The sequence below is a fragment of the Paraburkholderia rhizosphaerae genome, from assembly GCF_004366595.1.
Classification (GTDB): Bacteria; Pseudomonadota; Gammaproteobacteria; order Burkholderiales; family Burkholderiaceae; genus Paraburkholderia; species Paraburkholderia rhizosphaerae.
Genome location: NZ_SORE01000023.1, coordinates 1 through 114,933 on the forward strand (window position 1 = coordinate 1; position 114,933 = coordinate 114,933).

Consider the following 114,933-nt stretch of genomic DNA (forward strand, 5'->3'; position numbering starts at 1 on the left):
GGTTCTTGCTCTTCTTTGTCACTGTCGTTTCGGTCATAGGACGTTATTTCCGTTATCGTCTCATGACCTCGACACACTAAAAATCTGACAGGCTCAAGGATGCAAGCACATAAAACGCGCTAAACCGCCATCTCCATCCGCTTCTTTTCCGCGCGCCGCATAAAAACGTTAGCTGCCACAACGCCGACAGAAACAACACCAATAAACAGAGTCGCCAGCGCATTCATCTCCGGATTCAACCCCAACCGCACACGGGACAGCACAACAAGCGGCAACGTAGTCGACCCAGGGCCAGACAAAAACGCCGACAGCACGACATCATCGAACGAAAGCGTAAACGACAACAACCACCCCGCAACCAGCGCCTGCGAAATCAACGGCAACGTAACGGAAAAGAACACCCGAACCGGCGTAGCCCCCAAATCAAGCGCCGCCTCTTCCAGCGCCGGATGAAGATCACGAACGCGCGACTGCACAATAATCGCGACATACGACATACAAAGCATCACATGTCCGATCCAGATCGTAACGATCCCGCGCCCCGCCGGCCATCCAAGCCACTGCCCCAACTCAACGAACAGCAATAGCAACGAAATACCCTGAATCACCTCAGGAATTACCAGCGGCGCATTGATCATCCCGGTGTAAAGCGTGAACCCGCGAAACCGCCCCATCCGCGCGAGCACGAACCCGGCCCACGTCCCGATCACGACCGACGCAAACGCAGTCAACAATGCAACCCGCAACGACAACCACGCCGCCGCGATCAATTCATCATCCTGACGCAGCGCCGAATACCACCGCGTCGAAAAGTTCGTCCACACCGTCACCAGCTGCGACTCATTGAACGAGTACACAACAAGACTCACAATCGGGATATACAGAAACAGAAACCCGATCCCCAACGCGAGCATCCGCAACCAACGATTCGGTTTCATCCGCGCTCTTCCTCCAACGCTTTCGCCTGCGAGTGCTGGAACAACGCCATCGGCACCAGCAACAGCAGCACCATCGCGCAAGTCACCGCGGACGCCATCGGCCAATCCGCGTTGTCGAAGAACTCATTCCACATCACGCGGCCGATCATCAGCGTGTTCGCGCCGCCGAGCAGTTCCGGAATCACGTACTCGCCGACCGCCGGAATGAACACCAGCATGCAGCCCGCAATGATGCCGTTCTTCGATAGCGGCAACGTGATCTGCCAGAACGCCTTCCACGGTTTCGCGCCAAGATCGTATGCCGCCTCGAGCAAGGTCAGGTCCATCTTTACGAGGTGCGCATACAGCGGCATTACGAGAAACGGCAGGTACGAATACACCATGCCGATATAGACGCCCGTATTCGTGTGATACAGCTCGATCGGCGTGTGAATCATCCCGATCGAAATCAGGAAGTTGTTCAGCAAACCGTTGTTCTTCAGGATGCCAATCCACGCATACACGCGAATCAGAAACGACGTCCAGAACGGCAGCATCACCATCATCATCAGGATGTTGCGTGTCGACGGATTCGAGCGCGCGATGTAATACGCCATCGGATAGCCGATCAGCAGGCAGATCAGCGTCGTGACCGCCGCGACCAGCAGCGAATTCAGATACGTCGCGATGTACAGGCTGTCCTGAAACAGAAACGCGTAATGCGAAAAGTCGAGCGCGATATGCAGCACGCCGTCCGTAAACGACGTCAACTGCGTGTAAGGCGGAATGCCCAGTTGCTGGTCGGCGAAGCTGATCTTGACCACCAGCAGAAACGGCACCAGAAAGAACAGCAGCAGCCAGATAAACGGCCCCGCGACCACCGCGGTCTTGCCAGTCAGCCGGAAGCGCCGCGCCGGCCACGTTGCGATTGCTTGCAGCGTGCTCATGACGTCAGCACCACGCCAGCCGATGCGCTCCAGCGCACATACACTTCGTCGCCCCAGGTCGGCGTGTCGATTTCCGACAACGCAAGGCTCGAGACATTCGCGATCACCGTCTTGCCGCTGTCGAGCTTCACGTGATACAGCGAGTAGCCGCCCATATACGCGATGTTCATCACGCTGCCCTTGCCCCAGTTGAACGCGCCCTCCGGCGGCTTGCGCGTCAGCGCAATGCGCTCGGGCCGCACCGAGATCGTCACCGGCATGCCGAGCGGCCCGGTGATGCCATGGCTCACATACAGCCGCACCGGCAGGTCCGGCGTCTCGATGTACACATGATCCGGCTCGTCCTCGACCACGTTGCCGTCGAACAGATTCGTCGAGCCGATGAACTCCGCGGAAAAACGCGTGTTCGGATATTCATACACTTCGTTCGGCGTGCCGATCTGCACGATCTGCCCTTCGCTCATCACTGCGAGCCGCCCGGCCATCGTCATCGCCTCTTCCTGATCGTGCGTGACCATGATGCAGGTCACGCCGACGTGATCGAGAATGTTGACGAGTTCGATCTGCGTGCGCTGGCGAATCTGCTTGTCGAGCGCCGACATCGGTTCGTCGAGCAATAGCAGTTTCGGCCGTTTGACGAGGCTGCGCGCCAGCGCGACGCGTTGCTGCTGGCCGCCCGACAACTGATGCGGCTTGCGCTTCGCAAAGCGGCTCATCTGCACGAGTTCGAGCGCCGCGTTCACGCGCTCGCGCATTTCGGCCTTCGGCACCCCTTCCTGCTTAAGGCCGAACGCGACATTCGATTCGACCGTCATATGCGGAAACAGCGCGTACGACTGGAACATCATATTGGTCGGACGACGGTACGGCGGCAGCGTCGCGAGGTCCACGCCGTCGATCAGGATCTTGCCCGACGTGACCGTTTCAAGGCCGGCGAGCATCCGCAACAAGGTCGACTTGCCGCACCCGGAACTGCCGAGCAGCGCGAACAATTCGCCCTTTTTCACCGACAGATTCACCCCCTTCACCGCGACCGTCTCGCCGAATCTTTTCACGACGTCGACGATCTGCACGAAGTTTTCCGCTGCTTGATCCGCAACGGCAGGATTGCCCGAAGGCAGCGCCCCGGCCCCCGCCGGCGCACCAGACTGATCGCTCATGATGTGCTGCTTTCCTGCTGCATTTGACGAACAAAGCCCCCGGTGAACACCGAGGGCTTGGAGATGACGCGCCCGCCCACGACGGCGGCGCTTATCGGAGGACGCTTAGCGGCCAGACTTGAACTCCGTCCACAGCCGTGTCTGCAGACGCTGGATTTCAGGCGGCAGCGGCTTCAGAAGGAACAGCGTCTTGACCACTTCCGGCGGCGGATAGACCGCCGGATCGTTCGCGACGTCCTTGTCCACGTACTTGCGCGCTTCCACGTTCGCGCTCGGATAGTAGACCGCGTTCGTGATCGCCGCGTGCACCTGCGGCGTCTCGATGTAGTTGATCCACTCGAGCGCGGCTTCCTTGTTCTTCGCGTCCTTTGGAATGGCCATCACGTCGAACCAGACCGGCGCGCCACCCTTCGGAATGTAATACTCGATCCTGTACGGCTTCTTCGCTTCGATCGCGCGGTGTTTCGCGATCACGACATCGCCCGACCAGCCGTATGCGAAACAGACGTCGCCACCGACCAGGTCGTTGATATAGCCCGACGAGTTGAACTGCGTGATGTACGGGCGGATCTTCTTGATCATCTCGAGCGCGGCCCGGTAGTCGGCCGGGTTCGTGCTCATCGGGTCCTTGCCCATGTAGTGCAGCGCGGCCGCGAACATCTGGTCCGGCGCATCGAGCACCGACACGCCGCACGCCTTCAGCTTCGAAATGTTCTCGGGCTTGAACAGGATGTCCCAGCTATTGAGTTCGACGTTCTTGCCGAGAATCTGCTGCACCTTGGTCACGTTGTAACCGAGGCCGGTCGTGCCGTACGCCCAGGGCACCGTGTATTTGTTGTCCGGGTCCGCGCCGGCGACGAGCGCCATCAGCGCCGGGTCCAGATACTTGAGATTCGGCAGCTTCGATTTGTCGAGCGGCGCGAAGATGCCGGCGGCGATCTGCTTGCCCGCGTAGTTGCTGGTCGGCACGACGATGTCGTAACCGGAGTTGCCGGTCAGGAGTTTGGCCTGCAGCGTGTCGTCGCTATCGTAGTTGTCGTACCTGACCTGGACGCCGGTCTGCTTTGTGAAGTTCGGGATTGTGTCCTTGGCGATGTAATCCGACCAGTTGTACACATTCAGTTGCGTATCTTTTGCCGCTGCCGGCACCCAGGGAACAGCGCACAGCAAAAGCGCCGCAGCCAACCGGCCCAACACCCGTTTTTTCATTCCGTTCTCCGATACTGGCCGGCCCAACGCCGACCGTCTACCCCGCTTATGCCGCGGCCATCGCGTCCGCGACTTCCCTGAAAACCCCGAAAACTACCACCAAACGTTGTGCGCCACAAAAAAAATCCCCCGATGTCGCACAAACGGTACAGCCAGCCGTGTCCGCGCGGGGTTCGCGTGTCCGATGCCGTGACTGACAAAATGCGCGCAATTTTATCGGGTTATCAGCGCGTGTCCACCTCAAACAAACCCGGCCAGCCTGGCGGTGTCCTGACAAAGCGGAAAGGCGCCGTGTACGGGCAGCGGATTGCGGCCGCCGGGCGATGCCCGATCGGGCCTGAAGCGGCACCCCGTCTGCCACTATAGACTGTCATAAAACCTGTGCGCAGATTCGCCCGGGGGGATGTCGGCGCTTCGCGAACGCCAGGCGCGAAGATGACCGGCCGCCCCGGTGCCGGCTCGTGGCGTTACCTGCACGGAGCCGGTATGGCGCGCACAGGCATGACGCTTGCCCCGTGCTGTGCGTGACCGACGAGGGTCTGCGATGAACACGAATCCATTTGCGTTGCGCCCCGCGCGCCGCCGCCAGCCGGACGGCGCGGCGCCGCGGCCTGCGCGCCGCCTGTCGTTCATCGGCGCTGGCGCGCTGGTCGCGGTCGGCTATATGGATCCCGGCAATTGGGCCACCGCGCTCGCGGGCGGCGCCAGCTACGGCTATCAATTGCTTGGCGTCGTACTGCTGTCGAGCCTCACCGCGATGCTGTTGCAATGGGTCGCCGCGCGGGTGGGCGTCGTGTCCGGCCGCGATCTCGCGCGGCTGTGCCGCGAGCGTTACAGCCGCCGCGTCGCGTTCGCATTGTGGATTGCCAGCGAGATCGCGATCATCGCGTGCGACGTCGCGGAAGTCGTCGGCAGCGCGGTCGCGTTGCAGATGCTGCTCGGCGTGTCGCTCACCGTCGGCGTGCTGATGTCCGCGGTTAGCACCTTCGCGATGCTGGCGTTGCAGCGGCACGGGCACCGCACGCTCGAGACGTTCGTCGTGACGCTGATTCTGTTTGTCGGGATGTGCTTCGTCGTCGAGCTTGCGCTCGCGCAGCCCGACTGGCATGCGGCACTCGCGGGCACCGTGCCGGACCCGCGCATCATCCGCGACGCCGGTATGTTGTGGCTTGCGGCCGGCATTCTCGGTGCGACGGTGATGCCGCACAACCTGTATCTGCATTCGGCGCTCGTCAAAGACGCGGTGCCGGATAGCAACGACGCTGAGATCGCGCGCGTGCTGCGCGGCGTGAGCATCGGCACATTCAGCGCGCTGTCGGTCGCGTTTCTGATCAACGCGGCGTTACTGATCATGTCGGCGGCGGTGTTTCATGCACATGGACATTACGATGTCACCGATCTCGCCGACGCGCATGCGCTGATCGCACCGCTCGTCGGCACGCACTGGGCCGGCATTCTGTTCGCGGCGGCCCTGCTGGCATGCGGGATGAATGCGACGGTGACCGGCACGCTTGCGGGTCAGGTCGTGATGGAAGGCTTTCTGCGGCTGAAGATGCCCCGCTGGCAGCGTGCGCTGCTGACGCGTGGGCTCGCGATCGGGCCTGCGCTCGTCGCGGTTGCGCTATTCGGACCGCATGGGTCGAACCAGTTGCTGGTGGCAAGCCAGGTGGTGTTGAGCCTGCAATTGCCGCTCGCGGTGGTGCCGCTCGTGCGTTTTGCCGCCGATACGCAGTTGATGCGCGACTGGCGCGTCAAGCGATGGCCACTTGGACTTGCGTGGCTGTCAGCGGGCGCGATCATCGCGCTCAATGGCGCGCTCGTGTGGCAGGTCGCGGTCGGGCGGTGAGCGGTGCGGCTTTTCGTTTACCATAACGGACCGCTCGCGCTTGCCGCATATTTCCCGCGCGTTGGCCCATTCCCGCGCAAGGCTTTTTGATGGCTTCGAACCTGCACGACCTCCCCGACAGCCCGTGTATCGGCGTCTGTTCCACGCTGTTCGACGAAGTGTGTAAAGGCTGTGGCCGCACCGCCGGCGAAGTCGCGAACTGGGTCTTTATGACCGGCGAAGAAAAGCGCGCGGTGTGGGAGCGAATCCAGCGCGACGGGACCGCGATGCGCTTCAAGTACGACAAGCTTTGAGCTAGCGCGCGCAGGGCGGGCACGGTCGGCCACACTGCGTCAGAATTTCATTCCGACGCCGACGCCGATCACCAGCGGATCGATACGCAACGTGCCGATCGGCGCACCGCCAAGCGTCGCATCGGTCCTCATCCAGATCTTCTTGATATCCGCGTTGACGAAGAGCGTCTTTGTGACCTGCACGTCGACGCCCGCTTGCAGCGCGGGGCCGAAACTGCTGCGACTCACCGCAATCGCCTGCCCGCCGGCCTGCAGGCCGTCATTGTAGAAATACGTGTAGTTGATGCCCGCGCCGACGTAAGGACGAACCTTGCCCTGATGGTTGAAGTGATACTGAAGCAGCAACGTCGGCGGCAGCACGTTCACGCCACCCAGTGCGCCAAGGTTCGACGTCACCTGATGCCGCGACGTCGCAAGAATCAGTTCGACGCCGATGTTGTCGCGAATCATGTACGTGAAGTCCAGTTCGGGCACGATCGCATTGTTCACGCCCACGTTTAGCGTAGCGAGCGTGTTGCTCACGCTCACCTGCGGCATGATGCTGATGCCGCGCAGGCGAACCAGCACATCACCCGTATGGATACCGCTTTGCACACGGCTGCCGGTGTCGTCGGCGCGGGCGGGTATCGCTGCGGCAAGCATGATCGCGAGCGTGCTGGCCAGCGCGACGCCTGATATTGCGCGCGCCGTTCCGTTTGGGTTCTTCCATTTCATTGCATTGCCCCGTTTTCGTTTCGGTCGGTTGATGATCGAAACGATTGTCGGGCGCAAGCGCGTTCGCGCTATTGACGCTTGTCAACGCTGACAAATATGTGCGGCGACCTGCGGCCGAAGGTCGCGTGAAGCAACGAGACGCGTGCAAGATGCGAAGCGCGTGCAGGAGCAAACCTGCACGCGCTTTCTGTGAGCGATCGGTGGAATTTCGTGCCGGCCGTATCGCGGCGCCGGCGCTTCAGGCAGGCTTGTTGACGGCGAGTTGCAGCGCCTTGTATTCGAGATATTCGTCGAGGCCGTACGCGCCGTTTTCGCGGCCGTGACCCGACTGCTTGTAGCCGCCGAACGGCGCGGCCGCGTTCCACGCGCCGCCGTTGATATTAACCTGCCCGGTGCGCATGCGCCGCGCGACGCCGAGCGCGCGCTCGTCACTACCCGACCATACCGCGCCGGCCAGACCGTACACCGAATCGTTGGCAATGCGGACCGCTTCGTCATCGTCCTTGAACGTGAGGATCGACAGCACCGGGCCAAAAATCTCTTCTTGAGCGATCGTCGCTTTCGGGTGCACGCGGCCGAACACGGTCGGTTTGACAAAGAAGCCCTGTTGCACGCTATCGGGCATGCCGGGGCCGCCGGTCACGAGCTCAGCGCCCTCCTCGATCCCGCGCGCGATGTACTGCTGCACGCGTTGCTGCTGGGCAGCCGACGCCAACGGTCCAAGACGCGTTCTTTCATTGCGCGGATCGCCCGCGATATAGGTTTGCGCCGCGCTTTTCGCGAGCGCGCGGGCTTCGTCGTAACGGCTTTCGGGCACCAGCATGCGCGTGTGCGCGGAACAGGTTTGGCCCGAGTTCAGAAAGCAGGCGCTGACCGTTGCCTTGACCGCAGCGGCAAAGTCCGCGTCATCGAGAATCACCGATGCGGACTTGCCGCCCAGTTCGAGCGCGACACGCTTGACGCTCGCCGCGGCAAGCTCGGATACACGCTTGCCCGCGCGCGTCGAACCGGTGAACGACACCATATCGACCGACGGGTGCGACGCCAGCACTTCGCCGACAACCGGCCCATAGCCGCTCACGAGATTGAAGACACCGGCAGGCAATCCTGATTGATCGATTGCCTCAGCCAGCACGAACGCGTTGAGCGGCGCGATTTCCGACGGCTTCAGCACGACGGTGCAACCTGCGGCCAGCGCCGCGGCAACCTTTAGCGTGATCTGATTGAGCGGATAGTTCCACGGCGTGATCGCCGCGACAACGCCAACCGGTTCACGCACGACCAATGAGTGGCCGACGGTCTCTTCAAATGGAAATTCGCAGGCAAGGGCCGCGTACGCGTTCCAGTTTTGCACCGAACTGGCGACCTGAATCGCGCGCGACAGCCTGACCGGCATGCCGACTTCGCCGCAAATCAGCGCCGCCAGTTCGTCCGTGCGGGCCTTGAGGTTGTCGGCGATCTTTTTCAGGTAGATGCCGCGCTGTTGCGGCGGTGTCGCGGCCCAACCGTCGAACGCGGCGCGGGCCGCAACGATCGCATTCTCCGCGTCGGCCTCGATGCCTTCTGGAATGCGTCCCATCGTCTGCTCGGTCGCCGAATCAATCACGTCGATCGTACCGGTGCCGCACGGTTTGAGCCATTTGCCGTCGATGTAGAGATGGTCGTAGGTCTTCATGTCGGTGCGGTCCATGTCTGCGTCGGATCGGATCATTCTACTCGCGCGGCATACGCGCTTCTCATCACTTGTCCTTGACGATGCGAGCAAAAGAAGGACCTGCGTTGCCGGAAGCGGCCTGAGTTACAGGACGAGCGGAGGCAAGGATAGCCATTAGCGGGGCGTCATCTTACAATTCGCTGCCGCAGTGGAGACCACCACGCGGATAACACAAACGAAACGTCGGCTCGACCGACACGGGGATAGGAAAATGAACAGGATCTACAGACTGACCATGACTGCCGCATGGCTGGCCGCCGCGATCACCGCCACCGCGGCACACGCAGCGGAACCCCAGGACGATGACGCCACCGAGGTGGACCTGCCGGCTACCGCATCAGCCGCCGGCGTATCCGCTGCAACACCCGCTGCAACACCCGCTAGCCAGCCGGCCGGACATCTGGTCGAGCTTCCCGCCGGACTCGGCGACTTTTGCTTCTTCGCACATCTGCCGCCGGCCGATCAGAAATACGAGGTCGTCAAGAAACTCAAGGTGGGAAAAGGCACTTACGGCGGCGTCAACGACATCCTGCCGAAACTGGCCGAAAACGCGCGCACGCGCGGCGCGGATGCGATCATCGAATATGGCGGCTCGCAACGCTTCGGATTCTGGCCATGGCGCATGGTCAGGCCCGTGGTACGGGGCGTCGCGGTCAAGTGGACTGAGCCGAAGAGCGTCGATTGCGAAGCGATTGGCGGCACGAAGCTGAGCACGATCCTGACGACGAATCAGGCGCCGGAGAAGTAACGTGTATTGAGTGTGCGCCCCTATCCAATCAGGACAAGGGCCACAGCATGATGGCGGGAATTGAACGGGCGTCCTCGCGGGACCGTTACTCGACGCCCTGACTCGCCAGAAAATCTTCGTAGTTACCGCCGAAATCATTCAGCGTGCCATCGGTCTTCACTTCGATGATCCGGTTCGCCAGGCCGCTGACGAACTCGCGGTCGTGCGAGACAAAGATCAGCGTGCCATCGTACTTCTCCAGCGCGATCTGCAGCGACTCGATCGATTCCATGTCCATATGGTTCGTCGGTTCGTCCATTAACAGCACATTGTGGCGGCCGAGCATCAGCTTGCCCCAGATCATGCGGCCCTTCTCGCCGCCCGACAGCACCTTCACCGACTTGCGGATATCGTCCGCATTGAACAGCAGCCGGCCGAGCGTGCCGCGCACCATCTGCTCGTCGTCGCCTTCCTTGCGGTACGTATCGATCCAGTCCATCAGCGTGACGTCGTCCGGGAACTCTTCGTACGTGTCCTGCGGCATGTAGCCGACGTTGGCGTTCTCCGCCCACTTCACCGTGCCGCGATCGATCGGCAGATTGCCGAGCAGCGAGCGCAAGAGCGTCGTCTTGCCCGCGCCGTTTTCACCGATGATCGCAATGCGCTCGCCCGGCTGCACGCTGATGCTGAAGTTCTGGAAGATCGTGCGGTCATACTTCTTCGTAATGCTGTCGGCGACCACCGCGATGTTGTGCAGCTTCTTCTCGTACTCGAAGCGGATAAACGGATTCTGCCGCGACGACGGCTTGAATTCCTCGATCTTGATCTTGTCGATCATCTTCAGGCGGCTCGTGGCCTGACGCGCTTTCGACTTGTTGGCCGAGAAGCGGCGCACGAAGTCCTGCAGATCGGCCACGCGCTCCTTGGCCTTCTGGTTGGCGGCCTGCTGGCGCTCACGCGCCTGCGTCGACGCCAGCATGTAGTCGTCGTAGTTGCCGGGCCAGACCTTCAGCGTGCCGAAATCCATGTCCGCCATATGCGTGCAGACCTGGTTCAGGAAGTGGCGATCGTGCGAGATGATGATCATCGTCGAGTTGTACTGGTTGAGCACGTCTTCCAGCCAACGGATCGAGTTGATGTCGAGGTTGTTGGTCGGTTCGTCGAGCAGCAGCACGTCCGGCTTCGAGAACAGCGCCTGCGCGAGCAGCACGCGCAGCTTCCAGCCCGGCGCGACGTTGCTCATCGGACCGTTATGAAGATCGATTGCAATGCCGATGCCCAGCAGCAGTTCGCCCGCGCGCGCTTCGGCCGTGTAGCCATCGTACTCGGCGAACTTCGCCTCGAGCTCGGCCGCGTGCATGTAGTCGTCGTCGGTCGCTTCGGGGTTCGCGTAAATCGCGTCGCGCTCGGTCATCGCGGCCCACATCTCGGTGTGGCCCATCATCACGACGTCGAGCACGCGCACGTCTTCATACGCGAACTGGTCCTGGCGCAGCTTGCCCAGACGGATATTCGGCTCGAGCATGACGTTGCCCGAACTCGGCTCCAGGTCGCTGCCCAGAATTTTCATGAAGGTCGACTTGCCGCAGCCGTTCGCCCCAATCAGCCCGTAGCGGTTCCCTTCCCCGAATTTGACCGAGATATTTTCGAAGAGAGGCTTCGGCCCGAATTGCATCGTGATATTGGCAGTAGACAGCACGGCGCGTACCTTTGAGATAGTGATCCGGCGTGGATCGCTGAAAAACCGAATATTTTAGCAGCATATCGTGTTGCTCGGGCCGGCCTCCGCCATGTGCATTCGCTGTGCCAGTTGTGGCGTCCGCTGTGATGCGTACCGCGATGTACACCGGTGATGCACACGAGGATGCACTCTGCCGCCGACGTGCATCTCGATGCCGGCAGCCGCTTTACCGGCGCTGGCCCGGTTGCAGCACGTCGATGAAAGCAGAAAAATCGGCGTCCGCCAGGCCCATCGCGGCCGCCAGACGCAGCAGCTGCTGGACGGTGCCGGCCACCGGCATCGGCGTGCCCGTTTCGTAAGCCGTCGCGGCGATTGTGTCGACGTCTTTCTGGAACGTGCGCAGCGCGCCGATCGGCGCATCGCCGCTGCGCGTCATCCGCGGCACGAAGGTTTGCAGCAGCACGGAATCCGCCCACCCGCCACTGAGCGCTTCAGATAACCGCGCGGCGTCGATCCCGCTTCGCTGCGCAAGACTGACCGCTTCGGCGATCGCGGCGACCGTCGCGGTGACGATCGACTGATTGCACAGCTTCGCGGTTTGACCCGCGCCGACGTCGCCCATATGGGTGACACGCGCCGCATACGCGCCGATCACCGGTCGCACCGCCTCGACGTCGGCCACTGCGCCGCCCGCCATCACCGCGAGCGTGCCGGCCGTCGCGCCGGCCACCCCGCCCGACACCGGCGCGTCGACCCAGCCAATGCCCGCGGCGGCCGCGCGTTGCGCGAGACTGCGCGTCGCGGACGGCGCGATGCTCGAGTGATCGACGATGCGGCGAACGCGCGTCGTTCCGGCTGCGCGCCGTGCGGCGCTGACAATGCCGTGTTCGGCATCGAACACCACCTGCTCGACCGCGCTCGCATCCGATACGCACAGGAAGATCAGCTCCGCGCAGCCGGCCAGCGCGCCGGGTGTCGGCGCGACCCGGGCGCCGTCTTTCACCAGTGCATGCGCTTTGTCAGGACTGCGGTTCCATACGTGAACCGTGTGCCCCGCTCGCAGCAGATGCCGGATCATCGGTGCGCCCATCAGACCCGGGCCGCAAAAACCTGCTTCCATTGTTTCGATTCCTCGTCGTCGATTGATTGGTGCCTCGCGTGGCGTGCTGTCCGCATCGCCATCACCGCGGCGCCCATCATAGCGCCGCGTGTTGGCGCGCGTGGCTAAACGGATTGCACATCGCCGGTCGCCGATCGCCAGCCACCTGTCGCGCACTGCATCGCATGCGCGCGCGGGCACGTCAACTGCGTGCAAATCCGGGGGATTCGCCGCAGGCGCATTACCTATACTTTTTTCGACCCCCACCGGAGGTACATCATGAGCGAGCACGTCTACAAGACGATAGAAATCACCGGCTCGTCGCCGAAATCCAGTGACGACGCGGTTCGCACTGCAATCGACAAAGCGTCCAGGACCTTGCGCAATCTCTGCTGGTTCGAAGTGATCGAAACGCGTGGGCATATCGACGCGAATCAGATCGCGCATTGGCAGGTGACGATCAAGGTCGGGCTGCGTCTCGAAGACTAGCGCGCGACATTCGCGTCGACAGGCTGCGCCGCGCCCCATGCGGGCGCGGCTTTATCTCGTCCGGCGGATCCGCCGTCCTCCGCATTTTCCTTGCGCAAATCGCCCCCTTTCGCGGGGCCGATTTCTCTTTTCCCGGCCAGTCCCGTCTTACCGATAGGGACACGCCGCCTGTCGGCACGCCGCACCCTTTATTGCGGGAAAGCCGCCCTTGACGGTCCACCTCCTCTATATTAAAACTGATATGCCCCCACTGTTTCACGATCAGCCTCGACATATATTCCGGAGAAGTGATGAGCCAGCAACGCGAGGCGATCGACACCTATTTACTGCGCGTGTTGCACACGCTGCTGATGGAACGCAGCGTCACGCGCGCGGCGGTCAAGCTCAACCAGTCGCAGCCGGCGATCAGCGCCGCGCTGCGGCGTCTGCGCGACATCACCGGCGACCCGCTGCTGGTACGCGGGAAATCCGGCATGGTGCCGACCGAATATGGGCTGCGGCTGCTCGAACCCACGCAAAACGCACTGCGTGAAATCGAGCGAATCAGGTTCCAGCAGCACAGCTTCGACCCGGCGACGTCGATCCGTTGCTATCGGATCGGCTGCCCGGACTATCTGAACGTGCTGTTCGTGCCGACTGTCGTCGAACGCTTCCGCCTGGCCGCGCCGAACGCGACGCTCGAATTTCATTCGCTCGGCCCGGCCTTCGACTATGAGCTCGCGCTCGAGGACGGCAAGCTCGATACCGTCGTCGGCAACTGGCCGGAGCCACCCGAGCAGTTGCATCTGTCGAATCTGTTCGTCGATCAGATCGTCTGTCTGATGGGCAATACGCATCCGTTTGCGAAGCGCGGCACGATCACGCTCGACCAGTACCTGAACGCGCCGCATCTCGCGCCGACGCCGTATTCGGTCGGCCAGCGCGGCGCAATCGACGTGCATCTCGCGCGCGAGCGGTTAAAGCGCCACGTCGTCGTCACGCTGCCGTATTTCAATCTCGCGCCGTATGTGCTGATCAAATCGGACCTGATCTTCACGACGACGCGCCTGTTCGCCGACTACTACGCAAAGTTCCTGCCGTTGACCGTGATGCCCGCGCCGCTCGACTTCCCGCCGATGCAGTACTACCAGCTATGGCATGAGCGCGTGCATTACTCCGACGAAGTGCGGTGGCTGCGTAGTCTGGTTGCGCAAGCCACGCGCACGCTGATCGAAAAGTGACGCGAGTGACGCGCCCGCGCGGGCGGGGATCGGTGGTCAGGTGACGTGTGTTCATGTATTGCGCGGCGTTCGCCACGTCATGCAGCGGCTTCGGTCAGTTGCCGCGCCAAACGGTTGTGCCGCTCGATCAGCGGGCCGAGTTCGACGGTACTCAACACGCCATCTTTCACGACTTGCCTGCCGTTGATCACGCTGTGCGCGACCTGTGAAGGTGCGCAGAACACCAGCGCCGCCACCGGATCGGACAACGCGCCCGCAAAAGCGGGCTGCCGCAGATCGAACGATACGAAGTCCGCCGCCATGCCGGGCGCAAGCGCGCCGACGTCTTCGCGGCCCAGCACCGCCGCGCCACCGCGCGTCGCGATCTCGAGCGCGTCTCGCGCGGTCATCGCGTCGGGGCCGAAGCCGACGCGCTGCAGCAGCAGCGCCTGGCGGACTTCGGCCACCATATGCGAGCCGTCGTTCGACGCGGAACCGTCGACGCCCAGACCGACCGGCACCCCTGCGAGCCGCATCCGTTTGACCGGCGCAATACCGGATGCCAACCGCATGTTCGAGCACGGACAGTGCGCAACGCCTGTGCCGGTCCGCGCGAACAGGTCGATGCCCGCATCGTCGAGCTGCACACAGTGCGCGTGCCACACGTCACGGCCGACCCAGCCGAGATCGCCAGCGTACTGAGCCGGCGTCATGCCGAACTTCTCGCGGCTATACGCGACATCGTTGATGTTTTCAGCCAGATGCGTATGCAGCGACACCCGGTAGTGCCGGGCGAGCACGGCGGACTCACGCATCAGGTCGCGACTCACCGAAAACGGCGAACAGGGCGCGACGACGACGCGCAGCATCGCGTAGCGCCCCTCGTCGTGATACGCCTCGATCACGCGCTGCGTGTCTTTCAGGATGTCCGCTTCGCGCTCGACCACCGCGTCAGGCGGCAAGCCGCCATCGCGCTGCCCGACGCTCATGCTGCCGCGGCTCGCATGAAATCGCATGCCGATCCGCTGCGCCGCTTCGATGCTGTGATCGAGCCGGCAACCATTCGGATACAGGTAAAGATGATCGCTCGATGTCGTGCAGCCCGACAGCAGCAGTTCGGCCATCGCGGTCAACGTCGATACCTCGATCATCTCCGGCGTCAGGTGCGCCCATACCTTGTACAGACTCGTCAGCCAACCGAACAACTCCGCGTTCTGCGCGGCCGGCAGAGCGCGCGTCAGGGTCTGATACATGTGGTGATGGGTGTTGATGAGCCCGGGCATCACGAGGTGACCGCCCAGGTCGAGCACTTCGTCCGCCGTTTGCGGCAATTCGGCCGTTGTGCCGACTGCGACGATCTGGCCGTCTTCGATATAAAGCCCGGCATCGCGCAGCTCGCGTCGCGCATCGTCCATTGTGACGAGTACGTCCGCGTGCTTGACCAGCATGGTGTTGCGTTTGCCGTGGGTGTTGCGCTGCGTCGCAGTCATCCGTTCCTCCTTGATCGCCATCACCTTCGGCGTTCAAAATCGGCTTGGCAATGCGTGCTGGCGCGATACCAGAGTTCATCGCGCGCATATGGTTGGCTCGTTGCGCCCATGCGGAGCGGCGGCTGGCATGGCGCAATGGCGCCGACAGCGCGGCGCAGCCGTCCAGCGGCGCCACAGCGCGTGCTTATGCGTCTGCCATTATCTTTCCTATCGCGGCATCGGGAGCTGCGTCATTGTTTCTACAATGCATGTCACGGCGCTCGCCTGAATCCGCCGACGGGTATGTAGCCACAGACGTGGAGCCTCGATCCGGTCGCTTTGCAAACGGATCATGCCGCCGCTGAAACCTCGCACTCACACAAGGAAAATCGCGAATGGGCAAGCTCACTACCCACGTGCTCGACACCGCGAACGGCCGCCCCGGCGCGGGCATCCGGATCGAACTCTTCGCGCTTGCAGGCGATACGCGCCGCGCGCTGAAAGCCACCACCACCAATGGCGACGGACGCTGCAACGAGCCGCTGCTCGAAGGCGCCGCGTTCGTCACCGGCGAATACGAACTCGTGTTTCATGCAGGCGACTATTTCGCGGCAGCCGGCGTGCAATTGCCGCAGCCGCGCTTCGTCGACCGCGTCGTGCTGCGCTTCGGTGTCGCCGATGCGACTGCGCACTATCACGTGCCGCTGCTGGTTTCGCCATGGTCGTATAGCACGTACCGCGGCAGTTGAAACGCAGCTGGGCAGTAACTGGGCGGCAACGGCGCAACCCGCGCGACGCGTAGCGCGGTCAGCGCCGCGCTCCGCCGGGAACCGGCTAAACGCCCGGCGGATAACAACATCGGACACGCCCCGGCATGCATCGCATCCGGACGGCACAAAACCTGGCGGCGTGCATCACCCGCAGCAGGCGCGGTGCTTCGATCGACACACATTTTCAGGCGATCGGCGCCGCGCCCGCGACGAAATCGGACGTGGAGGAGTTTCATGGAAGGCTTTATCACCGACTGGCTGAATCTCGCGATCCGCTGGTTTCACGTAGTCGCGGCGATCGCGTGGATCGGCGAATCGTTTTACTTTGTCGCCCTCGACAACAGCCTGAAGCCGCCGCAGGACCCGAACCAGCGCCGCCGCGGCGTGTTCGGCGAGTTGTGGCACGTGCACGGCGGCGGCTTCTACAACATGCAGAAGTACACCGTCGCGCCGCCTGAGATGCCCGACGACCTGCACTGGTCGAAGTGGCCGTCGTACACGACTTGGCTTTCCGGCTTCGGGCTCTTCACCGTGCTTTATCTGTGGTCGCCGAACACTTACCTGATCGATAAGAACGTGCTCGACATGGGGCCGGTCGTGGCGATCTTCTCCGCGCTCGGATTCCTTGCGGGCGGCTGGATCCTTTACGACTCGCTGTGCCGCCTGCTCGGCAAGAACGACCGCGTGCTTGGTATTTGCGTGGCGCTCGTCGTGCTGGCCGGCGCGTGGCTCGCGTGCCACATCTTCGCCGGCCGCGCCGCGTATCTGATCATGGGGGCGACGCTTGCGACCATCATGTCCGCGAACGTGTTCTTTGTGATCATTCCGGGCCAGCGCAAGATGGTCGACGCAATGCTCAAGGGCGACACGCCGAACCCGATCTACGGCAAGCGCGGCAAGCAGCGCTCGGTGCACAACACGTATTTCACGCTGCCGGTCGTGTTCGCGATGCTGTCGAACCACTATGCAATGACGTACACGCACCCGTACAACTGGGCGGTGCTGGTTGTGATCATGCTCGCGGGCGCGTTGATCCGGCAGTTCTTCGTGATGCGTCATCGCGGCCAGGTGCTGTGGTATCTGCCGCTTGCGGGCATCGCGCTGATGGCAGGCGCGCTCGTGTGGACGATGCCGAAGCCGGTCGTGCCGCAGGCCGAGGCGGCCAATGCGCCGAAGACCAAGGTGGCCGACATCGCGCCGATCCTGCAGCAGCGCTGCGCCGCATGCCACTCTGCGCATCCGACGCTGATGGGGAGCGCGCCGGCGGGCGTCATGTTCGATACGCCGGCCGAGATTTCGCAGAACGCGCAGCGGATCTATCAGCAGGCGGTCACGCTCAAGGCGATGCCGCTCGGCAATATCACGCAGATGACTGACGACGAGCGGCAGAAGATCGCTGCGTGGTTCCAGGGGGGCGCGTTGCAGTAGATGTGACGGTTTATGCGAGATGTGGGCGCGCGACGTGTCTAGCGGAGCAGAATTTGTAGCCCTCGGGCTACAAATACCTCCATTTTCGTGAAAATGTAGCCCAAGAGATACAAAATTAGAGGTAGAGATTGTCGCTCTTGGGCTACAATAACCGGTAGTTTTGTAGTTTTTGACGCCCAAGGGCCACAAATGACCACCCTCGCAGATATCTCGGACATGCTGAAGGACGCCCGCCGTGAGGCCAGTCTCTCGCAGGAGGAATTGGCGCGCAGGGCTGGAGTCGCCCGTACCACCGTGGCGCGTATGGAAACGCTCGCAAAGGGTGACATGAGCGTCTCGGTACTCGTGAGACTGCTGGAAGCCGCCGGCTGCGATCTGAAGGTCGTTGCGCACGGCTTCAGTCGCACTCTGGAAGACATCCTTATCGAGCAGCGCGCCGCACCGGGGCCGAATGGATGAAACTCGACGTCCATGTAAGGGGCCGTAAGGTCGCGTCACTCTTTCGCGAGCGCGACGAGTACGTGCTGCAATACAACGGCGATGCAACGCCTTCGGACTTCGTCAGCCTGACAATGCCGGTGCGAGAAGCACCGTGGCGTTGGCCGCGCGATCTGCACCCGTTCTTCCGGCAGAACTTGCCGGAAGGATATCTGCTTGGTCTGATCCGTGAGCAGTTCGGTCCTCTGCTCGACGGCACCGATCTCTCGCTGCTCGCTGTTGTCGGTGCGATGGGCATCGGGCGTGTCACGGTGACGCCCGAAGGGGTACCGCCCGGTATTGAATTGCATCCGCTGGATATCAAGGACATCCTGCGCGGCGACAACACGGCCGGGCATTTTTCGGCGCTTGTGCGCGATTACGCGCGTGCCGCGATCTCCGGCGCCGTGCCGAAGTTCATTGCGCCCGACGCGTCGGCTTCCGGCGCGGGTGCACCGCCTGTCAGCGCCGTGGCGCTCGGCAAATCGACGATCAAGACCAGTCGTTACATCGTAAAAGGCTCCGACGAAAACACCCCTTTTCTCGGCTTCAACGAGTTTTACAGCATGCGCGTACTCGAGCATGCGGACGTGGCACCGGTTGCTCGCACTCAGATGTCCGACGACGGCCGGGCACTGGTCGTCACCCGGTTCGACGTCGACGAACAAGGTCTGCCCGCTCTTGGCGTCGAAGACATGTGTGGTCTACTCGGCTTGCCGCCGCACGAAAAATACAACTCGACTACCGAGAAAATGCTGAAGGCGGCGAAAGCTTATCTGCTATCGCGCGACAACCTCCGACTGCAATTCGAACAACTCGGCTGGCACTTGCTGGCAAATTACGTCGTGCGCAACGCCGATTGCCATACAAAGAACGTCGCCCTCCTCTATTCAAACGCCGACGATGTCGCCTTCTCGCCTGTTTACGACATCGTGACGACGCAAGCGTATCCACGCTTTGCCGCGAATCCGCCGGGCTTGTCCATTGAAGGACGCAAGACGTGGGCGCCCGGCAAGACGCTCGAGCGTTTCTTCAATACGCGCATGGGCATTCCGCCGCGACAGTACGCCGACATGGTCGAGGCATTATGCGAATCCGCGGTGGAGGTCGGTCATCAGGTTATCGAAGCGGCGCGTAACGAACCGCAATGGCGTCATGTTGCAAAACAGATGCTGCATGCGTGGAACGACGGCATGGCGTCGTTACGGAGCCCGAAGAAAGGGCTAGCGCTTAAAGGCCTGAGCCAGGCTATCGAAGCGGCGGGATTCTCTTCCGCGCAGCCGGCCATACCCGCGCGCGAGGTGATCGGGCATTCGCCATTGCTCGCCAGGCGCTAGACGCGAATACGCGGAATCAGGCGGCCCGCGCTATCGCGGATCGCCCTGACAACATCAATACGTGGCAACGCTTAACGCTTCATCCGTCAGCCACAACGAGTCCGGCAGATCCTGCTCATTCAGATTCAAGCCATCGCCGCCGCGATCGACGACGATAAAATCGCTGACTTCGCCCAGCGCGATCAGAGGATGGTGCCAGACACCCTTTGCATAGTTCACGCCCTGCCAGCCGCATGTGACGAACGCGCGAACGGCGTGCGGATCGAGTTCGCCGGCCGGCGCGACGACAACCAGGTAGCGCCGTTCATCAAACGGAATGAATGCCTGGCTGCCGAGCGGATGCCGCTCGAGCATCTTCACTTCGAATGGCAATACACGCGGCTGCCCGCGAAACAGATTGACGAGCGTGCGGCCGCCGCCATCGCTGACGTCCACCTTCGCGAGGTCGTGGTAGCGGATCGTCGTACCCAGATTAATCGGAATCTGTTTCGCGCCTTCCAGTTCGATCACATCGCCGAACGGCGCAAACGCATCGCGCGTCAACGGTTCGATGCGCAGCGTTTTCATTTCATATGCGATGTTCATGCGAGCGTGCTCCACAAGCGCAGACGGGATACCCCGCCGTCCGGAATGATATTGAAGCGCACGTGCGTGACCGGCCCGAGCGCTTCAAGTTCGCTTTCGAAGAAGTGCTGCTTGTCCATCTGCAGTTTCTGCTCAGCGAGCAGAACCGGCCAGAACATCGCTTGCGTGATCAGTGAACTGTCGGTGCCGCCGGTCACATACGCGGCCTGGATCGAGCAGCGGTCCGGATAATTGCCCTTGAAGTGCGCGGTGTCGACTTCCACCTTGCGGATCACGCCGGGCTGCGCGAGCGCGACGATCGCCCAGTCGTTACCCGGCTCGCGGCGCCGGCGCGTTTCCCAGCCGTCGCCCATATTGACGCCGCGGCCCGGCATCAGGATGGTCGACGCCGCGCCGAAGTGCTGGTTGTTTGCGCCGACCAGATATGCGCCGTTTTCCATCGCGGCGAGATCGAACAGTTCGGTACGGCTTGCGCCCGCCCAATCGACTTGCGGCTGTCCATACACGCGCAGGCGCGCGATGCCGCCGTCCGGATAGATATTCACGCGCACGTGCGTGTACGCGTTCGGGTCGGTTACGTCGAGATAGAGGTGGCTGTTGCCTTGCAGCGTCGTCGACGGGATGATCTGCGTCCATTGCGTCGACTGATTCGGTGCGCCATCGACGATGCGCGCCGCTTCCACCGATGCCGCAGGCGGGAAATTACCGGTGAAATGGCTCGTATCGAGGTCGAGTCCTTTGATCGTGCCCGGGCGCGCGAGCTTCACGACACACCAGTCATAGCCGGTCGTGCGCTTGCGGCGGGTTTCCCAGCCGTCCATCCACTTGCCGTGCTCGTCGTATTTGCCGGGGATAAAGACCGCCGGCTCCGGATTGAGCATCCGGTCTTTCGGCGCGAAAAACTCGTCACTCGCTTCGAGCGCTTGCGCGCCTAGCCGCGGGTCCGCGAGATTCACATAGCGGCGCGTGAAATCGGGTGCATTCGGGTCGAGAGTCGGGAGTGCCATCGTTGTCTTCCTTGAAGTCTGTTTTGATGCGTACAGGCGCGTACGCGGTCTAAACGTCAATGCGCGTTCAATCGGCGATCAGGTCGTCGAGCCGGAAACGCGCGATCCGATAAATCTGCTCAAGGCTTGTATGCAGTTCGTTCGCACGACTGTTACCGACGCGCGCCTCGAAGTTCGCGATGATGCCGTGCCGGTCGTAGCCGCGCACCGCGAGAATGAACGGAAATCCGAACTTGTTTCGATACGCGGCATTCAGGCGCACCAAAGTGTCGAACTCATCCTGCGTGCATTGATCCAGGCCCGCGCCGCTTTGCTCGCGCGTCGATTCGGCGGTCAGTTCGCCGCGTACCGCGGCCTTGCCCGCGAGTTCCGGGTGCGCGTTGATCAACGCAAGTTGCCTCGCCTCCCCTGCCGTTTCGACGATCAGCGACATCTTGCTGTGCAGGTCATCGATGCTGGTGAACGGGCGCAATTCGGCGGCCGCTTCGGCGACCCACGGCGAATGTTCATAGATGCCCGACAGCGTGTCGGTGAATGCATCCTTCGACACGCGGTTCAACTGAGCCAAGGTCGTTTGCATCGCTTTCACGCGGTTTTCCCGCATTCCGGTTGCTGATAAGGATGGTGTTCGCGCCAGTGCCGCGCGATGTCGAGACGGCGCGTGACCCACACGCGGTCGTGCTGCTCGATATGATCGAGAAAGCGCTGCAACGCGCGAAAACGCCCTGGACGCCCGAGCAGTCTGCAATGCATACCGATCGACAGCATCTTCGGTACGGCGTCGCCTTCTTCATACAGCACATCGAATGCATCGCGCAGATACGTGAAGAAATGGTCCGCGGTGTTGAACCCTTGCGGCGTCGCAAAGCGCATGTCGTTGGTATCGAGCGTGTACGGGATAATCAGTTGATGCGTGTTCGCGCCGCCGGTCACGTCGACTTCCATCCAGAACGGCAGATCGTCGCCGTAATTGTCGGAGTCGTATAGAAAGCCGCCGTACTCGGCGACCAGCCGGTGCGTATTCGGACTGTCGCGCCCCGTATACCAGCCAAGCGGCCGCACACCGGTTACCCGTTCGATCGCTTCCATGCCCAGACGCATATGCTCGGCTTCACGCTCCGGCGTGAAGTCCTGATAGTGAATCCAGCGGTACCCGTGGCAGGCGATTTCATGTCCAAGTTCGACAAACGCGCGCGCGACCTCCGGATTACGCTCGATCGCCATGCCGACACCAAACACCGTGAGCGGCAGTGCGCGCCTTTCGAACTCGCGCAAAATGCGCCACACGCCGGCCCGCGAGCCGTACTCGTAGATTGACTCCATGCTCATGTGCCGCGCCGGATACGATGTCGCGCCGACGATTTCGGACAGGAACTGCTCCGATCCGGCATCGCCGTGCAGCACGCAGTTCTCGCCGCCCTCTTCGTAATTGAGCACGAACTGCACGGCGATTCGCGCGCGCCCGGGCCAGTTCGCTTGCACCGGATCACGGCCGTAGCCGATCAGGTTGCGTGGATAGTTCGGATCGTGTGACATGATTTGAGTTGAATCAGCGGTTGACTTGAGCACATCGCGTGGCGTGATGCACAGTCGGCAACACGGGCTCACGCACGCCGCAGCACGGGTGAGCCAGTGTAGCCAAAACGCCCGGGGGCGCGCATACACCCGGGCGGATAGTGCGGGTCAGACCGGGTGTATGTGCGTGCGCGGTATGGCGGTCTCTTCGGCACGCGCGCCGCGCACTGTCGGGACACCCGCGCTTGCGCCGGCCGTCGTGTTCGCCGGATGGCTCGCGTTTACCCGCAGCGAACCTTGCGCGTCGCCTTCCGCCGGACTGTAGCGCGCAAGCGCACCGTCGTAGCGTTTCGCCAGTGGCCGCGCGTAGTCGCCGCGCTTCGCGGTCGCCAGGCGCAGCGCGATCAGCGCCTCCGTCCACTTGACCGCTGCCGTCACGCCTTCGACCACCGGTGCGCCGACCGCATCCTCGATTTCCGCACACAGTTCGACCATCCCCGCGCAGCCGAGCACGATGGCGTCCGAACCATCTTCGTCAAGCGCGCGCCGGCACTCGTCGACAATGATCCGGCGCGCGGCCGAACCCGGCTCGTCGAGATCGAGCACCGCGACGTCGGTCGCGCGGACGTTGCGGCAAAAACGCTTCATTCCGTAGCGTTCGGCGAGGTGCCATGCCATCCCGCAGGTGCGCGACAGCGTCGTCACCACCGAGAAACCTGGCGCGAGCACACTCGCCGCGTGCATCGCCGCCTCGGCGATGCCGATCACCGGACCGCGCGCGACCTCTCGTGCCGCGTACAGACCCGGGTCGCCGAAGCACGCGATTACGTAGCCATCGCAGCCTTCGCGCTCGCCGGCCACCACTTCAGCCAGCAGACCTGGCGTCGCGAATGCCTCGTCGTAGTAGCCTTCGATTGAAGGCGGGCCCATCGGCGGGCTAACTGCAATCACTTCGGTGCCCGGCGCGACAACGTTGCGTGCGCAACGACCCATTGCGTCGGTCATTCGCTGGGTCGTATTCGGGTTGATCAGCTTGATACGCATATCGACTCCTGTTGCTGCGCGCGAGCGCGCTTTACTGCATCGCAATCGCGTTCTTGCGCGCGAGCATCCAATAGAACACCGCACCGAGCGCCGCGCCGACGAACCATGAAAAATTCGCGAGGCCACCAAGCGCCGGCACCATTACGCACAGCACGGCGATCACTGCCGCCGGCAGCAACGCGGCGACTGCGCGATAGTTGACGCCGTTGCGGTACCAGTATGTGCCCTGCTCCGACACGGTGTACAGATCGTCGAGCACGATCTTCTGGCGCTTCACGAGATAGAAGTCGACGATCAGCACGCCATACAGCGGCCCGATAAAGCTGCCGAGCACATCGAGCGTGTAGTGGATCACCGCCGGGTTGTTGAACAGGTTCCACGGCGTGATGAAGATCGACGCGACCGCGGCCAGCATGCCGCCCGCGCGCCAGCTGATCAGACGCGGCGCGACGTTCGAAAAGTCGAACGCGGGCGAAACGAAGTTGGCGACGATGTTGATGCCGATCGTTGCAATGGTGAACGTGAGCGCGCCGAGAATCACCGCGGTCGGATAGTCGATGCGGCCGACCGTTTCGACAGGATCGGTAATCAGTTCACCGAACACCGGCAGTGTCGCGGCAGTCGTGATCACGGTTACCAGCGAGAACGCAAGGAAGTTGACCGGCAAGCCCCAGAAGTTGCCGCGCTTTACGCTGCGGAAGCTTTTGCCGTAGCGCGAGAAGTCGCCGAAATTCAGCATTGGGCCCGAGAAATAGGATACGACGAGCGAAATTGCGGTGATCATCACCGGCACGACTTCCATCCCGTGATACTTGACGCCGCCCAGGTTGATCCCGATGTTGTGCCAGCCGGCGCGCCACACCATATAACCGGCGAGAATAAACATCACGACATAGACCGCCGGGCCCGCGAAATCGATGAACTTCTTGATCGTCTCCATCCCGTTCCAGAACACGAACGCCTGCAGCACCCAGAGCAGCATGAAGCCCGCCCAGCCGACGGTCGACAGCCCCATCAGGCCGTGACGATGCACGTCCGCGTACGGCAGCAGTTGCGGAAAGAACTTCAACACGACGATCACCAGCGCACTCGACGCGAGGTACGTCTGAATGCCGTACCACGCGACCGCGATCAGGCCGCGAATCACCGCCGGCACATTCGCGCCGAGCACGCCGAATGTTGCACGGCACGCGACCGGATAAGGCACGCCGTTTTGCTGGCTCGGTTTCGCAATCAGGTTGCACAACACATTGACGAGCGTGATGCCGACCAGCAGCGCGATCAGCACCTGCCAGCTGGTCAGGCCGAGCGCGAACAGGCTGCCGGCGAACACATAACCGCCAACGCTGTGCACATCGGACATCCAGAACGCGAAGATGTTGTACGCGCCCCACGTCTGTTTGTGCAACGGTGCAAGGTCTTCGTTGTACAGACGTTCGCTATAACCCGCGGGCAGCCGCGTATCGATCGCCGTCGCATCGCCGGCGCTGCTGTTGTCATAGGCGGGAATAGCCGGGTTGCCCGGCGCTGCGCTGAACTGAGCCATGAACTCCTCCAAGGATTTGGGGACCATCGGTTGCAAGCCGGGTACGAAGCCCGGGGTCAACAGCCGATTGGCCACTGCATCGTGCATGCCAGTCACGCGGCCGCTCGTCTGCGTGTGACGGCCGATGTATTTCGCATGCGCTTTGCCGCGGTTGTCTCCGTACTGATGTACTTGTTCTCATGGTTTCGGCAGAAGCCGCGGACCTCTGCCGGAACGTCGCCGCGTGATGCAGGGCGCCTCGCGGCAACCTGCGCATCGCGATCTTTCAATTCGAATTCAGGGCGAATTCAGTGCGACCTGCACCGCGCGCGAGCGTGCGGCAACCGCCTGCTTCATCCTGATGCGCGCTGTCCCGCGCGCATGCCGAATACATCGTGCAGATCGGCCGGGCCGGTTGCCGGCCGGTCGAGCATCTTCAGTTCGACGCTTTGCAAATGGCGCGACATCAGTGCCGCGGCGCTTTTCGCATCGCCGGCGTCGAGCGCGCCGAGAATCGCTTCATGGTCTTCGAACGAGCACGGGCTGCGTCCCAGCGATTCATAGAGCGCGGAGATCAAGGTTGAGCGCGCAACCAGTCCGCTCAGGCATTCGCATAGCACAGTATTGCCGGTCAACGACGCGAGTTCGGTGTGAAACTCGCCGGACAGCCTGATCCATGCGGGAAAGTCGCGCGTTTCGAACGCCTTGCGCTCGCGACCGATCATCCCGCCGATCGACTTCAGCCGTTTCGCGCCATGCCCGCCCGCGCAGATCTTCTCGACGACCGCCAGCTCCACAATGCGGCGCATCTCGAACACTTCATGCACCTCCTGCAGCGTCGGACTCGCGACGAACGCGCCGCGATTCGGTTCGAGGTCGACGAGCCGGTCGTTCGCAAGCAGCGTGAGCGCCTGACGGATCGGCCCGCGCTTGACGCCGAACACATCGCACAACTGCGCTTCAGTCAGCTTCGAACCCGGTGCGAGCCGATGCTCGAGGATCGCGGCGCGAATGCGCTCGGCGATCGCTTCGGGTTTCGAACCATTCGACTGGGCGGTGGACGTGTCGGACATGATCAGGCGAGCCGTTTATTGAGATGGATCTTAGGATACCGATCTGGATTGTCAACAATTTTTCTACTGGATTTCCGACAATCTGCCTGAAGGCCTGTCGGCAAAGCGCGCGACACCCTTGCTGGACGAGGCTGTCTGTTTGCCGTGTATGACTTTCGGACTTACTTCAATCGAGCAAAAGGCTCCAACCGCCAGAGAATTTTGTCGACAAAAATGTCCGGGGACGTTGACACGCGGTCGTCGTTTCGAACGCGCAAAAAAGAACGGAGCCGAACGGCTCCGTCAGTTTTTACTCTTCAGCTCTCAAGCACCGGATGCCCGGAGAGTGTGAGCCGGAATCCTTGCGCGTGCGCCACCAGATGCGCATCGGCGCCCACCGGCAAGGTCACCATGTTCGGGATATGACCGAACGGCAGCCCGGTGATCACCGGTATGCCAACGACTGAACGCACCTGCTCGACCATCGCGTTCAGGTCGTAACCGTTGTCGTAGTCGAACTGTTTGCCGCCGGAAAAGTCGCCGAGCAGCAGCGCCTGCTGCCGCTCGAGAATGCCGGCCAGATGCAGTTGATAAATTGCGCGTTCAAGCCGGAACGGCTGCTCGTTGACGTCTTCGATAAACAGAATGCCGCCGTCCACGGGCGGCAGATACGGCGTGCCGACCAGTGACGTCAACACTGCGAGATTGCCGCCCCACAGCATGCCGCTGACGTCCGCCGACTGGACTTGCGGCACGGCGCTCGTGACGGTGAAGGTCGGCTGCGTCAGCGCGTGCCAGAAGTGCTGCATCGTGAACTCGCTGACCGCCGGCGCACCGAAATCGCCGACTAGCATCGGGCCGCCGAACGATGCGACGCCGCAGCGCGCAAGCAACGCGAGCTGGATCGCCGTGAAATCGCTGTGTCCGACGAACGCGATTGGCTGGTCCTTCAGGCGACGCTGCAAACCGTCGTAGTCGAGCCCGTGCAGGATACGTACCGCGCCGTAGCCGCCGCGCACCGCTAGCACGATGTCCGGCAGATCGCGCGACGGATCGGCGAGCCGGTTCAGTTCCGCGGCACGCTCGCTATCCGTGCCCGCGAAGCGCTGAAACCGCCGCTGGGTCGACGGGATATTCTCGAGATGGTGCCCTTGCGCGCGCAAACGCTGTATCGCGAGATGAAGCGCGGTCGGATCGTGCGGGTAGCCCGAGGGCGCGATCAGTTCGATTTTGCGGTGCGGGATCATAAGCGGCTGACGAGTTGTTGTTGGTGACCAGCGTGGCGCCTACGCTTTTGCGCGAGCCCCGGATGCGACGCGTTAAAGCGGCCAGCGCGTGCCGGGATCGCTGCCCGGCGCCTGGGCCGACGTGCGGTCCGTTGCGTTTGACGCCCCGCCGGCATCATCGCCGCTGCCGGTCGTTGCGGCAAGTCGGGCGCGCGCTTCGCGTGACGCGCGCCGCCGGTCTGCGAAAAACGACCTCAACGCGGCCCCACATTCCTCTTCGAGCACGCCACCGACGACTAACGTGTGATGATTCAACTGCGTATTCGCAAACGCGTCAACGACGCTGCCGCATGCGCCGGTTTTCGGGTCGCGTGCGCCGAACACGACGCGCGCGATACGCGCGTGCATGATCGCGCCGGCGCACATCAGACATGGCTCGAGCGTCACGAACAGCTCGCAGCCGGGCAAACGGTAATTCTGCAGACGATCGGCGGCCGCGCGCAACGCCGCCATCTCCGCATGCGCGGAGGGATCGTGCGCGCCGATCGGATGGTTGAAGCCCGTCGCGATGGCTTCGTCGCCGCGCACCAGCACCGCGCCGACCGGCACTTCGCCAGCCGCGCGCGCCTCTTCGGCGGCCGCTTGCGCGAGCCGCATGAAATAGCGATCGCGCTCGGATGCGGTTTCGGGTTCAGGGAATAACGGCGTGTCGGAAGACGCGCTGCGGGCTTCCGGCGCTATCGCCGGTGCGTCTTCAGGGAGTTCAGACTTGTCGACCGCGCGGGCCGCGGAACCGATGTTCACCGGTACCGCGACGGGCTTGTCGGTGGCCGCAACCACTATGACGTCGTGTCGTCGGCGTCGTCGCCGGCCACACGCTCCGACAGGCGCTCAGCAATACGGCGGCAGTATTCGCGCGGCACCAGCATCGGACCGCCGCGCAATGATTCGAGCGCCATATCGATTGCAAGCATCTTCGCCTGCAGCCGGCAGCGCGTCGCGCGATCGCTCACGGCCGCCATTTCGTCGTACAGGCTATGCAGCGCCCGCAGTTGTTCGACGGCAGGCGGCACGAAGCCCGCATTCTTCAGAATCCGGTTCGCGACTCGCACTTCCTCGGGGACCAATGGGTCGTCTTCGAAATTGAGCGGCGCACCGGCGCCTGGCAATTCGTCGAATTCACCACGCGCGGCTGCGGCGGCAATGCGTTGTTCGACTAGCGCATCAAGCAATTTCATTTGCAATCCACTACGTTGCGGCTCGGGCATTCTAACAGCACCCGGCGTATATGTTTCACTCGTAACATAGACGAGACACCCTACATTGAGAATATTCTGATTGCTAGCGCTTCAGGCAAAGGTGTGGTTCAAAGTTTGGATGTTTAAATATGCAATCTAAAACATATTAATTTGCTCGCGATTGCATATTTCCGCTAATTCTTCCGACTCCGCGCACATGCAGCCGCCAACAAATTTGGGACCGGAATCGATGTTCAAGTCCGTCCGAAGCGTCGGTGATGCAGGTCACGACCGTTTCGTCGGTTTCGTCCGCTTTGAGCGTTTCGACCGTTACGCAGCCTCCGCGAAGGCCATCATTCGTGCCGCGCTCTGCGCCGTTGTGTTGGCCCTTGCACTGTCGGGATGCAGCACCTTTTGCGGCATGATGGGTGGCAGCGGCGACAGCGGATTCGCGGGCGGATGTTCGACCGGCGTGCGGTTCTAGCGCGAGCGCGTCACGCTCCTCTGCGTCACGCTCCTCTTCTTCATCGGCATCTATCTGGTTTCGCTTCTGCCCGTTTGTCCGGAAAAACCCGCGATTGTTTTATAAAGACGTGCTGACTAGCATGTCAGTCGTTGCCCGGCCGAACCCATGGGCGTCACTACTGGAGCGAGCGCGACAGGCCATGAGTCTTCTTGAACTCAGAGGCATTTCCAAGCACTTCGGTGCCATTCATGCGCTGAACGATGTGACGTTCAGTCTGGAGCCGGGCCAGGTGGTCGGTCTGATGGGCGACAACGGGGCCGGCAAATCGACACTGGTAAAGGTCATCGCCGGTAACTTTCCGCCGTCGCACGGGGAGCTGCGCATCGACGGCAAACCGGTGCATTTCAACCGGCCCGTCGACGCGCGCGCGCAGGGCATCGAGGTCGTCTACCAGGACCTCGCGCTGTGCGACAACCTGACCGCGGCCGCCAACGTGTTTCTCGGCCGTGAGCCGCGCATCGGTTTCGGCCCCATTCGCATTCTCGACCACGCGACGATGTACCGGCGCGCCGGCGAACTCTTCAAAGAACTCAAATCGGAGACGCGTCCACGCGATCTGGTCCGGCAGATGTCCGGTGGTCAGCGGCAGGCCGTCGCGATCGCGCGCACGCGCCTGTCCGAAGCGCGGCTCGTGATCATGGATGAGCCAACCGCTGCGATCAGCGTGCGCCAGGTGGCGGAGGTGCTCGGCCTGATCAGACGCCTGTCCGAGCATGGCATCGCGGTCATTCTGATCAGCCACCGGATGCCCGATGTTTTCGAGGTCGCCCATCGCGTGGTCGTGATGCGGCGCGGGCGCAAAGTTGCCGACAAGAACACGGATACCTCGTCGCCGGAAGAAGTCACCGGCCTGATCACCGGAGCCATCGCTGCCGCCTGAACCTGCGTCGCACAGCAGAGGAGACCTGAAATTGAACGATGCGCCGGAAAGGCCCACGCCCATGCAGACACTGCTTGACGATCCGCAATCGGCGAGGACGCACACCCGCTGGTCAGGATTGCTCGCGAGCCAGGTGTTCTGGGTCGTGCTCGCGACGATCGTCGCCTGCATTCTGCTGTCACTGACGACGCCCACTTTTGCGACCTCGCAGAATCTGTTCAACGTGACGCGCAACTTCGCGTTCGTTGCGATCGTCGCACTCGGTGCGATGGCGGTGATCGTGACGGGCGGCATCGACATCTCGGTGGGCTCGACCATCGGTGTCAGCGGCATCGTGCTGTCGGTCGTCATGCATGCCGGCTATCCGATCTGGGCCGGCATCGGCCTTGCGCTGCTGACCGCGGGCCTCGTCGGCCTCGTGAACGGCGTGCTGATCGCCTATCTGAACATGCAGCCTTTCGTCGTCACGCTCGGCATGCTGAGCGTCGGGCGCAGTCTCGCGCTGGTGATGTCCGGAGGACGAACCATTTTCGACTTCGGTCCCGACGGCAGCAAACTGCTCGCATTGGGCGGCGGCTCGACGCTCGGCGTCGCCAATCCGGTGTGGTTCCTCGTTGTGCTCGCGGTGCTCTTCTGGTTCACCTTTGCGTTCACGCGTTGGGGCCGCTACGTGTTTGCGGTCGGCGGCAACCGTCATGCGGCGAATCTCACTGGCGTGCCGGTGCGCCGCGTGCTGTGCTCCGTCTATGTGCTCGGCGGCCTGATGGCGGGCGTCGCGGCGGTCCTCGAAGTCGGCTGGCTCGGCGCAGTGACGACCGGCCTCGGCACCGGCGACGAATTACGCGTGATCGCCGCGACGGTGATCGGCGGCACGAATCTGATGGGCGGCATTGGCAGCGCGTTCGGCACGGTGGTCGGCGCAGCGCTTATCGAAGTGATCCGCAACAGCCTGATCCTGCTCGGCGTCGATTCGTTCTGGCAGGGCACGGTGGTGGGCTCGTTCATCATTGTCGCCGTGCTGTTCAACCGGCTCGGCGGCGAACGGCAACAGGACTGAAATGTCTTCACGCGCATCGGCCGGGTTCGCGGCGGGTGCGATCGGAGGCGGTGCGGCCGGACGAAGCGCGGAACGACCGGCCGTAGATGTTCGCAACACCGCAAGGTTCCGCGGGGAGGAGAAAGCCCGAGTATCGGCTTTCCTGGGATCGTTGTGAAAATTGTGCGAGCAGACAGCGGCACCGCCAGACCGGTGCCGAACCGGAGGAAACAATGAAGAAAATGCTGATGTGTGTTGCCGCGATCGGGAGCCTTGCGATGCTGGCCTCCCCCGCGTACGCGGCCGATAAGACCCTGGCGCTGGTGGTCAAGGGGCTCGACAACCCTTACTTCGATCTGATGCATCAGGGATGCGATCGGGCGAACAAGGAGCTTGGCAAGCAGGGTTACAACTGCTACTACACCGGCCCCGCTACCGCAGCCGATGAAAGCGCCGAAGTGCAGATCATCGACGACTTGCTGACCAAAGGCGTCGCGGCCATTGCGATCTCGCCGTCGAACGCGCCGGCCGTGGCCGAAGTGATCCGCCGCCGCAACACGAAGATTCCGGTGATCACCGCGGATGCCGACTTGCTGCCGAAGGACCAGTCGTTGCGCAAGAGCTACGTCGGCACCGACAACTACGAACTGGGCGTCAAGCTCGGCGAACAGTTGAAGCTGCTGAAGCCGAAGGGCGGCAATATCTGTCTCGTGATGGGCAACCCCGCGGCCGACAATATCAACCAGCGCGCGCAGGGCACGCGCGATGCGTTGGGGGGCAAGAAGGGAATCGCGAAGCTCGCGGGCGAGAACGGTTGGCATGAAATCAGCGCGTGCCCGCTGTACGTGAACGACGATGCCGCGAAGGCGAACCAGATGATGCAGGACACGCTGACCGCCAACGCCACCGGGCTCGATGCATTTGTGCTCGAGGGAGGCTGGCCGCTCTTTGCGCCGCAGGCCTATTCGCAGGTTGTCGCGCCGATCATGGACAAGATTGCGAGCGGCAAGTTCGTGATCGTGTCAGCCGATACGCTCGGGCCGGAGTTGCAGGCGCTGAAGGATCATAAGGTCAACGTTCTCGTGGGTCAGCGGCCGGAGGAAATGGGGTATCAGGCCGCGATGGTGATGCGTGATCTTGCGGAAGGCAAGACGGTCAAGCCGATCATCCATACCGGCCTCGATACGTGCACGTGGAAGAACGCGGATACCTGTCTGAAGCATTGATTGAAGCAGTAGCGCGGGTTGCGTCGCTGCTGTGCGAGGCGCGGTGTTGCGCGTAATTCGGGAGCCGAAGCAGTGATGCTTCGGCTCCGTCGTCACGTCGTTTCGATTCTGCGATTTATCGCGCAGCGCGCGTGATCGGATGCGCTTCGCGTTACGCGGGCCTCGTCAGGCGAAGTTTGCTGCGATCGTCGCCAGATAGTCTTCAATCGGCATCGACGCGCGCATCCGCATCAAATCCTTACCGGTCTGGCCGACTAGCGTTCTGAACCGATCGCTCGTGCCGGTCGCGAGCGCGTCGATTTCGTCGACGATCAATTGCGGATCGTCTCTCACGCTTTCGTCCCCAGATGTCATCATCGCGTTCACCTTGTGAATCAGCGGATCGTAGTCGCTTATGTCAGGATGCGTGCTGAACACCACCTTCTCGACAAAGCGATTGCCTTTGAAGCCGCCTGGTTCGACAAGATGCAGATCGATGTTAAACGGCTTGAGTTCGTAGTAAAGCCCTTCGATCAGACCTTCGAGCGCGAATTTGGACATGTTGTACAGCGATCCGGTCGGCACTGCCGTCGTCACGCCCATAAACGAACTGATATTGATGAACCGCCCGCCTTTGCGCTCGCGAAAGTGCGGCAAAAACGCGCGAATCACATTGATCGGGCCGCGCACGTTCACCGCGAACTGCCAGTCAATCGTGGCTTCTTCGACAAACTCCAGCGGACCATAAGAGCCGACGCCTGCGTTGTTGACGACGACGTCGATTCCGCCGAATGCGTCGATCGCTGCGTGTGCGGCGGCGCGCGTTTGCACCGGGTCGGTCACATCGAGCTTGAAGAGCCGGATGCGCTCGTGCGCGACAAGCTGGCTCTCCTGCTCAGGGTCGCGCATCGTCGCGGCGACATTCCAGCCTCGCCGCGCGAAATGGATGGCCGTATGCCGGCCGAGACCGCTGCTGGTGCCGGTGATGAAAATCGACTTTGTCATGTGCACTCCTTGTACGGTTGATTCGCGGCATTGCTCGCCAAAAACTTTTTTGACTGATCGATCTATAATAGAGCATAAAAATGCGCGCACCCTTTGGTGCACGCTTTTCAATCGAGGCTACGCAATGCCATTACGGCGATGTCGCGCAGCACGTCTTTCGGCGCCCCAGCGCGCGCTGCGATCTTGATACCCGACAGCGTCGCGCCGAGAAAATGCGCGGCCGCGCGCGCGTCGATGTCCTGCGAGACTTCACCGTCTGCCTTTGCTTGCGCGACACAACGCTCGAGCGCCGCGCGCAACGTGTGGGCAGCCGTCTCAGAGAGCGTCGTGATGTCAGGATCGGAGCGCCCAAACTCGCAAATTGCCTGGGTACCGAGGCAGGTACGCGCAGGTCTCACGACGAATTCGCTCAACATCTGTTCGATACCCTTGCGCGCGGAAGTTGCGCGGTTGAGGATCTGCAAATGCTCCGACACACTGTCCGCCACATATGCGCGCAAGGCCTCGAGATACAACCCGCGCTTGTCACCGAACGCGTTATACAGACTCTGCCGGCTCAGATTCATCGCCTTGAGCAGGTCTTCGGTTGACGTACCCGCATAGCCGCGCTCGGAAAAGGCCTCAATGGCCTGCGCCAGCGCTTCGTCACGGTCGAATTCTCTCGGTCTTGCCATGGGTTCGAAGCTTCCCAAATATGGACTGAATTGTCAATAACTGATGAGCAAGGCGACAAGCGGAGCCACAGACAATTCGAGTCTCAGGCAATCATCGCATCGAACTCTTCGATTGGCTGACCAACTTTTCGACCTTGGAGAGTCTGTCGCGCGACTGCGCGCGAAACCCGACGCGGCTTCGAATCACGTCCAGCAGATTGCGCGGGTCGCGCGGTGTCTCATCTTCGGACAGCGCTGCTCGCAGGATGTCGTGGACCTCATCCTGCATCGAGCGACCACGCAGCGATGCGCGCGTGCGCAGGCGCGCTTCAGGTTCGTCATCAATGTCATTGATCGTCACACCAGGCATGATTCCTCCATCAAGTGCGGGTGGAATTTTTGGTGAAGATCGGTGAAGACTCCAACCGTCGCGCGCCGGCCTGAGTGCGGCCACCCTCAATGGGGGCCGCTGATTCCAATTTGAGTTCTACGCGCCGGCGTGTCGTTACGAGAGTTGACATAGGCTTCGCGTCCTTGTTTGAGCGACGCCCACACTATCGCATCGATTCTCCCGACGTATGCCATCCAGGTGCGTTCGATTGAGCCCGCATGGTATTTGATAACGGCAGTCGCTCAACCGCTCGGGCGATGCGTCGCTCACGCGACGCATCGCCCTGCATGAATTCCGGGTTACTGACTTCCTCCCGAAGAACCCGCGATCACTCCCACTCGATTGTCGCCGGCGGCTTCCCCGAAATATCGTAGACCACCCGGTTGATGCCGCGCACTTCGTTGATGATACGGTTCGACACATGACCGAGCAGATCATGCGGCAGATGGGCCCAATGCGCAGTCATGAAGTCGAGCGTTTGTACTGCGCGCAACGCAACCACATACTCGTACGTCCGCCCATCCCCCATCACACCGACACTCTTCACCGGCAGGAACACCGCGAACGCCTGGCTTGTCAGGTCGTACCACGACTTGCCGGTCTCCTTATCGATAAACGTGCGCAACGTCTCGATAAAGATGGCATCGGCGCGGCGCAGCAAGTCGGCGAAATCGCGCCGCACCTCGCCGAGAATCCGCACGCCCAGCCCCGGCCCCGGGAACGGATGGCGATAGACCATCGCCGGCGGCAGGCCGAGTTTCACGCCCAGTTCGCGTACTTCGTCCTTGAACAATTCGCGCAGCGGCTCGAGCAGCTTCAGATTCAACGTCTCCGGCAAGCCACCGACGTTATGGTGGCTCTTGATCGTGTGCGCGGCCTTCTTGCCCTTGCCCGCCGATTCGATCACGTCCGGATAGATCGTGCCCTGCGCGAGCCACTTCGCGTCAGTCAGCTTCGCCGCTTCAGTCTGGAACACCTCGACGAATTCCGCGCCGATAATCTTGCGCTTCGCCTCCGGATCGGTCACACCGGCAAGCTTCGACAGAAACGCTTCGCTTGCGTCGACGTGGATCACTTTCACGCCGAGATGGTCGGCAAATGTCGCCATCACCTGCTCGGCTTCGTTCAGGCGCAGCAACCCGTGATCGACAAACACGCAGGTGAGTTGATCGCCGATCGCCCGATGCAGCAGCGCCGCCGCCACCGACGAATCCACACCGCCAGACAGGCCGAGAATCACGTGCTCGTCGCCGACCTGCGCGCGAATGTTTTCGACGGCCTCGTCGATATAGTTGCCCATTTCCCAATCGGGCTTCGCACCGCAGATCTGCAGCACGAAGCGCTCGAGCATCGCGCGCCCCTGTACCGTATGCGTGACCTCCGGGTGCCATTGCAGGCCGTAGAAATGACGCGTTTCATCGGCCATCGCCGCGATCGGGCACGATTCGGTCGACGCCATCAGCCGGAAGCCGGGCGGCATGTCGAGCACCTTGTCGCCGTGGCTCATCCACACTTTCAGCATGCCGTGACCTTCCGGCGTACGGAAGTCTTCGATGCCGTCGAGGAAGCTCGTATGATTGCGCGCCCGTACTTCCGCGTAACCGAATTCGCGCAGGTGACCGGTGTCGACCTTGCCACCCAGTTGCTCCGCCATCGTCTGCATGCCGTAGCAAATTCCGAGCACGGGGACACCGAGTTCGAATACCGCCTGCGGTGCGCGCGGCGTATCGGTGTCAACCACCGAATTCGGCCCGCCGGACAGGATGACGCCGGTCGGCTTGAACTCGCGAATAAATGCATCGCTCACATCGTGCGGATGAATTTCCGACAGCACGTGCGCTTCACGGATGCGACGGGCGATCAGTTGGGTGACTTGCGAACCGAAGTCGAGGATCAGGATCTTGTCATGCATGGCAGCGAGCAGATTCGAATGGAAACAGATACGGAAAACCGCGCAATACGCGCGGCGTCAATTTAACGGCTTTGTGGTTCGAGCGGTTCAGGTGACCCGAGTGGGCTCGATGCGCACGGAAGAAACAAGCGGCGTCTCGCACGGTTCGACGCATCGGCAACACAGAACGCAGGCATACAGCGGGATGGACTGGAAGCGGCGCGAATGCAAGCGCGTTACCCATGGAACGGCGGCCGCGGCGCGCCTGGCGTTCCTGCCGCTTCCCTGCGCGCGTCTTCGCGTGCATCCCGCGCCGCATCCGCGCTCGCCTCTACATGTGGCTGGGCAACCGGTGGCACCGCAGCGCTGTCGCGCTCCGGCGGACGTCCGCTAACCGGATCGACCGCGCGGCCGGTCGCGGGATCAATAACCGGCGTTTGGCGGGCCGCAAGCGTCGGCTCGACAACGGGCTGCGCCGTCGCATAACCGGCCGATGCCGGAGCGGTACGCAGCGCTTCCTGCGCCTTCGCTTCGCGTTTGGCCTCCTGCTTCGCGTCTTTGTCGGCCTGCCGTGCAGCGGCCTTGTCGGTGCGGGCGGAGGCAGGTGCGCCGCCAGCCGCTCGTGCACGTTCGCGACGCCTGACCGCACTCGCGAGACGCACGCCGCCAAGCCCGACGATCAGCAACACAAGCGCCACTACCACTGCGACCAGTTGCTCGAAGCCGGTCAGCGACGGCGTATGCAAGCCGACCACCCAGACCAGCATCAGCACCGCGACAAGCCAGTTCACGTGTCCAACCACCTTCGCGACGGTCGCGGTCAATGCGCCGTCGAGCGACGCATGCAACGCGAGCCACGCAAGCCCGATCAGCGCGATACCGAAGCCCTGCCCGACCAGTGCCGGATCGGTCTGCACGAGGTGCAGCGCGTCGTACAACGATCGCCACGGCGTCAGCAGAAACAGCAGCCCGAACGCCAGCAGCAGCAACCCATCGATGATCAGTACGGCGCGCAGCAGCGGCTTCATTGGCGATCAGTCCACGTGATAGTTGGGCGCTTCCTTCGTGATCTGCACATCATGCACATGCGACTCGCGCATGCCGGCCGCGGTGATCTGGACGAATTCCGCCTTCTCGTGCAGTTCGTCGATGGTCCGGCAGCCGCAGTAGCCCATGCTCGCGCGCACACCGCCGATCAGCTGGAACAGGATCGCGCTGACCGCGCCCTTGTACGCGACACGGCCTTCGATGCCTTCCGGCACGAGCTTGTCGATGTTCGCGGAGTTGTCCTGGAAGTAGCGATCCGCCGCGCCGTCCTTCATCGCGCCGACCGAACCCATGCCACGGTACGACTTGTACTGGCGGCCCTGGTACAGGAACACGTCGCCCGGCGACTCTTCGGTGCCGGCGAACATGCTGCCCATCATCACCGCATTGGCACCGGCCGCGAGCGCCTTGCTGACGTCGCCGGAGAAGCGCACGCCGCCGTCCGCGATGACCGGCACGCCGGAGCCCTTCAGCGCATCCGACACGTTCGCGATCGCGCTGATTTGCGGCACGCCGACACCGGCGACGATACGCGTCGTGCAGATCGAGCCCGGCCCGATGCCGACCTTCACGCCGTCCGCGCCATATTCGACGAGCGCCTTGGCGGCGCTCGCGGTCGCGATATTGCCGCCGATCACTTCGACGTGCGGGAAGTTCTTCTTGACCCACTGCACGCGCTCGAGCACGCCCTTGCTATGGCCATGCGCGGTGTCGACGACGATCACGTCGACGCCCGCCTGCACCAGCAGCGACACGCGCTCTTCGTTGTCCGGGCCCACCCCGACCGCCGCGCCGACGCGCAGCTTGCCGTGTTCGTCCTTGCACGCGTCCGGGTGCTCGGTCTGCTTCGTGATGTCCTTGACGGTCATCAGGCCACGCAATTCGAACGCATCGTTGACCACCAGCACGCGCTCGAGCCGATGGCTATGCATCAGCGCCTTCGCTTCGGCGAGCGGCGTGCCTTCCTTAACCGTCACGAGCCGCTCGCGCGGCGTCATGATCGTGCGCACGGGTTCGTCGAGGCGGGTTTCGAAACGCAGGTCGCGGTTCGTGACGATGCCGATCAGCTGCGCGCCTTCGACGACCGGAAAACCAGAAATGCCATGCTGTTGCGACAGCGCGATCACGTCGCGCACCTTCATTTGCGGCGGCACCGTGATCGGGTCGCGCACGACGCCCGATTCAAAGCGCTTCACCTTCGCGACTTCGCGCGCCTGTTCGGCCGCGGTCAGATTCTTATGGACGATGCCGACGCCGCCTTGTTGCGCCATCACGATCGCGAGACGCGCTTCGGTGACCGTATCCATAGCGGCGGACACGAGAGGCATATTCAGGGAGATATTGCGGGTCAGCCGGGTTTTCAGGCTGGTGTCGCGCGGCAGAACGTCGGAGAAGGCCGGGACGAGGAGCACGTCATCGAACGTGAGTGCTTTCTGGATCAGACGCATGGCAAATCCTATAGGCGCAAAACCGAATTATACGCGATACCTCCCCGCTTTTCATCGCTCGAACAGTAAGTTAGCGAATTTCGTCCGGTTTTTTCGACGGCTGTGGGCGACCGAATTCGCTTTTCGTTTCAGCTCGGGTTCGATCGATTTTCGTTTGTGCAAAGCGCCGGGTTGCTTGCGATTTGGGCACGAAGACGACGGTTGCCGATGCGCCGGCCCAGACGCACATGCAGAATGAAACAAGACTCGACGGCGCGCACCGCGCTATGCTGCGTGCACTTTCCTTTCAAGTTTTTCGGATCAGGGCAGAAACATGCGGCGCGGCGTGATGTACGGGATGATGGCGGGAGCGTTATGGGGCACGGTTTTCCTCGTGCCGCGGCTGCTGTCGGATTTTTCGCCGCTGCTGCTGAGCTCGGGCCGCTACATGATGTACGGCATCGTTTCGGTGATCGTCGCGCTGCCCGGCGCGCGCTCGCTGCTGTCGCGCGTCACCGGTGCGGACGTCGCCGCGCTCGTCAAACTCGCGTTGGCCGGCAACCTGTTGTATTACCTGCTCTTGAGCGGCGCGGTGCATATGGTGGGCATTGCGCCCGCGTCACTGATTGTCGGCGTGCTGCCGGTCACCGTGACGCTGCTCGGCCGCTCCGATCAAGGCGCGGTGCCGCTCACGCGGCTGGTCTGGCCGCTGGCGATGGTGCTGGCCGGCATCGCGTGCATCAACATCAATGTCTTTACCGCAGGCGACAGCGCTGGCGCAACAGCGGGCGGCAACATCGTGACCAGGCTCGCGGGGCTCGCGTGCGCGGTCGGCGCGCTGCTGTCGTGGACGTGGTTCGCGGTCGAAAACGCGCGCTATCTGCAGCGCAATGATCACTTCAGCGGCAGCGAATGGTCGGTGCTGTGGGGCATCGTGACGGGCCTGCTCGGCGCCGCGCTATGGGTTGTCGTCGCCGCGCTGCCGAGCGGATTCGTCACCGCACCGGCCGCCGACACCCGCTGGCATACGTTCTGGTTGCTGAACCTTGGGGTCGCGATCGGTGCGTCGTGGCTTGGCAACGGGCTGTGGAACGCGGCGTCAAAGCGCCTGCCGCTCACGCTTTCGGGCCAGTTGATCGTGTTCGAAACACTGTTTGCGCTGCTCTACGCGTTCGTTTATGACCACCGGCTGCCGCGCCCGCTGGAGGCCGCTGCGATTCTTCTGCTGCTGGCCGGAGTCAGCTGGTCGGTGCGGCAACATGCGGATGACGGCGCAAAACGCACGACGCTGGAAGAGAAGGCGCAGGCGGCCGTGCACTGAGCCGCTAGCGCTGGCAGGGAACCACATTCGCAAGCCACGTTCGCCGGTGCCCCGCTCAAGCCGCCGCTAGCGCGAATCCTTCGGCAACCACTTGCGCCCTTCGACGGACCCATCCCGGCGCGTCTTCTCGACGCGCCTTTGCCGCGCGAGCTTCGGATCGACGATCAACGGCCGGTAGATTTCGACGCGGTCGTGGTCGGCAAGCACCGCATCGAGCGGCTTCAGCTTGCCGAATACGCCGACCTTCTGCTTCGTCAGATCGATCTCCGGATAGCGCTGCAAAATCCCGCTTGCATCGATCGCTTCCCTGAGCGTCGCCCCCTGCGGCAACTCGAGCGAAATCAGCGTCTGCCGGTCCCGCAGCGCGTAGCAGACATCGACCGAAAGACGTGTGCTCATCCCTTGCCGTACCGCTGGTCCGCGCGCTTCACGAACGATTCGACGAACGTGTTCGCAATATGGCTGAATACCGGTCCGATCAGCTTCTCGAGGATGATGTTCGAGAATTCGTAGTGCAGCGCGAACTCGATCTTGCACGCGTCCGCGCGCAGCGGCGTGAAACGCCAGAACCCGGTGAATTTGCGAAACGGTCCGTCGGCGAAGTTCATATCGATGCGCGACGGCCGCTGTTGCGTGTTGTGCGTGGCGAAGTGCTGCTTGATGCCCTTGAAGTTGATGTCGATACGCGCTTCCATCCCGTTCTCGTCCTGCTGGCGGATCTCGACGCCACCGCACCACGGCAGGAAATTGGGGTAGTCCGCGACGTCGGTGACGAGGTCGAACATCTGCTCCGCCGAGTGGCGTATCAATACGGTTTTCTGGACATCTGCCATAAATTCAACGGCACGCGGCGGAAGTAAAAATACGGATCAATAGGGAAACCGCTGGAAACGGCGGAAAAACGACGCAAACGGATCAAAATCGCGTAAAAGCCAGGCGGTTTTCCGGCTTCGCTTTGCTAAAATTGTGATTTTAAACGAGTTGGGCATTTTCCATTCATGAGCATCATCGATAACAGGAAGGCCTTCTTCGATTACTTCATCGAAGAGCGCTTCGAAGCCGGACTCGTGCTCGAAGGATGGGAGGTCAAGGCGCTGCGCGCCGGGCGCGGGCAGATCAAGGAAGGCTACGTGGTCATCAAGAACGCGGAGTTGTTCCTGATCGGCACGCACATCAGCCCGTTGCCGGAAGCGTCGACGCACATCAATCCCGACCCGGTCCGCACGCGCAAACTGCTGTTGCACGCGGCGGAGATCAGCAAGCTGATCGGCAAGGTCGAGCAGCGCGGCTACACGCTCGTGCCGCTGAATTTCCACTACAAGGACGGCCGCGTCAAATGTGAAATCGGCCTCGCGAAGGGCAAGAAGCTGCACGACAAACGCGAAACCGAAAAGAAACGCGATTGGGAGCGCGAAAAGGCGCGTCTGATGCGCACGCCGAGCTAGGGCCGGCCTGCTTCGCCGGCCCAGACACGCGTCCGTTCGGGGCTCATGAGTTCAGGCGCTCGCGCCCTTCTGTTGTTTAACAATCGCGAGCGCCGACGCGATCATCGAGCTCATATCCGACAGGTTGCCCGGCACGATCAGCGTATTGCCCTGCTTGGCCAGATTCGCAAACGCGTTCACGTACTGCTCGGCCACCTTCAGGTTCACCGCTTCCATGCCGCCGGTCGACTGGATCGCGGCGGCGATCTTCTGAATGGCCTGCGCGTTCGCTTCCGCCACTGCGAGAATCGCGGACGCCTGCCCTTGCGCCTGATTGATCGCCGCTTGCCGCTCGCCTTCGGACTTCTGGATCGCCGCTTCGCGGCCGCCCGATGCGATATTGATCTGCTCCTGCTTGCGTCCTTCGGACGCCGCGATCAGCGCGCGCTTTTCACGCTCCGCGGTGATCTGCTGCTGCATCGCGTGCAGAATCTCCTTCGGCGGCGTCAGGTCCTTGATTTCATACCGCAGCACCTTCACGCCCCAGTTCGATGCGGCTTCGTCGAGCGCCGACACAATACTGTGATTGATAAAGTCGCGTTCCTCGAAGGTCTTGTCGAGTTCGAGCTTGCCGATGACCGAGCGCAGCGTGGTCTGTGACAACTGCGTAATGGCGAACACGAAGTTGCTCGAGCCGTACGACGCCTTCATCGGGTCGGTCACCTGGAAGTACAGCACGCCGTCCACCTGCAATTGCGTGTTGTCGCGCGTGATGCAGACCTGACTCGGCACGTCGAGCGGAATTTCCTTCAGCACGTGCTTGTACGCGATACGGTCGATAAACGGCACCACAAGGGTCGCGCCAGGCGGCAACGTCGCGTGATAGCGGCCCAGACGCTCGACAATCCATGCGTGCTGCTGCGGCACGATCTTGATTGTTTTGCTGATCACCGCGATCACGATGATCAAAAGAACGACTGCGAAGATCGTCGATTCCATCCTGCACCCCTTCGGTCCGATATGAGTTTGCTTCGTTATCCGTTCGATTCGTTTGCGCTGCTTTGAGTCGCGTTGCGCTGCTTCGCGGCGATCGCGCCTACGTCCGGGTTGCGCTCGTGGCGCCTGCCGCAGGCCGGCTCGCGACGACAACCAGACAACTGCCACGCAACGCAGTGATCTTGTACACGCGCGCATCTTCCGGCTCACCCGGCGCGAGTTCGACATCCCACGCGGCGCCGCGATACTGCGTGCGCGCGCGGCGTTCGTGCCACTCGAGCACCGTGAGCGTGGCGCCGATATCGAGATTCACATCGGGGTTGCGCGCCGCGTCGACCCGCTTGCGGCGGCCGAAACGCGAACGCCGCAAGAGCGCGACCGCAACCAGCGCGACCAAGGCCGCGACCGCGAACTGTGCGGCCACCGGCGCGCCCGCGAGGCGCGCAAGCGCCGCGGCAACAAAGCCGAGCGCGACCATCAGCAGATAAAACGTGCCGATCATCAGCTCGAGCAGGATCAGCACGCCCGCGCCGATCCACCAGAACGCCCCCGCTATCGCCACTTTGGCCTCCGCAAAGCAAAACACCCCGGAACTATCCGGGGTGTTTTATAGCACGAACTCAATGCGAATCTGGAACGATTTAGCGTCGAGCCAGACATTCGAAGCGGCGCATCTGGCGCCGAGCATTCAATGCGCATTCAGCGAGCGTTCAGACAGCGCTGTCCTGCACGCGCCGCCCGAACGCTACATCGCATTTACTTCGCTTGTGCTTTCGCCAGGGCCTGCCACGTGTCGATGATCGTGTCCGGATTCAGCGACATCGACGCGATGCCGATTTCGGTCAGCCACAGCGCAAAGTCCGGATGATCCGACGGGCCCTGACCGCAGATGCCGACGTACTTGTTCAGGCGCAAGCAGGTGTCGATAGCGCGCTTCAACATAAACTTCACCGCCGGATCGCGCTCGTCGAAGTCCACCGCCAGCAGTTCCATGCCGGAATCGCGATCGAGACCGAGCGTCAACTGCGTGAGGTCGTTCGAGCCGATCGAGAAGCCGTCGAAGTACTCGAGGAACTCTTCGGCGAGAATCGCGTTCGACGGCACTTCGCACATCATGATCAGCTTCAGGCCGTTCACGCCGCGCTTCAGGCCGAATTTCTCGAGCAGTCCGACCACGCGTTCCGCCTGCTTCAGCGTCCGCACGAACGGCACCATGATTTCGACGTTATCGAGGCCCATTTCCTCACGCACGCGCTTCAATGCCGCGCATTCCATCTCGAACGCAAGCGCGAAGTCTTCGGCGATATAGCGCGACGCGCCACGGAAACCGAGCATCGGATTTTCCTCATCCGGCTCGTAACGCGAACCGCCGATCAGCTTCTTGTACTCGTTCGACTTGAAGTCGGACAGACGCACGATGACGGGCTTCGGATAGAACGCCGCGGCGATCGTCGCAATGCCTTCGGTCAGCTTGTCGACATAAAACGCACGCGGCGACGCATGGCCACGCGCGACGCTTTCGACCGCCTTCTTCAAATCCTGATCGACGTTCGGGTACTCGAGAATCGCCTTCGGGTGCACACCGATATTGTTGTTGATGATGAACTCGAGACGCGCCAGACCAACGCCCGCGTTCGGCAATTGCGAGAAGTCGAACGCAAGCTGCGGGTTGCCGACGTTCATCATGATCTTCGTCGGAATCGGCGGCAATTCGCCGCGCTGCACTTCGGTGACTTCGGTTTCGAGCAGGCCGTCGTAGATGCGCCCTTCGTCGCCCTCCGCGCACGACACGGTAACGAGCGCGCCGTCCTTCAGCACGTCGGTCGCGTCGCCGCAGCCCACGACTGCCGGCACGCCGAGTTCACGCGCGATGATCGCCGCGTGGCACGTACGGCCGCCACGGTTCGTGACGATGGCCGACGCGCGCTTCATCACCGGTTCCCAGTTCGGATCGGTCATGTCGGCGACCAGCACGTCGCCCGGTTGCACACGTTCCATTTCCGACGGGTCGTGAATCACGCGCACCGGACCCGCGCCGACCTTCTGCCCGATCGCGCGACCGGTGGCGAGCACCTGCGACTGCCCCTTCAGCTTGAAGCGCTGCTCCGACTTGCCATGACCCTGGCTCTTCACCGTCTCCGGACGAGCCTGCAGGATAAAGATCTTGCCGTCGCGGCCGTCCTTGCCCCACTCGATGTCCATCGGGCGCTGGTAGTGCTTCTCGATGATGACCGCGTACTTTGCAAGCTCGATCACGTCTTCGTCGGTGATCGAGTAGCGGTTGCGCTGCTCCGGCGACACATCGACGGTCTTCACGCGGCCTTCTTCGCCCGCCTTCGTGAATTCCATCTTGATCAGCTTCGAGCCGATCGAGCGGCGGATGATCGGGTACTTGCCCTGCGCGAGCGTGGTCTTGAACACATAGAACTCGTCCGGGTTCACCGCGCCCTGCACGACCGTTTCGCCGAGACCGTAGCTCGACGTGATGAACACCGCGTCCTTGAAGCCGGATTCGGTATCGAGCGTGAACATCACGCCGGCCGCGCCGACGTCGGAGCGGACCATACGCTGCACGCCCGCCGACAATGCCACTTCCGCGTGGGTAAAGCCCTTGTGCACGCGATACGAGATTGCGCGGTCGTTGTACAGCGATGCGAACACGTGCTTCATCCGGTCGAGCACGTCTTCGATACCGACCACGTTCAGATAGCTTTCCTGCTGGCCCGCGAACGATGCGTCCGGCAGATCTTCGGCGGTAGCCGACGAGCGCACGGCAAACGACAGTTCGGCGGAACTCTTCGATAGCGTGTCGAACGCGGCGCGGATTTCCTGCTCGAGGCGCGGCTGCAGCGGCGCGTCGACGATCCACTCGCGGATTTCCTTGCCGGCGGCGGCAAGCGCCTTCACGTCGTCGACGTCGAGCGTTTCGAGACGTTGTGCAATGCGTTCGGTCAGCTTGTTGTGATGCAGAAAGTCGCGGAATGCGAGCGCGGTGGTCGCGAAGCCGGTCGGCACCTGAACGCCTGCTTCGGCGAGCTGACTGATCATCTCGCCCAGCGACGCATTCTTGCCGCCGACAATTTCCACGTCGGTCATGCGCAACTGTTCAAACGGAACTACATACGCGGTGTCCTTTGCGACGTTAACTGCGTTAGTCATACAAGCCCCTAAGAGTGGAAGAAATGCACGATTGCGCAAGTGGGCTTGCACGCGCGGCGCTCATAGGAAGCGTTCGCGCGTCTTGCGCAACCTGTTGGAGAAGCAATCGCTAACGGGAAACCGACGTTTGGCCGGCCTTGGCCTTCGGTTTGCTTGCAATTGCTTATCCAACAGGTTGCCGCTATTCTACCGTGCCGATTCCCCGAAATGTGCCGGTGGGCCAACAATGGTGCGAAGTCCCGTGCCAAAACCGGGTGAAATCGCGCAGAAGACCAGCCGGCGGGCGTTTGCGCTGCATGCGCACGGCGTATAGCGCAACTGCAGGCGCGCAGAGTCTGCGTAACAGGTCACGCCGGGATTACCTCGGGGTCACTTCAACGTCGATTCAGAGTCACTCCGCTGCGCAATTTGTACGCCGCACTTAATTCGAGTGGTTTGCGCCGCTCACGTTCCTTCCCAGACTGATGCCGCCCACCGTATTCATCGTTTCCGACGGTACCGGGATCACTGCCGAAACTTTCGCGCATTCGATCCTCTCCCAGTTCGATCAGAAATTCCGGCTCGTGCGCGTGCCGTTCGTCGACTCGACCGAAAAAGCGTATGCGACGCTCGAGAAGATCAACGAAGCGGGCCGCCAGGAAGGCCGCCGGCCGATCGTGTTTACGACGCTCGTGAACAGCGCGTCGAATCAGATCGTCAAGGATTCGAATGCGCTCGTGCTGGATATGTTCCAGACCTTCGTCGAGCCGCTCGAGCAGGAATTGGAGTTGCAGTCGAGTCACGCAATGGGCCGCGGGCACCAGAACGCCGACACCGAGGAATACAAGAACCGCATCGAGGCGATCAACTTCTCGCTCGCGCACGACGACGGCCAGTCGAACCGCAACCTCGCCGAAGCGGATGTGATTCTGGTCGGCGTGTCGCGCAGCGGCAAGACGCCGACGAGTCTTTACCTCGCGATGCAGTATGGCGTGAAGGCGGCAAACTATCCGCTGATTCCCGAAGACTTCGAACGAGGCAAGCTGCCGACGCCGCTGCTCGCGCATCGCGACAAGATGTTCGGCCTGTCGATCGATCCGCAGCGTCTGGCCGAGATCCGCAACGAGCGGCGCCCGGGTAGCAAATATGCAGCAATCGAGAGTTGCCGCTATGAAATCAACGAGGCGGAAGCGATGATGCGGCGCGAAGGGATCAAATGGCTGTCGTCGACGCACAAGTCGATCGAGGAAATCGCCACCACCATCCTGCAGGAAATCAGGCTCGATCGGCCTTCCTATTGATACGCGGCAGCGTGCACGCGCTGGTTACTTGCGGCGGCCGCGCTGTTGGCGGCATTGTTCGAACAGACATACGGCGGCCGCCGCCGCGACATTGAGCGATTCCATCCCGCCTGGCTGCGGAATCGTCACACGGTGCGTGACCGCGGCTCGCCACGCTGGCGACACGCCCGCCCCTTCGTTGCCAAACACCCACGCGAGCGGCCCGGACAGATCGCAATCGTAGAGCGCCTGCGCGCCGTGCGAATCGGTGATCGCAACCGGCACCGCAAGCCGCCCGATCAACGCGTCCGGTTCGATGTCTTCGTGAATACGCAGCAGGAAATGCGCGCCCATCGCCGAACGCAGCACCTTCGACGCCCATGCATACGCGGTGCCCGGCGCGCAGAACACATCGGCAATACCCGCGGCCGCCGCGCTGCGTAAAATCGAACCGACATTGCCGGCGTCCTGCACGCCGTCGAGCACAACACAACTGTGCGCAACGCGCTCGGGCAACGGCACCGCGGGCCGTTCGACCAGCAGCAGCATGCCCACGCCATTGACCACGTTCGACAACTGGCCGAACAGCGCATCGGGCAGCGTGACGACTCGCGCGGCGTCGATGCGCGCGACAATCGTTTGCGCTTCGTCGTGGCGCAACGCGCCTTCGGTCACCACGCAGGTTTCCGGTTGACCCGCGGCGTCGAGATACGCGCTCGCCAGATGAAACCCTTCGAGGAGCGCATGCGCGCTGCGGCGCTGCTGGTGCGTCGAGCCGGCGAGCGCCTTCAGGCGTTTGTAGAGTGGATTGTCGCGCGAGGTGATGGATTTCACGTCTGGGATATCACGGAGTGGCTTCAGAACCGGCGGCTTACCTTATCGGCGACGCGTGCGCTACCGCCACGCCCGCCATGCTCAAGCACGAACGCGCGGGATCAGAACGGCGGGCTATCGAGATCGAGCGGCGCATCGTCGAACGCATCGGCGCCGAACGCGGGCGGATCGACCACCGCGGTTTCCGGCGGCAGATCGTTGAGCGCCAGGCCAAGCCGGATATGTGCTTCGCGCACCGGCGCGAACGAACGCCGATGATGCTCGCAAGGCCCGTGTTCGCGCAGCGCGAGCAGATGCTGTGGCGTGCCGTAGCCCGCGTGCGCATCGAACCCATACATCGGGAATGACTGATGCAGGTCCAGCAGCATCCGGTCGCGCGTGACCTTTGCGAGAATCGACGCAGCCGAAATGCAAGGCACCAGCGCATCGCCGCTGACGATCGCCTCGCTACGCACGCTCAGCACCGGGCAGCGGTTGCCGTCGATCTTCGCGAGCGTCGGCACCATAGACAGCCCTTCGACCGCGCGCTTCATTGCGAGCATGGTTGCGTGCAGGATGTTCAGCGTATCGATTTCATCGACCGACGCGGACGCGACACACCACGCGAGCGAACGCTCGACGATCTTGTCGTATAACGCCTCACGCTTCTTCGCGGTGAGCACCTTCGAATCGTCGAGGCCGCGAATGCGCCGCTTCGGATCGAGAATGACCGCGGCCGCCACCACCGGCCCCGCGAGCGGCCCGCGCCCCGCCTCGTCGACGCCGCAGATAATATCGAGCGGCGACTCGAAGTCGAGCCCCGCCTGCACGACCGTCAACGTGCTGCCCGCACCTGTGCGGCCCGCTTTCGCAGTCTTGCCGGGGCTAGCGGTTTTGGCCACGACGACCTTCGCGCGGCGCGGCGGCGTATCGCTCATCCCCGCCCCTTGCGCGATTCGACGACCTGCGCGACGGCTTCCGCCGCGCGCTGTGCGGTGTTCTGCTTCAGCACGTGATGCATTTCCGTGAAGATTTCCGTCAGCGTGCGCCGGTTTGCGTCGTCCCGCAACTGGGTCAGCGTTGCATCGGCGAGCGCTTGCGGCGTCGCGAAATGCTGCAGGATTTCGGGCACCACAAAGCGCCCCGCGAGGATGTTCGGCAAACCGACATACGGCAGGTAGCCTTGCCGCCGCATGATCTGCCCGGTCAGCCACGGCACCTTGTATGAAATCACCATCGGCTTTTTCAGCAGTGCCGCTTCGAGCGTCACCGTGCCACTTTTGACGAGCAGCGCATCGGCGGCCGTCATCGCAAGTTGTGCGTTGCCGTCGATCAGCGTCAGCGCCAGCGTAGGGTGCGCATCGACGAGCGGCTTGAGCAACTCGCGCAGCGCCGGCGTCGCGGCCGGCATCACAAAGCGCACGCCCGGCTCGCGCTGCTGCATCAGCGCCATCGCGTCGAAAAACGTCGGGCCGATCAGCTCGATTTCCGAGCGACGGCTGCCCGGCAGCACGCCGATCACCGGGCCGCTCGCGGGCAAGCCAAGCGTCACGCGCGCGCCGGCCACATCAGGTTCGAGCGGAATCTGGTCCGCAAGCGGATGGCCGACATACGTCGCGGCGACGCCTGCCTTTTCGAGCAGCGGCTTCTCGAACGGAAACACGCACAGCATATGGTCGACCGCTTTGGCGATCTTCTTGATGCGCCCGCCACGCCACGCCCAGATCGACGGACAGACCAGATGCACGGTCGGAATGCCGTGCTCGCGCAGCGCGTGTTCGAGGCCGAAATTGAAGTCTGGCGCGTCGACGCCGACGAACGCGTCGGGCGGGTCCGCAAGCAGCTGACGCTTTAATTCATTACGGATCCCGAGAATCTCGGGGATATGCCGCAGCGCTTCGACATAGCCGCGCACCGTCAGCTTTTCCATCGGGAAATGCGCATCGAAGCCGTGCGCGATCATGCGCGGGCCGCCGATCCCATAGCTGCGTGCCTCGGGCAGCCGGGCCGCGAGGCCGTCGAGCAGCGCCGCGCCGAGGATATCGCCGGACGGTTCGCCGGCCACCATCGCAAGCCGCGGCTGACTGGATTGCAGCGACATTGCGCGTTAGCGGATGATGCCGCGCTGCGACGATTCGACGAAGTCGACGAATGCACGCACCGCTTCGTCGCCGTCGCCGCCCGCGGACGCAAGCTCGCGCAACTGGAGCTTCGCCTCTTCGAGCGACAGGCCGTTCTTGTACAGCAGCCGGTACGCCGAACGCAGCGCCGAAATCGCGTCCGCCGAAAAGCCGCGCCGGCGCAGCCCTTCGACGTTGATGCCGTGAGGCTCCGCTTTATTGCCGGCCGCGATCACGAACGGCGGAACGTCCTGCACGAGCGCCGACGCGCCGCCGAGCATCGAATGCGCGCCGATCCGCACGAACTGGTGGACGCCCGACATGCCGCCGACGATCGCATGGTCGCCGATGATCACGTGCCCCGCCATCTGCGCATTGCTCGACAGAATCACGTTACTGCCGACCTGGCAGTCGTGGCCGATATGCACGTACGCCATGATCCAGTTGTCGTCGCCGAGCGTCGTGATGCCGGTGTCCTGCACGGTGCCGGTGTGGATCGTCGTGAACTCGCGGATCATATTGCGGTGGCCGATCGCGAGCCGGGTCGGCTCGCCCTTGTACTTCATGTCCTGCGGCCGGCCGCCGATCGACGCGAAGTGCCCGATCTGGTTGTCCTCGCCGAGCGTCGTGTGGCCTTCGATCACGCTATGCGAACCGACGGTGGTCCGCGCGCCGATCGTCACGTGCGCGCCGACGATCGCATACGGTCCGATTTCGACCGTGTCGTCGAGCTGTGCACCCGGTTCGATGATCGCAGTGGGATGAATCCTGCTCATGCGCCCTCGCTTGTATTTCAGTTGGCGTTTCGCAATGCCGGCGACGCATCACGCGGTACGTCGATGGCGATCGTCGAAATCGCTGATGTCGCTGATGTCGCTGCTGTCCTTCTGGCCGACTTGCCGCGGCTGCTTTCGACGCAAACCGGAAGCTGGGAGCGCGGGGCGCGCCGCCGTCGTGCCGTGCCGCGTCGCATCTCGACACGGAATTGCCGTCAGCACCGTTGCGTCGCCGCCGTCAGCCCTCGTCCGACGTGCGCACCGCGCACATCAGATCCGCTTCCGCCGCCACCGCGCCGTCGACTTCGGCGCGCGCCTTGAACTTCCAGATGCCACGCATATGACGCTCGAACGTCACGTTCAGAATCAGCTGGTCGCCCGGTTCGACGACCCGCTTGAAGCGTGCGTTATCGATGCCGACGAACAGATACAGCGTATTGTCCGGATCGTGCGGTTCTTCCGCGAACGTCAGCAGCGCGGCCGTCTGCGCGAGCGCTTCGAGAATCAGCACACCGGGCATCACCGGGCGCTTCGGAAAGTGCCCCATGAAGTACGGCTCGTTGATCGTGACATTCTTCAGCGCCTTGATCGCTTTGTGCGGTTCGAGCTCGATCACGCGGTCGACCAGCAGGATCGGATAGCGATGCGGCAGTAGCGTCAGAATCTTGTGAATGTCGAGGTTGATTTTTTCGGTGCTCATGGTATTTCGGTTCACGCTCAGTATCGTCATCGATCGTGCGACGATAACTTTTGGATGCTGGTGCAGGCGAATAGATCACGTGCCGTCGCCGGGTTCGCTTCGAGCTTGTATCGGGTTTGCATTCCCGGGCTTGCGTTCCCCGGTCCTGCGTTCACCATGCCCCGGTGACTGCGGCGGCGCCCTGAGTGCCATGCCGCCATCGGGCGGTCACGGCCGGCGCTTCTGATAGTGCGTTTCTGCTCCCTTCTTGTTCGTTGTTGCTCGCGGCCCGCGCTACGCGTTACCGTCGCCCGCCTGTGCCGCCACGGCGGCTTCGAGCGCCTTGATCCGGTCGCGCATCTTGTCGAGATTACGCAGCAGCGCCGCGCTTTTGTTCCACTCAGCATGATCGACTGCCGGAAATGCACTTGTGTACAACCCCGGCTTCAGCAACGACTTCGACACACCCGACTTCGCGGTGATAATTACGTAGTCGCCGAGCGTCACATGGCCGGCGATGCCGACTGCGCCGCCGATCATACAGTGCTTGCCGATCGTCGTGCTACCCGCGATACCCGCGCAGCCCGCGATCACGGTGTACGCGCCGATCCGGCAATTGTGCGCGATTTGCACGAGGTTATCGATTTTCACGCACTCCTCGATCACGGTATCGGCCATCGCCCCGCGGTCGATCGTCGTGTTGGCGCCGATTTCGACATCCGGGCCGATCGTCACGCCGCCGACCTGTGGAATCTTGACCCAGCTACCCGTGCGCGCATCGCCCTCGCCGACGAAATCCGGCGCGAAGCCGAAGCCATCGGAGCCAATTACCGCGCCGGCCTGCACGATCGCACGCTCGCCGACGGCGCAGCCATGGTACACGGTCACATTCGGGTACAGATGCGACCCCGCGCCGATCCGCGTACCGCGGCCGATGAACACATTCGCATCGAGGCGCACATTTTCGCCAATCACCGCGCCAGCCTCGACCGTCACGTTCGGTCCGATCACCGCACTCGCCGCGACCTTCGCCGACGGGTCCACGTTGGCGCGCGGATGCACGCCGGGCACCGCTTTCGGCGCCGCGAGATCAATGAAGGCCTGTGCGACGCGCGCGAAGTAGGCGTACGGGTTCGGCGTGACGATGAAGTTACGTCCATCGGGCGACGCGAGCTTCGCCAGGTCGTCCGCGTTGATCAGCACGGCGCCCGCCTGGGTCGTGTCGACCTGCGACAGGTATTTGGGGTTCGCGAGGAACGCCAGATGTTCCGGCCCAGCCTGATCCAGCGGCGCCAGGTTGCTGACGCGATGCGTGCGGTCTCCGACAATGTCGCCGCCAAAGCGTGCCGCAATCTCCTCGAGCGTAAAAGCCATGCGTGTACTGCTCCTGATTTCGGTTAGCGCCCAGGTTGGCGCTTGAAAGGTACCGGGCTGAAATGCGCCGATACCGGCGTGCTGCTTTTTCTTCGTTGTTGCCTTGCCTGATTCGCCTGATTCGCTTGATTCGTTCGCTTCAGTCAGTTAGTACTGTTCGGCGCGGCGAGCGCCTTTAACACCTGGTCGGTGATGTCGATGCGCGGGCTCACATACACGGCTTCCTGTACGATCAGATCGTAGTGCTGCTGCTCCGCGATCTGTTTGATGACCTTGTTCGCACGGTCGAGCACCGCGGCCAGTTCTTCGTTGCGGCGCTGGTTCAGATCTTCGCGGAACTCGCGCTGCTTGCGCTGGAAGTCGGTATCGAGCTGCGACAGATCGCGCTGCTTCTGCGCGCGATCCGTCGGCGACATCGACGCGCCGTTCTTGTCGAGCGCATCGGACATCGTTTTCAGGCGCGATGCCATGTCCTGCAGATCCTTGTCGCGCTTTGCGAACTCGGCTTCGAGCTTCGCCTGTGCCGCCTTCGCCGCCGCCGACTCGCGCAGGATGCGGTCGGAATTGACCGCCGCGATACGCGCTTCCTGCGCCTGCGCGGCTTGCACGAGGCCCACGCCGAGCGTCACGGCCAGCGCCAGTGCACACGCCACACGTTTCGAAATCATACCGGTTAGCAAAGTCATCCTCTCGATACTGTAAGGGTCGCCGTTCGTCCGATCAGAATGCCGTCCCGATCTGGAACTGGAACTTCTGATACTGGTCGCCGGCGTGCTTCTGCAGCGGGAAGCCCAAGCTCAGCTTGAGCGGCCCGATCGGCGAAATCCACGCGAGACCAAAACCGTAAGCGTAGCGCAGGCCGTTCGAGCCGACCGTCGTATTGCCGCCCTGGGACGGGTCGCCCCAGACGTTACCTGCATCGAGGAACGTGAACACGCGCAGCGTGCGGTCGTAGCCCGTACCCGGCAGCGGGAAGGTCAGCTCGATATTGCTGACGAACATCTTGTTACCGCCGACCGGATCGCCTGTGGTCGTATCGCGCGGACCCAGCGAGCTCGGCTCATAGCCGCGCACCGAACCGATACCACCGGCGTAGTAGTTCTTGAAGATCGGGAACGGATTGCCGATACCCTTACCGTAGCCGCCCTGCACGTTGAAGCCGAGCACGAAGCCGCGCGAAAACGAGTAATAGTACTGCGCCTGCAAATCCGCCTTGTAGTACTGCGTGCCGCCGACCGGCGTACCGTATTCGGCATTCGCCTGCGTGAAGTAACCGCGGCTCGGCACCAGTGCGCTATCGCGATTGTCGCGCGACCAGCCGACTGTCAGTGGCACGTTATTCGATACGCGGCCGAAGTCGTTCACGTAGTTCTTGTACGTCTGCGGCGTATTCGCGTCGACGTCGAGCGTGTTCTGCTCGAAGCCGATGCCGAAGAAGACCGTATCGACTTCGGAGAACGGGATACCGAACTTCAGGTCGCCACCCACCGTGACGATCCGGAAGCTCGAATCGGTCGAATAGAACAGCGGCTCGTACGTGCGGTAGTAGACGTCGGTGATCCGCTTGATGCCGTCGACCGTGAAGTACGGGTCGACCTGCGTGACCGTCAGCGTGCGGTACGTCTTCGCGGTGTTCACGTTGACCGACAGGCTGGTGCCGGAACCGAACACGTTGTCCTGCGACACACCGGCCGACAGTACGACCTTGTCCGTCGACGAGAAACCGGCGCCGAGCGTAATCGCGCCAGTCGGCTTTTCGGCCACTTTCACGTCGACGTCGACCTGGTCGGGCGTGCCTTCGACCGGCACGGTCGTCACGTCGACGTCGGTAAAGTAGCCGAGGCGGTTGATCCGGTCCTTCGACAGCGCGAGGCGGTTCGAATCGAACCATGAGCTTTCGAGCTGGCGCATTTCGCGGCGCACGACTTCGTCGCGCGTGCGCGTGTTGCCCGTCACATTGACGCGGCGCACGTAGACGCGGCGGCTCGGGTCCACCTGCAGCGTCAGGTCGACCGTGTGATGCTCCTGATCGATCTGCGGCAGCGCATTGACGGTCGCGAACGCATAGCCGTATTCGCCGAGCTTGTCGACGATCGCCTTCGTGGTGGCCTGCAGCTTTTCCGCCGAGAAACGGTCGCCCGGCTTGATCTTGATCAGCTTTGTGAGCTCCGCTTCGCGATCGAGCAGATTTCCCGCCAGCTTGATGCTCGAGATCGTGTACGGCTCGCCCTCGTGCAGCGTGATGGTCAGGTACATGTCCTTCTTGTCGGGCGTAATCGACACCTGGGTCGACTCGATGTTGAACTCGAGGTAGCCGCGATTCAGGTAGTACGACCGCACGTTTTCGAGGTCGCCCGTGAGCTTTTCCTTCGAGTACAGGTCGTTCTTCGTGTACCAGGAAAACCAGTTCGGCGTCGACAGCTGCATTTCGTCGCGCAGCGTGCCGGTACTGAAAGCCTTGTTGCCGATGAAGTTGATCTGGCGGATCTTCGCATTCGGCCCTTCGACCACCGAGAACAGCAGACCGACGCGATTGCGGTCGATCGGCGTGACGGTCGTCGTAACTTCCGCCGCATAGAAACCGCGCGTCAGATATTGGCGTTTCAGCTCCTGCTCGGCCTTATCGACCAGCGCCTTGTCGTAGTACCGGCCTTGCGACAGGCCGACCGAGCGCAGCGCCTTGATCAGATTGTCCTTCTCGAATTCATGAATGCCGGCGAAATCGATCGTGCCGATGGCCGGACGCTCGACTACCTGGACGATCACGACATTGCCTTCGGTCGCAATCTTGACGTCGTTGAAAAAGCCGGTGGCGTACAGCGCGCGGATGGCTTCGGACGCTTTATCGTCGGTGAACGTGTCGCCTTGCTTGATCGGCAGGTACGAGAACACGGTGCCCGGTTCGACCCGTTGCAAACCCTCGATCCGAATGTCTTGCACCACAAAGGGTGTCGTTGCGTGGGCGACCAGCCCATGCGCGGCGAATGCCGCGGCTACAACTGTTTTAGGAACAAAGCGATGAGGTTTGAACAACGTGCTTCCCCAGTGTTATAGCTGCATCAGGTCCGGCGGTCGTCGCGAACGCCGCCTGACACCTTTAAAAATGGATTAAACGTGCTAGATCGTTGAACAGTGCAATCGCCGACAGCGCGACGATGCAGGCAAGTCCCGCTCGTTGAAGAACCAGCTGCCAGCGATCGGATACGGCTTTGCCGGTAACGGCTTCAACCAAATAATATAACAGATGCCCCCCGTCCAATACCGGAATTGGCAAAAGGTTGAGCACGCCGAGGCTAATACTGACAAGCGCCAGGAATGACAGGAATGCTGATGGTCCGAGCCTTGCGCTCTTGCCCGCATAGTCCGCGATCGTGACCGGGCCTGACAGATTCTTTAGCGAAGCTTCGCCGACAATCATCCGGCCGAACATGCGAATCGAGTAAACGCCCAGTTCCCATGTGCGGTTCGCACCGAGGCGCAGGCTCTCGAGCGGCCCATAACGCACGTCGATCGACGGCACCTGCGTCGCCAGTTCCGCGCCTATGCGTCCGACATTCTCGCCGGTTGCGTCATCGCGCTGCGACGCAGGCACGAGCGTCATGGTGTGCAACGTGCCCGACTGATTGCCCGATTGCGTGACGCGTGCGCCGCGCTCGATTTGCAGCGTGATCGGCTTGTCCGCGTGCGACTTGATGTAGTTGATAAACGTGGTCGCGTTATCGGCCGGATGGCCGTCGACCGCGCGCAGCCGGTCACCCGCCTGGAGGCCCGCGCGTTGCGCGGCGCTGCCCGCCTGCACGCGGGCCACTGTCAGCGTACCGCCACCCGGTTCGAAGCCGAGGGTCGACATGAAATTGTCATCGACCTCCTTGTCGCCCAGGCTTTCGAGGCTCAACGGAAAATCGAAGGTGCCGTTTTTGTCCTTCGCGGACAGGACGACGTTGCGATGATCGAATGCCGCGCCGAGCAGTTTCCAGCGCAGGTCGGACCATGAACGCACCTGCGCGGCCTCGCCGCCGCTCGCATCGCGTACCCCGGTCACCGTTTCGCCGCCTTCGAAGCCGGCGCGCGCAGCAGCCGTATTCATTGCGGGCGCGGCGACGACCGCCGCGGGCTCCGTCACGCCGGTCGCGAACACCGCGGCGAACAGCACGATCGCAAGCAGAAAGTTCGCGATCGGGCCGGCCGCGACAATCGCGAAGCGCTTGCCGACCGACTGCCGGTTGAACGCATAACGGAGCTCTTCGTCCGGGATGCGCACGCCCTCTTCGCGCTCGTCGAGCATCTTCACGTAGCCGCCGAGCGGCAACATCGCAATGGTCCATTGCGTGCCGCTTTTCTTGCTGACCCACTGCACGATCGGTTTGCCGAACCCGATCGAAAAACGCAGTACCTTCACGCCACATAGACGCGCGACGCTGTAGTGACCGTACTCGTGTACGACCACCAGCACGCCGATCGCGACCACGAAGGCGAGCACTTCGGTCAGCAGATTCATAAACGCCTCACTGAATGGCGTGCTGCGTGCGCTATGCGAGCGCCGGCAGCGTGTCGATCATCGATGCTGCCGTGCGCCGCGCCGCAGCATCCGCTTCGAGCACATCGTCAAGGCTTGACGCGTCGCGGTTCGGCAGCGCGTTCAACACCGCATCGACGACTTGCGCGATGGCCGTGAAACCAATCCGGCGCGACAGAAACGCATCGACGGCGATTTCATTGGCCGCATTGAGCGCCGCACTCGCGACGCCGCCGGCGGCGAGCGCCTTCATCGCGAGCGCAAGGCACGGGAAGCGAGTGTAATCGGGCTTTTCGAACGAGAGCGTCGCGATCTGCGCGAGATCGAGCGGCGCAACGCCGGAATCGACGCGCTCCGGAAACGCGAGCGCATGGGCGATCGGCGTGCGCATATCGGGATTGCCCAGTTGCGCAAGCACCGATCCGTCCGCGTACGACACCATCGAATGAATCACGCTTTGCGGATGGATCAGCACGTCGATGCGATCGCCGGCGAGGCCGAACAGCCAATGCGCTTCGATCACCTCGAGGCCCTTGTTCATCATCGTCGCCGAGTCGACCGAAATCTTGCGGCCCATGACCCAGTTCGGATGCTTGCACGCCTGCTCAGGCGTGACATCGACGAGGCTGGCGGGTTCGCGCGTGCGAAACGGCCCGCCCGATGCGGTCAGAATGATCTTCGACACGCCGCCATGCAACGCCGCTTCGCGCGGCAGGCACTGGAAAATGGCGTTGTGTTCGCTGTCGACCGGCAGCAGGATCGCGCCGTTATCATGCGCCGCGTCCATGAAGATCGCGCCCGACATCACGAGCGCTTCCTTGTTCGCGAGCAGAATGCGCTTGCCCGCGCGCGCGGCCGCAAGGCTCGGCGCGAGGCCGGCTGCGCCGACGATTGCCGCGACCACGGTATCGCAGCCGTCACTCTTCGATACGTCGACGAGCGCCTGCGGTCCGTGCAGCACTTCGGTCTTGCAACCGGCCGCGCGCAGCTTGCCGGCGACCTGCTGCGCAGTCGCCGCATCGCCGACCACCGCCGCTTCGGGCTGGAAGCGCAGGCACTGGTCGACCAGCTTGTCGCCGTTGCGGTGCGCGGTCAGCGCATAGACCGAAAAACGCTCCGGATGCCGTGCCACCACGTCGAGCGTGCTGTCTCCAATCGAGCCCGTGGAACCGAGCAAGGTCAATCGTTTTTTCATCTCTCTTTCTCTAGCCGAGCAGCAGCATCGCGAGCGGCAGCACGGGCAACAACGCGTCGATGCGGTCGAGCACGCCGCCATGGCCCGGCAGCAGGCCGCTCGAATCCTTGACGCCAGCCTGGCGCTTCAACATCGACTCGAATAGATCGCCGACCACGCTAAACGCGACCAGCAACGTCAGCGCCATCAGCGTGCGCATGGAACCGAGGCGTTCCAGCAGCGTAAAAAACAGGGTCGGCTCGAATGCGCGGGTCAGCGCGAACACGAACGCCACGACGATCACCGCGAGCCAGCCGCCGATCGCCCCCTCCCAGGTCTTGCCGGGGCTGATTGCCGGCGCCAGCTTATGCTTGCCGAAAGCCTTACCGGCAAAGTATGCGCCGATATCGGCCAGCCATACCACCAGCAACAGCGATAGCACGAAGGCAACGCCGGTCACACGGGCGGCCACCAGCGCATGCCAGCACGCGGCGAACGCGACGATGCCCGCGGCAAGCAGAAACAGACGCCAGCCGCCTTGCGCGAGCACCGGCTTGCGAATCAGCACAAACGGGCCGACCAGCACCCAGAAAATCGCTGCGGCTTCAAACAGCGGCCGCGGTGCAACATAGCCGACGCCGAGTTTTGTGCTCGCGACCAGTGCGAGCGCCGCGATGATTGCGTAGACGACGGGACCCGCGCCCGTCACCTTCAACAGCCGCGCCCACTCCCATGCCGCAAATACGACGACGAATGCGATCAGGGCGCCAAATGCGCCGATCGGCGCAAACAGCGTGACCGGCAATAGCACCGCCAGCAGAACGATCGCCGTGATGACACGGGTCTTTAGCATGAAAGCGAATCGGCGTTCTGCGACTGCGGCGACTGCGTGTCGAGCTGCGCGCTGGTGCGGCCGAAGCGGCGCTCCCGCTCGGCATACGAAGCGATCGCGTGACCCAGCGCGTCGGCATCGAAATCCGGCCAGAACGTATCGGTGAAATAGAACTCGGTGTACGCGAGCTGCCACAGCAGGAAGTTGCTGACGCGCTGCTCGCCGCCGGTGCGGATAAAGAGATCCGGCTCCGGCGCGTACGCCATCGCCAGATGTTCGCTAAACGCTTCCTCGTTGACTTCAACAGGACGCCCCGCGAGCGCCGCCTGATCGACCAGTTTGCGCGTCGCCTGCATGATGTCCCAGCGGCCACCGTAGTTCGCGGCGATCGTCAGCGTGAGTCGCGTATTGCGTGCCGTCCTGGTTTCCGCACGGCGGATCAGATCCTGGATACGCCGGTCGAACGCGGACAGGTCACCGACCACGCGCAGCCTGATGCCGTTCGCGTGCAGCTTGCCGATCTCGCGCTCGAGCGCCGTGACAAAAAGGCGCATCAGAAACGACACTTCGTCTTCCGGACGCCGCCAGTTTTCGGAACTGAATGCAAAGAGCGTCAGGTATTCGACGCCGCAGCGCGCGCATGCTTCAACGGTCGCGCGCACCGCGTCGACGCCGCGCGAATGGCCGGCCACGCGCGGCAGCCGGCGCTGCGTCGCCCAACGGCCGTTGCCGTCCATGATGATCGCGATGTGACGCGGCACAGCCGAGACATCAGGCACGAGAACGGTTGAACTGGTATAGGTCATGGCCGTCGGGAAGTGACTCTGCAAATAAAGAAGTAAAGACTTGAAGGTGCCGATGCCGCGCGGCATCAGACCGTCATGATCTCGGCTTCTTTCGTCTGCACGAGTTTGTCGATTTCCGCGACGAATTTGTCCGTCAGTTTCTGCACGTCGTCACCGGCGCGGCGCTCTTCGTCTTCGGAAATCTCTTTGTCTTTCACGAGCTTTTTCAATTGCTCGTTCGCATCGCGGCGCAGATTGCGCACGGCAACCTTCGCGGTTTCGCCTTCGCTCTTGACGATCTTGGTCAGCTCGCGGCGGCGCTCTTCGGTCAACGCGGGCATCGGCACGCGGATCACGTCGCCTTGCGTAGCGGGATTCAGGCCCAGGTCCGATTCGCGAATGGCCTTTTCGACCACGCTGACCATTTTCTTTTCCCACGGCTGCACGCCGATCGTGCGCGCATCGACGAGCGTCAGGTTCGCGACCTGCGAAATCGGCACGGGCGAGCCGTAATAGTCGACCTGGATGTGATCGAGCAGCCCCGTGTGCGCACGGCCCGTGCGGATCTTCGACAGGTCATTCTTGAACGCGTCGATCGAGCGCTGCATTTTCTGCTCAGCGCCTTTCTTGGTGTCAGCCACAGACATGATTAAACCTCCGAACCTTCAAAACGATGCGAGCCGGCCAGCAGGCGAAACGCCGAGGCCCGGGCTCGCACTCGAGCCCAGCTGATGTGACAAGGAGTTTACACGTGCACGAGGGTGCCTTCGTCTTCGCCTTGCACGATGCGCTTCAACGCACCCGGCTTGACGATCGAAAACACGCGGATCGGCAGCTTCTGGTCGCGGCACAGCGCGAACGCGGTTGCGTCCATCACCTGCAGGTTGCGGCCAATTGCCTCATCGAAACTGATTGTCGTGTAACGAGTGGCCGACGCGTCCTTGCGCGGATCAGCCGAGTACACGCCGTCCACCTTGGTGGCCTTCAGCACGACTTCCGCACCGACCTCCGAGCCGCGCAGCGCAGCGGCCGTATCGGTCGTAAAGAACGGATTGCCGGTGCCGGCCGCGAAGATCACGACCTTGCCCTCTTCAAGCTGACGGATCGCGCGCGGGCGGATGTAAGGTTCGACCACCTGATCCATCCGCAGCGCCGACTGCACACGCGCCTCAATGCCCGCGTGACGCATCGCGTCCTGCAGCGCAAGCGCGTTCATCATCGTCGCGAGCATGCCCATGTAGTCGGCCGTCGCGCGGTCCATGCCGGCCGCACCGCCCGCGACACCGCGGAAAATATTGCCGCCGCCGATCACGACGGCCAGTTGCGTACCGAGCCGCACCACCTCGGCCACGTCCGCCACCATTCTTTCGATCGTCGCGCGATTGATGCCGAAGGCATCGTCGCCCATCAGGGCTTCGCCGGAGAGTTTCAGGAGGACGCGTTTATAGGCAGTGGGCATAGAGATATCCAGATCGCGCAGTAGACAACAACGTGGAACTGTAGGGGTGAAATGCTGGTTCGGGCAAGCGCCGCCAAATTCATCGGGCGTCGGTACCACGCGCGTGGCGCGGGTTGCACAGACACCGGCCCGCACGCCAACCCGCCACCGCGGATTGCGCTGCGCCGGGCCATCCGGCGTCGCTGCCGACCGCGGCGACATAAGCCGTCGCCGCGGGTACAACGGTGCAGCAGCGTGAAACGTAAAAAATGAAACCGTCTGCTACCTGCCTGCTACCTTAGCGCTTATTGCTGCTTTGCAGCAGCGACCTGCGCAGCCACTTCGGCGGCGAAATCGTCCTGGCGCTTCTCGATGCCCTCGCCGACCACGAACAGCGCGAACTTCTGCACGCTGGTGCCAGCTGCTTTGAGCATCTGCTCGATGGTCTGCTTGTCGTTCTTCACGAACGGCTGGTTCAGCAGCGACACTTCCTTCAGATACTTCTGCACGCTGCCGTCGACCATCTTCGCGACGATTTCCGCCGGCTTGCCCGACTCGGCTGCCTTCTGTTCGGCAATGCTGCGCTCTTTCGCGATCAGATCGACGGGCACTTCGTCAGCCGACAGCGAGACCGGCTTCATCGCGGCGATATGCATCGCGACGTCCTTGCCGACCTGTTCGTCCGCGCCCGTGTACTCGACCAGCACGCCAATGCGCGTGCCGTGCAGGTACGAAACCAGTTTGTTTGGCGTTTCGAAACGCGCGAAGCGGCGAATCGACAGGTTTTCGCCGATCTTGCCGACCAGCGCGAGGCGCACCGCGTCGACCGTTTCGCCGTTGAGCGTCAGCGCCGACAGTGCCGCCACGTCAGCCGGGTTCTTCGTCGCGATCAGTTCCGCGACCTGCTTCGAGAACGCGTTGAAATCGTCGTTCTTCGAGACGAAGTCGGTTTCGCAGTTCAGTTCGACGATCGCACCCGCGTTGCCGCCGATATGCGATGCGATCACGCCTTCGGCCGTCACACGCGATGCGGCCTTGCTGGCCTTGTTGCCGAGCTTCACGCGCAGCAGTTCTTCCGCACGCGCCATGTCGCCGTCGGCTTCGGTCAGCGCCTTCTTGCATTCCATCATCGGCGCATCGGTCTTCGCGCGCAGTTCTGCAACCATGCTTGCGGTAATTGCCGCCATCATTCGCTCCTTGAGTCTGTCCTTGTCGCGCCGCCGGCCGTGCTTCGCACTGCGAGCCGCCTGCCGTCGACGAAGATCCGTTTCGCGCGTCGCACACCGTGCCATCTGCTACATCGGTACGCCACGCCTACCACTTCGCTTGCTACGTGATTGCTGCCTGACTTTGCTTGCTGTGCTGCCTTCCTCTCCACACCAATCGCACCAACGCGCGGGCGACATGCGGACGGGAAGCGGACAACACGCAATGGCCGCGGCCTAAAAAAAGGGGGCCTCTAGCAAGCCCCCTTTTTTGCCGGACCCGGGTCGCGTTACGCTTCCCCGTTGACCTCGACGAACTCGTCGCCGTCGTCACCGCCGCGAGCTGCCTGCACCACTTCGTTGACCGCGTTCGCACGGCCTTCGAGGATCGCGTCGGCCACGCCTTGCGCATACAGCGTCACGGCCTTGCTCGCGTCGTCGTTGCCCGGGATCACGTAATCGACACCTTCCGGCGAGTGGTTCGTATCGACCACCGCGATAACCGGCACGCCCAGCTTGTTCGCTTCGGTCACGGCAATCTTGTGGTAACCGACGTCGACCACGAAGATCGCGTCCGGAATGCCGCCCATGTCCTTCACGCCGCCGATCGACTTCTGCAGCTTCGCGATTTCGCGTTCGAACAGCAGCGCTTCCTTCTTGCTCATTTTCTCGAGCTCACCCGCCTCGACCGCCGTTTCCATGTCCTTCAGGCGCTTGATCGATACCTTCAGCGTCTTGAAGTTGGTCAGCATGCCGCCGAGCCAACGTGCGTTCACGAACGGCATGCCCGCGCGCTGCGCGGCTTCCGCGATCGTGTCACGCGACTGGCGCTTCGTGCCAACGAACAGGATCGTGCCGCGGTTTGCCGCCAGCTGACGCACGTACTTCAGCGCGTCGTTGTACATCGGCAGCGTTTTTTCGAGGTTGATGATGTGAATCTTGTTGCGATGACCGAAGATGAACGGGGCCATCCTGGGGTTCCAGAAGCGGGTCTGGTGACCAAAGTGGACACCGGCTTCCAGCATTTGACGCATGGTAACTGCCATGAACAAAATCTCCGCGAGGGTTGGGTCTAAAGCCGGCTGCCGTATTCGTGGCGCGGACTTCACCGGTTGGCCAATGGGCTGCGCGCCTTACCGCGCCGCACACTGCCCATACAGACCTGGAGAAGACCTGACGCCGCGAACACCCTGGGTGCGCCGGCTTGCGAGTGAGCCGCCTGCCGCTGCCCTGCCTTTGCTTTCAGGCGTGGGCAGGACAAAAATAAAAACTGGCGAGCGACTTAGCCAAAGATTATAGCACGCGACTATTGCACGACTCAACCTGCGAAACGGGATGCGAAGCGCACGCGAAGCCCAATGCGCAAGGGCGCTCAAGCCGGACGTAAGGCGAGCGCCGGGCAGGCGGCAATACGAGCCGAAAAAGCGCGGGATCACGCAAAAACGCCTGACACGGCCCAGGTCGACCCCGCCGTGGAACGGTCACCACCTGAGCGCCATGCGCGCGACAATCAGGTTTTCACCGCCCGATTCGAGCCACTGACGAACCGCCGACCGCTTATCGTGACGCCCGCCCAGCTTGCAAAAGCCTGCGGCCGCGGGAAGATGGTGCGATAATTCCGCGATAAATCCGCATCTCAGGCCAACTTAGGCCATACCTGAAGGCCCAATCCATGGCTATTACGCTCAAAAACGAACAGGACATCGAGCAGATGCGCATTGCCGGCCGACTCGGCAGCGAAGTGCTCGACTACATCACGCCGTTCGTCCAGGCTGGTGTCACGACCGGCGAACTCGACCGTCTGTGCCACGAATATATGGTGAACGTGCAAGGCACGGTGCCCGCTCCGCTCAACTATCAGCCGCCCGGCTACCCGCCATACCCGAAATCGGTTTGCACGTCGGTGAACGACGTGATCTGTCACGGCATCCCCGGCGACAAGGTGTTGAAAAACGGCGATACGCTGAATATCGATGTCACAGTCATCAAAAACGGGTATTTCGGCGATACCAGCCGGATGTTCATCGTCGGCGAAGGATCGATTCTCGCGAAACGGCTCGTGCAGACCACCTACGAATGCATGTGGCTCGGCATCGAGCAGGTGCGCCCGGGCGGCCATCTCGGCGATATCGGCCATGCCATCCAGAAGCACGCGGAAGCACAAGGTTATAGCGTGGTGCGCGAATACTGCGGGCACGGCATCGGCACGGTGTTCCACGATGAGCCGCAGGTGCTGCACTACGGGCGCCCCGGCACCGGTATCGAGCTCGAGCCCGGCATGATCTTCACGATCGAGCCGATGATCAACGCGGGCCGCCGCGACATCCGCACGATGCCTGACCAGTGGACCGTCAAGACAAAAGACCGTAGCCTGTCCGCGCAATGGGAGCATACGATCCTCGTGACCCCGACCGGCTACGAAGTCCTGACCGTTTCCGCCGGCACCCCCGAGCGTCCGCAGATCGTGGCCGCCGCCACCGTCTGATTGCGTAAGCCACCCTCCTGCCCGCCTATGAGTAGCGTTCCAGCCGCCCTATCCGAAGCCACATCGCTGAAGGCGGACTACAAGATGGCCAAGAACCCGTTGCTGGAGCGCTTCAAGACGGCGGCCAACGTCGACGCGCCGATGCGCGCGCTCGCCCGCATCACCGACGACGCGCTGAAAAGCGCATGGTCCGCGTGCGAATTGTCCGCGTCGTTCGCGCTGGTCGCGGTGGGCGGCTACGGGCGCGGCGAACTCGCGCCGCATTCGGATATCGACATTCTGGTGCTGCTGCCCGACGATCCGGTGCCCGGCAGCGAAGCGTGCATCGAGAAGTTCATCGGCCTTGCGTGGGATCTCGGCCTCGAACTCGGCAGCAGCGTGCGTACTGTGTCGCAGTGCATCGAGGAAGCGGCCAACGACGTGACCGTGCGGACCTCGCTGCTCGAGGCCCGACGCATCTGCGGCAGCACCGCGGTGTTCGAAGCCTTTGCGCTGCGGTATCGGGATGCGCTCGATCCGCGTGCCTTCTTCCAGGCGAAAGTGCTGGAAATGCGTCAGCGGCACGCGAAGTTTCAGGACACGCCGTACTCGCTCGAACCGAACGTGAAGGAAAGCCCAGGCGGCCTGCGCGACTTGCAGCTGATCCTGTGGGTCACACGCGCCGCGGGCTTTGGCAGCAGCTGGCGCGAGCTCGAAGCGCGCGGTCTCATTACGTCGCGCGAAGCGCGTGAATTGCGCCGCAACGAGGCGTTCCTGAAGACGTTGCGCGCCCGCCTGCACCTTCTGGCCGGACGGCGCCAGGACATCCTCGTCTTCGATTTGCAGAATCCGCTTGCGGAAAGCTTCGGCTACAGCGCGAGCGCGGGCAAACGCGCAAGCGAACAGCTGATGCGCCGCTACTACTGGGCGGCGAAAGCGGTGACGCAGCTTGCGACGATCCTGATCCAGAACATCGAAGCGCAATTGTTCCCGAGCACGAGTGGCATTACGCGCGTCATTTCGGAGCGCTTCGTCGAAAAGCAGGGGATGCTTGAAATCACGTCCGACGACGTCTTCGAGCGCCATCCCAGCGCGATTCTCGAAGCCTTTCTGCTGTACGAAGAAACGCCCGGTGTGAAGGGCCTGTCGGCACGTACGCTGCGCGCGCTGTACAACGCGCGCGACAAGATGGATCAACACTGGCGGCGCGACCCGGAAAACCGGCGCCTGTTCATGGCCATCCTGAAGCAGCCGGCCGGCATCACGCACGCGTTCCGTCTAATGAATCAGACGAGCGTGCTGGGCCGCTATCTGCTGAACTTCCGGCGCATCGTCGGGCAAATGCAGCACGACCTGTATCACGTGTACACAGTCGATCAGCACATCCTGATGGTGCTGCGCAATCTGCGCCGTTTCGCGATCGCCGAGCATGCGCACGAATACCCGTTCTGCAGCCAGCTGATCACCAATTTCGAGCGGCCGTGGGTGCTGTATGTCGCCGCGCTGTTCCACGACATCGCGAAGGGCCGTGGCGGCGACCACTCGAAGCTCGGCATGGCCGATGCGCGCCGCTTTTGCCGCGAGCACGGCATTCCCGCCGACGATAGCGCGCTCGTCGTGTGGCTCGTCGAACAGCATCTGACGATGAGCCAGGTCGCGCAGAAGCAGGATACGAGCGACCCGGAAGTGATCAAACGGTTTGCTGAACTGGTTGGCAACGAGCGACGCCTGACCGCGCTTTACCTGCTGACCGTCGCGGACATCCGCGGCACCAGCCCGAAAGTCTGGAACACGTGGAAAGGCAAGCTGCTCGAAGACCTTTACCGTATGACGCTGTCGGTGCTCGGCGGCGCGAAGCCCGATGCGCATTCCGAAATGAAGACGCGCAAGGAGGAAGCGCTCGCGCTGCTGCGTCTGGAAACCGTGCCTGAGATTGCGCACAAGGTGTTGTGGGACAAACTCGACGTCGGCTATTTCCTGCGCCACGACGCGGCCGATATCGCATGGCAGACGCGCGCGCTGTATCGCCATGTCGAGACCGACACGCCGATCGTGCGCGCGCGGCCGTCGCCGATCGGCGAAGCACTGCAGGTGCTCGTCTATGTGAAGGATCGTCCTGACCTGTTTGCCGGCATCTGCGCGTACTTCGACCGCAACGGTCTGTCCGTGCTCGATGCACGCGTCAGCACGACGAAGCACGGCTACGCACTCGATAACTTTATCGTCGCGCATACCGAGCACGACGTTCACTATCGCGACATCGCGAACCTCGTCGAACAGGAACTGGCGATCCGCCTGGCGGCGGCCGGCACGCTGCCGGACCCATCGAAGGGACGGCTGTCGCGGCTGTCGCGCACCTTCCCGATTACGCCGCGCGTCGACCTGCGGGCCGACGAACGCGGCCAGTACTACATCCTGTCCGTGTCCGCCAACGACCGGCCAGGCCTTCTTTATTCGATCGCGCGCGTGCTGGCCGAACACCGGGTCGGCGTCCATGCGGCGCGGATCAATACGCTTGGCGAACGCGTCGAGGACGTGTTCCTGCTCGACGGGTACGGCCTCTCCGATAACCGGCGTCAAATCCAGGTCGAAACCGAATTGCTGCGCGCGATCGCAGCGTGAACCCAGTTTCAGAAAACTTATGCGAGCGAAATTAACAGCCAAGCATCCGCGGCCGGCGTCGGCCGAGCGCGCGCCTGTACGATCCGGCAGCGCAGTCGCGCGCAAGCCGGTGCGCAAGGCTCCGGCCAGACCGGACGGCAAGCCTGCCGGTGCGGCCGGTGGCGGCGCGCCGCGAGCGGCTTCGGCCGCCGGCGGTCCGAAGGACGCGCCGCGCGCGGCGCGCCGCACGGGCGACACGAAACCCGGCGCTAACTCCAGCGCGGGCGGCGCGCGGCGGGCACCCACGTTTGCGCGCGGAGCCGGCGACGCGGGGGCGCAACGGTCCGCCCGGACGACGCGCGGCGGCGGCAATGACGAGCGCACGCAACGGCGGCCAGCGGCGGAACGCACGGGCCGCTCCGGCTACGCGGGACCAGGCTCGGAAGCGCGGCAACCGACACGCACCCGAGCGACCGATGTGGAAGGTCAGCCACCTCGGCCAGGCGGCGAGCGCGCGGCGCGCGGTCCGTCCACGAGCATGACCGCGACGCGACGCGGTGAAGGCAGTCCGGCCGGCGGCAAGCGCGACCCCCGTAGCCGCGACGGCGAACGCCCGTCGCGTTTTTCCGACGACGCGCCTCAACGCCGGCCGCGCAGCAGCGACGGTGAACGTCCGTCCCGCTTTGCTGACGATGCACCGCAACGCCGGCCACGCAGCGTCGACGGCGAACGTCCTCGTCGCTTTTCCGACGACACGCCTCAACGCCGACCGCGTAGCAGCGACGGTGAACGTCCGTCGCGCTTTGCGGCCGATGCCCCTGCGCGCCGGCCGCGTAGCACCGACGATCAACGTCCTCGTCGCTCTTCCGACGACGCGCCTCAACGCCGACCGCGTAGCAGCGACGGCGAACGTCCGTCGCGCTTTGCGGCCGACGCCCCTTCGCGCCGGCCACGTAGCACCGACGATCAACGTCCTCGTCGCTCTTCCGACGACGCACCTCAACGCCGACCGCGTGGCCGCGATGATGAACGCCCGCCCCGCTTCGCGGACGACACGCGGCCACGCCAACCCTATCGCGACGCGCGTGGCCCGGACGACACGAAACGACCGACGCGCGGTGGCGATGCGCCGTACCGCTCGCGCTCAACGGCCGACGGCGCTCCGACGCCCCGCGCCCGCGCGCCGCGCGACGCCGGCAGCCCGTCGTCCACGCGCGGCCGGCCGGTAAAAGCCGCAAGCGAATCGGCGGGCCGCGGCGAGCGGACTTACGCGCGGCCGGTCAAAGGGTCCTACGCGGCGCAGGACGAACGCACGCCGCGCGCAGCGGCAGCTACCCAGCCGCGCGCCAAGACCGCAAAGCCCGTGCGCAAGGCCGCCCCGCCGCCGGCCGAGGTCGGTGAACGCGCACCGCGTCGCGAGCGCGAAGATGCGCCGGGCATGCTGCGTCTGTCGAAGCTGATGTCCGAACTCGGCCTGTGCTCACGCCGCGAAGCGGACGAATGGATTGAAAAGGGCTGGGTCACCGTCGACGGTGAACGAATCGACACGCTCGGCACGCGCGTGCGGCCTGACGTGACTATCGACATCGATCCGGCCGCCGAAGCCGCGCAGGCGCGTCAGGTGACGATCCTGCTGCACAAGCCGGTCGGGTATGTGTCGGGCCAGGCGGAAGACGGCTACCAGCCGGCCATCACGCTCGTCACGCCGGACAACCGCTGGGAAGGCGACCGTAGCGACATCCGCTTTTCCGTCGCGCATCTGCGCCAGCTTGCACCGGCCGGGCGCCTCGACATCGATTCGACCGGCCTGCTGGTTCTGACGCAGGACGGCCGCGTCGCGAAGCAACTGATCGGCGGCCATTCGGAGGTCGACAAGGAATACCTGGTGCGCGTCACCTACGGCGACGTGGAAACCGACGTCGAACAGCACTTCCCGCGCGAAGCGCTCGCGCAATTGCGTCATGGCCTCGAGCTGGACGGCATTCCGCTCAAACCCGCGCAGGTCAGCTGGCAAAACGGCGAGCAACTGCGTTTCGTGCTGCGTGAAGGGAAAAAACGCCAGATCCGGCGGATGTGCGAACTCGTCGGACTGCAGGTGGTCGGCCTTAAGCGGGTGCGAATGGGCCAAATTGCGCTGGGCGCACTGCCGCAGGGGCAGTGGCGTTATCTTTCCACGGACGAGTCGTTCTGAACGGTCAACGGCGCTTTATGCGCTAACGCGTGCGTCCGCGATGCGCTGCCGTTTCCCCAATGAAGCAATCAAAAAGCCCATGCCGCTTCTGAACTTCAGAGCAACATGGGCTTTTAGTTTTTCCGGCGTCGTGCGCGGACCCATAACCCGCCCGAGCATCGCGTTCAGTCGTCGCTGCGTGGATCGAGATCGGGAAAAAGCACTTCCGTAAAGCCGAACTTCGAAAAATCGGTAATCCGCATCGGGTATAGCTTGCCGATCAGGTGATCGCATTCATGCTGGACGACGCGCGCATGAAAACCTTCCGCGACTCGGTCAATCGGTTTGCCGAACTGGTCGAAGCCGTGGTAGCGGATCATTGAAAACCGGTTCACGACACCGCGTAGCCCGGGCACCGACAGGCACCCTTCCCAACCCTCTTCCATGTCCTGCGACACCGGCGTGATGGTCGGGTTGATCAGCACCGTTTCAGGCACCGACGGTGCGTCCGGATAACGTTCGCTGTGCCCAAAACCGAAAATCACGACCTGCAGATCGACGCCGATCTGCGGCGCCGCAAGGCCCGCGCCATTCGCGTCGTGCATCGTCTCGAACATGTCCTTGATCAGCTCGTGCAGTTCGGGCGTATCGAAATGATCGACGGGATTGGCAATCCGCAAAAGGCGGGGATCGCCCATCTTCAGAATTTCGCGAATCATGTTGTCTGCCCCTCCAGAAGCTTGCGCATACCTTCTTCGTCGAGTACGGGGATGCCGAGTTCCTCTGCTTTCGCGAGCTTGCTGCCCGCTTCCGCGCCGGCCACCACGTAGTCGGTCTTTTTTGACACCGAACCTGCCACCTTCGCGCCCGCCGCCTCGAGCATTTCCTTCGCCTCCTCGCGAGCCAGATTGGGCAGTGTACCGGTCAGCACGATCGTCTTGCCGGCCAGCACGCCTTGCGGCGCCCTGGGCGCCGGCGGTCCTTCCACCCACGTTACCCGTCCCGGCGCGCGCAGCTGCTCGATAACCGTACGGTTGTGCTCTTCAGCGAAGAACTGATGGATGGCCTCGGCGACAATCGGACCGACGTCGTTCACCTCGAGCAGTTCTTCGACACTTGCGGAGATGATCGGATCGAGCGCGCCGAAATGTTTGGCGAGATCTTTCGCGGTGGATTCGCCGACGTGCCGGATGCCAAGCGCGTAGATGAACCGCGCGAGCGTCGTATGCTTTGCTTTTTCCAGCGAGTCGAGCAGGTTCTGCGCGGACTTGTCGGCAAACCGGTCGAGCGCGGCGAGCGTCGCGAAGCCGAGATTGAACAGATCCGCCGGCGTGCGCACGAGGTTTTGCTCGACCAGCTGGTCGATGATCTTTTCACCGAGCCCGTCGATATCGAGCGCGCGACGCTGGGCGAAGTGCCACAGCGCCTGCTTGCGCTGCGCGGGACAGAACAGGCCGCCAGTGCAACGGGCGATCGCTTCGTCGGGCAGCCGCTCGATCGCCGAGCCGCACACCGGGCACGCAGTCGGCATCACGAATTCCGCTGCGTCAGCCGGGCGCCGGTCGACCAGCGCGCCGACCACCTCGGGAATCACATCGCCGGCGCGGCGCACGATCACCGTATCGCCGATACGGATATCCTTGCGGCGCACCTCATCTTCGTTGTGCAGCGTCGCGTTGGTGACCGTCGCGCCGCCGACGAACACCGGTTCGAGCCGCGCAACCGGTGTGATCGCGCCAGTGCGGCCAACCTGCACGTCGATCGCAAGCAGCTTCGTCAACGCTTCCTGCGCGGGGAACTTATGCGCGAGCGCAAAGCGCGGCGCGCGCGACACGAAGCCAAGCGCATCCTGCTGGTCGCGCCGGTTGACCTTGTACACCACGCCGTCGATGTCGTACGCGAGCGCATCGCGCTTCTCGCCGACCTTGTGGAAGAACCCAAGCAGTCCGTGCGCGCCGTGCACGACCGCACGCTGGCTGTTCACCGGCAAGCCCATCTCGTGGTACCAGTCGAGCAATTCGCTGTGCGTGTCGGGCATCGGCCCGCCTTCGAGCACGCCGATCCCATACGAGAAAAACGACAGCGGCCGCTGCGCGGTGATCTTCGGATCGAGCTGCCGCAAACTGCCCGCCGCCGCGTTACGCGGATTAGCGAACTCGCGATGCCCGGCGTCGCGCTGCCGTTCGTTCAGCCGTTCGAAATCGCGCTTGAACATCAGCACTTCGCCGCGCACATCGAGCACCTTCGGCACGCGTTTGCCTTTGAGCGTCAGCGGAATCGAACGGATCGTGCGAACGTTTTCGGTAACGTTCTCGCCGGTCGCACCGTCCCCGCGCGTCGCGGCCTGCACGAATTTGCCGTCGACATAGCGCAGCGAAATGGCCAGTCCATCAAACTTCAGTTCGCATGCGTAGTCGACCGGCGTATGGCCGAGCGCATCGGAGACCCGCTTGTCGAACGCGACGATGTCTTCATCGGCAAAACCGTTGTTCAGCGACAGCATTGGCATGTCGTGCACGACGGGCTCGAAGCCGCTCGCCACTTCGCCGCCGACGCGCTGCGTCGGCGAATCGGGCGTGATGAGATCAGGGTGCTCCGCTTCGATCTGCTCCAGTTCCTTGAACAGTTTGTCGTATTCCGCGTCGGGCAGCTCCGGCTGATCGAGCACGTAGTACGCGTAGTTCGCGTGTTCGAGCTGCTCGCGCAGCGACAGCGCACGCTCGGCGGGAGCGCTCGCCGCAGCGCGGCTGGCGGGACGGGATGACGGTGTTCGGACCATGCTGTCAGCAGTTTCGCAGATAAGGTTCAGACGCCAGATTATCTCAGGAAGCGTCACGCGTGACATCGGCCGAACGGCCAGTTCCGTGCGCGCGCAAACATCCAAAGATGCACGGGGCGATAAGCATGAAGCCGGCACAACGATGGCCCAGCACTCACGTTCCGTTTGCGCTGGCCGTTCGGCCAACGCTTGTGCCACGCGATTGACAGTGCACGCCGCCGATGCGACCTTGGCAACCCTGAACATGCATCGCGTCTTGCAAAGGCGCATCGCGAGAGACATCGATGAAGCGTTTCGAACCCGTCACCGTGCCGCCATCCGCAGCCAATGCGAGCCGCACGATGCGCCGGATCGCCGTGTGGGTGGTAACGGCGCTGTTGTTGCTTACGCTCGCGAACCGCGCGCGAGCGGCCGGGCAGATCGTGCAGGTCGCGCTCGACGAACGCGCGTCGATCAGCTATCTGCTCACGCAGAAAGACGACAGTCAGCCGCAGTGGGTGCTCGTGATGTTCGCGGGCAGCGAGGGCCGGCTCGATCTGCGAATGGATGACGACGGCTCGCTGCATCTGCGCGAGAAGAACAACTTTCTTGTGCGCACCCGCACGCTCTTTGCCGACGATCACTTCGCGACTGCACTGGTCGACGCGCCATCCGATCAGCCCGGCGGCTATTCCGACGCGTTTCGCGCGTCCGCTCGCCATGCGCAGGATGTCGCTCGCGTGGCCGCCGATTTGCGTGCGCGTTTTCCGGTCGCACGGCTCGTGCTGATCGGCACGAGCCGCGGCACGATCTCGTCGGCCTTCGTCGGCCGCGCGCTGCCCGACACATGGGATGCGGTCGTGCATACGTCGACGCTCAGCAGCCCGGCGCGCGGCCAGGCGACTCCATTGATCGGCTTCGACTATGGCGCGATTGCCGCACGTCAGCTATTCGTGCATCACGTCGACGACGCATGCTTTCTCTGTTCGTTCGCCGCCGCACAGCGGATTGCGCAAAGCGGCGGCTACCCGCTGATCGCAGTGCACGGCGGCGATGTGCGCAGCGGACCGTGCGAAGCACGATCTCACCACGGGTTCTTTGGCAAGGACGACGCCGTCGTTGCGGCGATCAAGGCGTGGATCAGCAGCGGCGTTTCGCCGAAGGAGATCGAATGAAGCGCGCGGCCCCGAACGAGGCAGCCGGCCGCGCGCAGTCCGCTTACTGGCTGAACAACCGTCGCGTCACCGGCGACCCAGCTGGAATGCCGGCCTGCTCGAGCTTCGCGTACAGCGTCATTAACTGCTTTTCGATCGCCAGCAGCGCGGGCTCCGGCAGCGGCCGGCGCTGATCGTCGACGACTCGTCCGCCGATGCGCTCGGACAGCGATTTCGCGTAGTCGCACATCAGACGGAACGGCAGGATGTCTTCGTCGGCGACCGGCACGTCGAGCACCAGCGTGATCATCTGGCCGCCCTTGTACGTGAGGTCGTCGCGCAAGAAGTTGGTGTCGCCGAACTGCAGCATAAAGACCGGGCTCTGCTTCGCATCGAGCTTCACGAAGCGCGTGCCGTCGCGCGACAGCAGCAGCCCGTCCTGCGACGCGACTGCCTGCACGTAGTTCGCGGACCACGGTGCGCCATCGGACAGCACGTTGATCGACAGTTGCGCATCGCATTGCGCGGCAAAGCCGTCCAGTTCGCGCGCCATCGAAACGGTTTCCATCATGTCGGGAAACTCCGGGGCGCCATCGAGTGCATCGGCGAACTGCTGCACGCCGCTCACGAACTCGGAGAACTCCAGTTCGTTCAGTGGCCCATTGCGGTTCGCAAGCTGCGCCGCCGCGCGCAGTTCTTCATAGCGCACGCCGTTTTGCAGCAGTTCCCACGTGCCACCGCCTTCCGGCTTGCCTTCGATATGCACCGGCTTGCTGCCCGCGCGACGCAGCCGCTGCGCAAGCGGCAGCACCTTGTCGCCAGCCACCGGCGCGCCGAGGCGAATCGGCACGATGCAGTCGATGCGCCGGTCGACAACCGCCGGCGGCGCGGCCGAGATGGTTGTCGCAGCCGGCATGATCGGTTCGACCGGCTCGCCGTCGGCACCGGGTTGTGCCGTGTGTGCCGGCACTGACTCGCGATACCCGGCGCTAGTGCCTTCATCTTCCGGAAATCCATTCGGCGAAGTCCGCTCGGCCTGGATATCGGCCGGCGTATCGAGCGGCGCCGCCGCGCCGAAGGTCGGCTCGACGCGCAGCGCGTCATCCTCGGACTCGCCCGGCGCGCCGCTACGGCGGGCCGTCGGCCGTGCCGGCGCAATAAACGGGCTCTGCTCTTCGTGGTCGTCGCGCGACATCGGATCGGCGGCTTCGCCTGGCATTGGCCGCGGCATCCGGCGACGCACCTTCGCGCTCTGCCACGCGTTATAGACGACCACGCCCCCCACCACCACGGCGCCCGCGCCGATTAACCCGAGTGTCAACTCGTCCATGCATGCTCCATCAGCAATTCTTCTCTATGCGACGCTCATCGCTGTCCGGCACCGCCCCAACCCGCACCGCGGCTGCCGCGCATCGCCGGCATTCGCCGCAGCGCGCGGAAACGGTGTCCGGTCATCCGCGCCGGCGTTCGAACCCGCCCGACCACACGACGCGCGCGACCCGTTTAAACGATATTTTGGGCAAAACCGGCAGCAGTTTCCATGTCGACCGCGACGATTCGCGATACGCCCTGCTCCTGCATCGTCACGCCAATGAGCTGCTGCGCCATTTCCATCGCAATCTTGTTGTGTGAAATGAAGAGGAACTGCGTTTTATCCGACATCGCCCGCACGAGGTTGGCAAACCGTTCGGTATTCGCGTCGTCGAGCGGCGCGTCCACTTCGTCGAGCAGACAGAACGGCGCCGGATTCAGCTGGAACATCGCGAACACCAGCGCCGTCGCGGTCAGCGCCTTTTCGCCGCCCGACAGCAGGTGAATGGTCGAGTTTTTCTTGCCCGGCGGCTGGGCCATCACCTGCACGCCGGCGTCGAGAATTTCGTCGCCGGTCATAATCAGCTTCGCCTGGCCGCCGCCGAACAGGCGCGGGAACAGCTCGCCGAAATGATGGTTCACTTCGTCGAACGTGCCCTGCAGCAGCGTACGGGTTTCCTGGTCGATCTTGCGAATCGCGTCTTCGAGCGTTTCGATCGCGTTGGTCAGGTCCGCCGATTGCGCGTCGAGGAACGTCTTTCGCTCGGTGGCTGCCTTCAGTTCGTCGAGCGCGGCCATGTTCACCGGTCCGAGCGCGACGATCGCGTTGTTAATGCGCGTGACCTCGCCTTGCAGGTACGACGGCTTCAGGTCCGGTGTAAGTTTCGCCTGCAGGTCGGCCTCGTTGACACCGGCCGCGGTCAGTTGCTCGATGAACTGCTCCGCGTTCAGCCGTGCCGCCTGTTCCTTCAGCTGCAGTTCGGTAATCCGATCGCGCAGCGGCTGCAGCGCACGCTCCGCGGTCAACCGTGTTTCGTCCGCTTCGCGCAGCCTGGCGGTCAGGTCGTCGAGTTCGAGACGCGCCGCATGCAGTGCCTCTTCCTTCACCGCGCGCACCGCGAGCGCATCCTGCAGGCCCGTGTGCGCGGTCTGCTCGTTGATCGTCTCGAGCTCCGCGCGCGCATCTTCGAGCGAACCGTCCACCCGTTCGCTCTGCTCGTGCGCGACCTGGATACTGCGCTTCAGTTCTTCGATGCGGCTCGCCATATTGCGCGCTTCGAAACGCGCATCGGTCGCCGCACGGTCGAGGTCACGCGCCTGGCCGCGCGCATTCGTCAATTCCTCGTCGAGCGACTCGAACGCCAGCTGATGATCTTCGAAACGCGCCTGCAACTCGGCCAGTTCGCCATCGTGCCGCTCGAAGTTCGCTTCCGATTCGGTGCGCAGCGCGCGCTGCTCGTCGATCTGCGCGGTGATCTCTTCGAGTTCCTCGCGAATCTGCGTGCTGCGCTGCATGTAGCGCTCATGCGCCTGAGTCAGCTTCAGCACGTCCATCTGCAGCGCGTGCACGCGCTGCGTCGCGCGCTCGGCCTGCTGCCGCGCGTCGTTCAACGTTTGCGACGCTTGCGTATGCGCGGCCTCGGAACGGATTGCGGCCGCTTTCGCTTCGTCGGCGAGCAGCGCCTGCGCGCGCACCTGGCGCGTCAGGTTCTCGATTTCCTGCTGGCGCGCAAGCATGCCGGCCTGCTCGGAATCGGCCGCGTACAACTGCACGCCGACGCGCGTCACCACGTGCCCCGCCCTCACGACGAACGCAGCGCCTTCCGGCAGTTGCGAGCGCATCTGCAGCGCCTGGGCAAGATCGTCGGCGACGAATGCGTGGCCGAGCCAGTCGTTGAGCACCGCGCGCAGGCCGGCGTCGTCAATGCGCACCAGCGACAGCAGCGGCCGCAGCCCACCGGGCGCCGCAGCCGGCTGACCGGCGAGCGGCGGCGAATAGAACGCGAGCTTCGCCGGCGGCGCATCGGTCGCGAACGCCTTCACCCAGTCGAGATTCGACACTTCGAGCGCCGCGAGACGCTCGCGCAGCAGCGACTCGAGCGCGGTTTCCCATCCCGCTTCGACATGCAGCTTCTTCCACAGACGCGGCAGCGCGCCGAGCTCGTGCTTGTCGAGCCACGGCTGGATCTTGCCTTCGGTCTGCACGTTCTCCTGCAGCTGCTTCAGTGCCGCAAGGCGCGCTTCGAGCTGATGGATCTGCGCGCTTTCCTTCTGCACGCGTTCCTGCGCGTCGCGGCGCTCCGCGTCGAGGCGCGGCAGCGTTTCCTGCGCGTCGGCGAGGCGCGTCTGCGCGTCCGTCAGAATCGCTTCGTGCTCGGCCAGCTGCATGCGCATTTCTTCGAGCTGCGCCTCGTCCGGCGCGTCAAGGCCGCCGGCTTCCGCCTTCAGCCGCTCGTGGCGTTGCTGCAGCTGCTGCAACTGCTGATCCGCGTTGCGCTGATGCGCCGCTTCGAGCTTCAGCGCCTGCTCGGTCTGTGCGATGCCGGCGCGCTCGTCATTCAGTTGCGTCTGCGCATCGCGCCAGCGCGCTTCGAGCGCGGGCAGCGCGTCGTGCTTCGTCGCGGCGGCCTCTTCGGCAATGGCGGCTTTCTCTTCGCCGGCCATCAACTGTTCTTCGGCATCCGCGAGATCGCCGCGCGCCTTCTCCGCTTGCGACTGCCACTGCTCGCGCTGCGCGGCGAGCGCGGCGATTTGCGCCTGCACGCGATTGCGCGATTCGACGATGAACTTGATCTCCGCCTCGAGACGGCTCACTTCCGCGTTCGCTTCATAGAGCGCGCCTTGCGCGCCCTGCATTGCATCGCTTGCCGAGTAATGCGCAACGCGCAGCGTCTCCAGTTGCGCTTCGACTTCACGTAGCTTCGCGGTATGCGCTTCGAGGTCGATCTGTGCCTGCTCGATGCCGCGCTGCTGACGCTCGCGTTCGTTGCCTGCTTCGTTCTTGCGCAACAGCCACAACAGACGCTGCTTCTCTTCGCCTTCGGCCTGCAACTCGTTGAACTTCGTCGCGACGACCGCCTGGCCTTCGAGCTTCTCGAGATTCGCCGACAGTTCGCGCACGATATCTTCGACGCGCGTCAGATTCTCGCGCGTATCGTGCAGGCGGTTCTCGGTTTCGCGGCGGCGCTCCTTGTACTTCGACACGCCCGCGGCTTCCTCGAGAAACACGCGCAGCTCTTCGGGCTTCGCTTCGATGATCCGCGCGATCATGCCCTGCCCGATGATCGCGTACGCGCGCGGGCCAAGACCGGTGCCGAGGAAGATGTCCTGGATGTCGCGGCGGCGTGCCGGCAGGTTATTGATGTAGTAGCTCGACGTGCCGTCGCGCGTCAGCACGCGCTTGACGGCGATCTCCGCATACTGGCCCCACTGGCCGGCGGCACGTCCGTCGGCGTTGTCGAATACCAGCTCGACGCTCGCGCGGCTGCCCGGCTTGCGCGCGGTCGAGCCGTTGAAAATCACGTCCTGCATCGATTCGCCGCGCAATTCGGACGCACGCGATTCGCCGAGCACCCAGCGCACGGCATCGATGATGTTGGATTTGCCGCACCCGTTAGGACCGACCACGCCAACCAGTTGGCCCGGAACCTGGAAATGCGTGGGATCGACGAAAGATTTGAAGCCAGCGAGTTTGATCGAGGTCAGACGCACGGCGATATCGCTGATTGAAAAGAGAAAAAGGAAATGGACCGCCCGGGTATCCGCTCATGAAACTGCCCGGGCGCCACCGACGCATCGGCCGGCGCATGCGAGAGCGCATCGTGATGCGCAACTTCATGCGTCCGTACTGGCGCAAGCTTATGTCTCGCTAAAGCAGCGGCAATCATACCATCGCGCGTGAGCGATTCCGGCGCTCCGGATCGCTGTCGTCGCCCGGCTGCGACGCGCTTTTGCTCCGGTGCACGCGACTTGACAGCGCCGACGCGAGCACGATGCACGCGCCACCCGCCCACTCCCGCGGCCCCGGAGTTTCGCCAGCCAGCAGCCACGCGGACAGCGCGGTCACGACAATCTCGAACAACATGATGATCGATGCGCGGTTGGCCGGCACGCGCGCGAGTCCATATTGGACCAGCATGTTGTTTGTGCCCAACACGACGCCGAGCGCGACCACCAGCGACGCCGCCAGCGCCAGATGCGCGCCGGCCGGCGGCGCCGGCATCGCTTCGAACAGCGAGGCGCACGCGCCCAACAGCGCCGCACCGGCGAAGATCGTCGCGGTGCGCATCTCCGCCTTCATCGCGGGCAACTCGCGCACCGTTTTCAGCGTCAGCACGTTGCTCATCGCAAAGCCCATGCCGCCGGCCAGACCCGCCCATTCGGCGAGGCTTCCGGGCACCGGCAGGCCGAGGCGCGGCGACCACAGCATCAGCATCGCACCCGCCAGCGACAATGCCGCGAGCGCGGCGCCCGCGCATGTGAGCCGTTCGCGTAGCAGGAAGTGCGCGAACAGCGCGGTCCATGCGGGTGTCAGATAGAACAGCAGCAGCACGCGCATTACTTCGCCGTGAATCGCGCCCCAGACGAAGCCGAGATTCGTCACGCCCGCAGCCAGCGCGAGCGCGGGCAATAGCCAGTGCCAGCGGAGCGTCGCGATCGAGCGGTGCTTGAGCAGCAGCACGAACAGGCAACCGGCGGCGCTCGTCAGCGCGCTGGCCGCGGTGCCGGAAATGCCAAGCCCCGCCAGCGTGCGCAGCGGATACCAGACCACGCCCCACACCGACGCGCCGAACAGGATCGCGAGCGTCGGCGCGCCGGCGAAACCGTTACTGGCCCGGGAATCCGGGGGCAATTCGGGCCGCACATTGGGCCCAACGTCGAACGGCGTATTCATCGGGCCGCATCCGTGATCGGCGATGCGTCCTTCCAGTTGTCCGCTCGAGCAATGCGTGCTCGCATCGTTTCTCCTTTTAACGATATTCGTTTGCCTGTGACCGCACCGCATGCGACGCGGTGATGATGCGCTCAGCGACGCCGATCCTCGCGCGCGGCCGCGGAAAACCGCCGGCTCCGGTTGCGCGCTGGCGTTTGGAGTCCGGGCCGCCAAGCTATAATTGCTGGCTTAGCCGCGTCCGCCCGCGGTTGCATCGCGGCGGCGTCATCGCCCGCTTTCATTCCGACCCGGCCTGTCACGTGAATCCGCTACTCGAGTCGCTGCAACCCTATCCGTTCGAAAAGCTGCGTCTGCTGTTCAAGGACGTTACGCCGCCCGCCGGTGTCAAGCCGGTCAGCTTCGGCATCGGCGAGCCGAAACACCCGACGCCTGCGCTGGTTCGCGACGCGGTTATCGCGTCGCTGGGTGGCCTCGCCTCGTACCCGGCCACGCTCGGCGCGCAGCCGCTGCGCGAGGCGATCGCGAACTGGGTCGCGCAGCGGTACCAACTGCCGCCGCTGGACCCGGCCACGCAGGTGCTGCCGGTATCGGGCTCGCGCGAAGCGCTGTTCGCACTCGCGCAAACGGTGATCGATCCGCGCCGCAATGCCGCCGGCGAGCCTGCGATCGTACTCTGTCCGAACCCGTTCTATCAAATCTATGAAGGCGCCGCGTTGCTCGCGGGTGCGCAGCCGTACTTCGCGAACAGCGACCCGGCACGCAATTTCGCGTGCGACTACTCGGCCGTGCCGGCCGACGTGTGGGCACGCACGCAACTGCTCTACGTCTGCTCGCCAGGCAATCCGACCGGCGCGGTGCTCACGCTCGACGACTGGCGCGAACTGTTCACGCTGTCGGACCGCTACGGCTTCGTGATCGCGTCCGACGAGTGCTACTCGGAAATCTACTTCGACGAAGCGAAACCGCCGCTCGGCTGCCTCGAAGCGGCGCACCGGCTGGGCCGCGGTTTCGAACGGCTGGTGCTGCTGTCGAGCCTGTCGAAGCGCTCGAACGTGCCGGGCATGCGTTCGGGCTTCGTCGCGGGCGATGCCGCAATTCTCAAACAGTTTCTGCTGTACCGCACCTACCACGGCGCCGCGCTGTCGACCGTCTATCAGACCGCTAGCATCGCCGCGTGGAACGACGAAGCGCACGTGCGCGAAAACCGCGCGAAGTACGCGCGGAAGTTCGCGACGGTCACGCCGATGCTCGCCAGCGTGCTCGATGTGCGTCTGCCCGACGCCGCGTTCTACCTGTGGGCGAATGTCGCGCGCACGGGACTGTCGGACACCGGCTTCGCCCAGCGTCTGTACGCCGACTATAATGTGACGGTTCTGCCCGGCTCGTATCTCGCGCGCACCGCGCATGGCATCAACCCCGGCCGCGACTTCGTGCGCATCGCGCTGGTCGCCGATGTCGACGAATGCACCGAAGGCGCGCAGCGCATCGTCGATTTCTGCCGCGGGCTCCGACGCTGAACACGGGCGCCGATAGTCGACAAAATCCGACGAACCCGACGAAAATCCGAGACCCGGCGCCGACGCATCCTCTTCTGTATTCCACCCTTTTCTATTCAACCGGTCACGAACCTATGTCGCAACAACTTCAGCAGATCATCGACAACGCGTGGGAAAACCGCGCGAACCTTTCGCCGAAGGCCGCGCCCGCCGAGATCCGCGATGCGGTCGCGCACGCGCTCGAGCAACTCGACAAAGGCCAGATGCGCGTCGCCGAAAAGAAGGACGGTGCGTGGGTCGTCAATCAGTGGCTGAAGAAAGCGGTGCTGCTGTCGTTCCGCCTCGAGGACAACGCGCCGATGCCGGCTGGCGGCTTCACGCAGTTCTACGACAAGGTGCCGAGCAAGTTCGCGAATTACACCGCTGAAGACTTCGCCGCCGGCGGCTTCCGCGTCGTGCCGCCGGCTGTCGCGCGCCGCGGCTCGTTTATTGCGAAGAACGTCGTGCTGATGCCGTCGTATGTGAATATCGGCGCGTATGTCGACGAAGGCACGATGGTCGACACGTGGGCCACCGTCGGCTCGTGCGCGCAGATCGGCAAGAACGTGCACCTGTCGGGCGGCGTCGGTATCGGCGGTGTGCTCGAGCCGCTGCAGGCCAACCCGGTCATCATCGAAGACAACTGCTTTATCGGCGCGCGCTCGGAAGTCGTCGAAGGCGTGATCGTCGAGGAAAACTCGGTTATTTCGATGGGCGTCTATCTCGGACAAAGCACGAAGATCTACGATCGCGAAACCGGCGAAGTCAGCTACGGCCGAATTCCGGCCGGTTCGGTCGTGGTCGCGGGCAACCTGCCGTCGAAGGACGGCACGCACAGCCTGTACTGCGCGGTGATCGTCAAGAAGGTCGACGCGAAGACCCGCGCGAAGGTCGGCCTGAACGAACTGTTGCGAGGCGACTGATGGGATCGCGCAAAGCGGCGGCGAATACGATCGTCGTGTATGGCATTCCGAACTGCGACACCGTGAAGAAAGCCCGCGTGTGGCTCGAAGAACATGGTGTCGAGTTCGAGTTTCACGACTTCAGGAAAGCGGGCGTATCCGAGCCGCTGGTGCGCGACTGGCTGAAGGATGTGCCGCTCGAATCGCTCGTCAACCGGCGCGGCACCACATGGCGCGGTCTGTCGGACGACATGAAGGCCGAAGCCGATAGCGAGGCCGGCGCGATCGCGCTGATGATTCACAAGCCTTCGGTCATCAAACGGCCGGTGGTCGTGGTCAACGGGCGCGTGAAAGCGCTTGGTTTTGCCGAGGATCAATACACGACGCTGTTTGCATAGACTGCGTCGCGGCAGCACGTCGACGCAGCACGTTTTACTTTACGATAGCCGTTGCCGGCCCCGCCGATCTCGTGGGCCGGCATTTTTTCATTCGAAGTGACCAACCGCAGTTTCGACATCATGTCCGGCACCCTTGCCCTTACCGAAGCGCTGATCGCACGCGCATCCGTTACACCCGACGACCAGCATTGCCAGCGTCTGATCACCGAGCGCCTGGCTGCGGTCGGCTTCGCGTGCGAAACGATCGAATCGAATGGCGTGACGAATTTGTGGGCAGTACGGCAAGGCACCGCCGGCACCGACGGCAAGCTTTTGGTGTTCGCCGGCCACACCGACGTCGTGCCGACCGGTCCGGCCGAGCAATGGTCATCGCCGCCGTTCGAACCGACCCATCGTGACGGCAAGCTGTACGGCCGCGGCGCGGCGGATATGAAGACCTCGCTAGCGGGCTTTGTCGTCGCGAGCGAAGAGTTTGTCGCCGCTCACCCGCGGCATCGCGGCTCGATCGGCTTTCTGATCACGAGCGACGAGGAAGGCGTCGCCACCGACGGTACCGTCAAGGTGGTCGAAGCGCTCGCCGCGCGCGGCACGCGCCTCGACTTCTGCGTGGTCGGCGAGCCGACGTCGAATGCAAAGTTCGGCGACATGGTGAAAAACGGCCGGCGCGGTTCGATGTCCGGCAAATTGATCGTCAAGGGCGTGCAGGGGCATATCGCGTATCCGCACCTTGCGAAGAACCCGGTCCATCTGCTGGCGCCGGCCCTGACGGAACTGGTCGCCGAGCATTGGGACGAAGGCAACGAGTATTTCCCGCCGACCACCTGGCAGGTCTCGAACCTGCACAGCGGCACCGGTGCGACCAATGTGATTCCGGGCCACGCGGAGCTGATGTTCAACTTCCGTTTTTCGACCGCGAGCACGGTCGAGGGGCTGCAAAGCCGCGTGCACGCAATTCTCGACAGGCACGGGCTCGACTACGATCTCACGTGGTCGGTCAGCGGACTGCCGTTCCTCACGCCGCGCGGCGCGCTGTCCGACGCGCTTTGCGACGCGATTCGCGCCGAAACCGGTCTCACACCCGAACTGTCGACGACCGGCGGGACGTCGGACGGCCGCTTTATCGCACGGATCTGCAAACAGGTGATCGAATTCGGCCCGCCGAACGCGAGCATCCACAAGATCGACGAGCACATCGACATTGCCTGCATCGAGCCGCTTAAGAACGTGTACCGGCGCGTGCTCGAACAACTGATCGCCTGACCCGAGGAACCGTTGCGATGACCTCTCCGTCCTATCCGGCTTCTCACCCGTTCTCGACCGTGCGCGACGTACTGCGCCATGCGGTGTCGCGCTTCAATCAGGCCCAGCTGTCGTTCGGCCACGGCACCGCGAATGCGTATGACGAAGCGGCCTATCTGGTGCTGCATACGCTGCATCTGCCGCTCGATCTGCTCGATCCGTTTCTCGATGCGCGTCTGACGGCCGAGGAAATCGATGCGGTGCTGACGGTCATCGAGCGGCGCGCGACCGAACGCGTGCCGGCCGCGTATATCACGCAGGAAGCGTGGATGCATGGCTACCGGTTTCGGGTCGACGAGCGTGTGATCGTGCCGCGCTCGTTTATCGGCGAACTGCTGCAGGACGGATTGCAGCCGTACGTCGAAGATCCTGAAGAGGTTTCCGCGGTGCTCGAACTCTGTACCGGCTCCGGGTGCCTCGCGATTCTCGCCGCGCACGCGTTTCCGAATGCGGACATCGACGCGGTCGATCTGTCGCCGGGCGCGCTCGAAGTGGCGACGCTCAATGTGACCGACTACGAACTCGACGAACGCATCGCGCTGTTCGAGGGCGATCTGTTTACGCCGCTGCCCGAGCGGCGCTACGACGTGATCATCGCGAATCCGCCGTATGTGAATGCGACGTCGATGCAAACGCTGCCTGCCGAGTATCGGCACGAGCCCGACATGGCGCTCGCGGGCGGTGCGGACGGGATGGATGTTGTGCGGCGCATTGTCAGCAACGCGCGCAACTGGCTGACCGACGAAGGCGTGCTCGTGGTCGAGATCGGCAACGAGCGCGCGAACGTCGAAGCGGTGTTTGGCGGGCTCAATCTCGTCTGGCTGTCGACCAGCGCGGGGGACGACAATGTGTTCCTGCTGCAGCAGTGCGACTTGCCCGGCTGAGCGTTGCAGGTCAGTCTGCTTGCGCGCGCGATTGAGAAGCGGATTTGAGAATTCGAATGCGACACCGCGCACGCGAAGGGTGTTGTCGTGCAGTAAGATCAAGCTGGTTTGAGCGAAACGATCCTTTGCACGCTTATGCGATTCGATCTGCTTCACATCGGCACGCTGGTGTTCTTCTGTCACCTGCTCGGTGTCATTGCCGCATGCCATGCGATCCTGCATACCCGTACGTCGCAAGGCGCGATCGCATGGGCGGTATCGCTGGTCGCGATGCCCTATCTGACGCTGATTCCGTATCTGTTTCTCGGGCGCAGCAAGTTCGCCGGCTACGTCGACGCGCGCCGCTTCGGCAACGAACTGCTGCGCACGCGCGCACATCCGCCCGAGTGGCAAACCCATCCATCGTCGCAGGGACGCCCGACGCAAGCGCTCGGTGAGCATCTGGTGCGCTCGCTCACGCATCTGTCCGGCATGCCGTTCGTGTCGGGTAACTCGGTGCGCACACTCGTCAACGGCGAGGCGACGTTCTCGGCCATTCTCGAAGCAATCGAAAGCGCGCGCAGTTATGTGATCGTGCAGTTCTTTATCGTGCGCGCGGATGCGCTCGGTGAACTGATCAAGGACGCGCTGATCGCGAAAGTCGCGCAAGGCGTACGCGCATACGTGCTGTACGACAGCATCGGCAGCTTCGATCTGCCGCATCGCTATGTCGCCGCGATGCGCGCGGGCGGCGTCGAGATGCATCCGTTCGCGACCAACCGGCGTTTCGTCAACCGCTTCCAGCTCAACTTCCGCAATCACCGCAAGATTGTCGTCGTCGATGGCGAGCGTGCGTTTGTCGGCGGTCATAACATCGGCGTCGAATATCTGGGTGGCAAGCCGCCGCTATCGCCCTGGCGCGACACGCATATCGAGGTGCGCGGGCCGGCGGTCGCGAGCATCCAGTTTGTGTTCACCGAGGACTGGTATTGGGCGACGCAGCAGTTGCCGCCACTCGAAGTGCCGCCGCGCGCGCGCACGACCGCCACAGCCATGGCTGAGGAACCTGTCCGGACAGCAGCAGTAGCGGCTTCGGTGCGCGTTGCGCTCGCCGCATCGGGGGCGGCGCAGACGGACGAGCCCGCGGCCGAAATCGACGTGATGCCGGGTGAAAATCAGGCTGCCATTTCAGCTACGACTCCGGCCGCGATTGCGGCTGCAACGCCGGCCGCGACACCGCTCGACAAGCGCGCCGCGGCGCCCTCTCCATCGGGAGCCGCGCCGGTATCGACACCGGCACCCGGCGCAACGACGCAAGCCCGCCCTTCCCCGGCGGACGATAACGCCGGCGACATGCACTGTCTCGTCTTGCCATCCGGCCCTGCCGACAAGCAGGAAACCTGTTCGCTGTTCTTCGTCGAAGCGATCAGCGCCGCACGCAAGCGCATCTGGATCACGACGCCGTACCTCGTGCCCGATGAGGCGGTGTTTTCCGCGTTGCGGCTTGCGGCGATGCGCGGCGTGGACGTGCGCATCCTGATTCCGAGCCGGCGCGATCATATCGTCGTGTTCGAAGCGTCGCGGCTCTATGCGTATGACTCGGTGCGCGCGGGCGTGCGGGTATTCCGCTACCGACCCGGCTTCCTGCACCAGAAGGTGGTGTTGATCGACGACGTGGCGGCTGCGGTCGGCAGCGCAAATCTCGATAACCGGTCGTTCCGGCTGAACTTCGAAATCATGGTGCTGACAATCGACAGCGGCTTCGCCGCCGAAGTCGAAGCGATGCTACTGCGCGATTTCGCCGAATCGTTTGAAATCGACCGCAGCGAATATCGAAAGTCGCCCTCCTGGCGGCGCATGGCGATGCACGTGGCGCGATTGTTTGCGCCGATCCTGTAAGGCCAGCGCCGGTTCGCGCCGGTGCCCCGGCATTGCGCGACGTGGCGCGGCGTGGCGCGGCGTGGCGTGACGCACCGCTTCACGCAAGTGGCGCAGTAGCGCGCGCCGGTACGGCGACGCGGCCGGCTCCAGCCCATGCAGTCACGCGACGATTCCCCGCCCTGGCAACATGTGCTACAGCAACCGCTCAATATCGTCGACGATCGCTTCGGGCTTCGTGCGCGGCCCATACCGCTTCACGACGTTGCCGTCGCGGTCGACCAGGAACTTCGTAAAGTTCCACTTGATTCTCGCGAAACCGAGCAGCCCCGGCGCGACCTGCGTCAAATACTTGTACAGCGGATGCGCAGCCGACCCATTTACGTCGATTTTCTCGAACATCTGGAACGTCACACCGAAATTGCGTTCGCAGAAGCTGCCGATTTGCTGCGCGTCGCCGGGTTCCTGCTTGCCGAACTGGTTGCACGGAAAGCCGAGCACCTCGAGCCCGCGCGCCGCGTATTGCCGATGGAGCTGTTGCAAGCCCGCGTACTGCGGGGTGAACCCGCACTCGCTCGCGGTGTTGACGATCAATAGCGGCCTGCCGCGATAGCGCTCGAAGCCGATCGACTCGCCATTGAGCGCGCGCGCTGAGAAAGAGTAGATCGATGTGTTTGCCGGTTTTGCCATATGCGCTCCCGATGAAAGTTGTCAGTTTACGTACGCGGGGCTTTCGTACAAGTCGGCCAAACGGACGATGCCTGTCGACGGGCGGCACAGTCTAAAATAGCGTTTTTCTCCAGCCCGGCCCTGTTGTGATCCGCTTCAATCAATTCAGTCTTGCGCGCGGCACGAAACCGCTTTTCGAACAGACGTCGTTCACGCTGAACCCCGGCGAAAAAGCCGGGCTCGTCGGCGCGAACGGCGCGGGCAAGTCGACGCTCTTTTCCGTGTTGCGCGGCGAACTACACGCGGACGCGGGCGACTTCTCGTTGCCGCCGTCCTGGCAGATCGCGCATGTCGCGCAGGAAACACCCGCGGTCGAAAAAAGCGCGCTCGACTATACGCTCGATGGCGACGCCGCACTGCGCGCGATCGAAGCGCGTATCGCCACCGCGTCAGCCGCGCATGACGGCACAGCCGAAGCCGAAGCGCATGCGGCATTCGCGGACGCGGACGGCTACACCGCACCCGCGCGCGCCGAAGCGTTGCTGCTCGGCCTTGGCTTCACGCTCGATCAAACGCGGATGAGCGTCGGCAGTTTCTCAGGCGGCTGGCGGATGCGGCTGAATCTCGCGCAAGCGCTGATGTGCCGCTCCGACCTGCTCCTGCTCGACGAACCGACCAACCACCTCGACCTCGATGCGATCGTCTGGCTCGAAGACTGGCTGCACCGCTATCCGGGCACGCTGATCGTCATCTCGCACGACCGCGAGTTCCTCGATTCGGTGTGCAATGTTACGCTGCATCTGGAGAACCAGCAGGTCAAGCGCTACGGCGGCAACTACTCGCAGTTCGAAATCCTGCGCGCCCAGCAGCTCGCGCTGCAGCAAAGCGCTTACGAGAAGCAGCAGAAAACCGTCCAGCATCTGCAAAGCTTTATCGACCGCTTCAAGGCCAAGGCCACCAAGGCACGTCAGGCGCAAAGCCGGATGAAAGCGCTCGAGAAGATGGAGCTGATCGCGCCTGCGCACGCCGCGTCGCCGTTCACCTTCGAGTTCCGCGCGCCGGATGCCGCGCCCAATCCAATGCTGGTAATGGACGACGTACGGTGCGGCTATCGTGCCGACGACGGCGGCGAAATTCCGATCGTCGAACAGGTGACGCTGTCGATCCAGAACGGCCAACGCATCGGGCTGCTCGGCGCGAACGGCCAGGGCAAGTCGACGCTGATCAAGACGCTGGCCGGCACGCTCGACGCATTGGGCGGCCATCTGCATCAAGGCAAGGGGCTGCGTATCGGCTATTTCGCACAGCATCAGCTCGAAACGCTGCGCATTGACGACTCCCCATTACAGCATCTCGCGCGCCTCGCGCCCGATACACGCGAGCAGGAGTTGCGCGATTTTCTCGGCGGCTTCAACTTCTCCGGCGATATGGCGACGGCCGCGATCGCGCCTTTTTCAGGCGGCGAAAAAGCGCGCCTCGCGCTTGCGCTGATCATCTGGCAAAAGCCCAATCTGCTGCTGCTGGACGAACCGACTAACCACCTCGATCTCGAAACGCGTCATGCGTTGACGATGGCGCTCGCGCAATTCGAAGGCACGCTGATCCTCGTGTCGCACGATCGGCATCTGTTGCGCGCGACGACGGATCAGTTCATGCTCGTCGCCAAGCACCGGCTGCAGCCATTCGACGGCGACCTCGACGACTACCGCGACTGGTTGCTGCAGCATGCGGCCGACCAGCGTGCGGCGTTAAAGGCGGCCGAAGCGGCGCAGAACGGCATGAGCGGCGCGAGCGTCAACGGCAACGCAAATGGCGACACCGCGTTGAACCGCAAGGAACAGCGCCGCCAGGACGCGGAAACGCGCCAGAAGCTCGCGCATCTGAAAAGGCCGTTGCAAACGCGCATTACGAAGATCGAAAAGGACATGGACGCGTTGAACGCCGAGAAGGCCGCGCTCGATGCGTTCGTCGCGGACCCGGCCAGTTACGGCGCCGAGCTGAAGACGAAGCTGACCGACGCGCTGCGCCGTCAAGGCGAAGTCGCCACGCGGCTCGAAACGCTCGAAGCGCAATGGCTCGAAGCCCACGAGGAACTCGAACAGATCGGTTGATGAATTGGCTGATGGATCGTCCGACGGACCGGCCAACTGAGCAGCCCACGGCGCACGCGCGTATGCGCGGACACCGCCAACGACAGGAGGGTGACATTGTCTTCCGCTGATGCACTGAAAGGCTTGCGCGTGATCGACCTGACGCGCCTTCTGCCGGGCCCGGTCGCGACGCTGCGGCTTGCCGAGATGGGTGCCGACGTGCTGAAGATCGAAGCGCCCGGCGCCGGCGATGCGTCGCGCGTGATGATGCAAAGCGAGACGGACCAGCTCGAAGGGCGGCCCAGCGTGTTCTATCAGATCGTCAATCGCGGCAAACGCGTGACACGGCTCGATCTGAAAACCGAAGCGGGCCGCACGGTGCTATCCGCGCTCGCGCGTGAGGCGGACGTGGTCATCGAAAGCTTTCGGCCAGGCGTAATGGAACGGCTGGGTCTCGGCTACGACGCGTTGCGCGAACTGAATCCGAAGCTCGTATATTGCGCGATCACCGGTTACGGTTCCAGCGGGCCGTATGCGCAACTGGCCGGGCACGATCTGAACTACATCAGCTATGCCGGCGTGCTCGATCAACTTGCGTCGCGCGACGGCACGCCCGTGCTGCCGAACTTCCAGATCGCGGACCTGCTCGGCGGCGCATTGAGCGCGGTCACGCAGATACTCGCGTCGCTGTGGCATGTCGCGCGCGGCGGCGAAGGCCGCTACGTCGATGTGTCGATGACGCACGCAACGCATGCGCACAATATCGTCGCGCACGTCGGGCTGGTGAACGACGGCAACGCGCCCGCGCCCGGCGCCGGCCTGATGAACGGCGGCGCGCCATGCTACAACCTGTACCGCACGCGCGATGGCCGCTGGCTCGCGCTCGCGGCGCTGGAACTCAAGTTCTGGGAAACGCTGTGCACAGCGCTCAACCGGCCCGATTGGGCCAAGCGCCACTGGAGTCTCGGGCAAGCGATCGGCGGAAAAGACGCAGTCACACTGACCCAGGAATTGAGCGAGCTATTTGCCACGCAAACGCTCGGCGAATGGATCCAGCTGCTCGAGCCGATGAACTGCTGTGTATCGCCGGTACTGACGCCGGCCGAGGCCGCGCAGCATCCGCTGTTCAACCCGGAGGCCTATGCCACGGAGGAACACGACGGCGCGGACGATGCCGCCCCTGGCAACGTCGATATGCGTTGGAGCGACTCGCAACCGTGAGCGCGGGGAGCGGCTCAAAGCGGCTCAAAGCAGCACAAGACAACGCGATGCAGCACGAAGCAGGCGGCGTATCGGCGCACGCTCGCAACCTGACCGGCTCACTTTGACCGGCTCAAGGCGGACGCCCAAAAACAAAAAGCGGCCAAGGCCGCCCTGTCGCTCCGCTTATCTCCGCGGCAATGTCTGCCTCGGCTGCCGCTCGTCATCGACGAGCATATGCTTGCGGCCCTGCACGTGTGCCCGAATCGTCGCGCGCACCTGATCGGGCGTGACATCCTCGGCCACCACGCGGCGCGAGATCTGTCCGCCGGTGTCGATCCATTCGACGATCCGGCAGCTGTCGCCCCAAGGCTGAGCGATCGGCGGCGACACACGGCAACCGCGCAGGTTCGCGAGCTGATCCGCTGTGGGTTCAAGAGTCAGTTTCAAGACGCATCCTTTTTCCGTTCTTGACGGATTGCCCATCCGCCAAAGAATAAGGAAGTCGTGTGCATCCTGGGTTACAGCCGCCGGCAGGAAATTTACAGCGGATTACGCCACGCACCATGCCCGTGCGCGCGCGAGGCCTGGTCAAGCGGGCATCACGTCGATCCGGCTTGACGCAGTGGACGTTTAATATTTATTCCAGCGTGCGCACGCGGTCGATCGCCTGCTCGATGCGCTCGACCGCGATCACCTGCAAACCGTCGATCGCCTGCTTCGGCGCATTCGCCTTTGGAATCAGCGCGACTGAAAAGCCGAGCTTCGCGGCTTCCTTCAAGCGCTCCTGGCCGCGTGGCGACGGCCGGATTTCGCCGGCGAGCCCGACTTCGCCGAACACGATCAAACCCTTCGGCAGCGGCTTGTTGCGCATCGACGAGTGGATCGCAAGCAGCACGGCGAGGTCCGCGGCGGGCTCGGTAATCTTCACGCCGCCCACTGCATTCAGGAACACGTCCTGATCGAAACATGCGATGCCCGCGTGCCGGTGCAGCACCGCCAGCAGCATCGCGAGCCGGTTCTGTTCGAGGCCGACCGCAAGACGCCGCGGGTTCGGCACGTTGGCGGCATCGACCAGCGCCTGCACTTCGACGAGCAGCGGCCGTGTGCCTTCCTGTGTGACGAGTACGCACGAGCCCGGCACGATCTGCTCGTGCTGAGACAGGAAAAGCGCGGAAGGATTCGCGACGCCGCGCAGGCCGCGCTCGGTCATCGCAAACACGCCGAGTTCGTTGACCGCGCCGAAGCGGTTCTTGAACGCGCGCACAAGGCGAAACGACGAATGTGTATCGCCTTCGAAGTACAGCACGGTATCGACGATATGTTCGAGCACGCGCGGGCCGGCGAGATTGCCCTCCTTCGTCACGTGTCCGACCATGATGATCGCGGTGCCCGACTGCTTCGCGATGCGCGTCAGTTGCGCCGCGCACTCGCGCACCTGCGCGACCGAGCCGGGCGCCGACGTCAACGCTTCGGAATAGATCGTCTGGATCGAATCGATCACGGCGACATCGGGCCGCTCTTCGGCGATCGTCGTCTGGATTTTCTCGAGCTGGATTTCGGCAAGCAGCTTCAGTTCGCTCGCGTCCGACCCCGGTTCGAGCAGCGCGAGTCGTTGCGCGCGCAACGCAATCTGCGCGGCCGATTCTTCGCCGCTCACGTACAGCGCGCGCCGCTCGCTCGCGATCTGCGCAAGCGACTGCAGCAGCAGCGTCGATTTGCCGATGCCCGGGTCGCCGCCGATCAGCACAACACCGCCCGCGACCAGGCCGCCGCCGAGCACGCGATCGAATTCACCGACACCGGTCGAAAAGCGCGGCACGTCGGATGCTTCGATATCGGCCAGCCGCTGCACGGCTGCACTTTTCGCGAGCGACTGGAAGCGATGCGCGGAGGCTGATTCGGCAACCGTCTCGACCAGCGTGTTCCACGCACTGCAGGACGGGCATTGCCCTTGCCATTTCGGCGCGGACGCGCCGCACTCGGTGCAGGTGTACAACGTTTTCTGTTTAGCCACGCGGCTTATGCCTTTGTGTGATTCGTATTGTCATCGGTGCGGGAAAGCGGGCGGCGATCGATCTCGCGCGTTGTCGGACGCGCAATGCGGCGCGCATTCACCACGCAGCCGGGCGTGCTATTCGGCGCGCACCGGCACGCGCATCGCCACTGCGCACATCAACTCGTAACCGATTGTGCCGCACGCGTGAGCGACGTCGTCGATCGGCAGCGCGTTGCCCCACAGTTCGACGCGCGAGCCGACGCCCGCCTGCGGGCATGGGCTCAGATCGACCGTGATCATGTCCATCGACACCCGCCCGACGACCCGCGTGCGAATCCCGTCGACGATAACCGGCGTGCCTTCCGGCGCGATACGCGGATAGCCGTCCGCATAGCCGCACGCGACCACGCCGACGCGCATCCCCGCGCGCGCCTTGAAGATGGACCCGTAGCCGATCGTCTCGCCCTCGGGCAGCGTTTGCACCGCAATAAGCTCCGACGCGAGTGTCATCGCGGGCTGCAGCCCGGTGCTGCGGATATCCGCGTGTACGCCGGACGGCGACGCGCCGTACAGCATCACGCCAGGCCGCACCCAATCGAAGTGCGACTTCGGATGCCACAGCGTTGCCGCCGAATTCGCGAGACTGCGCGCGCCCGCGATGCCTTGCGCGCCGCGCTCGAACGCGTCCATCTGATGCTCGATGCCGCGTTCGCTATCCGCGTCCGAAAAGTGCGTCATCAACGTAATTTGCCCGACCCCCTGACATGCGCGTGCGCGCTCCCATGCGGCGCGAAACTTATCCGGCGTGTAGCCGAGGCGATTCATCCCGCTATTCATTTTCAGCTGGATATTCACCGGCTTCGACAGCCGCGCCATTTCCAGCATGCGCAGCTGTTCATCCGAATGCAGCGCGGTGGTCAGGCTATAACGATCGATCAGATCGATATCGGTCGGACGAAAAAAGCCTTCGAGCAACAAAATCGGGCCCGCCCAGCCCAATTCACGCAACTTCACCGCCTCTTCGAGGTCCAGCAACCCGAAGCCGTCTGTTGCGCGCAACCCGGGAAACGCCCGCGCGAGCCCATGGCCGTACGCATTCGCCTTGACGATCGCCCAGATTTTGGACTTCGGCGCGTAGCGGCGAGCGACAGCAAGATTGTTGGCGAGAGCGGCGGTATGGATCGTGGCAAGGAGCGGGCGCGGCATGGGAAATTTACGTAAAGACACTGTTGAATCAGCAGCTTACAGCGCGTTTTCAGCGCTTCGAAGCCCGCTGCGGCGAGGCGATAAGGATTCTGCTAGTCAGTATTCAGCTATTTTCATGATATAAAGCCGTGCGCACAACCCATTTCGAACGGAATAAGCCGGAAGGTCATATCCACGGTCTTGGCCGGCAGACCGCAGCGAGGACAGCATCGCATCAGATGAAAAAAGGTTTTTACACGATCATGGCCGCGCAGTTCTTCTCTTCGCTGGCCGACAATGCGCTGCTGATCGCTGCTATCGCACTGCTGAAAGACCTTCATGCCCCCAATTGGATGACCCCGCTGCTCAAGCTGTTCTTTGTGCTGTCGTATGTCGTGCTGGCCGCCTTCGTCGGCGCGTTCGCGGACTCGAGGCCCAAAGGGCGCGTGATGTTCGTCACGAACACGATCAAGGTAGTCGGCTGCGTCACGATGCTGGTGGGCGCGCATCCGCTGTTTGCATACGGCATTGTCGGCTTCGGCGCGGCGGCGTATTCACCGGCCAAGTACGGGATACTCACCGAGCTGCTGCCGCCTGACCGGCTGGTTGCCGCGAATGGATGGATCGAAGGCACGACAGTCGGCTCGATCATCCTCGGCACGGTGCTCGGCGGCGCCCTGATCAGCCCGCATATCGCATCGCACATCGTCAAGCACACGCCCTCCGCGATCAGTACCCCCGCCGAAGCCGCGATGCTGATCATCATCATGATCTACATCGTCGCGGCGCTGTTCAATCTTCGCATTCCCGACACCGGAGCCCGTTATCCGAAACAGCAGCACGGGCCGCTCAAGCTGGTCACCGACTTCGCCGACTGTTTCGTCACGCTATGGCGCGACAAGCTCGGCCAGATCTCGCTCGCGGTCACGACGCTGTTCTGGGGCGCCGGCGCGACGTTGCAGTTCATCGTGCTGAAATGGGCGGAGGTGTCGCTTGGCATGTCGCTGTCGGAAGGCGCGATTCTGCAGGCGGTGGTCGCGGTCGGCGTCGCAGCCGGGGCGATGATCGCGGCTGCGCGCGTGCCGCTGAAAAAATCGCTGTCGGTACTGCCGGTCGGCATCATCATGGGCATTGCGGTTATGCTGATGGCGTTCTATACGAAGCATCTGTTTCCGCCGCATTGGGGCTTCTATTTCGGCCGCATGCACGTTTCCGGTTATCTGATCTTCGCGTATGTGTTCCTGATGGTGGTCGGTGCGCTATCCGGCTTTTTTGTCGTGCCGATGAATGCGTTGCTGCAGCATCGCGGCCACGTGCTGCTGTCGGCCGGCCACTCGATCGCGGTGCAGAACTTCAACGAGAACCTGTCGGTGCTCGTGATGCTGTGCCTGTATGCGGTGCTGGTCTGGCTCGATGTGCCGGTGACGGTCGTGATCGTGCTGTTCGGCACCTTTGTCTGCGTGATGATGTGGCTCGTGATGCGGCGCCACCAGGCGAACCAGCGTGCATTCGATTCGGTCGCGCTGATCGGCGAAGCACGGCACTAACTGCCCGTCTCGCCTTGCTTCGCCCCGCCCTGCGTTTTCTCTTCTCATGACTCAACCGATTCCTAATGTGCTCACGATCGCCGGCTCCGATTCCGGCGGCGGCGCGGGCATCCAGGCCGACCTGAAGACGTTCTCCGCGCTCGGCGCCTATGGCGCGAGCGTCATTACTGCGTTGACCGCGCAGAACACGCGTGGCGTGAGCGCGATTCATACGCCCGATGCGGCGTTCGTTACCGCGCAACTCGATGCGGTGTTCGACGATATCCGCATCGACGCGGTGAAGATCGGCATGCTCGCGAACGCGCAGATCGTGCGCGCGGTGGCCGATGCGTTGCAGCGCCATCGCCCGGCGCATGTGGTGCTCGATACCGTGATGATCTCGAAGAGCAACCACGCGCTGCTTGCGGCCGATGCGGTCGCCGCGGTGCGCGACGAACTGCTGCCGCTCGCCGATCTGCTGACGCCGAATCTGCCGGAAGCGGCCGCGCTACTCGGCTGCCCGGCCGCCGCCGACGAAACGGCGATGATCACGCAAGGTGAAGCGCTACGTGCGCTCGGCGCGCGCGCGGTGCTGATGAAAGGCGGCCATCTCGCGGCCGCCGATAGCCCCGACTGGCTGATCGAAGCCGGCGGCACGCTGCGCGTCGGCGGGCCGCGTGTGCCGGTGAAGAATACGCACGGCACGGGGTGCACGCTGTCGTCGGCGATCGCGGCGCTGATTCCGCAGCGGCTTGATCTCGCGAGCGCGGTGGTCGATGCAAAGCGTTATCTGACTGAAGCGCTCGAACAGAGCAATCGGCTCGACGTCGGTCACGGCGTCGGACCGGTGCATCATTTTCATCGCTGGTGGTGAATTGACGCGCGTAGCGGCGTCGCGCGGCACGCGCGTATCAGTGGCGAGCGAACGCTAGCGCCTGCGCGGGCCAGTCGTCCGGCACCACAAAGCCGCGCGAGGTTTCGCGCCAGCCGTTCCCTTCCGGCTCCGCGGCGAACGCGGCGACCATCGTCGGACCGCTGTGCTGCGCGAGCTGCGTACCCAGTGCCGCAATATCGAACATCCCGGCGGCCAACCGGTCGCCGCTCCGATGCCGGCGCGACAGCCATTGCAGACGTGGCAGCACAGCCCACGCATCGCCTTGCGCGGCAGCAAATGCCGGCCAGTCGGCACGCGTCGTCCACCAGCCGCGCGCATGGGCCGGATCGATCACGGACGGCTCAGGCGGCCTGCCACCGTCGCGATAAAACAGCCACCCTTTGACGAACATTTGCGCGTCCCACGGTCCGGGGTGTCCGAGTGCAGCGAATTCGGCACGCGCGCTCAACGGCAACTGGTGATCGAGCAAACGGCGCAGCTTCACATCGAAACGATCCTGCAAATTCGGACCGACGTAGTCCGCGAGTTGCGCACGGTCATCGCCCGCATGCAGGTAGCATTTGACTGCCAGCTCCCAATGCAGCCGGCGGCGCGATTGCGTTTGAACCAGGAAGTCGCACTCGCCGAGCGTCAGGCCGCCGCGCCGCAGCGCGACGTTGGCGGCCACGAGCCGGGCGCCAGGACCATATCGCAGACACCATGCAAGCAGGCATTCCGCGTAACGGCCAAGACGGGTCAGATGCGCGACCGCGATGTGCTGATGCAGCGCGTCCGGATGCGCGTTCTGCGCAATCAGCCAGTCGACCATCGCGCTCGCCTCGGCGACCGATTCGAACGGCTGCGCGAGCGCGCCGGCCGGAGGTTGCGCGCGCAACAGATCGGGGCTGAACAGCAGCCACGCCAGATCGCGCACCGCCGGATCGGTCAGACACTCGAGCCGCGCGGCGTCACGTGGCGGCAATCCGGCTGTCGGACCGTCGGCAGCCATCAGTCGGGCGGGGAATCCGCGGAACCGGCGGCCGGCCGGCTTGCGGTGCCGTGCGTCAGGTGGGCCGGCGAATTTTCCGGACTTGCGCCGGGCGTCGCGCCCGCGGCTGCCGAGCGCCATGTGTCGCGCGCAAGGCACAGGTCCTGCCACGCTTTCGCCTTGTCGTGCAGGCTGCGCAGCAGATACGCGGGGTGATAGGTGACGATGACCGGCACGCCTTCATACACATGCATGCGGCCGCGCAACGACGAGATGCTCGCGTCGGTTTTCAGCAGACTCTGCGCGGCAAAGCGGCCCAGCGCGACGATCACCTTCGGCTTGACGAGCGCGACCTGGCGCTGCAGATACGGTTCGCAACGCGCGACTTCGTCGGGCTCCGGGTTGCGGTTGCCGGGCGGGCGGCACTTCAACACGTTCGCGATATAGACGTTCGCGCCGCGTTCCAGCGACACCGAGCGCAACATGTTGTCGAGCAGCTTGCCGGCCTGGCCGACGAACGGCTCTCCCTGGCGGTCTTCGTTCTCACCCGGCGCTTCGCCGATCAGCATCCAGTCCGCGTCGCGGTCGCCGACACCGAATACGGTCTGCGTGCGCTTCTCGCAAAGCCGGCAGCGTTCGCAGCCGGCGACCCGCGCGGCCAGGGCGTCCCAATCGAGCGATGAAACCGCCGGCGCGGCGACGTCGTCGGCCGCGTGCGGTGCGGCTTCGTCCGCGCGTGCCGGTGCGCGCGTCGATGGCTGCGCGGGCAGTTCGTCGAACCACGCGAAGTCGTCTTCAGCGGACGCGGCGGAAGCGGCCGGCTCGGAACGAGCGGTGGCGGCGTTACGCTCTTCACGATCTGGCTGGCTTCGCGGCGTTTCGTGCGAGCCGTCGCGCGGTACAGCAGAAGCCGGCTGTGCGTCGAGCGCCGCGCCGGAACCGGTATGGTCCGGACGCACGGTATCGGAACCGGCTTCGAACTTCGCGCCAAAGCCCGCATCGAGCGGCGCCGCCGTTACATCGGACGACGCTTCGGCATGCGGTGCTGCAGCACCCGCGGCTCCAGCGCGCGGCCCCTCAGTGCGCACGGCTTCACGACGCATCGCTTCGCTACGCGTCGCTTCACTACCCATCGTCTCACTACGAGCAGCTTCCGGTCGCGCATGCGTGCCCGCCACAACGTCCGCAGCGACCGCCTGCGTGGTCGCGTCGTCGTCGCCATCTTGCGGCATCGCCAATCCTGTCGCGCCGCCGCGTCTCACCCAGCGCGGCGCAAGGCCGAGTTCTTCCAGCGCGGACTCATGCAGCGCCATTGGCGCCCTCCTTAACAAATGTAAATCGCATCACGATTGCATCCTCCCGGCCACGATGACGCGCCGGATAGTAGTTCTTGCGCCGGCCGATCGACGCAAAGCCGAAGCGCTCGTAGAGCCGGATCGCGCGGTGGTTCGACGGCCGCACCTCGAGCAATAGCCCATCGAGCTTTTCCGCGTGCGTAATGCGCACCGCTTCGCGCAACAGCGCGAGCCCGGCGCCTGCATGCTGCGCTGGTGGCGCGACGCATAGATTCAGCAGATGCATCTCGTCGACGACGGGCATCAGCACGCAGTAGCCGATCAGCGTACCGGTCACGTGCCGCATGCATATACCGAAATAACCATTACGCAGCGAGTCTTCGAAGTTGCCGCGGCTCCACGGAAACTCGTACGCGAGCCGCTCGACCGTCGCGACTTCGTCGAGGTCGCTCTCGGTCATCGGCGACATGTAGCGATCCGCGAGCAGCACACCGCTCATCGCGTACGCCCGCCCGTGTCGCCGCTTGCCGCGGCACGCTCGCGATCCGCGGCTGGTGCCGCCGATGCCGATGCCGCGGGCGTGTGCTGAGCCGCCTTCGCCGCAAGCCGCTCGGCTGTGGTCAGCGCAACCTTGTCGCGCACATAGTCGGGCGCCGCCTGATCGGCCGGCACCGCGCGGCCGGCGCGCCATGCGCGCAGCGCCGCGAACGCGATCGGCAACGCATGCGGCAGCGCGGCGCCGTCGATCGACCGCGCGCCGGCAACGACCGCGAGCCGTTCGCCGAATACAGCGGCCGCATTGCCGGCGAGCGTGTATGGCCCATCGGGCGCCTCGACACGCTCCGGCGCATCGAGGGCCGCGGCGCGGACCGTGCGCCAGTCTTGCAGCGCGTCGTCCCACGCGTAGTCGGCCCAGTAGACTTCATCCATCCGCGCATCGAGCGCAGCCAGCACGCGGGTCGCCGACGGGTCGCGCCGGCGCGCGCTTTCCGCACAGGCGACGAGCGTGCCGATCGGTACGACCGGACAGCCGAGGCCGAACGCAAGCCCTTGTGCGACCCCGGTCGCCGTCCGCAGCCCGGTGAACGAGCCCGGGCCCGCGCCGAATGCGATCGCACTGCACGCGTGCAGCGGAACACCGGCTTCGTCGAACAGTTCGCGTATCGCGGGCAACAGGCGCGTGCTCGACACCGCGCCGGTCGCTTCGTGGCGCAACCACACGCGCGGTTCGTCCGGCGCATCGCCGGACGGCAATGCGCCGGACGACAATGCGGCAGCGCGTGCGTGCGCATCGGACGACGCCAATGAGCGCGCAGACGAACTCGCAGGCGGGTTCGCAACGGCAAGCAATGCGACCGAACAGAATTCGGTCGAAGTATCGAGGGCAAGCAGTACTGTTTCAGTCATGTCCGATATTGTAATGCGCGACCTTCATGCACCGGCTGCCGGTCCGCCCTGACCGACCCGCGCGGACGCGCGACGTGCGTGATCGCAACACCGCAAGCGCTCGCGGTGTCGAAGGATCGCTCCACACTCATCGACGCACTTCGTCCACTGCGCTTGTTATCATCCCCGGGCTATCTCAAAAAAGTCACGGAGACCTGGATGAGCGACGTCGACGCCCGCTTCACGCAGGCTGTACAGGATGTCAAGGAATTACCGGAGCGCCCCGGCAACCTCACGCTGCTGCGCCTCTATGCGCTTTACAAGCAGGCCACCGATGGCGACGCCCCCGATGAGCGTCCCGGTCTGATGGATATCGTCGGCAAGTACAAACACGACGCATGGGTCGCGCTGAACGGGATGGCGCCGGACGCGGCCAAACAGGAATACATCGATCTCGTCGAATCGCTGAAAGACGGCGCGCAATCATAGCCCGTTGGGCTCGTGCCCGTTCGTGCGAGTTTGTGCCGTTTGTGCGACGTTTATGCTCATTCGCGCCCGGTATCCGCGCAATCCGCGCATATTTCAGAACTGCACCGATTGCGCGATTCGTCTGATCGAACCATGACGATTTCGTGTCAAAGAAGTGGCGCAGTGCAGCAAAGGCCGCTATAATCCCGACCTGCACTTGGAATGCAGGTGCAGTAAAGCGTTTTGCTCCAATCCAGTTTAGAACCTGTCACCCTCCTGCCACGGGCCCTGCCACTCTACGGGCCGTCAAAAGGCTGGCGGCAAGCCCTCCCGGCGCGCCGCATCCGATACAGCTTCTAACGAAAGCTCGCCTTCATTGTTGCGAGCTGCCCCCGTTTTACGGTTTGCTCGCTGCTGTCTTGCTCGCTGAATCCGACAACTTGGGTATGCCGATTGGCGCCGACGTTTCATCCCCTGGATTGATTGATCCGAGGGGTTCGTTCCCATGCTTCAAGGATTTTCATGACTTCGAGCAACACCGCCAGCCCGTTGAACGCCATCGCCGACGCCGCCCTCGGTCTCGACCCGCAAACCGCCGCGCAAGAGCGCGAGCCGCATGCGGCTGTGACGACCGAACCGGCTGACGCAGCCGGTGCCGTAGAAGGCCCGACGTTCGCGTCGCTGGGACTTTCCGCGGAGATCGTTTCCGCATTGATCGCGGCCGGCTACAAGGCGCCGACCCCGGTTCAGCAGCGCGCGATTCCCGCCGGCATCGCCGGGCGCGATCTGCTGGTGTCGAGCCCGACCGGTTCGGGCAAAACCGCCGCTTTCATGCTGCCGGCCATCGAGCGTTTCGCGCAGCTGCAACGAACCCAGGTTCAGGCGCCGCGCGATGCGCGCGACCCCGCACGCGACCCGCGCGGCGATCGCCGCACGCGCCGGCCGCAGCCGGTCGCTCGTCCGGGCCTGCTGGTCCTTACGCCGACCCGCGAACTCGCGATGCAGGTTACGACGGCCGCTTCGACGTACGGCAAACACCTGCGCCGGCTGCGCACCGTCAGCATTCTCGGCGGCGTCGCATACGGCCAGCAGTTGATGCTGCTCGCGAAGAACCCCGAAATCCTCGTGGCCACGCCCGGCCGTCTGCTCGACCACCTGGAGCGCGGCCGTATCGATCTGTCGGAACTGCAGATGCTCGTGCTGGACGAAGCGGACCGCATGCTCGACATGGGCTTTATCGACGACATCGAAACCATCGTCGCCGCCACGCCGGCTTCGCGCCAGACCATGCTGTTTTCGGCGACGCTCGACGGCAAGATCGGTTCGCTGACCGGCCGCCTGCTGAAGGACCCGGAGCGCATCGAGATCGCACAGCGCATCGAGCAGCGCGCGAATATCGCGCAAACCGTGCACTACGTCGACGACCGCGATCATAAGGACCGTCTGCTGGATCATCTGCTGCGCGATTCGGGCCTTGACCAGGCAATCGTCTTTACCGCAACGAAAAGCGATGCGGATCAACTCGCCGGCCGCCTCGCGGATGCGGGCTTCCAGTCCGCCGCGCTGCACGGCGACCTGCCGCAAGGCGCGCGCAATCGCACGATCCGTGCGCTGCGCGAGCGTCGCGTGCGCGTGCTGGTGGCGACCGACGTCGCCGCGCGCGGCATCGATATCCCCGGCATCACGCACGTGTTCAACTACGACCTGCCGAAGTTCGCCGAAGACTACGTGCACCGGATCGGCCGTACGGGTCGCGCTGGACGCTCGGGTATCGCGGTGAGCCTCGTGCATCACGCGGAGCAAGGCGCGTTGAAGCGTATCGAGCGCTTCGTGCGCGCGCCGCTGCCGGTCAACGTGATCGAAGGCTTCGAGCCGCGTAAGGCGCCGCCGGCCGGTGGCCGCGGTGGTTTCGGCGGCGGCCGTGGCCGTCCGGGCGGTGGCAATGGTGGCCGACGCTTTGGCGGCAAGCCGGCTGGTAGCGGCTACGGCGGCGGCAATGGCGGCAGCGGTAACGGCGGCGGGCGCGGCTGGAGCGGCAAGTCATCGGGTGGCGGCAGCCGCGAAGGCTACGGCGCGTCGCGTGAGGGCTATGGCGGCTCGCGCGACAGTGGCTACGGTGGCTCGCGTGACAGTTACGGCGGGTCACGCGACGGCGGCTACGGCGCACGCCGCGGCGACGGCCCGCGCAATCCGCGCCGCGGCAGCTAAGCGGTCGCGACACGCGAAAGCGAGCACATCGATCGTCGGGTTCTCTGAGCCCGGCAACCTCGAAAACCGACGCAATGCGTCGGTTTTTTTTGCTCGCCCTCATTTTTTCACAATATGGAAAATTTTTTTGGCTTGTAAAAAATTGTGCTGCAAAGCACAACAATCGGTGTTGCGGCATGGGAAAAAGCCTTCCGCAATCCGGAACACATCGAATAACAACCTGATTTTAAAGAAATAAATTTATACAAAAAACGTTCGACAGCGCCTGTTACGCATTCAGCCCTTTGCCTAGACTCTTATATAAGACTTCGCGATCTCGGACGCATCGCAACCATACATCCGGTCACTGAAGCCAGTCATTCCACCGATCGATCTTCAACGCAAAGGGAGCACACGATGGCACGCGAACAGCAGATTCAACAATTGCAGCAGCAATGGAATACCGACTCGCGCTGGAAAGGCATCAAGCGCGGCTACACCGCCGACGATGTCGTGCGGCTGCGCGGCTCGCTCACGGTCGAGCACACGCTCGCGAAGCGCGGCGCCGAAAAGCTTTGGGCCGCGATGCATAACGAGCCGTTCGTCAATGCGCTCGGCGCACTGACCGGTAACCAGGCGATGCAGCAGGTGAAGGCCGGGTTGAAAGCGATCTATCTGTCAGGCTGGCAGGTCGCGGGCGATGCGAACGTCGCCGGCGAAATGTATCCGGACCAGTCGCTCTATCCGGCGAACTCGGTGCCGCTCGTTGTGAAGCGGATCAACAACACGTTCACACGCGCCGATCAGATCCAATGGTCCGAAGGCAAGAATCCGGGCGATGAAGGCTATATCGATTACTTCGCGCCGATCGTCGCCGATGCGGAAGCCGGCTTCGGCGGCGTGCTGAACGCGTTCGAACTGATGAAAGCGATGATCGAAGCGGGCGCGGCCGGCGTGCACTTCGAAGACCAGCTCGCGTCGGTCAAGAAGTGCGGCCATATGGGCGGCAAAGTGCTGGTGCCGACCCGTGAAAACGTCGCGAAACTGGTCGCCGCGCGTCTGGCGGCCGACGTTTGCGGCACGCCGACCGTGCTGATCGCGCGCACCGACGCGGAAGCAGCCGACCTGATCACGTCCGATATCGACGAAAACGACAAGCCGTTCCTCACCGGCGAGCGCACCGTCGAAGGTTTCTATCGCACCAGGCCGGGTCTCGCGCAAGCGGTGTCGCGCGGCCTCGCGTATGCGCCATATGTGGATCTGGTCTGGTGCGAGACCGGTAAGCCGGACCTCGAATACGCGAAGAAATTTGCCGAAGCGATCCACAAACAGTTCCCGGACAAGATGCTGTCCTATAACTGCTCGCCATCGTTCAACTGGAAGAAGAATCTCGATGACGCGACGATCGCGAAGTTCCAGAAGGAACTGGGCGCGATGGGCTACAAATTCCAGTTCATCACGCTGGCCGGCTTCCATTCGCTGAACTACTCGATGTTCCATCTCGCGCACGGCTATGCACGCACGCAGATGAGCGCATTCGTCGAGATGCAGCAAGCGGAATTCGCTGCTGCGGAACAGGGCTTTACCGCGGTCAAGCATCAGCGCGAAGTCGGCACCGGCTATTTCGATGCAGTCACGCAGACGGTCGAACGCGAAGCATCGACGACCGCGCTGTCCGGCTCGACCGAAGACGAGCAGTTCTTCGACAAGCAGGTTTCACTCGACAAGAAGGTGGCGTGACGTTGCTGACGGGCGGCTGAGAAGCCGCCCGACTGACTAGCCGCGAATAGCCACGACTTGCCTGGACCTGCCACGACTAGTCACGAATAGCCGCTGAAATAGCGCGCGAAACAGAAACAGAAACAGACTACTCGCCACGCGCCATCAGCCATCAGCCATCAGCAAACGAGGCCAAACGTACGCGCACCGAACGCAAGGCGGTGCGCGTACGTCGCGACACGGCTTGCGCGTCTATCGATAAACGATCACTGGAATCTTCGTATGCGTGAGCACGCGTTGCGTCTCGCTGCCGATCAGCAGGCTGCCCAGCCCGCGCCGGCCGTGCGACGCCATGAAGATCACATCGCAGCCGCCCGTCTCGGCCGCTTCGATGATCCCGAGATACGGCGATGGATGCACGCTGGTGCGGCTTGTGCATGTGACGCCCGCGCCGCGCGCCGCCTCTTCGATTTCGCGCAGATGGTCGCGCGCCTCGCGCTCGCTGCGGTCCTGGAAATCGACCGGCGGCTCCACGACCACTTCGGAAAACGGCGAATACGGATACTGCGGCAAACAGGCATAAGCGGTCACGCGCGCACCGACCGCTTGCGCGAGATCGATCGCGCCATCAATGGCTTTTTTCGACAGGTCCGAGCCATCGGTCGGTACGAGGATATGCTTGAACATGGTGCTCTCCGTCGTCGACTGCGGGTGCACGAGTGGCTTGCGGCACATCAATGCCGGCGGCGAGCGCTGCGGGGGAGTGGCGACAAGCCTGCTGCAACGATTGTAGTGCGCCGAAATTCCATGGACGTGGCGCTTGAGGGTCAGTCCGAATATCGGAAACCCGTGCGGCGCGCGCATCCATGCAGCACGCAAGATTGCGCAGGACAGCCAACCTCACGCGCGATCCCAATAGCCGGGCTCAGTGTAGGTCTGCTTGATGAAATCGAGAAAAAGCCGCACGCGCAGCGGCAAGTGACGGCGCTGCGCAAACACCGCATGAATGCCGATCGGCGGCGCGGCAAAGGCATCGAGCACGGTGGCAAGGCGGCCCGCCGCGATATCCGCGCCGACTTCCCACCACGAACGCCATGCGAGCCCGTAGCCGGCCAGACACCATTCATGCAGCACCACCCCGTCCGAGCACTCCATCGTGCCCGACACCTTGATCGTCACGACCTTGCCGTCCTGTTCGAACACCCAGCCGCGCTGCTGGTTCGCGCTCGCGCCCAGCGCGAGACAGTTGTGATGCGCGAGGTCGGCGAGCGTCTGCGGGATGCCACACTGCGTCAGGTAGCGCGGCGCCGCGACGCATACGCGCCGATTTTCGCCAAGACGCAGCGACACGAGCGACGAGTCCGGCAGCTCGCCCAAACGCACCGCGCAGTCGAAACCTTCGTTGACCAGATCGACGAGACGGTCGGACAGATCGAGTGTCACCGTCACGTCCGGATGCGCGGCCGTGAACGCCGCCACCCGCGGCGCGACATGCCGGCGCCCGAAGCCCGCGGGCGCCGACACGCGCAGGTGCCCGCTCGCCTTCACGCCGCCCGCGGACACGCTCGCTTCCGCGTTGTGCATGTCGTTCAGGATGCGCTGGCAGTCTTCGAGAAATGCGGAACCTTCGAAAGTCAGCGTAATGCGCCGTGTGGTGCGCACGAACAGTTTGACGCCGAGCCGTTCCTCGAGCGCGTCGATGCGGCGGCCGATGATCGCGGGCGCCACGCCTTCCAGTTGCGCGGCCGCCGACAGGCTGCCGCGGGCCGCGACGGTCGCGAAGGTTTCGATCTGCTTGAAGCGGTCCATCGTGATGCGCGTGGACAAGACGCGCCCGGAACGGGTGAGTGGCGACAGATTAGGTGCATGAAAGTAAAAGATCAAGTGACGTCCGCGATCTTTTAGATACGTGTAGTCATAAATAAAATTAACTTCTGAATCTGACAGGTTTGCGCGCCGCGATGCGATTGACGCAATCGACGTGATCGACGCGATTGACTCGACATATGCCCACGCCGCTGCCCCGGCGGGCTGACCGACCCCGCATCGCGGCGCCACCTGTGCCCAGTCACCTGACTGACCAAGGAGAGACATCATGGCGAACCCGCTGCCGCTGCCGCACGGAATGAAGATCACCGGCGCGATCAAGCCCGGTTTCGACACCATCCTGACGCGTGAAGCGCTGGAACTCGTCGCGCAGTTGCATCGCGTGTTCGAGCCGCGTCGCAAGCAATTGCTCGACGCGCGCGCCGAACGGGCGAAACGCCTCGACGCCGGAGAACGCCCGGACTTTCTACCGCACACGAAGTCGATCCGCGACGGCGACTGGACCATCGCGCCGCTGCCGGAAGATCTGGCATGCCGCCGCGTCGAAATCACGGGGCCGGTCGAGCGCAAGATGGTGATCAACGCACTGAATTCGGGCGCCGACGCGTATATGACCGACTTCGAAGATTCGAACGCGCCGAGCTGGGACAACCAGATCACCGGTCATCTGAATCTGAAGGACGCGGTGCGCCGCACGATTACGCTCGAGCAGAACGGCAGGACCTATCGGCTCAACGACAAGGTCGCGACGCTGATCGTGCGGCCGCGCGGCTGGCATCTCGACGAGAAGCACGTGACGATCGACGGCGAGCGCGTGTCCGGCGGCCTGTTCGACTTCGCGCTGTTTCTGTTCCACAACGCGCGCGAATTGCTCGCGCGCGGCAGCGGTCCGTACTTCTATTTGCCGAAGCTCGAAAGCCATCTCGAGGCGCGGCTGTGGAACGATATCTTTGTCGCCGCGCAGCACGCGGTTGGCGTGCCGCGCGGTTCGATCCGCGCGACGGTGCTGGTCGAAACGATCCTTGCCGCGTTTGAAATGGACGAGATTCTGTACGAGCTGCGCGAACATAGCTCGGGGCTGAACGCGGGCCGCTGGGACTACATCTTTTCCGCGATCAAAAAGTTTAAGAACGATCAGGATTTCTGTCTCGCCGACCGCGCGCAGATCACGATGACGGTCCCCTTCATGCGCGCTTATGCGCTCGAATTGTTGAAGACCTGTCATCACCGCCACGCGCCGGCGATCGGCGGCATGAGCGCACTGATTCCAATCAGGAACGACCCCGCTGCGAACGCCAAAGCGATGGCAGGTGTGCGCGCGGACAAGGCGCGCGATGCGGCCGATGGCTACGACGGCGGCTGGGTCGCGCACCCGGGGCTCGTGCCGATCGCAATGGAAGAGTTCGTCAAGGTGCTGGGCGACCGGCCGAACCAGATCGGCAAACAGCGCCCGGACGTCAACGTGACCGCCACCGACCTGCTCGACTTCCGTCCCGCATCGCCGATTACCGAAGCCGGCTTGCGCAATAACATCAACGTTGGGATTCACTACCTCGGCTCGTGGCTCGCAGGCAATGGCTGCGTGCCGATCCACAATCTGATGGAAGACGCGGCAACCGCGGAGATTTCGCGCTCGCAGGTTTGGCAGTGGATCCGCTCGTCGAAGGGCAAGCTCGACGACGGCCGCAAAGTGACCGCGGAACTGGTGCGCGAATTGACCGGGCAGGAACTGGAGAAGGTCAAGCAGGAGGTCGGCGGCGATACGCAGACCTACGATCGTGCCGCGCAGATTTTCGGCGAGATGTCGACGTCGGCGAATTTCACCGAATTTCTGACGTTGCCGCTTTACGAAGCGCTTTGATCGATTGCTGCCGGCGCGTCGCGCCGAGCGCGAGGTGCACGCACCCTCGCCCGCGACGCCGCCGGTCTTGCATCGCTATTTGCGTTCGCGCCGATACGCGACCCAGTCGCCGGAACCGATCTCAGGCAACCCTTGCACCGCGTGCCGCTGCACCGGGTAGTAAAGACAATCGAACGCGGCGCCGTCGATATCGACGGTCACTTCGTGTTGCATGAAAAGCCCTGCTTCGCCCGGATAGACTTCCTCGATCTCGTCGAGCACCGACACGAGCCGCTCGTCTACTTCATAGACGTCGCCCCTTACGTGGATGCCGTCATCATCGGGCACGAGGCCCGGATAGTTGCCGAAGTCGAACAGCCGGCCGCGCACCGACCCCTCGCCGATCAGCTTCGGCATGCCCAGCGCGCTTCGCGCCGCCGCCTGGCCAATATCGTTCACTTCACCGGCGCGCAAAGTGCCGTAGACGAACACGTGTTTCATCGCGAGAATTTCCTCCGTCATCCGATGTTGCCCGACGTTGCCCGATTGGGTGAGACGACTCGCGCGCGGGAGCCGACGTCGCGGGCAGCGCAACGAGCCGGGTGCCATTATGCATCCGCCCATTTACGCGCATCCGCGACGAGGGCATCGCTCTACAATGTGCGCACACGATGCACTACGGTCGTGCACCTTCCGCCTTTTACGATCGCGTTCACCATGGCTCAGCCTGTCCAACCTGTACTGTCGGAACGCGTCGACTTCGCCGATATCCCGCCCGAATTCGCGCCGACGCCGCGGCACCCGATTCGCGTGCGTTCGCGACCGATGCCCGCCGGCGTGCGCGTCACGCGCCACACGCACGCTTGGGCGCAGGTCGCGTATGCGTCGCGCGGCGTGCTGCGCATGACGACCGTCGGCACCACGTGGATGGTGCCGCCGTCGCGCGCAATCTGGGTGCCGCCGCATGTGCTGCATGAGGTGACGATCGTCGAGGAAGCCTTCTTGCGCACGCTGTACGTGTACGAAGACGCGGTGCCGCAAGGACTCGACGCATGCCGCGTGGTCGAAGTGTCGGGGTTGCTGCGCGAGCTGATCGCGGCGCTCGATACGCCGGATCTGCCGCCGGAACGTGAGCGCCTGCTCGGTTCGCTCGCGCTCGATGAAATCATTCGCTCGGAGCCGCTGCCCCTCGCGGTACCGATGCCGACCGAAAAGCGCTTGCGCGCGCTTTGCGAATCAGTGCTCGCCGATCCGGCCGCCACCGATTCACTCGAGCGCTCGGCATCGGCGGTCGGCGCGAGCACACGCACGATCGCGCGACTGTTTCGCCAAGAACTCGGCGTGAGCTTTTCGCAGTGGCGCCAGCAGGCTGTGCTCGCACGTGCGATTCCATTGCTGAGTCAGGGACGGCCGCTCGCGCAGGTCGCGCAGGCGCTCGGCTATCAGAGCCAGAGCGCGTTTTCCGCGATGTTCAGACGGCAGTTCGGCGAAAGCCCGCGCGCGTTTATTGTGCGCGGCGCCGAGCACCGCGCGGCCGACAACGACGACGCGCCAGACCTGCTCGACGGCGAGCGCGTGGATTCGGCGTTGCCGGGTTCGCCGATGTCGTGACGCGCGAAAACACGCGATGAAAGCGCCGTGCTTTTCACGTCACCGGGTTTGTCGGTGTCCCGATGCGCGAGAAGCCGCGCTGAAAGCAATGCGTTTTCGCGGTTTCGTGTCGCGGGGTTCGTCGGTGTCCTGAACGGGAATCGCGATCGCGCCAGGCATGCGGTGCAGGTCGCGCTCAAACGCGGCGCGCCATATGTCGAATCGATCCAAGCTGCGCGAGACGCGGCCCGGCGAGCCGATAACCCATCCGCTGATAAAGCCGCGCCGCCGGGTTGTCGACGAATACCCGTAGCTGCAGCTCGTGCAGTCCGCGCGCACGGGCCCAGCGGTGCGCGATGTTCAGCAGATACGTGCCCGCGCCGCGCCGCCGCTGACCTTCGGCAATCTGCACGTCGCGGATATGCAGCGAGTCACCTTCTTCGGTAATGCGCAGCACGCCGATCCGCTCGCCATCGACCTCGAGAATGAAGTTTTCCGATTCCCGCCAGCTCGCGAGAAACAGATCGCCGCGCCAGACCAGATGATGACGACGGTAGTAGCCGCCCATGTTGTTACGCGTGAGCGCCTCCGCGAACGGGAAGTCGTCCATGCTGGCCTCACGCAACTGGAATGGGGACAGTTCTTCGGTCGGGTCGAGCATCACGCGGCGAAACGAAAAGGGATTGGGGAGGGTGCGATCAACGTTAAGATACCCCGCCCCCGCTGACAATGGCTGATTGCCCCAGCCGTCGGCGTCGCGAAACGCGCAGCGCGCTCGCGAATTTGCGCAGTGTGCACCCGCCAGAACGCAAAAAGCCCGCTGACGAATCAGCGGGCTTCTCTTGATTGGCGGAGCGGACGGGACTCGAACCCGCGACCCCCGGCGTGACAGGCCGGTATTCTAACCGACTGAACTACCGCTCCAGTGCTGCTCATTGCGCCACGGACGTCTAACCTTTCCGCGCGCCTTTGTCTGGCGTCCCCTAGGGGATTCGAACCCCTGTACTCACCGTGAAAGGGTGATGTCCTAGGCCTCTAGACGAAGGGGACTCACTACTACGCTTACACCTTTAATGAAAAAGCCCGTTGAGGCGCACATTCTACGCACCTGAACGGGCTCAATCCTGGCGGAGTGGACGGGACTCGAACCCGCGACCCCCGGCGTGACAGGCCGGTATTCTAACCGACTGAACTACCACTCCAGTCTTTCTATCCTGCCTGCGAGCGTCGGTTAAGTCTCACAAGCCGCGTTGACTGCAATATAGGTGGCTTACCACCTGCACTACAGACGACGCTGATATCTTGGCGTCCCCTAGGGGATTCGAACCCCTGTACTCACCGTGAAAGGGTGATGTCCTAGGCCTCTAGACGAAGGGGACAAAATCTTTGCAGATCTGTCGCAAACTGCGGCGGCTTGACTTCTACCGCTCGCTTTTATCGCTTATCTGCTGCTAACTTCTGACTGCAAATCAGCGAAGAACGCTATTCTAACTGGCCTACTGTGCTTTGTGAAGCGGTTTTTACTACAAGCTCCCGTTATCCAAGCGATATTTACCGCGCGCTTTACGGAGACTGCTGACGCCTGATTCGCGATCCGTTCCATCCAGCCGCGCTTCACAAAGTTTTCTACTGCAACAACAGAGCCTGCGATTATACGCAGCAGCATCAGCGCCAGGCAAGCGTTTTTAACAGGAAAGGTGGGCGCGCATCGCTGTCGCGTAAAACGCAATACGGGCCGGGATGTCGCGTACGAGCAAGAAATCAGACCATCCAGGAATACCGCCGCCCGCGGCGCTTCGCTACGCTTCGATGCAATCAGCATGCGAATCCGACCGCCACGTGTCGGACGCCGCACTTTTTCGCGGAACTGCGATGACCGATCACTCGCCGACGACCACACAAATTGATGCACAGCACCTGACCGGGGTCGAACTCGCGCCGGACGGATCAAGTTTTGCGCTGCATGGCGTCGATCAAGACGGTGCCGGCTGGTCGCTGGATCTGCCCAGCGCGTCCCTGCAGCAATTGATCCTCACGCTGCCGAATCTCGCGGTCAAAGCGATGCGCGCGCAGCACAACGACGACACGCTGCGCATCGTCTACCCCGCGTGCTCGACCACGGTCGAACTGGCCAGCGACGCGCGCACTTTCATTTTGACGCTGTGGGCCGAAGGCGGATTCCATGTGTCGTTCGGGCTATCGGCCGAACAATGCGAAACAGTCGGCGACAGTCCGCGGGTCGCCGAATCGATGATGCATCGCGTCGCCCGGCCGTCATAGTCCGATCGGCTCGCAACGGCACGACAGCCGCGTACGCAAGCGCGGAGCGCGGGTCGCCGGGTCTCAGCAGTTATGCGCTCCGTGTTTTCCCTCGGTTGACGCTCACGATCGAGCCGCGCAGACTGCCCTCAGATCAAGTGTGATCACAGGTCACACATCGCAATCAAATCGCATTGGACGCCCGGAGGAACCCGTGACAACCCGCGCAGCGACGAAAGAACTGCCGCCGCTCGAACTGGTGGCAAGGGACACGATGGCCAGCCGCGTCTACGCGCAATTGCGCGAAGCGATCATGACCGGCCGTTTCGCGCCCGGTCAGTTGCTGAGCCTGCGCGGCGTCGCCGATGCGGTCGGTTCGTCGACGATGCCGGTGCGCGGCGCGCTGACGCGTCTGCAAGCCGAAGGCGCATTGATCGACGGCCCCGGCCGCGCGCTGATGGTGCCGCCAATGACGCTCGAGTTGCTCGAAGAATTGCGCGACGTGCGCATCGCACTCGAAGGCTGTGTCGCCGCACGCGCCGCAACGAGGATGTCGCAAGCGCATCTGGCGGCGCTGCAGCAGGTATTCGACACGATGGACGCGCATGTCGAAGCCGGCGATGTCGCCGCGTACCTGCGCAGCAATTTCGAATTCCACGTGGCGATCTACATGCATGGCGCGAGCGACGTCACGCTCGCGACGATCCAGAACCTGTGGATGCGCATCGGCCCGTTCCTGAATCTGGTTGCGCCGGACATCCCGCATATGCGTCGTTCGATGGACGCGCACCGCATGATCGTCGAAGCGCTGTGGCGCGGTGACGGCGACGGCGCGCGCGCCGGCATCGCGCAGGACATCGGCGAATCAGCGGACGATTTGCGTGAACGGTTGATCGAACAGCAGGAGGCGAGCGCCTGACACACCCTGCGGCAGGAGGCGCGCCGATCGGCGCGCGACACGCGCCGCGCCCGCTTTCAGCGAGTGGAAGTATCGCGTAGTAGCCCGAATCGTTGCCGCCCGTACTCGTAACACGGTCAAACGACGGGATATATACCCCATACGAATAAAGACGGAGACAAAGCAATGACGGTTCTATCCATGTTGACACCGCGCGCAGGTCTGCGCGTGCTGGTGACGGGCGGCGCCTCCGGCATCGGCCTTGCGATCGCGCAGGCGTTTGTCGAAACCGGCGCGCGCGTGCACGTATGCGACGCGAGCCAGCAGACCATCGACGCGCTGCAGCGCTCGCAGCAGCAAGCGTCGGAATCCGGCTCATCGACGATCACCGCGACGCTTGCGGACGTCGCCGACCACGGCGCGGTCGAACGCGTGTTCAGCGACGTCACGCACCAACTCGGCGGCCTCGACGTGCTGGTCAATAACGCGGGCATCGCGGGCCCGACCGGCGGCGTCGACGAGATCGACGTCGCCGAATGGGAACAGACCATCGACATCAACCTGAACGCGCAGTTTTACTTCGCGCGCCGTGCGGTGCCGCTGTTGCGCGATGCGCGCGACGGCGGCTCGATCGTCGCGCTGTCGTCGGTGGCGGGGCGTCTCGGCTACGCGTACCGCACGCCCTACTCCGCGACCAAATGGGCGATCGTCGGTTTGACGAAAAGCCTCGCGATCGAACTCGGCCCGACCGGCATCCGCGTGAATACGATCCAGCCGGGCATCGTCAAAGGGCCGCGCATCGAGCGCGTGATTTCCGCGCGCGCGCAGCAGCTGGGTCTGTCCTACGAGGAAATGGAACGGCGCTATCTCGACAAGATTTCGCTGCGCCGGATGACGACGCCGGAAGAAGTCGCGGCGACCGCGCTATTCCTGTGCTCGCCGGCGGGCATGGGCATTTCCGGACAGGCGATCTCCGTCTGCGGCAACGTCGAAGTGCTGTAGCGCCGACGCGCGAAGCCCGTGCTTCACCCGCGTTAGCAACGCCCGGCGTCGCAACCGTCGTCGAGCCGTTTCACCGGTTTCCTTTTCGCGTAGATCAACAGCGAAACCCTGACGAAACACGAGGACACTATGGCAGCCAAGCGAAAAGTCATCATCACCTGCGCGCCGACCGGCGCAATCCACACGCCGTCGATGTCGCCCTATCTGCCGGTCACGCCCAGGCAAATCGCCGACGCCGCGCTCGCCGCCGCGAACGAAGGCGCGGCGATCCTGCACCTGCACGCGCGCGACCCGAACGACGGCCGGCCAACGCAAGACCCGGCGGTATTCCAGGAATTCCTGCCGCGCATCAAGGCCGAAACCGATGCGGTGATCAATCTGACCACCGGCGGCAGCCCGCATATGACGGTCGCCGAGCGGCTGCGCCCGGCGCATCATTTCAAGCCCGAGGTCGCATCGCTGAATATGGGCTCGATGAACTTCGGCCTGTATCCGATGCTCGCGCGCTACAAGGACCTGAAGCACGACTGGGAACGCCAGCACCTCGAAAAGAGCCGCGACCTCGTGTTCAAGAACACCTTCGCCGACATCGAATACATCCTGACCTCATGCAGCGATAACGGCACGCGTTTCGAGCACGAGTGCTACGACATCTCGCACCTGTACAACCTTGCGCATTTCGTCGACCGCGGGCTCGTGAAGCCGCCGTTTTTCGTGCAAAGCGTGTTCGGTCTGCTCGGCGGCATCGGCGCGCATCCGGAAGACCTGATGCATATGCGCCGCACCGCGGACCGCCTGTTCGGCAACGACTACGTGTGGTCGATTCTCGGCGCCGGCCGCAACCAGCTGCCGCTCGCGTCGATCGGCGTCGCGCAGGGCTCCCACGCGCGCGTCGGCCTCGAAGATTCGCTGTGGATCGAGCCCGGCAAGCTTGCTGAATCCAGCGCCGCGCAAGTCCTGAAGATCCGTCAGGTGATCGAAGGCTTGTCGCTCGAAGTCGCGACACCGGCGGAAGCACGCGCGATGCTGAAGCTCAAGGGCGCGAACGAAGTCAACTTCTGATTGCGGAGACGAGCGTGGCTACTCCCGAACTCAAGGTCGTGG

102 protein-coding genes and 4 tRNA genes are annotated in these 114,933 nt (G+C 63.4%); 39 read left to right on the forward strand and 67 right to left on the reverse strand.

The annotated features are described in order from the left end of the window. Positions 1-119: 119 nt before the first annotated feature. From BX592_RS25340 to BX592_RS25355, 4 genes are all read right to left on the reverse strand, one after another. Entirely contained in the window at positions 120-938 is an 819-nt protein-coding gene (locus BX592_RS25340) for an ABC transporter permease subunit (protein WP_134195997.1), read from the reverse strand. After that, positions 935-1,864, reverse strand: coding sequence for an ABC transporter permease subunit (locus BX592_RS25345; protein ID WP_134195798.1), 930 nt, complete (start codon positions 1,862-1,864; stop codon positions 935-937). Before BX592_RS25345 ends, BX592_RS25340 begins: the two co-directional genes overlap by 4 nt. Further along, positions 1,861-3,024: an ABC transporter ATP-binding protein gene (locus tag BX592_RS25350; RefSeq protein WP_134195799.1), complete on the reverse strand. Its 1,164-nt coding sequence runs from the start codon at positions 3,022-3,024 to the stop codon at positions 1,861-1,863. The genes BX592_RS25345 and BX592_RS25350 overlap by 4 nt, the downstream gene beginning before the upstream one ends. Positions 3,025-3,129: 105 nt before the next feature. Further along, the gene (locus BX592_RS25355) at positions 3,130-4,233 is read right to left on the reverse strand and encodes a polyamine ABC transporter substrate-binding protein (protein WP_134195801.1); all 1,104 of its coding nucleotides are present in this window, start codon (positions 4,231-4,233) and stop codon (positions 3,130-3,132) included. Positions 4,234-4,777: 544 nt separating this feature from the next. Between BX592_RS25355 and BX592_RS25360 the strand changes: the two genes are divergently transcribed. Further along, the gene (locus BX592_RS25360; protein WP_134195803.1) at positions 4,778-6,079 is read left to right on the forward strand and encodes an Nramp family divalent metal transporter; all 1,302 of its coding nucleotides are present in this window, start codon (positions 4,778-4,780) and stop codon (positions 6,077-6,079) included. 89 nt (positions 6,080-6,168) lie between these two features. Next, a complete protein-coding gene (locus BX592_RS25365; RefSeq protein WP_134195806.1) occupies positions 6,169-6,372 on the forward strand; it encodes a DUF1289 domain-containing protein in 204 nt (67 codons plus the stop codon). A gap of 39 nt (positions 6,373-6,411) precedes the next feature. Here the strand turns inward: BX592_RS25365 and BX592_RS25370 are convergent, their stop codons facing one another. Further along, the gene (locus tag BX592_RS25370; RefSeq protein ID WP_134195999.1) at positions 6,412-7,014 is read right to left on the reverse strand and encodes an OmpW/AlkL family protein; all 603 of its coding nucleotides are present in this window, start codon (positions 7,012-7,014) and stop codon (positions 6,412-6,414) included. 310 nt (positions 7,015-7,324) lie between these two features. After that, positions 7,325-8,761, reverse strand: a complete 1,437-nt coding sequence (locus BX592_RS25375; RefSeq protein WP_134196001.1) for an aldehyde dehydrogenase family protein — start codon at positions 8,759-8,761, stop codon at positions 7,325-7,327. A gap of 250 nt (positions 8,762-9,011) precedes the next feature. On the opposite strand from BX592_RS25375, the gene BX592_RS25380 reads away from it, so the two are divergent. Continuing rightward, positions 9,012-9,548: a hypothetical protein gene (locus BX592_RS25380; protein WP_134195808.1), complete on the forward strand. Its 537-nt coding sequence runs from the start codon at positions 9,012-9,014 to the stop codon at positions 9,546-9,548. Positions 9,549-9,633: 85 nt separating this feature from the next. Here the strand turns inward: BX592_RS25380 and BX592_RS25385 are convergent, their stop codons facing one another. Both BX592_RS25385 and BX592_RS25390 read right to left on the reverse strand, forming a co-directional pair. Further along, positions 9,634-11,226, reverse strand: a complete 1,593-nt coding sequence (locus BX592_RS25385; protein WP_134195810.1) for an ABC-F family ATPase — start codon at positions 11,224-11,226, stop codon at positions 9,634-9,636. 208 nt (positions 11,227-11,434) lie between these two features. Then, positions 11,435-12,328, reverse strand: a complete 894-nt coding sequence (locus BX592_RS25390) for an NAD(P)-dependent oxidoreductase (protein WP_134195812.1) — start codon at positions 12,326-12,328, stop codon at positions 11,435-11,437. A gap of 258 nt (positions 12,329-12,586) precedes the next feature. Between BX592_RS25390 and BX592_RS25395 the strand changes: the two genes are divergently transcribed. Further along, positions 12,587-12,796 carry a dodecin gene (locus tag BX592_RS25395; protein ID WP_134195814.1) on the forward strand — a complete coding sequence of 70 codons (210 nt, stop codon included), beginning with the start codon at positions 12,587-12,589 and terminating at the stop codon, positions 12,794-12,796. Positions 12,797-13,086: 290 nt separating this feature from the next. Next, positions 13,087-14,016 carry a LysR substrate-binding domain-containing protein gene (locus tag BX592_RS25400; RefSeq protein ID WP_134195816.1) on the forward strand — a complete coding sequence of 310 codons (930 nt, stop codon included), beginning with the start codon at positions 13,087-13,089 and terminating at the stop codon, positions 14,014-14,016. A gap of 77 nt (positions 14,017-14,093) precedes the next feature. Here the strand turns inward: BX592_RS25400 and BX592_RS25405 are convergent, their stop codons facing one another. Next, a complete protein-coding gene (locus BX592_RS25405) occupies positions 14,094-15,485 on the reverse strand; it encodes an 8-oxoguanine deaminase (protein ID WP_134195818.1) in 1,392 nt (463 codons plus the stop codon). A gap of 374 nt (positions 15,486-15,859) precedes the next feature. Here BX592_RS25405 and uraH point away from each other — a divergent pair, with 374 nt between their 5' ends. The 4 genes from uraH (at position 15,860) to BX592_RS25425 (ending at position 19,476) form a co-directional block, all read left to right on the forward strand. After that, the gene (gene uraH / locus BX592_RS25410; RefSeq protein WP_134195820.1) at positions 15,860-16,213 is read left to right on the forward strand and encodes a hydroxyisourate hydrolase; all 354 of its coding nucleotides are present in this window, start codon (positions 15,860-15,862) and stop codon (positions 16,211-16,213) included. A 255-nt stretch (positions 16,214-16,468) separates the two neighbouring features. Continuing rightward, on the forward strand, positions 16,469-17,662 hold the full coding sequence (locus BX592_RS25415; protein WP_134195823.1) for a urate hydroxylase PuuD: 1,194 nt from the start codon (positions 16,469-16,471) through the stop codon (positions 17,660-17,662). Between the two features lie 189 nt (positions 17,663-17,851). Then, a complete protein-coding gene (locus BX592_RS25420) occupies positions 17,852-18,121 on the forward strand; it encodes a helix-turn-helix transcriptional regulator (RefSeq protein ID WP_134195825.1) in 270 nt (89 codons plus the stop codon). Then, positions 18,118-19,476, forward strand: a complete 1,359-nt coding sequence (locus BX592_RS25425; RefSeq protein ID WP_134195828.1) for a type II toxin-antitoxin system HipA family toxin — start codon at positions 18,118-18,120, stop codon at positions 19,474-19,476. The genes BX592_RS25420 and BX592_RS25425 overlap by 4 nt, the downstream gene beginning before the upstream one ends. Before the next feature lie 54 nt (positions 19,477-19,530). On the opposite strand, the gene BX592_RS25430 is transcribed toward BX592_RS25425, so the two are convergent. From BX592_RS25430 to BX592_RS25475, 10 genes are all read right to left on the reverse strand, one after another. Further along, positions 19,531-20,043 (reverse strand): ureidoglycolate lyase, encoded by a 513-nt coding sequence (locus tag BX592_RS25430; RefSeq protein WP_134196003.1) that lies wholly within the window; start codon positions 20,041-20,043, stop codon positions 19,531-19,533. Positions 20,044-20,057: 14 nt separating this feature from the next. Beyond that, a complete protein-coding gene (gene alc, locus BX592_RS25435; protein ID WP_134195830.1) occupies positions 20,058-21,068 on the reverse strand; it encodes an allantoicase in 1,011 nt (336 codons plus the stop codon). 67 nt (positions 21,069-21,135) lie between these two features. Next, complete coding sequence (gene uraD, locus BX592_RS25440; RefSeq protein WP_166676466.1) at positions 21,136-21,657, reverse strand: 2-oxo-4-hydroxy-4-carboxy-5-ureidoimidazoline decarboxylase; 522 nt, start codon at positions 21,655-21,657, stop codon at positions 21,136-21,138. Further along, positions 21,654-22,604 carry an allantoinase PuuE gene (gene puuE / locus BX592_RS25445; protein WP_134195834.1) on the reverse strand — a complete coding sequence of 317 codons (951 nt, stop codon included), beginning with the start codon at positions 22,602-22,604 and terminating at the stop codon, positions 21,654-21,656. Before puuE ends, uraD begins: the two co-directional genes overlap by 4 nt. Before the next feature lie 147 nt (positions 22,605-22,751). Beyond that, on the reverse strand, positions 22,752-23,627 hold the full coding sequence (locus BX592_RS25450; RefSeq protein WP_134195836.1) for an aspartate/glutamate racemase family protein: 876 nt from the start codon (positions 23,625-23,627) through the stop codon (positions 22,752-22,754). Positions 23,628-23,658: 31 nt separating this feature from the next. Beyond that, positions 23,659-25,173: an NCS1 family nucleobase:cation symporter-1 gene (locus BX592_RS25455; protein WP_134195838.1), complete on the reverse strand. Its 1,515-nt coding sequence runs from the start codon at positions 25,171-25,173 to the stop codon at positions 23,659-23,661. Between the two features lie 332 nt (positions 25,174-25,505). Continuing rightward, positions 25,506-26,225 carry a GntR family transcriptional regulator gene (locus BX592_RS25460; RefSeq protein ID WP_134195840.1) on the reverse strand — a complete coding sequence of 240 codons (720 nt, stop codon included), beginning with the start codon at positions 26,223-26,225 and terminating at the stop codon, positions 25,506-25,508. A gap of 296 nt (positions 26,226-26,521) precedes the next feature. Next, positions 26,522-27,451, reverse strand: coding sequence for a muramoyltetrapeptide carboxypeptidase (ldcA, locus tag BX592_RS25465; protein WP_134195842.1), 930 nt, complete (start codon positions 27,449-27,451; stop codon positions 26,522-26,524). A gap of 72 nt (positions 27,452-27,523) precedes the next feature. After that, the gene (tadA, locus tag BX592_RS25470) at positions 27,524-28,171 is read right to left on the reverse strand and encodes a tRNA adenosine(34) deaminase TadA (protein ID WP_377681674.1); all 648 of its coding nucleotides are present in this window, start codon (positions 28,169-28,171) and stop codon (positions 27,524-27,526) included. 98 nt (positions 28,172-28,269) lie between these two features. Beyond that, positions 28,270-28,668 carry a DnaJ family domain-containing protein gene (locus BX592_RS25475; protein ID WP_134195844.1) on the reverse strand — a complete coding sequence of 133 codons (399 nt, stop codon included), beginning with the start codon at positions 28,666-28,668 and terminating at the stop codon, positions 28,270-28,272. A 250-nt stretch (positions 28,669-28,918) separates the two neighbouring features. On the opposite strand from BX592_RS25475, the gene BX592_RS25480 reads away from it, so the two are divergent. The 4 genes from BX592_RS25480 (at position 28,919) to BX592_RS25495 (ending at position 32,336) form a co-directional block, all read left to right on the forward strand. After that, positions 28,919-29,152 carry a hypothetical protein gene (locus BX592_RS25480; RefSeq protein ID WP_134195846.1) on the forward strand — a complete coding sequence of 78 codons (234 nt, stop codon included), beginning with the start codon at positions 28,919-28,921 and terminating at the stop codon, positions 29,150-29,152. Positions 29,153-29,333: 181 nt separating this feature from the next. Next, positions 29,334-30,074, forward strand: a complete 741-nt coding sequence (locus tag BX592_RS25485; protein ID WP_134195848.1) for an ATP-binding cassette domain-containing protein — start codon at positions 29,334-29,336, stop codon at positions 30,072-30,074. 61 nt (positions 30,075-30,135) lie between these two features. Next, positions 30,136-31,131 carry an ABC transporter permease gene (locus BX592_RS25490; RefSeq protein ID WP_134195850.1) on the forward strand — a complete coding sequence of 332 codons (996 nt, stop codon included), beginning with the start codon at positions 30,136-30,138 and terminating at the stop codon, positions 31,129-31,131. A gap of 212 nt (positions 31,132-31,343) precedes the next feature. After that, positions 31,344-32,336 carry a sugar-binding protein gene (locus BX592_RS25495; protein WP_134195852.1) on the forward strand — a complete coding sequence of 331 codons (993 nt, stop codon included), beginning with the start codon at positions 31,344-31,346 and terminating at the stop codon, positions 32,334-32,336. 165 nt (positions 32,337-32,501) lie between these two features. Here BX592_RS25495 and BX592_RS25500 read toward each other — a convergent pair whose 3' ends face one another. From BX592_RS25500 to guaB, 6 genes are all read right to left on the reverse strand, one after another. Next, positions 32,502-33,320, reverse strand: a complete 819-nt coding sequence (locus BX592_RS25500) for an SDR family oxidoreductase (protein ID WP_134195854.1) — start codon at positions 33,318-33,320, stop codon at positions 32,502-32,504. Positions 33,321-33,427: 107 nt separating this feature from the next. Beyond that, the gene (locus BX592_RS25505) at positions 33,428-33,994 is read right to left on the reverse strand and encodes a TetR/AcrR family transcriptional regulator (RefSeq protein WP_134195856.1); all 567 of its coding nucleotides are present in this window, start codon (positions 33,992-33,994) and stop codon (positions 33,428-33,430) included. 91 nt (positions 33,995-34,085) lie between these two features. Next, positions 34,086-34,427 carry a FitA-like ribbon-helix-helix domain-containing protein gene (locus tag BX592_RS25510; protein ID WP_134195858.1) on the reverse strand — a complete coding sequence of 114 codons (342 nt, stop codon included), beginning with the start codon at positions 34,425-34,427 and terminating at the stop codon, positions 34,086-34,088. Between the two features lie 265 nt (positions 34,428-34,692). Then, positions 34,693-36,276 carry a glutamine-hydrolyzing GMP synthase gene (gene guaA, locus BX592_RS25515; protein ID WP_134195860.1) on the reverse strand — a complete coding sequence of 528 codons (1,584 nt, stop codon included), beginning with the start codon at positions 36,274-36,276 and terminating at the stop codon, positions 34,693-34,695. A 215-nt stretch (positions 36,277-36,491) separates the two neighbouring features. After that, a complete protein-coding gene (locus tag BX592_RS25520) occupies positions 36,492-37,283 on the reverse strand; it encodes a hypothetical protein (RefSeq protein WP_134195862.1) in 792 nt (263 codons plus the stop codon). Positions 37,284-37,289: 6 nt separating this feature from the next. Continuing rightward, a complete protein-coding gene (guaB, locus tag BX592_RS25525; protein ID WP_134195864.1) occupies positions 37,290-38,750 on the reverse strand; it encodes an IMP dehydrogenase in 1,461 nt (486 codons plus the stop codon). Between the two features lie 313 nt (positions 38,751-39,063). Here guaB and BX592_RS25530 point away from each other — a divergent pair, with 313 nt between their 5' ends. Then, on the forward strand, positions 39,064-40,050 hold the full coding sequence (locus BX592_RS25530; protein WP_134195866.1) for a DMT family transporter: 987 nt from the start codon (positions 39,064-39,066) through the stop codon (positions 40,048-40,050). A 66-nt stretch (positions 40,051-40,116) separates the two neighbouring features. Here BX592_RS25530 and BX592_RS25535 read toward each other — a convergent pair whose 3' ends face one another. Beyond that, positions 40,117-40,449: an RnfH family protein gene (locus tag BX592_RS25535; RefSeq protein WP_134195868.1), complete on the reverse strand. Its 333-nt coding sequence runs from the start codon at positions 40,447-40,449 to the stop codon at positions 40,117-40,119. Further along, positions 40,446-40,883, reverse strand: coding sequence for a type II toxin-antitoxin system RatA family toxin (locus tag BX592_RS25540; RefSeq protein WP_134195870.1), 438 nt, complete (start codon positions 40,881-40,883; stop codon positions 40,446-40,448). The genes BX592_RS25535 and BX592_RS25540 overlap by 4 nt, the downstream gene beginning before the upstream one ends. 165 nt (positions 40,884-41,048) lie before the next feature. On the opposite strand from BX592_RS25540, the gene smpB reads away from it, so the two are divergent. After that, the gene (smpB, locus tag BX592_RS25545; RefSeq protein WP_134195872.1) at positions 41,049-41,495 is read left to right on the forward strand and encodes an SsrA-binding protein SmpB; all 447 of its coding nucleotides are present in this window, start codon (positions 41,049-41,051) and stop codon (positions 41,493-41,495) included. 51 nt (positions 41,496-41,546) lie between these two features. Here smpB and BX592_RS25550 read toward each other — a convergent pair whose 3' ends face one another. The 3 genes from BX592_RS25550 to ppsA all read right to left on the reverse strand — a co-directional run bounded on the left by BX592_RS25550 (position 41,547) and on the right by ppsA (position 45,629). Continuing rightward, complete coding sequence (locus tag BX592_RS25550) at positions 41,547-42,473, reverse strand: SPFH domain-containing protein (RefSeq protein WP_134195874.1); 927 nt, start codon at positions 42,471-42,473, stop codon at positions 41,547-41,549. Positions 42,474-42,570: 97 nt separating this feature from the next. Next, entirely contained in the window at positions 42,571-43,032 is a 462-nt protein-coding gene (locus BX592_RS25555; RefSeq protein ID WP_134195876.1) for an NfeD family protein, read from the reverse strand. A gap of 194 nt (positions 43,033-43,226) precedes the next feature. After that, positions 43,227-45,629 (reverse strand): phosphoenolpyruvate synthase, encoded by a 2,403-nt coding sequence (gene ppsA / locus BX592_RS25560; RefSeq protein WP_134195878.1) that lies wholly within the window; start codon positions 45,627-45,629, stop codon positions 43,227-43,229. A 464-nt stretch (positions 45,630-46,093) separates the two neighbouring features. Between ppsA and ppsR the strand changes: the two genes are divergently transcribed. Beyond that, positions 46,094-46,909, forward strand: coding sequence for a posphoenolpyruvate synthetase regulatory kinase/phosphorylase PpsR (gene ppsR / locus BX592_RS25565; protein ID WP_134195881.1), 816 nt, complete (start codon positions 46,094-46,096; stop codon positions 46,907-46,909). A gap of 24 nt (positions 46,910-46,933) precedes the next feature. On the opposite strand, the gene BX592_RS25570 is transcribed toward ppsR, so the two are convergent. The 16 genes from BX592_RS25570 to rpsB form a co-directional block, all read right to left on the reverse strand. After that, positions 46,934-47,722, reverse strand: coding sequence for a TrmH family RNA methyltransferase (locus BX592_RS25570; RefSeq protein WP_134195883.1), 789 nt, complete (start codon positions 47,720-47,722; stop codon positions 46,934-46,936). A gap of 101 nt (positions 47,723-47,823) precedes the next feature. Further along, on the reverse strand, positions 47,824-48,639 hold the full coding sequence (rnhB, locus tag BX592_RS25575) for a ribonuclease HII (RefSeq protein WP_134195885.1): 816 nt from the start codon (positions 48,637-48,639) through the stop codon (positions 47,824-47,826). Beyond that, entirely contained in the window at positions 48,636-49,802 is a 1,167-nt protein-coding gene (lpxB, locus tag BX592_RS25580; RefSeq protein WP_134195887.1) for a lipid-A-disaccharide synthase, read from the reverse strand. The genes rnhB and lpxB overlap by 4 nt, the downstream gene beginning before the upstream one ends. Positions 49,803-49,808: 6 nt before the next feature. Beyond that, entirely contained in the window at positions 49,809-50,597 is a 789-nt protein-coding gene (lpxA, locus tag BX592_RS25585) for an acyl-ACP--UDP-N-acetylglucosamine O-acyltransferase (protein ID WP_134195889.1), read from the reverse strand. Positions 50,598-50,835: 238 nt separating this feature from the next. Next, entirely contained in the window at positions 50,836-51,297 is a 462-nt protein-coding gene (fabZ, locus tag BX592_RS25590; protein WP_134195891.1) for a 3-hydroxyacyl-ACP dehydratase FabZ, read from the reverse strand. Between the two features lie 273 nt (positions 51,298-51,570). Beyond that, positions 51,571-52,650 (reverse strand): UDP-3-O-(3-hydroxymyristoyl)glucosamine N-acyltransferase, encoded by a 1,080-nt coding sequence (gene lpxD / locus BX592_RS25595; RefSeq protein ID WP_134195893.1) that lies wholly within the window; start codon positions 52,648-52,650, stop codon positions 51,571-51,573. A 143-nt stretch (positions 52,651-52,793) separates the two neighbouring features. After that, on the reverse strand, positions 52,794-53,336 hold the full coding sequence (locus BX592_RS25600; protein WP_208327976.1) for an OmpH/Skp family outer membrane protein: 543 nt from the start codon (positions 53,334-53,336) through the stop codon (positions 52,794-52,796). Positions 53,337-53,370: 34 nt separating this feature from the next. Beyond that, positions 53,371-55,683 carry an outer membrane protein assembly factor BamA gene (bamA, locus tag BX592_RS25605; RefSeq protein WP_134195895.1) on the reverse strand — a complete coding sequence of 771 codons (2,313 nt, stop codon included), beginning with the start codon at positions 55,681-55,683 and terminating at the stop codon, positions 53,371-53,373. Positions 55,684-55,747: 64 nt separating this feature from the next. After that, complete coding sequence (gene rseP, locus BX592_RS25610; protein WP_134195897.1) at positions 55,748-57,148, reverse strand: RIP metalloprotease RseP; 1,401 nt, start codon at positions 57,146-57,148, stop codon at positions 55,748-55,750. Positions 57,149-57,179: 31 nt separating this feature from the next. Continuing rightward, positions 57,180-58,361, reverse strand: coding sequence for a 1-deoxy-D-xylulose-5-phosphate reductoisomerase (locus tag BX592_RS25615; RefSeq protein WP_134195899.1), 1,182 nt, complete (start codon positions 58,359-58,361; stop codon positions 57,180-57,182). Positions 58,362-58,371: 10 nt separating this feature from the next. Then, a complete protein-coding gene (locus BX592_RS25620) occupies positions 58,372-59,193 on the reverse strand; it encodes a phosphatidate cytidylyltransferase (RefSeq protein ID WP_134195901.1) in 822 nt (273 codons plus the stop codon). After that, positions 59,187-59,978, reverse strand: a complete 792-nt coding sequence (gene uppS, locus BX592_RS25625) for a polyprenyl diphosphate synthase (protein WP_134195903.1) — start codon at positions 59,976-59,978, stop codon at positions 59,187-59,189. Before uppS ends, BX592_RS25620 begins: the two co-directional genes overlap by 7 nt. Before the next feature lie 65 nt (positions 59,979-60,043). Next, positions 60,044-60,604, reverse strand: coding sequence for a ribosome recycling factor (gene frr, locus BX592_RS25630; protein WP_134195906.1), 561 nt, complete (start codon positions 60,602-60,604; stop codon positions 60,044-60,046). 98 nt (positions 60,605-60,702) lie between these two features. Further along, on the reverse strand, positions 60,703-61,416 hold the full coding sequence (gene pyrH / locus BX592_RS25635; RefSeq protein WP_134195908.1) for a UMP kinase: 714 nt from the start codon (positions 61,414-61,416) through the stop codon (positions 60,703-60,705). Between the two features lie 284 nt (positions 61,417-61,700). Further along, positions 61,701-62,582 carry a translation elongation factor Ts gene (tsf, locus tag BX592_RS25645; protein WP_134195912.1) on the reverse strand — a complete coding sequence of 294 codons (882 nt, stop codon included), beginning with the start codon at positions 62,580-62,582 and terminating at the stop codon, positions 61,701-61,703. A gap of 308 nt (positions 62,583-62,890) precedes the next feature. Then, positions 62,891-63,646 carry a 30S ribosomal protein S2 gene (rpsB, locus tag BX592_RS25650; RefSeq protein ID WP_134195914.1) on the reverse strand — a complete coding sequence of 252 codons (756 nt, stop codon included), beginning with the start codon at positions 63,644-63,646 and terminating at the stop codon, positions 62,891-62,893. Positions 63,647-64,272: 626 nt separating this feature from the next. Between rpsB and map the strand changes: the two genes are divergently transcribed. The 3 genes from map (at position 64,273) to BX592_RS35055 (ending at position 69,856) form a co-directional block, all read left to right on the forward strand. Beyond that, on the forward strand, positions 64,273-65,085 hold the full coding sequence (map, locus tag BX592_RS25655; RefSeq protein ID WP_134195916.1) for a type I methionyl aminopeptidase: 813 nt from the start codon (positions 64,273-64,275) through the stop codon (positions 65,083-65,085). 27 nt (positions 65,086-65,112) lie between these two features. Beyond that, entirely contained in the window at positions 65,113-67,686 is a 2,574-nt protein-coding gene (locus BX592_RS25660) for a [protein-PII] uridylyltransferase (RefSeq protein ID WP_134195918.1), read from the forward strand. A 1,342-nt stretch (positions 67,687-69,028) separates the two neighbouring features. Further along, on the forward strand, positions 69,029-69,856 hold the full coding sequence (locus BX592_RS35055) for a pseudouridine synthase (protein WP_341804901.1): 828 nt from the start codon (positions 69,029-69,031) through the stop codon (positions 69,854-69,856). Positions 69,857-70,020: 164 nt separating this feature from the next. Here BX592_RS35055 and def read toward each other — a convergent pair whose 3' ends face one another. Together def and ligA are read right to left on the reverse strand one after the other, a co-directional pair. Continuing rightward, positions 70,021-70,554: a peptide deformylase gene (gene def, locus BX592_RS25670; RefSeq protein WP_134195922.1), complete on the reverse strand. Its 534-nt coding sequence runs from the start codon at positions 70,552-70,554 to the stop codon at positions 70,021-70,023. Then, complete coding sequence (gene ligA, locus BX592_RS25675; protein WP_134195924.1) at positions 70,551-72,614, reverse strand: NAD-dependent DNA ligase LigA; 2,064 nt, start codon at positions 72,612-72,614, stop codon at positions 70,551-70,553. Before ligA ends, def begins: the two co-directional genes overlap by 4 nt. 284 nt (positions 72,615-72,898) lie before the next feature. On the opposite strand from ligA, the gene BX592_RS25680 reads away from it, so the two are divergent. Further along, positions 72,899-73,768: a DUF2920 family protein gene (locus BX592_RS25680; RefSeq protein ID WP_243849725.1), complete on the forward strand. Its 870-nt coding sequence runs from the start codon at positions 72,899-72,901 to the stop codon at positions 73,766-73,768. Positions 73,769-73,811: 43 nt separating this feature from the next. Here the strand turns inward: BX592_RS25680 and BX592_RS25685 are convergent, their stop codons facing one another. The 3 genes from BX592_RS25685 to BX592_RS25695 form a co-directional block, all read right to left on the reverse strand. Beyond that, positions 73,812-75,077 (reverse strand): cell division protein ZipA C-terminal FtsZ-binding domain-containing protein, encoded by a 1,266-nt coding sequence (locus BX592_RS25685; protein WP_134195926.1) that lies wholly within the window; start codon positions 75,075-75,077, stop codon positions 73,812-73,814. 173 nt (positions 75,078-75,250) lie between these two features. Beyond that, complete coding sequence (smc, locus tag BX592_RS25690; protein WP_134195928.1) at positions 75,251-78,769, reverse strand: chromosome segregation protein SMC; 3,519 nt, start codon at positions 78,767-78,769, stop codon at positions 75,251-75,253. Positions 78,770-78,941: 172 nt separating this feature from the next. Continuing rightward, on the reverse strand, positions 78,942-79,952 hold the full coding sequence (locus BX592_RS25695) for a DMT family transporter (protein ID WP_134195930.1): 1,011 nt from the start codon (positions 79,950-79,952) through the stop codon (positions 78,942-78,944). A 299-nt stretch (positions 79,953-80,251) separates the two neighbouring features. Between BX592_RS25695 and dapC the strand changes: the two genes are divergently transcribed. From dapC to BX592_RS34615, 6 genes are all read left to right on the forward strand, one after another. Next, positions 80,252-81,469 (forward strand): succinyldiaminopimelate transaminase, encoded by a 1,218-nt coding sequence (gene dapC / locus BX592_RS25700; protein WP_134195932.1) that lies wholly within the window; start codon positions 80,252-80,254, stop codon positions 81,467-81,469. 113 nt (positions 81,470-81,582) lie between these two features. Continuing rightward, positions 81,583-82,410: a 2,3,4,5-tetrahydropyridine-2,6-dicarboxylate N-succinyltransferase gene (gene dapD / locus BX592_RS25705; protein WP_134195934.1), complete on the forward strand. Its 828-nt coding sequence runs from the start codon at positions 81,583-81,585 to the stop codon at positions 82,408-82,410. Next, positions 82,410-82,787: an ArsC family reductase gene (locus tag BX592_RS25710; RefSeq protein ID WP_134195936.1), complete on the forward strand. Its 378-nt coding sequence runs from the start codon at positions 82,410-82,412 to the stop codon at positions 82,785-82,787. The genes dapD and BX592_RS25710 overlap by 1 nt, the downstream gene beginning before the upstream one ends. Before the next feature lie 120 nt (positions 82,788-82,907). Then, the gene (dapE, locus tag BX592_RS25715) at positions 82,908-84,047 is read left to right on the forward strand and encodes a succinyl-diaminopimelate desuccinylase (protein ID WP_134196010.1); all 1,140 of its coding nucleotides are present in this window, start codon (positions 82,908-82,910) and stop codon (positions 84,045-84,047) included. Positions 84,048-84,064: 17 nt separating this feature from the next. Continuing rightward, on the forward strand, positions 84,065-84,970 hold the full coding sequence (gene prmB, locus BX592_RS25720; protein WP_134195938.1) for a 50S ribosomal protein L3 N(5)-glutamine methyltransferase: 906 nt from the start codon (positions 84,065-84,067) through the stop codon (positions 84,968-84,970). Positions 84,971-85,105: 135 nt separating this feature from the next. Next, on the forward strand, positions 85,106-86,848 hold the full coding sequence (locus BX592_RS34615) for a cardiolipin synthase (RefSeq protein ID WP_243849726.1): 1,743 nt from the start codon (positions 85,106-85,108) through the stop codon (positions 86,846-86,848). A gap of 174 nt (positions 86,849-87,022) precedes the next feature. Here the strand turns inward: BX592_RS34615 and BX592_RS25735 are convergent, their stop codons facing one another. Continuing rightward, on the reverse strand, positions 87,023-87,517 hold the full coding sequence (locus BX592_RS25735; protein ID WP_134195940.1) for a glutathione peroxidase: 495 nt from the start codon (positions 87,515-87,517) through the stop codon (positions 87,023-87,025). Positions 87,518-87,642: 125 nt separating this feature from the next. Here BX592_RS25735 and BX592_RS25740 point away from each other — a divergent pair, with 125 nt between their 5' ends. Both BX592_RS25740 and BX592_RS25745 read left to right on the forward strand, forming a co-directional pair. After that, positions 87,643-89,607, forward strand: coding sequence for an ATP-binding cassette domain-containing protein (locus BX592_RS25740; RefSeq protein ID WP_134195942.1), 1,965 nt, complete (start codon positions 87,643-87,645; stop codon positions 89,605-89,607). 114 nt (positions 89,608-89,721) lie between these two features. After that, a complete protein-coding gene (locus BX592_RS25745) occupies positions 89,722-90,807 on the forward strand; it encodes a CoA transferase (RefSeq protein WP_134196012.1) in 1,086 nt (361 codons plus the stop codon). Positions 90,808-90,972: 165 nt separating this feature from the next. Here the strand turns inward: BX592_RS25745 and BX592_RS25750 are convergent, their stop codons facing one another. The 3 genes from BX592_RS25750 to alr all read right to left on the reverse strand — a co-directional run bounded on the left by BX592_RS25750 (position 90,973) and on the right by alr (position 93,991). Then, positions 90,973-91,236 carry a DUF2866 domain-containing protein gene (locus BX592_RS25750; RefSeq protein WP_243849728.1) on the reverse strand — a complete coding sequence of 88 codons (264 nt, stop codon included), beginning with the start codon at positions 91,234-91,236 and terminating at the stop codon, positions 90,973-90,975. A 190-nt stretch (positions 91,237-91,426) separates the two neighbouring features. Next, on the reverse strand, positions 91,427-92,803 hold the full coding sequence (gene radA, locus BX592_RS25755; RefSeq protein WP_134195946.1) for a DNA repair protein RadA: 1,377 nt from the start codon (positions 92,801-92,803) through the stop codon (positions 91,427-91,429). Positions 92,804-92,920: 117 nt separating this feature from the next. Further along, the gene (gene alr / locus BX592_RS25760; protein ID WP_134195948.1) at positions 92,921-93,991 is read right to left on the reverse strand and encodes an alanine racemase; all 1,071 of its coding nucleotides are present in this window, start codon (positions 93,989-93,991) and stop codon (positions 92,921-92,923) included. Positions 93,992-94,209: 218 nt separating this feature from the next. Here alr and lplT point away from each other — a divergent pair, with 218 nt between their 5' ends. Both lplT and thiD read left to right on the forward strand, forming a co-directional pair. Beyond that, a complete protein-coding gene (lplT, locus tag BX592_RS25765; RefSeq protein WP_134195950.1) occupies positions 94,210-95,517 on the forward strand; it encodes a lysophospholipid transporter LplT in 1,308 nt (435 codons plus the stop codon). 46 nt (positions 95,518-95,563) lie between these two features. Beyond that, entirely contained in the window at positions 95,564-96,370 is an 807-nt protein-coding gene (gene thiD, locus BX592_RS25770) for a bifunctional hydroxymethylpyrimidine kinase/phosphomethylpyrimidine kinase (protein ID WP_134195951.1), read from the forward strand. A gap of 37 nt (positions 96,371-96,407) precedes the next feature. Here thiD and BX592_RS25775 read toward each other — a convergent pair whose 3' ends face one another. Genes BX592_RS25775 through tsaB form a run of 4 tightly spaced genes read right to left on the reverse strand, consistent with a single transcriptional unit; the run spans position 96,408 to position 100,060 of the window. After that, on the reverse strand, positions 96,408-97,379 hold the full coding sequence (locus BX592_RS25775) for a DUF1853 family protein (RefSeq protein WP_134195953.1): 972 nt from the start codon (positions 97,377-97,379) through the stop codon (positions 96,408-96,410). Further along, the gene (locus tag BX592_RS25780) at positions 97,379-98,671 is read right to left on the reverse strand and encodes a uracil-DNA glycosylase (protein WP_134195955.1); all 1,293 of its coding nucleotides are present in this window, start codon (positions 98,669-98,671) and stop codon (positions 97,379-97,381) included. The genes BX592_RS25775 and BX592_RS25780 overlap by 1 nt, the downstream gene beginning before the upstream one ends. Next, positions 98,658-99,152: a ribosomal protein S18-alanine N-acetyltransferase gene (gene rimI, locus BX592_RS25785; RefSeq protein WP_134195957.1), complete on the reverse strand. Its 495-nt coding sequence runs from the start codon at positions 99,150-99,152 to the stop codon at positions 98,658-98,660. Before rimI ends, BX592_RS25780 begins: the two co-directional genes overlap by 14 nt. Next, positions 99,149-100,060 carry a tRNA (adenosine(37)-N6)-threonylcarbamoyltransferase complex dimerization subunit type 1 TsaB gene (tsaB, locus tag BX592_RS25790; RefSeq protein WP_134195959.1) on the reverse strand — a complete coding sequence of 304 codons (912 nt, stop codon included), beginning with the start codon at positions 100,058-100,060 and terminating at the stop codon, positions 99,149-99,151. Before tsaB ends, rimI begins: the two co-directional genes overlap by 4 nt. A gap of 198 nt (positions 100,061-100,258) precedes the next feature. Here tsaB and BX592_RS25795 point away from each other — a divergent pair, with 198 nt between their 5' ends. From BX592_RS25795 to aceA, 3 genes are all read left to right on the forward strand, one after another. Further along, positions 100,259-100,528 (forward strand): acyl-CoA-binding protein, encoded by a 270-nt coding sequence (locus BX592_RS25795; protein WP_134195961.1) that lies wholly within the window; start codon positions 100,259-100,261, stop codon positions 100,526-100,528. A 501-nt stretch (positions 100,529-101,029) separates the two neighbouring features. Further along, positions 101,030-102,715, forward strand: a complete 1,686-nt coding sequence (locus tag BX592_RS25800) for a DEAD/DEAH box helicase (RefSeq protein WP_134195963.1) — start codon at positions 101,030-101,032, stop codon at positions 102,713-102,715. 396 nt (positions 102,716-103,111) lie between these two features. After that, positions 103,112-104,434 carry an isocitrate lyase gene (aceA, locus tag BX592_RS25805; RefSeq protein WP_134195965.1) on the forward strand — a complete coding sequence of 441 codons (1,323 nt, stop codon included), beginning with the start codon at positions 103,112-103,114 and terminating at the stop codon, positions 104,432-104,434. A gap of 231 nt (positions 104,435-104,665) precedes the next feature. Here aceA and BX592_RS25810 read toward each other — a convergent pair whose 3' ends face one another. Beyond that, entirely contained in the window at positions 104,666-105,100 is a 435-nt protein-coding gene (locus BX592_RS25810; protein ID WP_134195967.1) for a universal stress protein, read from the reverse strand. Positions 105,101-105,313: 213 nt separating this feature from the next. Further along, entirely contained in the window at positions 105,314-106,222 is a 909-nt protein-coding gene (locus tag BX592_RS25815; RefSeq protein ID WP_134196014.1) for a LysR family transcriptional regulator, read from the reverse strand. Positions 106,223-106,508: 286 nt separating this feature from the next. Here BX592_RS25815 and aceB point away from each other — a divergent pair, with 286 nt between their 5' ends. Continuing rightward, a complete protein-coding gene (gene aceB, locus BX592_RS25820; RefSeq protein ID WP_134195969.1) occupies positions 106,509-108,101 on the forward strand; it encodes a malate synthase A in 1,593 nt (530 codons plus the stop codon). Between the two features lie 75 nt (positions 108,102-108,176). Here aceB and BX592_RS25825 read toward each other — a convergent pair whose 3' ends face one another. Next, positions 108,177-108,581, reverse strand: a complete 405-nt coding sequence (locus BX592_RS25825; protein ID WP_134195971.1) for a gamma-glutamylcyclotransferase family protein — start codon at positions 108,579-108,581, stop codon at positions 108,177-108,179. A 216-nt stretch (positions 108,582-108,797) separates the two neighbouring features. On the opposite strand from BX592_RS25825, the gene BX592_RS25830 reads away from it, so the two are divergent. After that, the gene (locus BX592_RS25830; RefSeq protein WP_208327977.1) at positions 108,798-109,691 is read left to right on the forward strand and encodes an AraC family transcriptional regulator; all 894 of its coding nucleotides are present in this window, start codon (positions 108,798-108,800) and stop codon (positions 109,689-109,691) included. Between the two features lie 175 nt (positions 109,692-109,866). Here BX592_RS25830 and BX592_RS25835 read toward each other — a convergent pair whose 3' ends face one another. The 5 genes from BX592_RS25835 to BX592_RS25855 all read right to left on the reverse strand — a co-directional run bounded on the left by BX592_RS25835 (position 109,867) and on the right by BX592_RS25855 (position 111,049). Continuing rightward, the gene (locus BX592_RS25835; protein WP_134195973.1) at positions 109,867-110,331 is read right to left on the reverse strand and encodes a GNAT family N-acetyltransferase; all 465 of its coding nucleotides are present in this window, start codon (positions 110,329-110,331) and stop codon (positions 109,867-109,869) included. A 186-nt stretch (positions 110,332-110,517) separates the two neighbouring features. After that, positions 110,518-110,594: transfer RNA gene (locus BX592_RS25840), tRNA-Asp, on the reverse strand. Positions 110,595-110,644: 50 nt separating this feature from the next. Beyond that, positions 110,645-110,720: transfer RNA gene (locus BX592_RS25845), tRNA-Glu, on the reverse strand. A 75-nt stretch (positions 110,721-110,795) separates the two neighbouring features. Continuing rightward, positions 110,796-110,872 (reverse strand) — tRNA-Asp (locus BX592_RS25850). A gap of 101 nt (positions 110,873-110,973) precedes the next feature. After that, positions 110,974-111,049: transfer RNA gene (locus tag BX592_RS25855), tRNA-Glu, on the reverse strand. Positions 111,050-111,542: 493 nt separating this feature from the next. Between BX592_RS25855 and BX592_RS25860 the strand changes: the two genes are divergently transcribed. The 4 genes from BX592_RS25860 to kce all read left to right on the forward strand — a co-directional run bounded on the left by BX592_RS25860 (position 111,543) and on the right by kce (position 114,891). Then, positions 111,543-111,950, forward strand: coding sequence for a hypothetical protein (locus tag BX592_RS25860; RefSeq protein WP_134195975.1), 408 nt, complete (start codon positions 111,543-111,545; stop codon positions 111,948-111,950). A 253-nt stretch (positions 111,951-112,203) separates the two neighbouring features. Next, positions 112,204-112,848 (forward strand): GntR family transcriptional regulator, encoded by a 645-nt coding sequence (locus BX592_RS25865; RefSeq protein ID WP_134196018.1) that lies wholly within the window; start codon positions 112,204-112,206, stop codon positions 112,846-112,848. 165 nt (positions 112,849-113,013) lie between these two features. Continuing rightward, the gene (locus BX592_RS25870; protein ID WP_134195977.1) at positions 113,014-113,829 is read left to right on the forward strand and encodes an SDR family oxidoreductase; all 816 of its coding nucleotides are present in this window, start codon (positions 113,014-113,016) and stop codon (positions 113,827-113,829) included. A gap of 129 nt (positions 113,830-113,958) precedes the next feature. Further along, positions 113,959-114,891 carry a 3,5-dioxohexanoate:acetyl-CoA acetone transferase gene (gene kce, locus BX592_RS25875; RefSeq protein ID WP_134195979.1) on the forward strand — a complete coding sequence of 311 codons (933 nt, stop codon included), beginning with the start codon at positions 113,959-113,961 and terminating at the stop codon, positions 114,889-114,891. Positions 114,892-114,933 lie beyond the last annotated feature (42 nt).

Excerpts from the sequence above, each read along its gene's own strand:
- BX592_RS25340 (WP_134195997.1), bottom strand. The coding sequence starts at position 938 with ATGAAACCGAATCGTTGGTTGCGGATGCTCGCGTTGGGGATCGGGTTT.
- BX592_RS25345 (WP_134195798.1), bottom strand. The coding sequence starts at position 1,864 with ATGAGCACGCTGCAAGCAATCGCAACGTGGCCGGCGCGGCGCTTCCGG.
- BX592_RS25350 (WP_134195799.1), bottom strand. The coding sequence starts at position 3,024 with ATGAGCGATCAGTCTGGTGCGCCGGCGGGGGCCGGGGCGCTGCCTTCG.
- BX592_RS25355 (WP_134195801.1), bottom strand. The coding sequence starts at position 4,233 with ATGAAAAAACGGGTGTTGGGCCGGTTGGCTGCGGCGCTTTTGCTGTGC.
- BX592_RS25360 (WP_134195803.1), top strand. The coding sequence starts at position 4,778 with ATGAACACGAATCCATTTGCGTTGCGCCCCGCGCGCCGCCGCCAGCCG.
- BX592_RS25365 (WP_134195806.1), top strand. The coding sequence starts at position 6,169 with ATGGCTTCGAACCTGCACGACCTCCCCGACAGCCCGTGTATCGGCGTC.
- BX592_RS25370 (WP_134195999.1), bottom strand. The coding sequence starts at position 7,014 with ATGCTTGCCGCAGCGATACCCGCCCGCGCCGACGACACCGGCAGCCGT.
- BX592_RS25375 (WP_134196001.1), bottom strand. The coding sequence starts at position 8,761 with ATGAAGACCTACGACCATCTCTACATCGACGGCAAATGGCTCAAACCG.
- BX592_RS25380 (WP_134195808.1), top strand. The coding sequence starts at position 9,012 with ATGAACAGGATCTACAGACTGACCATGACTGCCGCATGGCTGGCCGCC.
- BX592_RS25390 (WP_134195812.1), bottom strand. The coding sequence starts at position 12,328 with ATGGAAGCAGGTTTTTGCGGCCCGGGTCTGATGGGCGCACCGATGATC.
- BX592_RS25395 (WP_134195814.1), top strand. The coding sequence starts at position 12,587 with ATGAGCGAGCACGTCTACAAGACGATAGAAATCACCGGCTCGTCGCCG.
- BX592_RS25400 (WP_134195816.1), top strand. The coding sequence starts at position 13,087 with ATGAGCCAGCAACGCGAGGCGATCGACACCTATTTACTGCGCGTGTTG.
- BX592_RS25405 (WP_134195818.1), bottom strand. The coding sequence starts at position 15,485 with ATGACTGCGACGCAGCGCAACACCCACGGCAAACGCAACACCATGCTG.
- uraH (WP_134195820.1), top strand. The coding sequence starts at position 15,860 with ATGGGCAAGCTCACTACCCACGTGCTCGACACCGCGAACGGCCGCCCC.
- BX592_RS25415 (WP_134195823.1), top strand. The coding sequence starts at position 16,469 with ATGGAAGGCTTTATCACCGACTGGCTGAATCTCGCGATCCGCTGGTTT.
- BX592_RS25420 (WP_134195825.1), top strand. The coding sequence starts at position 17,852 with ATGACCACCCTCGCAGATATCTCGGACATGCTGAAGGACGCCCGCCGT.
- BX592_RS25425 (WP_134195828.1), top strand. The coding sequence starts at position 18,118 with ATGAAACTCGACGTCCATGTAAGGGGCCGTAAGGTCGCGTCACTCTTT.
- BX592_RS25430 (WP_134196003.1), bottom strand. The coding sequence starts at position 20,043 with ATGAAAACGCTGCGCATCGAACCGTTGACGCGCGATGCGTTTGCGCCG.
- alc (WP_134195830.1), bottom strand. The coding sequence starts at position 21,068 with ATGGCACTCCCGACTCTCGACCCGAATGCACCCGATTTCACGCGCCGC.
- puuE (WP_134195834.1), bottom strand. The coding sequence starts at position 22,604 with ATGTCACACGATCCGAACTATCCACGCAACCTGATCGGCTACGGCCGT.
- BX592_RS25450 (WP_134195836.1), bottom strand. The coding sequence starts at position 23,627 with ATGCGTATCAAGCTGATCAACCCGAATACGACCCAGCGAATGACCGAC.
- BX592_RS25455 (WP_134195838.1), bottom strand. The coding sequence starts at position 25,173 with ATGGCTCAGTTCAGCGCAGCGCCGGGCAACCCGGCTATTCCCGCCTAT.
- BX592_RS25460 (WP_134195840.1), bottom strand. The coding sequence starts at position 26,225 with ATGTCCGACACGTCCACCGCCCAGTCGAATGGTTCGAAACCCGAAGCG.
- ldcA (WP_134195842.1), bottom strand. The coding sequence starts at position 27,451 with ATGATCCCGCACCGCAAAATCGAACTGATCGCGCCCTCGGGCTACCCG.
- BX592_RS25475 (WP_134195844.1), bottom strand. The coding sequence starts at position 28,668 with ATGAAATTGCTTGATGCGCTAGTCGAACAACGCATTGCCGCCGCAGCC.
- BX592_RS25480 (WP_134195846.1), top strand. The coding sequence starts at position 28,919 with ATGTTCAAGTCCGTCCGAAGCGTCGGTGATGCAGGTCACGACCGTTTC.
- BX592_RS25485 (WP_134195848.1), top strand. The coding sequence starts at position 29,334 with ATGAGTCTTCTTGAACTCAGAGGCATTTCCAAGCACTTCGGTGCCATT.
- BX592_RS25490 (WP_134195850.1), top strand. The coding sequence starts at position 30,136 with ATGCAGACACTGCTTGACGATCCGCAATCGGCGAGGACGCACACCCGC.
- BX592_RS25495 (WP_134195852.1), top strand. The coding sequence starts at position 31,344 with ATGAAGAAAATGCTGATGTGTGTTGCCGCGATCGGGAGCCTTGCGATG.
- BX592_RS25500 (WP_134195854.1), bottom strand. The coding sequence starts at position 33,320 with ATGACAAAGTCGATTTTCATCACCGGCACCAGCAGCGGTCTCGGCCGG.
- BX592_RS25505 (WP_134195856.1), bottom strand. The coding sequence starts at position 33,994 with ATGGCAAGACCGAGAGAATTCGACCGTGACGAAGCGCTGGCGCAGGCC.
- guaA (WP_134195860.1), bottom strand. The coding sequence starts at position 36,276 with ATGCATGACAAGATCCTGATCCTCGACTTCGGTTCGCAAGTCACCCAA.
- BX592_RS25520 (WP_134195862.1), bottom strand. The coding sequence starts at position 37,283 with ATGAAGCCGCTGCTGCGCGCCGTACTGATCATCGATGGGTTGCTGCTG.
- guaB (WP_134195864.1), bottom strand. The coding sequence starts at position 38,750 with ATGCGTCTGATCCAGAAAGCACTCACGTTCGATGACGTGCTCCTCGTC.
- BX592_RS25530 (WP_134195866.1), top strand. The coding sequence starts at position 39,064 with ATGCGGCGCGGCGTGATGTACGGGATGATGGCGGGAGCGTTATGGGGC.
- BX592_RS25535 (WP_134195868.1), bottom strand. The coding sequence starts at position 40,449 with ATGAGCACACGTCTTTCGGTCGATGTCTGCTACGCGCTGCGGGACCGG.
- BX592_RS25540 (WP_134195870.1), bottom strand. The coding sequence starts at position 40,883 with ATGGCAGATGTCCAGAAAACCGTATTGATACGCCACTCGGCGGAGCAG.
- smpB (WP_134195872.1), top strand. The coding sequence starts at position 41,049 with ATGAGCATCATCGATAACAGGAAGGCCTTCTTCGATTACTTCATCGAA.
- BX592_RS25550 (WP_134195874.1), bottom strand. The coding sequence starts at position 42,473 with ATGGAATCGACGATCTTCGCAGTCGTTCTTTTGATCATCGTGATCGCG.
- ppsA (WP_134195878.1), bottom strand. The coding sequence starts at position 45,629 with ATGACTAACGCAGTTAACGTCGCAAAGGACACCGCGTATGTAGTTCCG.
- ppsR (WP_134195881.1), top strand. The coding sequence starts at position 46,094 with ATGCCGCCCACCGTATTCATCGTTTCCGACGGTACCGGGATCACTGCC.
- rnhB (WP_134195885.1), bottom strand. The coding sequence starts at position 48,639 with ATGAGCGATACGCCGCCGCGCCGCGCGAAGGTCGTCGTGGCCAAAACC.
- lpxB (WP_134195887.1), bottom strand. The coding sequence starts at position 49,802 with ATGTCGCTGCAATCCAGTCAGCCGCGGCTTGCGATGGTGGCCGGCGAA.
- lpxA (WP_134195889.1), bottom strand. The coding sequence starts at position 50,597 with ATGAGCAGGATTCATCCCACTGCGATCATCGAACCGGGTGCACAGCTC.
- fabZ (WP_134195891.1), bottom strand. The coding sequence starts at position 51,297 with ATGAGCACCGAAAAAATCAACCTCGACATTCACAAGATTCTGACGCTA.
- lpxD (WP_134195893.1), bottom strand. The coding sequence starts at position 52,650 with ATGGCTTTTACGCTCGAGGAGATTGCGGCACGCTTTGGCGGCGACATT.
- BX592_RS25600 (WP_208327976.1), bottom strand. The coding sequence starts at position 53,336 with ATGACTTTGCTAACCGGTATGATTTCGAAACGTGTGGCGTGTGCACTG.
- rseP (WP_134195897.1), bottom strand. The coding sequence starts at position 57,148 with ATGAATCTGCTGACCGAAGTGCTCGCCTTCGTGGTCGCGATCGGCGTG.
- BX592_RS25615 (WP_134195899.1), bottom strand. The coding sequence starts at position 58,361 with ATGAAAAAACGATTGACCTTGCTCGGTTCCACGGGCTCGATTGGAGAC.
- BX592_RS25620 (WP_134195901.1), bottom strand. The coding sequence starts at position 59,193 with ATGCTAAAGACCCGTGTCATCACGGCGATCGTTCTGCTGGCGGTGCTA.
- uppS (WP_134195903.1), bottom strand. The coding sequence starts at position 59,978 with ATGACCTATACCAGTTCAACCGTTCTCGTGCCTGATGTCTCGGCTGTG.
- frr (WP_134195906.1), bottom strand. The coding sequence starts at position 60,604 with ATGTCTGTGGCTGACACCAAGAAAGGCGCTGAGCAGAAAATGCAGCGC.
- pyrH (WP_134195908.1), bottom strand. The coding sequence starts at position 61,416 with ATGCCCACTGCCTATAAACGCGTCCTCCTGAAACTCTCCGGCGAAGCC.
- tsf (WP_134195912.1), bottom strand. The coding sequence starts at position 62,582 with ATGGCGGCAATTACCGCAAGCATGGTTGCAGAACTGCGCGCGAAGACC.
- rpsB (WP_134195914.1), bottom strand. The coding sequence starts at position 63,646 with ATGGCAGTTACCATGCGTCAAATGCTGGAAGCCGGTGTCCACTTTGGT.
- map (WP_134195916.1), top strand. The coding sequence starts at position 64,273 with ATGGCTATTACGCTCAAAAACGAACAGGACATCGAGCAGATGCGCATT.
- BX592_RS25660 (WP_134195918.1), top strand. The coding sequence starts at position 65,113 with ATGAGTAGCGTTCCAGCCGCCCTATCCGAAGCCACATCGCTGAAGGCG.
- def (WP_134195922.1), bottom strand. The coding sequence starts at position 70,554 with ATGATTCGCGAAATTCTGAAGATGGGCGATCCCCGCCTTTTGCGGATT.
- ligA (WP_134195924.1), bottom strand. The coding sequence starts at position 72,614 with ATGGTCCGAACACCGTCATCCCGTCCCGCCAGCCGCGCTGCGGCGAGC.
- BX592_RS25680 (WP_243849725.1), top strand. The coding sequence starts at position 72,899 with ATGAAGCGTTTCGAACCCGTCACCGTGCCGCCATCCGCAGCCAATGCG.
- BX592_RS25685 (WP_134195926.1), bottom strand. The coding sequence starts at position 75,077 with ATGGACGAGTTGACACTCGGGTTAATCGGCGCGGGCGCCGTGGTGGTG.
- BX592_RS25695 (WP_134195930.1), bottom strand. The coding sequence starts at position 79,952 with ATGAATACGCCGTTCGACGTTGGGCCCAATGTGCGGCCCGAATTGCCC.
- dapD (WP_134195934.1), top strand. The coding sequence starts at position 81,583 with ATGTCGCAACAACTTCAGCAGATCATCGACAACGCGTGGGAAAACCGC.
- BX592_RS25710 (WP_134195936.1), top strand. The coding sequence starts at position 82,410 with ATGGGATCGCGCAAAGCGGCGGCGAATACGATCGTCGTGTATGGCATT.
- dapE (WP_134196010.1), top strand. The coding sequence starts at position 82,908 with ATGTCCGGCACCCTTGCCCTTACCGAAGCGCTGATCGCACGCGCATCC.
- prmB (WP_134195938.1), top strand. The coding sequence starts at position 84,065 with ATGACCTCTCCGTCCTATCCGGCTTCTCACCCGTTCTCGACCGTGCGC.
- BX592_RS34615 (WP_243849726.1), top strand. The coding sequence starts at position 85,106 with ATGCGATTCGATCTGCTTCACATCGGCACGCTGGTGTTCTTCTGTCAC.
- BX592_RS25735 (WP_134195940.1), bottom strand. The coding sequence starts at position 87,517 with ATGGCAAAACCGGCAAACACATCGATCTACTCTTTCTCAGCGCGCGCG.
- alr (WP_134195948.1), bottom strand. The coding sequence starts at position 93,991 with ATGCCGCGCCCGCTCCTTGCCACGATCCATACCGCCGCTCTCGCCAAC.
- lplT (WP_134195950.1), top strand. The coding sequence starts at position 94,210 with ATGAAAAAAGGTTTTTACACGATCATGGCCGCGCAGTTCTTCTCTTCG.
- thiD (WP_134195951.1), top strand. The coding sequence starts at position 95,564 with ATGACTCAACCGATTCCTAATGTGCTCACGATCGCCGGCTCCGATTCC.
- BX592_RS25775 (WP_134195953.1), bottom strand. The coding sequence starts at position 97,379 with ATGGCTGCCGACGGTCCGACAGCCGGATTGCCGCCACGTGACGCCGCG.
- BX592_RS25780 (WP_134195955.1), bottom strand. The coding sequence starts at position 98,671 with ATGGCGCTGCATGAGTCCGCGCTGGAAGAACTCGGCCTTGCGCCGCGC.
- rimI (WP_134195957.1), bottom strand. The coding sequence starts at position 99,152 with ATGAGCGGTGTGCTGCTCGCGGATCGCTACATGTCGCCGATGACCGAG.
- tsaB (WP_134195959.1), bottom strand. The coding sequence starts at position 100,060 with ATGACTGAAACAGTACTGCTTGCCCTCGATACTTCGACCGAATTCTGT.
- BX592_RS25795 (WP_134195961.1), top strand. The coding sequence starts at position 100,259 with ATGAGCGACGTCGACGCCCGCTTCACGCAGGCTGTACAGGATGTCAAG.
- BX592_RS25800 (WP_134195963.1), top strand. The coding sequence starts at position 101,030 with ATGACTTCGAGCAACACCGCCAGCCCGTTGAACGCCATCGCCGACGCC.
- aceA (WP_134195965.1), top strand. The coding sequence starts at position 103,112 with ATGGCACGCGAACAGCAGATTCAACAATTGCAGCAGCAATGGAATACC.
- BX592_RS25810 (WP_134195967.1), bottom strand. The coding sequence starts at position 105,100 with ATGTTCAAGCATATCCTCGTACCGACCGATGGCTCGGACCTGTCGAAA.
- BX592_RS25815 (WP_134196014.1), bottom strand. The coding sequence starts at position 106,222 with ATGGACCGCTTCAAGCAGATCGAAACCTTCGCGACCGTCGCGGCCCGC.
- aceB (WP_134195969.1), top strand. The coding sequence starts at position 106,509 with ATGGCGAACCCGCTGCCGCTGCCGCACGGAATGAAGATCACCGGCGCG.
- BX592_RS25825 (WP_134195971.1), bottom strand. The coding sequence starts at position 108,581 with ATGAAACACGTGTTCGTCTACGGCACTTTGCGCGCCGGTGAAGTGAAC.
- BX592_RS25830 (WP_208327977.1), top strand. The coding sequence starts at position 108,798 with ATGGCTCAGCCTGTCCAACCTGTACTGTCGGAACGCGTCGACTTCGCC.
- BX592_RS25835 (WP_134195973.1), bottom strand. The coding sequence starts at position 110,331 with ATGCTCGACCCGACCGAAGAACTGTCCCCATTCCAGTTGCGTGAGGCC.
- BX592_RS25860 (WP_134195975.1), top strand. The coding sequence starts at position 111,543 with ATGACCGATCACTCGCCGACGACCACACAAATTGATGCACAGCACCTG.
- BX592_RS25865 (WP_134196018.1), top strand. The coding sequence starts at position 112,204 with ATGGCCAGCCGCGTCTACGCGCAATTGCGCGAAGCGATCATGACCGGC.
- BX592_RS25870 (WP_134195977.1), top strand. The coding sequence starts at position 113,014 with ATGACGGTTCTATCCATGTTGACACCGCGCGCAGGTCTGCGCGTGCTG.
- kce (WP_134195979.1), top strand. The coding sequence starts at position 113,959 with ATGGCAGCCAAGCGAAAAGTCATCATCACCTGCGCGCCGACCGGCGCA.